We start from the raw sequence: 115,343 nt of genomic DNA, 5'->3' as shown, positions 1-115,343 counted from the left end.
CGGCTATTATCCACTTTTTCAACGTATGCTGAAAAAGGACGACATTATGATCGTTGAAATTGGGACATTCTACAATGGAATGGCGGAGGTGAGACTGCCTAGTAATATTACATATTTTGGGCAAGGAGGCTGGGGTTCCATCGGATATGCAACCCCCTCGACGTTCGGTGCTTGTATCGCAGCCCCAGAACGTCGGGTGTTGCTGTTTACAGGTGATGGCGCACTACAGCTAACTGCGCAAGAAATTAGTTCGATGCTCTATTACGGCTGTAAACCGATAATTTTCGTCTTAAACAATGACGGTTATACGATCGAAAAATATTTAAATGTTAAAACTAAAAATCAAACATACAACAAAATCCCTAAGTGGTCTTACACTAAATTAGCTGAAGCCTTTGGAGGCAATGCGTTTACTGCTATTGCTCGTACTTATGGAGAGCTTGAACAGGCAATAAACCAAGCTGAAATTGAATGTTCCGAAAGACTCTGTATTATTGAAATGATTGTAAAAGACCCATTGGACGCACCAGAAAATATGAAAAAGATGTACAAGTATTTGGAGAAGCAGGCAATGCAACGCAACCAAAAATAGTAACAAAAAAAGTTGGAATCAATCAAAAAGATGATCCCAACTTTTTTTTATTGTCATTTTCCTATATTTCTTATGGTTATTTGTTCAATAAATCGAGTGATGAAAACCTTAATTTGCTTTATTGTAGCATATATGAAATTTAATTTGATTATTCTCTTGACTTGAAATCCATTTCATAAATTAGATTGATAGTAAGCTGATTTTCAACGAGATGTGAAAAAAGATGAACTTAATAGGGTAACTTTTATCACGATGAACATCCATTGTTTGACCTTACAGGGTTATTGGAAATCTTTGAAGATTTGTTTTTAACTTATAAAAGGTTATATATTGTAAGCAGTAAACTTTTAAATAGTAAAAAATTTTTCTGATTTGAGGAAGATATTGAACATTCTACACTTTTTGTAGGAGAAACGAAGATTACGATATTGATGCATACAGAGGAAGAAACCTTATATAAATGGTTTTAAGAAATTGAATTTAAATATGTAAAATTCCTTAAAATTTATTCTGTGTTGGCGGTGTAAGATGGCAAATATTAACGATATTGCAAGATTAGCAGGTGTATCCGTTTCAACTGTTTCTAGGGTACTAAACAATTATAAGTATGTTGCTAATGATAAACGAGAGGCTGTTCTTAAAGTCATTGAAGAAATGAACTATACACCAAATAAAAATGCAATTGATTTAATTCGGGGAGAAACAAGGACAATAGGTGTTATTCTCCCATATAACAACAATCCAGCATTTGATCAAATATTAAACGGTATTCTGAACAAGGCATTAGAGAAAGATTTTTTGATAACGGTACTTCCTTCAAATTATCGTAAAGAAAAAGAAGTGGAGTATTTACAAAAATTAAAAAGCAAGCTGTATGATGGCATCATTATCACTTCACGAGCAAATGATTGGGAAACAATCATTCCTTTTAGCGAATATGGTTCAATCGTAGCTTGTGAATATACGCAACACAAGGAAATTGGCTGTTCCTATATGGACCGCTATTCTTCATATTTAGATGCCTTTCAATTATTAAAAAACAAAGGGCATGATGTGGTAGCATTCACAACAGCTAGGCTAGAGAGCAACAGCACGAAGCAAATGATAGATGCTTATACTGAGATTTTTGGTGAACTTCAACCTGAATACCATCTATCAGAATGTCATTGCTTAGAGGACGGTTATGAAGCTGCAAAGAAATTCTTGCATTTACAAAAAAAGCCAACCGCTATCTATGCAAATGGCGATGAAGTGGCTGGTGGAATGTATTTATACGCAAAATCGCAACAATTGAAAATCCCAACTGATTTAGCAATCATTGGTCAAGAAAATCAACCAATTGGTATCGGTATGGGAATTTCTACAGTGGATCACCAATTAACGAAAGTCGGTGAACAAGCTTGTAGCCTTGCAATAGCGAAATCTAGAAAAAAAGTAAAAATATCTTATCGAATTGTAGAAAGAGATTCTATTTGAAGCATAATTAAAGATAAAAAATAGAGAAAAATGTGGGGAAAGAAAATGAGTAAAAAATTTATTGTTTTTGATATTGATGGAACATTACTAACGACTGAAATGAAGTTTTTAGACAGTACTAAACAAGCTTTGGTTTCTCTTAAAGAAAATGGACATGAAATCGTAATCGCGACAGGAAGAGACTACACTTCTGCAATATCCATCGTCGACGAACTTGAAATTAATACTTATGTTTTATGTAATGGGTCAGTAGGGTATGTACGTCATGAAATAGCTCATGAGGAAGTATTTTCAAAAGAATCTATTATGAAACTAATTGAAATTGCGATGGAAAACAATGATCAGATTGTGTTCCAAACATTGAAAGGGGTAAAAAGACATTTTGAAGAACCCGGAGAATCATTAACTAAGGCCTATGAAAGTCTAGGATTGATTATCCCTGACTTTGATGAGATGTATTGGAAAGAAAATTCTATTATTCAAGCTATGCTTTTTTGCAAGACTGAAGATCTTCAAAAATATGATATCAACGATTTCCGATATGTGAGTTGGCACCAATTTGGCTCGGATGTCATCCCTAAAGAAGGTTCGAAAGCAAAAACAATATTGAAAATCGCTAAAGAAAATGGATTTAAGCAAGAAGATATCGTCTTTTTCGGAGATGGAATGAACGACATCGAACTAATGGAACTTTCAGGAATTGGTGTTGCAATGGGAAATGCTGAAACTGCGGTTAAAGAGAAAGCTAATTTAATCACAGATAGCTGCAATGAACATGGAATATACAATGCTCTTAAGAAAATGTTATTAATCTAATACGTGAAAGAGATTAGATAAAAGTTGAAAAGCGCGAACACTTAGTGGCTAGGCTTGAATATGGATAATACTGGCTTAAATACTGTCTTCATGTATGATAATTTTGGAAAATCGAATAATAAGCTTCAGTTAACTCTTTTATCAGGAGGATAAATATGAAGCGCAATTTTAAAATCATTGGAATTTGTTTAATTATAATGATCATAATTGGTGTTGGATCGATATTTCTATCCCCAAGACCAGTAACATGGTTTTTGAAAAAGTCTTTTGCCGGTGGAATTGAAGTAGAGGCAGCTGATTATGGTATAGCAAAACAAAAAACAAGAATGGATACTGATATTGAGTACTCATCAAAATATAAAAGCAGTACTTTTGACATGATTAGGTATAAGGGTGATTTAAAATACGTTCCAACCATTTTTTGGATCCATGGTGGTGCTTTTGTAGCGGGAGATAAAAATGATGTACGGAAATATGCTACGTATATAGCGAGTCATGGGTATAATGTAGTGAATATAAATTACCCCTTAGCTCCGAGTGTTGCTTATCCAATACCTTTACAACAAATTGATCAAGCGTACCGATTTATTAAAAAAAACGCTGGTAAATATGTACTGGATTTGAACAATATTTATATTGCTGGAGATTCAGCTGGAGCCCAGCTTGCAGCACAATTTGTAAGCATTCAAATGAATAAAAACTACTCCAATACAGCTAAAATAGGTCAAAGCGTCGATCCAAATACAATACGTGGGGCAATACTTCTTTGTGGTCCTTATGATATGAAAGAAGTTCAGACGCACGCTTCATCAAGGTTGATGAAATTTGTATTTAAGCGAGTTGGCTGGGCTTATTTTGGAAAATACAACTGGGAAGATGAAAAGATGACAAAGGAATCATCACTTTTAAGAAATGTACCAGAAAAATTTGTTTCAACATTTATAACTGACGGAAATACAGGTTCCTTTGAATCACAAGGTAAAAAACTTGCAACATTACTAGAAAAAAGAACAGGTGTTAAACAAGTCTTTTACAGTAAATCAGAAGGAAAACTAGGTCATGAATACCAGTTCCAAATGAATACGAAAGCCGCTCAAAATACGTTTAGTGAATTACTGAACTTCTTGAACGGTACAAAGGTTTCTCATATACAACCGTGAGCTCAAAAATAGATAAAATCAATTTCAATGTAAAAGAGATTTCAATTTTTTTGAAGTCTCTTTTTTTGCCCTTTTTCTCCCCTGGAGCAAAAAGGATTAAAGTTAATCAACTTTTTATAAATTTCTTGACGGATTACGTCGAAAATCATTTAGATGTTGATTTATTAAGGGATGAATAACCCGATTGACTGAATATTCGGAATAATAAATAATAAAAGTGATTTTTGTTTCTGAAATTTAGGAGGTAGAGAATGGGAAAACATTTTTCTAGAAGTAAGTTTGTCAAAAGTTTTTCAGTGTTAGCATTATCGTCTGGCTTTATTGTTGGCTCCTTAAGTCATGTAACAATCTCATCAAAAGCTGCAACTTATTCGAAAGTAGATGAAATGCTAGCGAATTTATCACCAGCTCAAAGAGCAGCACTTCATCAGCTGTCAACAAGTAATGAGACAGGAATACAAGTAAATCCTGATATTGATTTAGAATCTTCAAACCAAACAGATGTAATCGTAGAATTTAAAAATAAACCCGCAAAAATAGCACATGTTGAATCAAGCTTAAAAGGCCAGTCATTAACAATGAACGAGGCGTCAAATCTAGTTGATCAAGATCATTCAACTTTTGCGAATGACCTAGGACAAGTATTAACAAATGACAATAGTAAAAATGTAAATTATAAAGTTAAACGTTCATTTAAATATGCATTTAATGGTGTTTCAATGAGTTTACCAGCAAATCAAATTAAAAATCTATTAAAATCGAAAGCTGTTAAAACAGTTTGGAGTAATGAAGAAGTACATGCAGAAATCGCTAATACGCAAGAAGAAATGCAAACTGGAGGATTGAGTAATAAATCTGCTCTTTCATTTCTAGGGGTAGATAAACTTCACCAAGAAGGTATTACTGGAAAAGGTATTAAAGTTGGAGTTATTGACACCGGTATAGACTATAATCATCCAGATTTAAAGGATGTATATAAAGGTGGATATGATTTTGTTAATAATGATAACGATCCGATGGAAGCAACATATGAAGATTGGAAAAAATCTGGATGGGCAGAATTTTTCTGGGCAACAGGTGCACCATATTATACTGAACATGGAACGCATGTAGCAGGAATTATCGCTGGACAAGGGAAAAATGACGGTGACATCAAAATGGAAGGTATCGCTCCTGATGTAGATTTATATGCTTATCGTGTATTAGGACCTTATGGTGCAGGCACAGAAGCTAATGTTATGGCAGGGATCGATAAAGCTGTAGCAGATGGAATGGACGTTATTAATCTATCCTTAGGTGCAGGAATTAATAATCCTTTATATTCTACAAGTATCGCAATCAATCAAGCTGTCCTTAGCGGAGTTACAGCAGTAATTGCTGCTGGTAACAGCGGAAATGATATGTACACTTTAGGCTCTCCTGGTACGGCAGCTCTTGCACTGACTGTAGGCGCAAGTAATGAACCAAATAATGTACATACATATAAGAGTACACTTCAAACAGGTACTGAAACAATTCCTGCCGACTTACAAGAAATGGCTAAAGGATATACTGATCATCCGGAGCAGTTAAATGGTCAAACATATTCAATCATAGATGTTGGTTTTGGCGCATCGGCAGATTATAAAAACAAAGATGTAAATGGGAAAGTTGTATTAATAAGTCGTGGGAATAATATAGCTTTGAGCGACAAAGTAAAGTTTGCTAAACAAAATGGTGCAACAGCTGCTCTACTTTTCAATAATAATCCAGATGAAGGGCTAATACCTTCCTATTTAGGTGAAGGTTTAGATTATATTCCAACATTCACATTAACAAATGCCCAAGGGTTAGCATTGAAATCAAAAGTTAATGCGGCCAGTACTTTTACATTTAATGAACTAAATGAAATTCAAACAAAAGCAGATGAATTAGCAGATTTCAGTTCACGTGGACCAGCTCGTGTTACATACGACATTAAGCCTGAAATTACAGCACCAGGTGTTGGGGTATTCTCAACTGTGCCAGCTTATATCATTAATAAAAATACGCCAAACGATTATAAATATGCATATGAACGTCTATCGGGTACGTCCATGGCAACACCTAATGTTGCGGGGATGGCTGCACTTTTACTTCAAGCAAAACCAAACTTACAACCAAGCGATGTCAAGACAATTCTTATGAATACAGCTGATCCTTTAAGTAAGGACTATAGCGTATATGAGGCTGGATCAGGTAGAGTTGACCCATATAAAGCGGTGCATTCTTCAATTGAAATTAAAGTTCAAAATCAAACGCCAATGATAAAAAATGGAAAAGAAAAAACGATTAAAGATGAAACAGGTGCACTTAGTTTTGGTTCAGTCGATCTAAGTGCAGATGTTAATGAAGAACGTAAAATTGTAGTTAAAAATTCAGGTGATGAACCAAAAACATTTGATGTAGCAGTTAAATTTCAAACAGGGCTAAGAGGAGCTAAAGATGCTGAGAAAAATGGCGTAAAGGTTACTATTGAGCCAACTATTAAACTGGCTGCAAATTCTCAAAAAAATACAAAGGCTTCCATTTTTATACCAAAATCAGCAGAGAAAGGTAATTATGAGGGATATGTTGTTTATACAAATGTGAATGATCCTGGGGAAACATATAAGATTCCTTTTGCTGTACATGCTGTTGAAGAAGGAATAAGCGTATTTGAAACATCATCACTAGGTATATCAGAAAATCGGTATAGAGATTCTTATTCAAGTCCTAACATAATTAATCTTATAAATGCACAAGTTCAAATGAAATCAAACTTTAGAAATATCGATTTCGTTTTAGTAGATGGAAAGTCGAATCAGGAAATAGGTCTTCTTGGCACAGTCAATGGATTTAGTATAAATGAAAGTGATCTAGTTAACTTGGGTCTCTTTAATGGTACGTATTATCCGTTTGATAATTCATCCCCTTCTGGTATAAGTTCAACCCGTGTTGTAGCAGATAAAGGCTTTTATAAAATTAAAATGCTTGCTACAACTGACACTGGTAAACAGTTTACGGAATATCGTGATCTAGTAATTGATAATAGAAAGCCTAAATTTACAATCGATGGACCAGTAGGGGATATCATTGAATATGAGGAAGGGCAAAAATCAGTTACAATAACTGGATCAGTGTTTGATCAAGATATTGAGGATTATAAAGCAGCAGGAATGAAAATGGACCAGTCTGCTAACAAAGTTTACGATGTAGGAGTAGGGGAACAACCACTTGAAATACCTGTTAATAATGATGGTACTTTTAAATATGATGTACCGATTGGACTAGGTGGTAAAGTTGTTAAATTAGTTGTAACCGATTCTGCAGGAAACGGAAGTGTCACACCTAAGACAATTAAAATTGTGAAAAAGGGTACACCATACTTGACTGCGATTGTTGATAGAGATACTGCAAAAGCAGATGATATTGTTAAAGCAAAAATCGTATTAAAAAACGCTGTCAATTTTAAAAAGGGAAATGTAAACTTAAGTGTTGCTTCAGACTACTTAAATATTGAAAACATTGAACTTCATCCAGATTCTAATAAACTTGGAGAAGTGAAACTGACAAAGACTTCAGCGAGTAGTGTAACTGTCGAAGCTACTGATAATAATACACAAACTTTAAATGGAGATATCCCATTAGTGGAAGTTACGTATAAAGTAAAAGATTATAATTTTGAAATAAGACCTGATAGTTCTCTTGTATATACATCTGGATCATATATAGACCGATCAGGTAAGAGTAATTTTCTTATCACAAATGCACCTTATGTTGATTTAGTTCCGACTTATTCGAAAATGAAATCTGTATTATATGCGGAAGGTTTATTAACTAGTAGTGGACAGTTTGATAGTAGAAGAGATTACAGTTTAGTGGGAGCAGATGTTTCAGTCCAAGATGCTAATGGGAATACGTATAATCAAATCTTTACTAAGTTTGGAAAAATAGAAGCTTTACATTTAGCACTTACTGACAAACCTCTCCGAATGACTGTAAAAGTTCCGGGACATTTTAGAAGTATTTATAATTTCAAAATTGGAATGCAAAGTGAATCAGGTGATTTGGCTGGTCAATTTAAAAAGATTGATCTTCCTAAATTACTTGGAGGAGACGTTAATGGCGACGATGTAATTGATGTAATGGATGCGCTATATATTCAAACTTACTGGGGAACAAACAAACGAAATGCAGACATTAATATCGATGGTAAAGTAGATGCAAAAGACCTTGCATTTGTAGAAAAGAACTACCTAATGCAAAATCCTTCAGTGCCAAATGCACCAATACCAAAAAGTAAATATAAAATGAAAACATTAAAGATTGTTAAGGAAGAGTTAGGTCTCTAATCTACTAGTGCTATAAATTATAAAAACCGATTTCCTTCTATTAAGGAAATCGGCTTTTTATTTAACTCAAAATGTAAATTGAAATTAATTTACACCAACTGCATCAAATGCTTTATTAACAGTTGTTACCTCAGCAGAACTTGCACCATATAGGTCAGCAGCAGATTGTACAAGTGCCGCACGAGCTTGACTAAATGTTGCTGAAGAAGTTAAGTAAACAGTATTTGCACGATAGAAGATTTTAGCTAATTTATCATTACCGATGCCTGTTACAGATACACCGTAATGAGTTTCACCTACTGCAATTAAGTAAGCAGCTTTATTGATGATACTACTATTTGTATGAACGCCTCCATTATCAGAAGTACCAGTGTAACGTTTTGAGTAGTGATCTGGATCACCATATTTAGTTGGATCACTCATTGAACGAAGTGAGTCACCAGCAATACCTGGTGTGTAGATATCTTCACCAATCTCGTAATCTGGATTGTTATTATTATAGAACTCAATTACAGTTCCAAAAATATCCGAAATAGCTTCGTTTAATGCACCAGATTCATTTTGATAGATTAAGTTCGAACTTCTTTCTGTAACAGCGTGAGTTAACTCATGCGCTACTACGTCAAGTCCACCTGATAAGTAAGTAAATGTTGTTCCATCACCATCACCATAAACCATTTGAGAACCGTTCCAGAACGCATTGTTATAACTACGGCTATAATGGACAGTTGATTTTAAGGCAGCACCATTACCATCAAATGAATTACGTCCAAAAACAGTTTTATAATAGTCGTATGTTTTTCCAGCATAATAATGTGCATCAACTGCCGCAGCTTCACTTGTGCTATTTAGTAGTGTGTCAGTGCTTGACAAAAGAGTACCAGGAAGAGTAGTACGATTAGATCCATTATATGTGAAAATACCGTTTCCTCTTGTATTGTCTTGTAAATAATAAGTTGAACCAGATAAAGTCATATTTAATGTTTTTGTATCACCAAGTACACCTTTTCCTGTTGCAGTTACATTTGTACCAGAAACTGTTGGTTTAGCAACTGATGCTCCAGCTGATTTACTAGCAGCATGGATGCTGTCCATTGTATCGATACTATTATATTTATTTAAAATTTTTCCTGTTGAAGCTTCAATGAAATAATTATAGTTTCCAGGCTTAGGAGAAAGGAAGTTTAAGTTTACTACATAAGCATACGTAGCATCATCACCATTTGTATAAACTACTAGTTGAGCTGTAGGGTCTTTTTCATAGACAGGAGTATATCCAAGGTCTGCTTCTGCGATTTTGATAGATTTATTAGCGTTAACTTTTTTAGTAGATTTTAACCCTTTTTTAGTATCTAAGTTTGGAATAACTGTACCAGAGAAAACATTTAGAGTACCACTATCTCCAACTACAGCCGTTTGAGTAGATCCCCATACAGGAACACCGTTATAAACTTGTTGTAGTCGAAGTGCGGTACCATAAGTATCTTTTTTGCTAGACTCAACAATAAACGATTCTTCTGCGGATTTTGAACCAAGTTTGAACTTATCTTTGTTAGCATTTACATACCCTTTTACAACACTTTCAGCACTCTTAGCTGATGGTTTTGTCAGCTGTCCAGAAACGAATTCAGGAGATCCTACTGATTTGTTGTACTTGTATTTTGATAATACATTTTTTGGTGCAGCATATGTATTAGTTACTGATAAACTACTTGCCGCCAAACCTACAGATAATCCAACCGCTAAAACTTTTTTGTTCATTAAAAATTCCTCCCCTTGGTTAACAATGTGGTATTGAGGAATTCATCGTATCATCTGAAAAACTGGTTTATCAAACTACAAAATTCGTCATTTTTTGCGTTTTGTGAGGTAAAAATAAGCGGAAATATCGAAGAAAAATTAATTCAGAATCTTTAAAATAGTCAAAAAGCATCAATTTAAGTTAAAAAATGGTAAATAAAAAATCGAATTTTATTAAGAATATGTATGATTTTGGTTAAAATTAACTCAAGAAAATGGAGTATAAAGAGAGAAAAAGTAATGAAATTATTATATTAGTAAATCATTATAATCTGCTTATTTAGAAGGAAAAGGCTGAAATACAAAAAAAGCAGAAAATGTAGAGAAATTCTACTTTCCTGCTTGTATTCTTTGACTTCTAGCTTTACTTTTCTACATCGTTATGCCCTTATCAACAATTACAATCTTTGTATTCACATGTATCTTTGACTTTTTTAAAGCCTCTGGCCATTTTGATTTTACTTTTTTCCACTGTTTATGTTCGTAGGAGCTTGCTAAGATTCCTAAGCCAATCGGATCAACTTCATCAGCCTGTAAATCCTGGACAAATTTGTTTAAATCTTTTTCCAATGAAGTTCTAATTTCTTTACTTAACTTATTAACCTTTTTGTCACTTAGCGGAAAAGGTGATTGTGTGATCATAATGGGGATTGTTAATGCAATTTTAAAATTAAAGTGATTATGATCGAATTTGCAATCAACTTTTCTTTTAATATCCTTTACATTAAAGCTTGCTTGCCTTAAGTTAATTAACTGGTTATTTTCATTTCCTTTCTTTCCACTAGTTGTAGCAACTATTGGGGACAATTGACCGTTTTTTTTCCCTTGTAGCATTCGTAAAAACTGTGTTTCTTGTATGGAAAGAATTCTTTTTAGTAAAAAATGTCGATCTAACAATGCTACACCGCTAACTTCAAGTTCCCCGTCTTTAATTGACATTTTTGGTAAATATGGTGTAATTCCTTTTTCGAACTGCATCAGATGGAACATTCGAATCGTTGTTCGAATGGTAACGTTACGAAAATCAGCCGTTTCGATTAATTGAGGGATAAAAATTGATAATCTAGGCTTATCTTTTGGGTTTAAATCCACAAGATCCGAAACAACTCCATCAAAATAAACAAAATCGGCATTTTGTCTTAATTTTGGTTCACGATAGAATAAATCTAATACAGATGTCCAAGTTTTATTTTCGAGCAATTTTCTGCTAGCAAAAAAGGCCTGTAGCTTTCCACCTGTAGACACGCCAGTTACCCTTGTATCAAATATATTACGAGCTTCCCGTACGGATGAAGCATCTACCATGATTTGTTCATTTTTTTCTTTTGCTTCATCACTAAAGACGGGACTGGACATAAAAACCTTAAGTTGTTTATTTTGTTCATCGGTGTCGATCCCTAAAATTAGTCCCATTGTAATGTCTTCAATATTTACTGTTTTTTTGCAACCTGTTAAAAGGACAAGTAATAACAAGCTGATCGTTGCGATTTTTAGACTTTTCATCTAATCACCTTATTTCCTAATGAACGAATCCAAATGAAAAATAGTATTATTAACATTCCGATTGAACCATACGTAGATAATAGCTGCATGTAAAGATTATTTTGTTTAAATGTTGGGATGAAGAAACTTGTAAGAAATAAAAAAACACACGATAGGCCGATGAATAAATAATCAATCCGTTTTTGGTGGAACATTTCCGCCAAATTAGTAACACCAATCCAAATATACATAATCCAGGTTTTAGAAATAACCATTAGAAAAAATGAAAAAAGAATGAAGTCTAATCTTTCAACGTATTGAAATTCAATGACACTTAAAATATCTAAAACAGGTTCAAAAATCATCCCAATTTCATCAGGACTGTATACGACAAAACAAATGATCGTAACGTATAAATATAGAAAGGTGATCATACCATTTGCAATCAAAACACCTTTAAGTGCTTTTTCTTTTTCTTCTAAATAAGGATAGAGAATGAAAATAATTTCAATTCCTAAAAAGGCTGTAACTGTTGTAGGGACAGCTTTAAAAATCGGACCCCATCCATCTTTAATTATTGGAAATATGAAATGTATATTGCTTTGCTTTAAAGTGAAGAGTAGCATAATTAAAAAAAAGATAACGATTGGAAAAATAATTTCAACATATTTTCCAATAATTTGAATACCACCTGTCACGAATTGATAGGTCGGAATTAAAAACAATACTAAAAGTATAAATAATGAAGATTCTTGTAAAATATATGATTGGATAAATAAGATTGATCGCAAAAAAACGACAAACCCCATTCCAAGAAAGAAAATGGTAAAGAAAATGGTAAAGATTGTACCAAGCACTTTCCCGAAACTATGAGTAAGGTAAGTATTAAATGAGCAGTTAGGGTCCTTCTCACGTAGTTTTACAATTGCAATACTAATGATTAAAGAGAGAAAACCTCCTATTAATAATGAAATCCATCCGCTTGTTCCAGCTTTTTCTTCTAATACTCGGGGTAAAGAAATCACCCCAATTCCAACTTGTACACCAAATATTAGTAAAACAAATTGAACTAACGTAACTCTAGGTGCGACGACTCTCATATTATTTCCTCTTTTTTTGATTCGTTATATGTTGATTGAAAAGAATTGATAATGCACTGTTTTGATATTTCTTGTTTAACTGTTTAAAGTTCATCGGTGAAAGCGGCTGACTAAAAGATTCATTGTAGCTAGATAATTTCAATCCGTGACCTAATATAATCATAGTGCTTGATACGATCCCAATAATTCCAAAAAATGAAGCCATAATCATAATTGGGAATCGTAAAATGCGTAAACTTGAAGCCATGTCGTAATTAGGAATAATAAAAGATGAAATAGCAGTTAATGCTACGACAATTACCATAATATTACTCACAATTCCGGCTTGAACAGCGGCTTGACCAATAACAATTCCACCAACAACCCCTACCGTCGTACTAATTGGAGTAGGAAGGCGAATAGCTGCTTCTCTTAATAATTCAAGCGTAATTTCCATAATAATTGCTTCTACAAGCGGATCAAAAGGAACGTTAGCACGCGATTCACCAATCGATATAATTAATTTTAATGGAACCACATCATAATTAAATGATACGATTGAAATATAGATACTAGGTAAATAAAGTGTGATGAAAAGAGCGATTATTCGTAGGAAAAAGATAAAAAATGTAATGACTGGCCTTGTCGATAAGTCATCAATACTTTTAAAAAACGAAATAAATGATCCAGGCAAAATAATTACTTCGGATGATCGATCTAATACGATCACAACTTTTCCTTTTTGGATTGCTTCTGCTGCAATATCAGGTCTTTCAGTCGTGACAAGCTGAGGCAAAAATGATAACGGATACTTTTCCATCATTTGAGCCAATTGACTTGCGTTTAGAATCGAGTCAAATTTAATTGTAGAAAGTTTTGATTCAATCTCAGTAACTAATTCTGGCTTGGCTACACCATTTAAATAAGCGAGGGTAACACTAGTTTTATTTTCCATGCCAATTTTTGTTTCTTTGAATAATAAATCGCGATTCTGAATATAACGTCGTAGCAATCCTAAATTATGTTGAGACATCTCCACAAATGAAATTTTTAAACCTTTAATCGAATTATCGATACTTGGTGGAGAAAAGGGACGCATAGGAAAATCCTCAACAGAATATAGAAATGCTTTCACTTCGCCGTCAATTAAAATAACACTTTTTCCTGCGAGTAATGAATTCTCTATGTCATCTATTTTTTTTGTAGCAGTTGTATGACTGTAAAAAAATTGGAAAAGGTCTTCCTTATATTCAAGAATATTCGTTGCAAACTGATCTACTTTTTCTTCATTTACTAAGCTATTAAAATAAATGATTACACCCTTTTTCTCCCTTAATATTACATTTTTTACTTCTAAATCTGAGGTAGGATATAAAGATTGAAGTAATTCAATATTTGAATTTAAGTTACCCTCTTGATCAATAAAGTTAGAGCGACGATCGGTAGTTTCCTTCAATTTTCCTCACCTCATTCAAAGTTACATTTGTTACCAGTCTTAATTTGTACATTGTAGGTGAATACTATTCTGATTTCGAAGTTTAAAGTAATTTTCTACTGGGATTAGAGCATAGTCTGTCTTTGCATTTTCAAATGTGTGGAGGATAGTTACTAGTTTAAGTACACGTTTCTCTATTCTCGTCTTGACTGGAAAAGTCTATCAAATTCAAGAAATTGTGGATGAATGGGAAAAAGATAATCCAGAATCTAGTGATATGGACCAAAATGAAAAAGTATTCTTGATTAATCAAAACGCAGCTTTTGAAATTAAATATAAAGGGCTTTATGAAGAAACTTTAGGATTAAAACCAATTGCAGAAATGACACCGATGGAAGAATCGGATGCTTCTGTTTGGAGGTATTTTAGAAAGAGGTTGCACGATGAGTACGGGTTATAGACCGACTAGTTGGAGCCGTATCGAAAGAGATTATGATGATATCATTCTAGAAATAAGAAATTCACTGAACACTGAACCTGATTTCGTAGAAAAAATTGTATTATTAGATGATTACTCTCGGTTAAAATGTCGTGAATTTATTAAATTAGGTATTATTGAATTTTTTCAGTATGATTATTATGATGTTAACGGAAATATTATTATCAAGTACCATTCAGAACCACACCATGATTCAAAATACCAAACTGAAACGGAACCTTTTCATATGCATGTAAAAGTGAATGAAATGGATTTAGCAGCGTCCAAAAGACATCCTCTACCAGAACAATTGATTATATTTTAATCAATATCATTAATGGAAGACATTTAAAATATGTTTTTATTAAAGAATAAATAGTAATCAGTCAACCAAGTATAAAATCACCCTAAAATTACCAAAATAGTAGAAAAACTAGTAAAAGGGTGAGTTACTTGAGTATCGAATTCCGGGTTGGAAAAGATTACGAAAATGGTTCAATTAAAGACGTTTTACACGATTTAGGTTTTCAAGAAGATGGTAGAGAGTTTAAAAAAGACGGAAAGAGATTTAGGTATGAAGGCTGCGATAAGTTTCAAAGCTATATCTTTTCTGTGACGATGAATCAATTAAATTAAAGTATTATCCAAAGACCTATCCATTTAGATTAGGTCTTTAGTTTTGTCTTAAAAGTATAATGGTGCTAGTTAACTTTCATTATGCCAGTATGCCGTTTAGCAAATTTACAATAATTAATTTATTTAAATTTTTCACACCTAACTTTGTATGAATTCTTTTTCACTTGCATCCTCTGTTCAATAGTATTTGTGATTCAAATTTGTGTGGTTTATATTTTAGGTTTTACATAGTTTCTTAATGTTATAGCATTTTTAAGTTTTATTTCCCTTTTATTTGCAATATTAGTAGTAATGTAACTCCACCAATGATCCCACTTTCAAAGCCTATTAATAATGCGTAAATTGATTTAAAAAGAATTCCATCCAATAAAAGTACCCTCCGTTTAATTGCATCCTTGTTACGCTAATTATAACTAAAAATATAATGGTTGTTTTGAAACAAAAAAAAAGCTTCATAGATTTTGGTTGTTTTACCTCCGTACTAAAAAGTTATGATGACAAAATTAGGGGCGTGCAGTGTACTTGCTTTTTTCATAGTACCAATGAATCTTGAAGGATCAAACAAATAAAACTTTAGAGGTATAATTAGTAAACATGCTAAATAGAATGATAGAAAGAACTAGTCCTAAGTAGGTTTTAATAATAGGACTAGTTCTTTTTACGAAAAATCGTTGTTCTATACAAGTAGGAGGGGCAATTATGAACTTTACAGATTATCTAATAAATGTAAAAAAACTAAATGAAGTAAAAGCGAGTCAATATAATCATAGACTTTCAACTTTAAAAAAATATAGAATTTATAACAATGAAAAAGTATTAAGTGTTCATATGTTAAAGAGGATTAAAAGTCTTTCAAAAGATACAACAAAACAATATTTAAGGACTATTAATTATCATATTGAATTTTTGAATGATAACTATAGGATGTAATAAATGTTCGTTACTCCTTTACTTTGTTTATCTACGCAAAATAATGTTTGAAAGGACACTCTAAAGGATAAAATCCTGATAGATTGTCTTTTTTTATTAAACAGTTTTTGAAGGGGATGTAGTAAATATGAAGAATTTTTATAGAGGAAGTATTTTATTTATTTTAATGCTTTTTATCATGAGCGGATGTAATGGAAATACATTTAATACAACTAAAATTTCAGATGAGACAAAGGTGGCGAATGTTACAATGAACCCTTCTTTTTTTGTAGATCCATCAATCGATTTTTCAACTAATCAAATGACTTCAATTATTATTGAATTTAAAACAAAGCCTGCTGTGGTAGCCGTTAAGGAAGCAGAGGCAGCGGGAAAACAACTTACTCTGGAAGAAGCAACTAAGCAAGTAGAAGAAAGTCATGAGAAATTTCAAGAAGAATTAAAAACCCTGTTAGAGGATCAACATGTACCGTATACGATTAGGCATGTTTATAAGACTGCACTAAATGGCGTATCGATGGAAATACCCGGCAAGGATATTAAACGTTTATCACAATCAACAGTGATTGCAAGAATCTATCCAAATAAAAAAGTACATATTATGCCTCCTGTTACACCGTTTAATCAAAAGTAAGACAAAGCAAGGTAGAGGATTGGGGGGAGATTTATTAAAAAAAGGTCAATTGGAAAAAATGGTCCTTTAGTTTCTGAGATTGGTCTTGGGTGCATGGGAATGTCTTGGCTTTACGGGGAAGCAGATCGTAATGAGAGTATAGCGACAATTCAAGAAGCACTTGAAAGTGGAATAACCCTTCTTGATACAGGAGATTTTTACGGTGAAGGTCATAATGAATTATTAATTAGAGAAGCTCTACAGGGGTTTCGTAGAAAAAATATGTTTATATCTGTAAAGTTTGATGGTAAACATCGCGGAGCAGGGTACCAATTTGGAGTAGAAGATAATAGACCAGAAGCAATAAAAGACTTTCTTAAATATACTTTAAAAAGACTCGGAGTAGAATATATTGATTTATATCAACCAGCAAGGCTTCATCCAAACATACCAATTGAAGAAACGATTGGAGCAATTAGTGAATTAATAAAGGAAGGCTATGTACGTCATATAGGTCTTTCTGAAGTAGGAGCTAAAACGATCCGCCGTGCACACGCAATTCATCCGCTAAGTTGGGTACAGTCCGAATACTCGCTCTTTAATCGAGAAATCGAGTTAGAAATTTTACCGGCTTTGCAAGAATTGGGAATAACACTTTCAGCATACGGAGTACTCTCAAGAGGATTGTTGAGTGGGTCTTGGACAAAAGAGCGAAGACTAAGTTCAAATGATAAGAGAATGAAAGCTCCACGTTTTACCAACGAAAATCTTGAAAGGAATTTAATACTGGTTGAGGCTTTGCGAGAAATTGCACTTGAGAAACAAGTACCTGTTTCTCATCTTGCTATAGGTTGGGTACTTTCTAAAAGTGAAAATGTTATTCCTTTAGTAGGAGCTAGAAAAAGAACACAGCTTCAAGAGACATTAGGAGTGACGAATCTATATTTAAGTGCAGAGGATCTAGTACGAATTGAAAAAGCTGTTCCACAAGAGTTTGTTGCCGGGGAATATTATGCTGTCCCGCGTAAAAAGTGGTTTTTTTAAACTTATTCTTCCCTTTAGGACTATTACCTTGTGTGTAGTCTATTTTTTTTGTTAAACTTCAAAAAACTATTAATTGATTTTTTTATAAAAATTTTGATTATTAGTTGTTTTTATTCTACAAAAAAAAATAAATTTGCTATTATGATAGAAAAAGTTAGAAGTGAAGGTGTAACACGATGGAAATTCATTTAGTCGCAAAGGATGAGTTAGAAGCTTCAGGGATTCGGTGGGTCGTGGAATCGCACTTTACTGGTATTAACCTTGTTTCTTGGAAAACGATGGGTGAATTTGAAAAGGCTATTCAAAAGCAGCAGTCTGACCTAGTCATATTTGATATGGATCATTGGAAAAATGAGGGTGAACGATTTGGTGAATTAATCCAAAAATTTTCAATTCGTTGGTTAGGGATTTCATCCGAGCGAATTTTTCAAACAGCCTATCTCGCATTACAATATCGTGCAGAAGATGTACTTTTTCGCCCATTTTCTCCTACTGATTTAATTAAGCATATTCAACAATTACGCTATCAAATTCGTAATAAAGAGCGATACTTTACTAGAAACTTAAATGAAGAAATAAGCTCATTTAATATAGATTATCCTGACCTTTTTTTGAATGAACGAATGTATGATGGCCCGATTACGATGGTTGCATTTTTGACACCCAATTCAGGGACGCTACCCCTTGTCTATAAAGCATTAGAACGAAATCCTTTTACCGGGAAAAATCGTTTATTCGTAGGGTCTGACTTTATTTTATGTGTACACGAAGTTGATGAAGTGTTATTGCAGGACGAATATAATGCATTTCTTGCTCGTTGGAAAGAAATGATGGATGAGCCTCTTGCGATCGTAATGAAAGTTGGAGCTCAGGAAGAAACATTAAAAGATATTTTCGAGCAAACACTTCAGTTAACACGGAGAATCTTCTTTGAAGGTTATGATATTATTTTGGCTGAAAACGAACCATTGCCATTTCAAGAGAAGGATCCATTCCTTACACCTCTAGAGCAACGCCACTGGATTGAAATGCTAGAAAAAAGAGATGCAAAAGCGATTCGAGACTGGATGGAACGAGAATTTTTAACCTTTCAGCAACCTTACCCAGATCCAGAAATTGTTCGAATCCGATTAACAAGTGTACTTGCACAAATAAGAAGATATATGAAGTCAAATAATCTTCAAAATGCATCATGGGAAGGAACTTATTATGACATCTTCCAAAAAATTGTACATGGACCAATCATCTATCAAATTGTTCAAGAATTGCTTGATTTTACAACAAGTCTGTTGCTACAAGGGCATGATTCTTCCCAAGAAGGCCATCGTACATTAGTTGAGAAAACAAGAGAGTTAATTGAATCGAATTATTGGGATGCCGGATGGAGTTTAACGGATTGTGCTGATGCACTTCGAATTAATAAAAGTACACTAAGCCGTCGCTTTGCGGCCGAATCAAATCATTCGTTTAGAGAGACGCTCCATGAAGTGCGAATTCGAGAAGCAAAACGATTATTAGATGAAACAGACTTACCACTAGATGAAATTTCAAGATTAATTGGCTATTCTCACCAATCATATTTTAATGCAAAGTTCAAACAACTTGAGGGATGTACTCCTTTAGTTTATCGATCAGGATTGTAGGAATTTGTTTAAGCCGCTAGTGTATACCTCCAATTGACTGCTATTGATATAGTAGTCTTTTTTTGTCGTATTAGTATAATGTATCCGTAATAAAATTAGAGCGTTAAACTAACAAGATAAAAGGCGGTAAAATAGTGAAACTACCAATTTTTAAATACAATCCAAAATCCAATAAAATTAGGTGTCATAGTTGAAGAAGTTACAGTTTGTCCTGTATGCGAGCAGAAACGGAAATTTGTTTATGAAGGCCCATTTTTCTCAGAAGAAGATGTTGAAGGAATTTGTCCATGGGGTATCGCAGATGGTTCAGCTGCCCAAAAATATGATGGGGAATTTCAAGATATAGAATCATGTGATGAAGTAGATTGTGAAGAATATGTAGATGAATTAATTTATCGAAATCCTGGCTATGTAGGGTGGCAACAAGAATACTGGCTTAGTCATTGTGGAGATTTTTGTTCGATTATTGATTATGTTGGATGGGAAGAAGTTCAGCATTTAGAAAATGAATTAGAGGCTGATCTAAACAGGTTATGTGAAGAGTATAGATTATCCATTCAGGAGTTTAAAGATGCTTTAAAAAATGATGGTAATTTACAAGGTTATTTATTTCAGTGTAATTGCTGTAAAAAGCATCGTCTTCATGCTGATGCATTATAATTAACTTTTTTCTATTGAATAATTATTATAAAATTAAATTTTGTGTAGAAAAAAATGAAAGGGGTTGCAACTATGTACGAATGGAACAACTTACTATTAGTTGGAGAACAAGATGGTGTAAAAGGAGATTTTAATACATTAATTTCTATGATGAATTATGTAAGATATACAACTTTGGAAGCTATTAAAGATATTACAGTGGAGGAGTTAGATTATTTACATACCCCAACAGGTAATACCATTGGAATGTTATTAACTCATATGGCAGGAGTTGAGTATTGGTATCAACTTAATACATTTGAAAATCGAGATTTAAATTCGGAAGAAGAAGAGAAATGGTTACCTGGTTTAGATTTAGATGATCATGCTAGAAAGACGATTAAAGGTAATGATGCAGACTATTATATTAATCTTTTAAACTCGGTTCGAGAAGAAACTTATGCAAAATTTAATACACTTTCAGATGAGTGGTTATATGAGCAGACAGAGTTTGGAAGAGCAAAAGCTACAAATTATTTTAAATGGTTTCATGTATTTGAGGACGAAATCAATCACCGAGGCCAAATCAGAATGATCCGTAAATTATTTAAAAATGCTTAAAAATGGCCTGTGTCGTCGAATTTATATCGATGATTCAGGCTTGAATTTTACATTTTCCTCGACTATTCTCTCATTTTAACTAGTACAGATCATTAATATACTCCCATCCAAATCTTCAAAGTTAAAATATGCAAATTCTCCAATGCGTTCAATTTCTTTTACGATTGTAATATTATTTTTTTTCATAAAGTTATAAGCAGCGTCTATATCTTCAGTGTGGAAATTAAATAACACATTTATTGAAGGTTCAAACTTAAAATTAGGATACAAAAGTATGGTCATCCAATGTAAGTCCAGTAGTACCTGTTACTGGATGTTGAAAACTGGGGATTCAATCTGGCTTCTATCGAGCGTAATACCAAGGAGTTTACAATACCAATTAACTGATTTTTTTAGATCCTTAACATGGATAAAAACATAGTTAACTTTACTAACTATTGGGGAAACAGCTGATTTCATGAAGATACCGCCTTTCGAATTAATCAATTAATCTATTCAACATCACTTATTTTATCCTTTTATTATAGTGATAGTTTTCATTTAAAATAGACTAATTAATTAATAGAAAATGAAATAGTTTATAAAAATATAAATTAAAGTTAAGTGATGTGAAATAAAATATAAAATAATCACTATTTTATAATAAAATATCGGAAAATTCGTGTTAGACTGAAAATATCACATCAAGGGGGTATTAAATTATGAATACGGTTACAGTCGATAAAGTAGTTAGATATAGAGGTACGGAATTAAATACAAAAGGTTGGCAACAAGAAGCAGTTCTTCGCATGTTAATGAATAATTTAGATCCAGATGTAGCAGAGCGTCCAGAGGATCTTGTTGTATATGGTGGAATTGGTAAAGCAGCTCGTAACTGGGAGTGCTTCGATGCGATTGTTGATTCATTAAAGAATTTAGAAAACGATGAAACACTATTAGTTCAATCTGGTAAACCAGTAGCGATTTTTAAATCTCATACTGATGCACCACGTGTTTTAATTGCTAACTCAAATATAGTACCTGCTTTTGCTAATTGGGATACTTTCCATGAATTAGATAAAAAAGGTTTAATGATGTACGGTCAAATGACAGCAGGTAGCTGGATTTATATCGGTTCTCAAGGTATTGTTCAAGGAACTTACGAAACATTTGCTGAATTAGCAAAACAACATTTCAATGGCACACTTGCAGGTACAATTACTGTTACTGCTGGTCTAGGTGGAATGGGTGGAGCTCAACCACTTGCTGTTACAATGAATGGCGGAGTTTGTATCGGGATCGATGTAGATGAAACTAGAATCGATCGTCGTATCGAAACTAGATATACGGATGTAAAAACAGATTCATTAGATGAAGCAATTCGTCTTGCTGAAGAAGCGAAAAAAGAAGGAAAAGCATTATCAATCGGACTTGTAGGAAATGCTGCTGATATTTTACCAGAAATGATTGCTAGAAACTTTATTCCAGAAGTATTAACTGACCAAACGTCAGCGCATGATCCATTAAACGGTTATACACCATCAGGAATGTCATTAGAAGAAGCTGCAGAATTAAGAGCTTCAAATCCAGAACTTTATGTTGCTCGTTCAAAAGCTTCTATGGCAACTCATGTAAAAGCAATGCTTGAAATGATGGAAAAAGGATCTGTGACATTTGATTACGGTAATAACATCCGTCAAGTTGCGAAGGATGAAGGAGTAGAAAATGCATTTGATTTCCCAGGATTCGTTCCAGCTTATATCCGTCCACAATTCTGTGAAGGTAAAGGACCTTTCCGTTGGGTAGCATTATCAGGTGATCCTGAAGATATTTACAAAACTGACCAAGCTATTTTACGTGAATTTGCTGATAATGAGCATTTATGTAATTGGATTCGTATGGCTCAGGAAAAAGTTCAATTCCAAGGCTTACCTTCTCGTATTTGCTGGTTAGGTTATGGAGAGCGCGCTCGTTTCGGTAAAATCTTAAATGACATGGTTGCAAGTGGTGAATTAAAAGCTCCAATCGTAATTGGACGTGACCACCTAGATTCAGGTTCTGTAGCATCTCCAAATCGTGAAACTGAAAGCATGATGGATGGATCAGATGCAGTAGCAGACTGGCCAATCTTAAATGCAATGATTAATGCAGTTGGTGGAGCTACTTGGGTATCAGTTCACCACGGTGGTGGAGTAGGAATGGGTTACTCTTTACATGCTGGTGTTGTAATTGTTGCAGATGGTACGAAAGAAGCAGAAGCACGTATTGAGCGCGTACTAACAACAGACCCTGGAATGGGTGTAGTTCGTCACGCTGATGCGGGTTATGAGCTAGCTAAACAAACTGCTCGTGAAAGAGGAGTAAATATTCCAATGCTAGATAAAGGGACTGATAAGTAATGACAAAACCAATTTGGATTAAAAATGCAGCTCAATTAGCAACGCTTGCATCTGAAATAAAAGGACCTCGCTCAAAGGAAGCAATGTCAGAGCTTGGTTTAATTGAAGACGGTAGCTTATGGATTGAAGATGGAGTTATCCAAGCTGTTGGTACAACAAAAGAAATTCAAGATCGCTATGCAGAAAAAATTCATGAAGCAGAAGTAGTTGATGCATCAAACCAACTTGTTACTCCTGGGCTAGTGGATCCACATACACATGTTGTGTATGGTGGAAGCCGAGAGCGTGAATTTGAAATGCGTCTTGAAGGTGCAACATATATGGATATTATGAATGCGGGTGGCGGAATTCATGCGACTGCCCGCATGACTCGTGAAGCGACTGAAGAAGAATTGATGGCACAAACGATGCGTCGTCTAGATTCATTCATTGCACATGGCGTTACAACTGTGGAAAGTAAGAGCGGTTATGGAATGGATTTAGAAACCGAGCTAAAACAGTTAAGAGTTATGAAAAAATTAAAATATATGCATGCAGTTGAATTAGTTCCTACATTTATGGGTGCTCATGCAGTGCCGAAAGAGTTTAAGGGACGAGAAGACGAATTTGTTGATCACTTAATTAACGACATGCTACCAATCATCGCAGAAGAAAAACTAGCTGAATTTAATGACGTTTTCTGCGAAAAGGGTGTATTTACGCCAGAACAATCAGAGCGAATTTTAGAAGCAGGTAAGAAATATGATCTAATTCCAAAAATTCATGCTGATGAAATTGAACCGTATGGCGGAGCGGAATTAGCAGCAAAAGTTGGAGCTATTTCAGCCGAGCATTTATTAAAAGCTTCTGATGAAGGTATTGCTGCAATGGCTAAATCAGGAACAATTGCTTGTCTTCTTCCTGCAACAGCACTTTATTTACGTGAAGATGCTGCAAAAGGAAGAAAAATGGTTGATGAAGGGGTAGCTGTAGCTATTTCAACAGACTGCAATCCAGGTTCTTCACCAACAACTTCCATGCCACTTGTAATGAACTTAGCTTGTATTTCAATGAGACTTACTCCAGCTGAAAGCTTAACAGCAGCAACATACAACGCTGCGTGTGCTATTAATCGCCAAGATCAAATCGGCTCACTTGAAGTTGGAAAACAAGCGGACATTATATTATGGAATGTTAAAAACTATCAAGAATTACAATATTTATTTGGTGTTAACCATGTGAAATCTGTTTGGAAAAAAGGCGTAAAGATTGTGTAAGTAAAAGTAGAAAATGATAAATCAATGGGGGTCCCTTCTGATATAAATTTAATAGGAGGAACTAGCTTTAATGAAAAATAATTATAGATTCTTTATCATTTTTATGATCATTATGATCACAATTGTAAATTATATCGATCGAGGTGCAATTGCATATGCACAGGCAGAGATCATTAAAGAGTTTGGATTAAGTCCTATAAGTTGGGGGGAAATCCTAGGTTACTTTGGGTATGGGTATATATTCGGAGCATTATTTGGTGGGGCTTTCGCCGACAAAAAAGGTCCTAAATTTATGTGGTTACTTGCGGCAACTGCCTGGTCAATATTTGAATTAGGCACCGTATTTGCTGGTAATTTAGGTGCGACTTTATTTGGTGGATCAGCTTTAGCTGGATTTGCAGTTTTCCGAGTATTATTTGGACTTGCAGAAGGACCTACCCTCTCAACAATGAATAAAACAATGGCTAACTGGGTTTCTCCGAAAGAAAGAGGGTTTGCAGTTGCCCTTGGTTTAGTAGGTACACCAGTAGGAGCACTGATTACTGCACCAATCGTAGTTGCTCTATTATCAGTTGCAAGTTGGAAAGTGACATTTATTATTCTTGGGGTAGTTGGTTTAATTTGGGCATTTATTTGGTCTAAAGTATTTACAAACCTGCCAGAAGAAAATCCAAACGTCACAAAACAAGAACTTGAGTTAATCCGTTTGAATAATCCGGTTAGTGGAAAAAGTGAACAAGAATCTACACCATGGTATTATTTTTTCAAAAATCCTAATCTAGTAATGAATGCAATTGGTTATTTTGCCTTTTTATATGTAAATATATTATTACTTACTTGGACGCCAAAATATTTACAAGATGAATTCGGGTTTTCATTAGCATCACTAGGATTCGTTGGGATGATTCCATGGATTGGAGCTATTTTTACAGGATTACTAGGCGGGAAAATATCAGATTCACTTCTTAGAAAAACAGGGAATTTACGTATTGCTAGATCTTGGTTCACAGTTATTTCATTATTCTTTACAGCAATTTGTTTCATGCTGATTCCAACAGTTCACAGTGCTACAGCAGTCCTAATCTTAATGTGTATTGGTAATGCATTTAACTATTTACCAAACTCAATTTATTGGACAGTAGTATTAGATACGGAACCTAAAAAAGCTGGAACATTCGGTGGCGTAACACATTTCATCGCAAACTTAGCTACAATTATTGCACCAACCTTAACAGGTACCTTAGTAGCAAAACATGGATATAGTGCAATGTTTATCGCAGCATCAATCGCAGTAACATTAGGAATGGTTGCAATGATTTTTGTTAAACCTGGGAAACGAGGACAAACTGATAGACCTTCGAATGATCTTGCGAGTTAATAAAATAAAAAAAGAGAAATTGTTTCGGCGATTTCTCTTTTTTTGTTTTTGATAAATCTTCCAAATATTGGTATCTGTTTTATGTTCTAACAATTATTGAAAATTATTAAAATAGTAATACCTAAAAAATAGGGGGGAAAAAAGTTGAAAAAAAGAAGGAGAAATACTCCATATTTTACGTTTTTAGCTTGGGCATCTTTCTCTATTTTTAGTGTTCTAACTTTTATTGGACTTTACCATTTAGAAGAACCATTGTATGTAAAGGGATATTATTTAATGGGAGCTATTGGAATTATTGTATCTTCATTTATGGTTGCAAAAGTTACGCGTGATAACCAAGAAGATTTGGAAGACGAGCAATTTGAGGAAGTGAAAAAAGGGAAAAATGAAAAAAAGTTAGAAAGTTAATAAATGATAATTCAGTCGCTAATGCGGCTATTTTTTTGTTTAGAAAAATGAATTTTGTTCAATAAAGAGAATAAATTATTAATTTCAAAAAGGAACTTAGTGAACTTGACATGCAACTAATTAGTTGCTTATTATATATGTAATGGGAAGGTGAATAAAATCGATAAAGTTTTTAAAGCACTTGCCGATTCAAGCCGTAGAAAATTGCTTGATGAGTTATTTATAAATAACGGACAAACATTAAGTGAATTAAGTCAACATCTTGATATGAGTAGACAAGCAGTCACAAAACACCTAGTATTACTAGAAGAAGCAAATCTTGTTGTAATAGAATGGCATGGTCGAAATAAACTCCATTATCTAAATCCTGTACCAATTGGTGAAATTTCCAAGCGATGGATGTACAAGTACGATCATGGTCGCTTAGAGGCATTGAGTGATTTGAAAAATGAACTTGAGGAGGATCAATAATGAATAAACCACAATTTGTTTATGTTACATACATCGCAACTACACCCGAAAAACTATGGGAAGCTTTAACAAGTACTCAATTTACTGAAAAATACTTTTTCGGAACTGCAATTGAATCTGATTGGCAAGTAGGATCAAGTGTTTCTTATTTACGTAATGGAGAGGTTACAGACTACGGAACTATTTTGAAATGTGAACCAAATCGTTTACTTTCATTTACATGGAATCACACAAACGATCCGACGAATCGTAAAGAACCATCAATCGTTACATTTGTGTTGAAAGAATTAGAGTCGACAGTTAGATTAACGTTGAAACATGAAAATCTAGAGCCTACTGATTTAGTAGATCGTGATGACACGTTTGAAGGATTAAATAACGGCTGGCCAGCAATTTTAAGTAATTTAAAAAGCTTGCTTGAAACAGGAACTACATTGCCACCTATTTCGATTTAAGATAGTATATATGGATTTTGAAAGGGACTCTCCATAAGTCAGGTTAACTGACAGAAGGACGTCTCTTTTTTAATGTAAAATAGTTTATTTTAATTTGGGATCATTTATTTGCTCAGATAAACTTCTAATTTGCGATTCATTAAGACTTATTTGCAAACTCTACTAAATCCATTAGACTTTTGGCACACCCTCATTTTTATCTCCTGACTTTCCATTTTACATCTATCGTATTATAAGATATAATCTATCTATAAGATATAATCGTATTATGCGATACAAGGAGAATAGAAATGGATAAAGAAATAAAACAACTGAACCAATTATGGACTGATATTTACTATCTTTTACGGTATAAGCATAAAGAAAATATTACGCACCAAAGTGTTCGGATTTTACAAATTATCGATAAAGAAGCTGAAGTAGGAATAAAAGATATTGCTGAAGGAATTAAAGTCTCTCACAATACAGCGTCAGAACATGTTAAACGTTTACTAGAAAAAGAATATGTTTATAAAACTCGTGGTGAGATTGATCAACGAAAAGTAATCCTAATGCTGACTGATTTAGGGAAAGAAGTATTGTTACAAAACTCAAGTTTAAATGAAGAAAAGCTTCAACAGCTTCTTTTTGAACAGATGACAGAACAAGAAAGAGAAACGATTTTGAAAGCCTTTAATTTAATGAAAGAGAGGGCTCAAAATGTACTCGATTATTAAAATATTTACTTCAGCAATTATAATCGGAGTTATAACTGAAATAGCACGCCGATTCCCTACACAGGGTGGATTGATTGCGGCATTACCTATTGTTAGTCTATTAAGTTTAATTTGGCTAAATGTTCAGGGCGAACAAGTACAAACTTTAAGTAAATTTGCGTATGGTGTTGTACTTGGGATTCCGGGTACGGTAGTTATGTTATTAATTATAGGAGTAGCGCTTCAGCACTCATTTCATTTAGTTGCTTCAATCGGACTTGGCATTATAGGATGGCTTGTTTATATTTTTGCTCAAGATTTAGTAGTAAAACATTTGTTTTAAATTTCGCGACTCTTTTTACATTATAGATAAAACGCTTTGATATAATGAGTTAAAGTAAACGCAATTTTAGGAGATAAAATGCTTAAAAAACTAAAAATATGGGCGAAGAATTTAAAGCGACAAATCTTCACACTTTATTTTGCTTGCAGGGATGAACGTGTTCCGTGGTATGCAAAAGTATTCATAGTTTGTGTAGTAGCATATGCTTTTAGTCCGATAGATTTAATTCCTGATTTCATTCCAATTTTAGGCTATTTAGACGATGTAATTCTCATTCCTTTAGGTATTTATATCTCTTTAAAGCTTATACCGGGTAATGTAATAGTTGACTGTGAAATGAAAGCAGAAGAAATGATGAAAAACGGTAAACCTAAAAATTGGATAGTCGGATCATTCATTTTGATGATTTGGTTAGTGATTTTTATTTGGGTAATTTTCAATGTTTATCAATTAATAAGTTAATATTTTCAGACTGAATGAAAAAACGGCTGTCCTAATTAAGGGTAGTCGTTTTTAATTTTTTTATGAAACTTTGTAAAAATTTTATTGAATATGCACTTCTATGATTAATGTCACATGCAATTGCTAGATTAGTACATATGCCACCTTGACAGTTCTCCATTAGAGATTTCTAATTAATATAGTAGAATTTTAAGAATTTTAAATTTTATCGAAGTACATAATAGATTTTCAAACTCATGCTAGAAAGAAGGTAGTCAGTTGAATCTTAAATTGTTCCACAAGATAATGGATCATATGAAAGAAAGAAACATGAATCTAACTCAATTAGCGAGAAGTTCTAGTATTCATTTGACCGAAATTAGCCGTATTTTAAATCATAAACAAACACTTTCTTTACGTAATTTAGATGGCATTACTGCAGCTTTAAATCTGAACGAAGGTACCTTATATTTAGATTATATTGAAGAATGTTTTAACGAAAATGGGGTATTAGATAAACGAAGAAGTATGGAATTTTTATATAAATGTGGTTTTTTTGGATATAAAGATCAACTTACTATTATTTTTAGTAAAGTTTTAGATGAAAGTCAGAAAGTGATTCTTAAGAAGAATTTAAATATTATTTTTTTAGTTGCAGAAAAGCTTTTTGAAGAGAAAAAAGTATGGGAGGCATTACCGCTTTATGATTGCATTATTGAGAGTTTGCCTGAACATAATTCAATTCAGTTGGCGAAAAGTTATTATAGAAAATATTGTATAGTCAGGATAACGGAAAAAGGGCATGATGCTGAAGTACATGTTTTGAGACATTTAACAAATTTGACTAAGGAGTTTCAATTATCAACTTATTTATGGATTATGGCTACTTGCTATATCCGCCAGAATTGGAAAAAGGTAATGTATTATGCAAAAACATTGGAGAAATATTCCAAAGGCGGAGACTATTATGGTAGAGCACTTCTTTATCAAGGTTTTGCATTGCTTCGTCTAGGTGGCTCATTGGAAGAGGTTTTATGTATTATAGATCGCTATTCAAAAGTTAATGAATATTACAGAGACTTAGCTGATGGAAATAGATTTATCGCATACTTAGAATTTGAACAATATGAATATGTGGACACGTACCTTGACTGGTTAGAAGATAGGGAAGATATATTTGTTGGTTTACCTAAGATTTTAGAAGTTTATATAAAACTTGGGCGAATTAAAGATGTTGAATTTTTGTTAAATCGATATGTTCATATCTTTGAAGAATTGGCTAAAAGTAAAGAGCCATTTAGGCAGCAAATGCATTTGAAATTCCGTTATTCACACGCTTTATATCAGTGTGCAAGAAATAAAATTACTGAAGGAATACATGAAATCTTGGATGTTGCCATTACCGCAATAGAACTAGGTGTATCGAAAGGGTATGGAAAGTGCCTTTTGATGTACTGGAATTATAGACATAAAATTAATTCGGAGCATGAACGAAAATACATACAAATACTAAGTAGATAACTTGATAGTCTAAATAGAACAATATCCACAAGGTAATTATTCCTTGTGGTTTTTTGTGTTTCTCCGTGAATTGCACTCATATTCTACTATTTTTAGTGACGATTATGACGATCCCGAGCAAGAAATTGACCATGAAAAGGAGGGCTACGAGTAATAGCCCATATAACAACGAAGTTCACGGCCGTATTAATAAACTCGTCTTTCTTGTCATTAAACAACATAAGGAGACATTTTTTGTTTATTTGACAGAATTTTCAAAATAGTAAAATTCCATAAAGTCTTTTTATAATAAAACGCGTAAGACTATCTAATTGAAGGGAAGAGAAGGATGAGAAAGAAGATTACCAATCGTATCACTCCATTGACGCTAAGTATGGGGCTAATTTGCAGTACATTTGTACCGATATCTGCTGTTTCCAATGTACATGCTCAAACTACTTCATCAATTGAGCAAGTATTATCAAAACTTACTCCAGCTCAGAGACAAGCTTTAAAGCAACTTCAAACAAGCGATCAAACTGGATTACAAATTTCATCGGATGTCAATTTAGAATCTGATAAACCAATCTCTGTCATCGTTGAATTCAAGACAAAACCATCTAAGATTGCGATGCTTGAGTCTCAGCTTCAAGGTGAAAGCTTATCTTCATCAAATGCTAATCAATTAGTTGTGGATTCACATGAAAATTTCGAAAAAGATGCAAGTAAGATTTTGAAACAAAAGACATTTAAAATTAAACGTTCATATAAAACAGCCTTTAATGGTGTTTCGATGACGCTTCCTGCGAACCAAGTTAAATCATTGTTGAAATCAAATACTGTAAAAGCAGTTTGGAGTGACAGTGAAGTACATATAGATCCGCCTGTGGAAATGAAGTCAAATAGTACAAATGAATCATACAATTCCAATGCAAAAATGCCAAATAGCATGCCATTTTTGGGAATTGATAAGCTTCACGATGAAGGATACACAGGTAAAGGAGTCAAAGTGGGCATAATTGATACAGGTATTGACTATAATCATCCTGACTTAAAAGATGCCTTTAAAGGTGGATATGATTTTGTAGATAATGACGCTGATCCAATGGAAACTTCGTACGATGATTGGGTGAAAGCTGGGAAACCGGGGTCAAGTGGCGGAAATACTTATTACACTGAACATGGTACACACGTATCTGGGACGATTGCGGCTAGAGGGAAAAACAACTCACCGAATGCATTAGTAGGTGTTGCGCCTGATGCAGACTTATATATGTATCGTGCTTTAGGGCCATATGGGTCAGGAACACTAGATGCTATCATGGCAGGGATTGATAAAGCAGTTCAAGATGGTATGGATGTAATAAATTTATCACTTGGAACTAATTACAATGACCCACTGTTTGTGACAAGTGTTGCGATTAATAATGCGGTACTACAAGGTGTGACGGCAGTCGTTGCCGCAGGAAATGCAGGAAGCAATTCATATACTGTTGGTTCTCCAGGAGCAGCGGCTCTTGCATTAACTGTTGGGGCAAGCGATGTTCGCACAACAGCATTACAGCCAAAAGGAAGACTGCATTCGAATACAGGTGATTTACCTGCTTCTATGATGGAGATCAATGCAGAGGATTTTGACCATCCTATTGCTGATTTTAAAGGACAAACGCTACAAATTGTTGATGTAGATAAGGGACTTGAAGCAAATTATGCAGGCAAAAACGTTGCTGGAAAAATTGTCTTGACGAATATTTTTTATGCAAATGTAAGTACAAAAATTGCAACTGCAAAAAAATATGGTGCAAAAGCTGTTATTCTTTATGATCCTGATCAAACTTACAGCTCTTTAGGTTCTTTAGGTAAAAATCCTAATTATCTTCCTACTTTTTTCATACCAAAACAGGAAGGAACTGCAATTTATAACCAATTAAAACAAGTTGGAGAGGCTTCCTTCTCTTTTGATGATGTAAAAGAAGTAGTTTTATCTGAAGGAGATCATTTAGCAGCTTTCAGTTCAAGGGGTCCAACAAAAGTGACCTATGATATTAAGCCAGAAATAACAGCACCAGGTGTACAAATCCTTTCAACGGTTCCATCTTATATAAATGGTCCGAATTATATTGGAAACTATAATTACGCTTACCAACAACTATCAGGAACATCAATGGCAACACCTCATGTAGCTGGTATTGCTGCTTTATTACTTCAAAAAAATCCGAATTACACACCAGCTGATATAAAAACCATTTTAATGAATACGGCTGATCCATTAAAAGATGCATACAGTGTATATGAAGTTGGAGCAGGACGAGTTGATCCTTATGAGGCAATTCATTCTGATGCTGAAGTTCAAGTTTCAGCTGAAACACCTACAATTAAAAACGATAAGGAAAAGCAAATTAAAGAAAAAACAGGGGCGATTAGTTTCGGTACATTGGCGCCAAATGGTCAAAATGTAGGAGATAAACGAACGCTTACAATCTATAACAATAGTAAACAAGCTAAAACTTTTAATGTAAAGGTAGAGTTTCAAAAGGACCAACTAGGATCTAAAGATGCAGATGCAAATGGAGTAGGAATCGTAACCGATAAAACAATTAAAATAAATGCAGCTTCTAAAAAGCAAACTGTTGTTTCAATTTTTATTCCAAAAAGCGCTTCACTCGGAACGTATGAAGGGTATATTACATACACAAATCAATCGAATCCGGATGAAGTTTATCAAGTACCTTTCGCAGTTCGCCTTGTTGAAAAAGGAATCTATGGGATGGTTGTATCACCAAATGTCTTTACAACAGAAACGGATAGCTTCCATTTAGCACTAAATAATAATGCGAGTCTTATGTTTGAATTTAAATCTCATATGCGATATGTCGATCTTGTTTTAGAAGATGCAAAAACAAATAAAGAGCTAGGATATATTGGCCAAATTGACGGTATCCCATTAATGGATAACGTAACTTATTACTTACAAAAGGCATTTAATGGAACATACTATCCACTGACTGATGATGACAAAAATCCTATTGCAGATGAATCTGTCATGGCACCAGCAGGGGCGTACAAAATCAAATTAGTTTCAACTGAAGATGATGGTACTACTTACGTAAAAGAACAACCTGTATACATTGATAATGAAAAGCCAACAGTCAAAGTCGATCAACCTGAAGGAGTATATGAATACGAACCTGGACAGCAGACATTCCAACTAAAAGGGTCAATCTTTGATGGAGAAATTGCTGATATGAATGCGAATGGGATGAATCTTACTCAATCCGCTAACAAGCTAATGTATAGCTACAATGAAGCAACTTATAAAACAATGCCTGTAAATGGAGATGGGACTTTCTCAGTTGACATTCCTATGCTCGAATCAAAACCACTTTTACCAGTGCAAATGTACGGACTAGATGCAGCAACAAACAAGGATTACCGTAGCCCTAAACAATACTTCTTTGTAAAAAAAGGGACGGCATATGCAAAATCTCAAGCAGATCAACAAGATGTGAAAATGGGTGAAACATTTAAATACACATTATCGATGAACAACATAAAAGATCTAAAAAAAGCTGAGTTTACTTTTAAATATTTAAAAACTTATTTTGATCTAATTGATGTTAAGCCGAATCCAGAAGCAAGCAAATACGGTAATGTTACGATTAATCAGGAAATTGCTGACAGTGGTACATTAAGAAACATGAAAGTCACTGCGACATTACCAGATGCAGTAAATGCGTCAGGTAATATTCCATTAGTAGATATTACATTAAAAGTTCGAGACGATAAATTCATCAAAGAACCTACTATGCTTGCGAGTTTAATTTCATCCTATACAGATACTTCTAATAATGTACTACAAGTGCCGAGTGCAAGTTTTTATGTTTCGATGGTTCCAACCTATTCTGAGACGTTTGGTGATGTAAAGGCTGAAGGACTAATGAGAAATGGTACTCCTTATTTTGGTATTGACCATACAATGATTGGTGGATCAATTAAGGCGGTTGATGTGAATGGAGTTGCTTATAATGCTGTCATTTCAAAACAGCCATCTTTCAATCTATCAAAACTCCCAATTACAAATAAACCTTTAACATTCATCATGGACATTCCTGGTCATTTCACTGTAAGAAAACCTTTCATGATTAGCGATAATGACAATGGTAGTTTAATAGGGCAACGCATGCTATTTAAATATAATACTGCAATTGCTGGAGATGTAAACAAAGACGATGCGATCGATGTACTTGATGCACTTTATATCCAAACGTATTGGGGGTCAAGTAAACGTGAGGCTGATATTAACTTTGACGGAAAAGTAGATGCAGCAGATATGGGATTTGTAGAGAAAAATTATCTAATGAAAAATCCGACAGCTCCGAATGCACCGACTCCGAAAAAGAATTATAAAGGTCAAAATTTAGAAAGTGTACTTAAGACACTTAACATTCAGTAATAAAAGACAGTCTATGGAAGTTGAAACTGTAACAAATTGTTTTATCATTGCTTACTTAAAAGAAAAGGGAGAACGAGATGAGAAAAAACATTACGAAATCAGTTACTGCACTTGCTATAGGAACTAGTTTGATTGCTGGAAGCTTTGTATCGTCATCTGGAATCAAACCAGTTAATGTACAAGCTGCAATGAATACGGAATCCATTTTATCTAAGCTTACGCCAGAGCAAAGAAAAGCTTTAACGCAATTAAAAATGAGCGATCAATCTGGTCTTCAAATCAGTCCGGATGTTAATTTGAACAGTGATGAGAATATTACAGTAATCGTTCAGTTTAAAACATTACCATCTAAAACTGCTGTCATGTCTGCGAAAGCTGAAGGTAAATCATTAAGCGTATCACAGGCAAATCAACAAGTTGAATATTCTCATTCAAATTTCCAAAAGGATTTATCAACCATTTTTAAAAATGATAAAAATAAAACACCATACACGATTAAACAAAAGTATAAGCATGCATTTAATGGTGTATCGATGCAAATTCCTGCCAATAAAGTGGAGGCATTAATGCAATCAAAAGCTGTTAAAGCTGTATGGGAAAGTAAAGAAATAACAGTTGATCCTCCTGTTGAACAAGAAAGTACTGAAACTGGTGCTGATTTTCCAGAAGGAGATGTAAATCCATTTTTAGGAGTGGACAAGCTTCATGAAGAAGGATATACAGGTAAAGGAGTAAAAGTAGGGGTAATCGATACAGGAGTTGACTACAATCACCCAGATATTAAAGCTGCTTATAAAGGTGGGTATGATTTTGTCGATAATGATAATGATCCTATGGAAGCAACCTATGATGATTGGAAAAAATCAAAAAAGCTAGAAGTTAATGCAGGGGCAACATATTACACGGTACACGGAACTCACGTTTCTGGAACAATCGTTGGTCAAGGGACAGCTGACTCTGAATATTCAGTTACGGGAATTGCTCCTGGCGCTGATTTATATGTGTATCGCGTACTTGGTCCATACGGAAGAGGATCATCTGAGGCAATTATCGCAGGAATCGATCGAGCTGTAAGTGATGGAATGGATGTAATCAATCTATCACTCGGATCTGATTACAATGATCCAATGAATCCAATTGCCTTTGCAATAAATAACGCGGTATTGTCAGGTGTTACAGCTGTATTAGCAGCTGGAAATGCTGGAAACGCTATGTATACGGTTGGAACACCAGGAAATGCACCATTAGGATTAGCTGTTGGGGCAAGCAGTGTACCGACTACGATTGCAGAACTTAAAGGTTCGGTTCAAACAAGTACTGGAAAAACGGCTTCAGACATTCGCTTAATGGCGAAGAGTTTTACAGACCAAATTCAAAGCTTTGTTGGACAAAACTTACCGGTAGTAGATACAGGTTATGGAGCTTTTGCTGATTATAATGGTAAGGACGTTAAAGGGAAAATTGCATTGGTTCAGCGTGGTAGCATTACATTAAATGACAAAATCAAATTTGCAAAGCTAAAAGGAGTAGCGGCACTATTTATCTACAATAATGATCCGAAAGAAGGATATGTTCCGAACTATTTAGGTGAAGGTGTTGCAAATATTCCTACATTCGCTTTAACAAATGCCCAAGGACTAGATTTATTACAAAAAGTAAAAGCAGGCGATACTTCCTATTCAGTTGAAAAATTAGGTGAAGTTAAGACAGAAGGGGACAAACTTGCTCCGTTTAGTTCACGTGGTCCTGCACGTGTAACGTATGATATTAAACCTGAAGTGACTGCACCAGGAGTAGATATTCTTTCTACAGTGCCAACACATTTCGCAGGTAGTGCATCTCTTGGTGACTATAAACATGCTTATGCACGTTTATCTGGAACATCAATGGCAAGTCCGCATGTAGCTGGTATAGCAGCTTTAATTTTACAAGCTCATCCGGATTATACACCTTTAGATGTAAAAGCTAACTTAATGAATACTGCAGATCCACTGAACGATAAATATAGTGTTTATGAAGTTGGTGCAGGGCGTGTAGATGCATATGAAGCAGTACATGCTGGAGCAAATTTAGAGGTACTAGATACTACTGACACAATGATTGGCAATAAAATGAAAACGATTAAGGAAACGACAGGAGCAATTAGCTTTGGAACATTTACTTCAACAGGGGTAAATAGAGAAGATCATCGTAATGTAGTATTAAGAAATGATAGCAAGGAAACGAAAACATTTGATGTAAAAGTAGTCTACCAGTCTTCAAGAATATCAAAAGATGCTGTTGCTAATAATGTAAAGATAACAGTAGATTCAGAGCTAAAGGTTAAGCCAGGCCAACAAAAGAAACATGCAGTATTTATTGATATTCCAGCAAATGCTGAAAAAGGGACATACGAAGGATATATTGTTTACACGAATAAACAAAATCCAGATGAAACATATCAGATTCCGTTTGCAGCACGTTTTGTAGAGGAAGGTATTGAAGAACTTGGAGCATTTCCGTATGCATTAACTAGTAATACGTATGACAATCACCCATTTACGAGACCACGTACAGATCTATACTTCCAATTGAAGTCTCATATGCGTTATATCGACGTAGTACTGACAGATACAAAAACGAATGAAGACCTTGGAATTATTGGAACATTAGATGGAATCGCTGCAGACGAAAACGTTCTGTATCGCGTGGCGAACGGATTTGGTGGAACTTATATTCCGTTCTCTGCAGATCCAAATAGTCCACTAGTTTACAAGTATGTGCAAGCAAAACCAGGATTATATAAAATTAAATTTATTGGACGAAATGATCAAGGAAAGACCTTTACTTCCGAAACAAAAGTCTATATCGAGGACAATAATCCGACTGTTCAACATAGTCTACCATTCGGAGTTTACGAATATGAAGATGGTCAACAATCAATTCCGTTTTCAGGGAAAGTGTTTGATAAAGATATTGAAGATATGAAGACAATGGGATTTGATATCGATCAGTCATATAACTCAGTTGTAGGTTATTATGATACATTTATGGGCCCATACGGATGGGTTGCATCACCTTCAGAAGAATTAACTGTTGACGAAAATGGTAACTACAAAGGTGAAGTTAAATTAAATCCAAACGCTAATTTTACAAGATATTACTCATTTGCGATGGACTCCGCGTCAAATGGCGATTTTGGAAGAATGAATGAAACGCTTTTTGTTAAAAAAGGTAGTCCATATGTAACAGGTAGCTTGAATAAAGAAACGATTAAAACGGGCGAAACAGTTTCAACTACTCTATCTGCACATAACTTAAATAAAACAAATAAAGTATCATTTGAATTTGACTATGCGCCGTACAACTTTGAAATTGTGGATGTATTGAAAAACTCACAAACAAAAAGTCAAATTAGCTCAGTAACAACTGAAGAATCAAATTCAACGAGTGGAAAACATATGAAAGTAACAGTGGAGTTAACAAAGCCAGTTTCTGGTGAAGTACCACTTCTTGATATTCAAGTAAAAGCTAAGAGTGATAACTTTAACAAGGGCTGGTATGAACTTCAAGACCTAAAAGCAAGTGTTACAAATAAATCTGGTACAACAGAAAGTGCACCTGGATTTATGAAGTCGTTCAGAGTATTACCTACGTTTTCACAAATGGCTGCAAAATTAATTCCTGAAGGTTACTTTACACCACAAGGAATGCAGATTGCTCCTTACGATTACTCAAAAATTGGAGCTAAAATCAAAGTAATGGATGATCAAAATAATGTTTATACGAATGTTACTGTTCATCCTGAGGCGTTTTTTGAAGTATTCAATCTTCCATTGTCAGATAAACCATTTACAGTTGAAATGGCTGTACCAGGTCACTTCACAACGAAAGCGATCTTTACGATTGGAAAAACTACCGAAAATGGTGTACTTGGAGAAGCAAAATTAATTGGTGGTATTAGTCTAATTGCTGGAGACGTCAATAATGATGATGTCATTGATGTAAAGGATGCAATCGCGATGAAATCAAACTGGGGTACAACTAATCGTGCAACAGATATTAATTTCGACGGTACAACGGATGAAAAAGATTTTGCCTTCATTGAGCAAAACTATATGATGAAAAATCCAACCGTAACAGATGCTCCAAAACCAGTTAAGAAATATCAAGGTACAACAATCGATCTTGTTAAAACGCAATTAGGAATTAACTAGAATCGTATGATTAAAAGACAATCAAATGGGAGAAATCCTAGTTGATTGTCTTTTTTTGTTGTCAACAGAACACTGAATTCGATATTCAATAAAGACCACAAAGTGTATGACTTAATCCAATTCTCTACAAAATATAAAAATATTGAAAAAAAGAATTAGTTATGAAATAAAAGCTTACTTGAATATAAATTTAATAAAACCTGTCTATGGAGGACTATTTATGGCTTTTGTTGCAATCTATACAGTTGGTAGGCTAAAACACCCATATGACCACTCTGCCTCTCGTCAATTTTTTTCTGTAGGAAATGACGTCTTTCGTCAGGCTACAAAATCAGGACACATGATTGATGCGTTTTCATCTGATGGAATCGCTCTCCCTAAGGAAGCTAGTAAGGGGGACGGTTATCCTATACTTACACTAACGGTATGGAAGAATCTAGAATCCTTATATCGTTTTACGTACTCAGGACACCATAAGCAAGCGTTGAAAGATCGAAGTAAATGGATGGAATCTTATAAAGAGAAACATCTTTCATATGTTGTATGGTGGACCGAGAAACAATGCAATGTTTCGTGGGAAGAGGCCTTTAAAAGATATGACTATTATATTCAAAATGGCCCCACTCCTACTGCTTTTGATTTTAAGCATGCATTTGACGAAAATGGTGAAGCGCTATTAATGAAGTAGTAATAGATTTCTAGATAAATTGTATCTAAATGATAAAAAAGTAGGAATTTTACAAAAATATAACAATTCCTACTTGATTTATAGGAATACTTGTATTAATATTTTCGTAAATTAAATTATTAAAAGAAAAGGGGGAGAAAAATGAATACATTTCTTATCTGCGTAAATGTTGTTATCTTATTAGTACTTATGTATGGCTTGTATTTTATGCAAAAGAAGCATGTATCTTTTTCAAAGCGTGTATTCGCTGGTTTAGGTTTAGGTCTTATTTTTGGTTATATTATTCATCTAATCTATGGAACTGAACATGACGTTACAGTCGGAACAATCGACTGGTTTAGCATCGTTGGTAGCGGTTATGTAAAACTATTACAAATGATAGTTATGCCGCTTGTATTCGTTTCGATTGTCGGAGCGTTTACAAAATTAAAATTAACTAAAAATATTGGTAAAATTAGTGTCCTTGTTATTGGGATTCTACTTGGTACAACAGCTATTTCAGCAGCTATTGGAATTGGATCCGCTTTAGGATTTGGACTTGATGGATTCAAAATATCAGCAGGTGCTGCAGAGACTGCTAGAATTACAGAATTACAAGGACGTGTGCCAACTGTAGAAGCGATGACAATTCCGAAACAAATCCTTGAATTAATTCCAAGTAATCCATTTTTAGATTTAACTGGTGCACGTGCAACATCTACAATTGCAGTTGTAATCTTTGCAGCAATTATTGGAATTGCCTACCTAGGAGTAAAACGTAAAGAGCCTGAAACTGCAGAGTTTTTTGCTAAAATAATTGATACACTTTATACAATAACGATGAGAGTCGTATCGTTAATTCTTCGTTTAACACCTTATGGAATCTTAGCAATCATTACAAAAGTAGCAGCAACAAGTGATTATGATGCAATTGTAAAACTAGGTAAGTTTGTAATAGCGTCTTATGTAGCTTTAATCGTAATGTTTATTGTGCATTTATTATTATTATCATTTGCAAAACTAAGCCCAGTAAGATATGTGAAAAAAGCCTTACCAACTTTATCATTTGCATTTACATCACGTACAAGTGCTGGAACATTACCAATGACAATCAAAACACAAACAAAAGATTTTGGTGTTTCAGAAGGAATTGCAAACTTCGCAGGTTCGTTTGGACTTTCAATCGGTCAAAATGGATGTGCTGGTATCTACCCAGCAATGCTAGCTGTAATGGTAGCTCCATCAGCTGGTGTTGATCCAACAAGTGCATCATTTATTATCTCTCTAATTTTAATCGTAGCAATCAGTTCATTCGGTGTAGCTGGTGTCGGTGGAGGAGCAACATTTGCAGCTCTTATCGTACTATCAGTTATGAATCTTCCAATCGCAATCGTTGGGTTACTAATCTCAGTTGAACCACTAATTGACATGGGCCGTACAGCTCTAAACGTCAGTGGCGCAATGACATCAGGTATCCTAACAAGTAAGGCTACAGGAGAATTCGAAAAAGAAGTTTATCAGCAAGCTAATGTTGTAGATGTTGTAGAAGCATAAATTAATAATTTCATAAAAATAAAAGTCCCTTGTAAAATCAATTTACTTGGGACTTTTTTAGTTTATTTTATTGAGAGTAACTATTTAATAATATAAGGTATTTCAGTGAATTGATATGCCAGGTACTTAGATTATTAGTGAGATTCTCATATTCATATAAAAATTTTAGATTGATAAAGTTTCGCAAAATTTAAATCCTATCAATCCTAGTTAAAATTAAAAAGTACAATATTATTTTATTAGGAGGCTGAAATATGGTTAGAAATTTAGCCATGATAACTTTTTTATTAGTACTTGTGATTATTATATATGGATATTTTACTACTCTTTTTATAAACTTATTGCCATATTTAATTTTTATATTAGGTATATCAATTTTGGTCAATGGTTTAAAAGTAAAAAACAAACCATTAAAGAAAAATTTATTTATTATAGCAGCAAGCGTATTTTTAATCTCATTTATAAGAATCATGCTTAACTAATGAATGTTCTTCTCAGAACTTTGATTTCCTATACATAGGTATTCAGAGTTTTTTTGTTTTCGTTAAAATCATTGGGTACTTCCTTTCGTAACCCTTTTCCATATTAAAAAAAATTTGCAGAAATAAATCGATTAATATATAGGCGGTTGAATGATTTATTCAAAATAACAATCGAATCAACTCTATTTATAATGTAATTGTAATTTTAAGAAAATTTATAATTATTATGGAGTTGATAAGTCTGAGCAAAGCAGTAGTAACGCGTCCCTTTTTAAGGCAATTATTAATATCCTCTAGCCCTCGTGCACCTACATTGTTTATATTGGAGCAATTTGGACTAAATCGAATTCATGGAGGGATATGACGTGAAAAATGTATGGAAAGTGTTAAGTTTAACGGTATTGGCTACATCTTTAATTACAGCGCAAACAGCAAAGGCGGCAAATTTAGGGTTAGTGTCAAAATCTAATGGAAATACTCTCCATCATGTAGAAACTACAGCGAAGATTGATCAATTTTTAAATGAATTAACTTCTGAGCAAAGAAGTGCACTGAAAAATTTATCCTCAACAAGTAAACAAAGACTAAATATATCACCAGAAGCAGACTTGAATAGTTCAAAAGAAATTTCAGTAATTGTCGAATTCAAGCAACAAACAGCAAATACTTCAATTTTGCTAGAACAGCTAAAAGGAAAGTCTTTAACTCACGAAGAAGCGAATAAAAAATTAGAAGCATCTCATGACCAATTTAAAAAAGATTTATCAAAACTAAAGATTAAATATAAAGTAAAAGATACTTTTAAAGAAGCGTTTAATGGCGTTTCATTGACACTACCTGCGAATCAAGTTAAGAGTCTACTTCAATCCGGAGTCGTAAAAAGTGTATTTGAAAATAAAAAAGTTCAGTTAATTGAACCTATTTCTCCTCTTAAAGAAAATGGGACAGCATCGTATAGTGGAAAATCTCCATTAGAAATAATGGGAGTGGACAAGCTTCATAAAAAAGGAATCACTGGAAAAAATGTCAAAATTGGTGTCCTTGATACAGGAATCGATTATAATCATCCAGATCTAAAACATGCTTATAAAGGTGGATACGATTTTGTCGATAATGATAGTGATCCAATGGAAACGACAGTTGATGATTGGGTAAAAGCAGGTAAGCCAGGAGGGACTTCATCTGGTTATGTTACATATCATGGAACGCACGTTTCAGGTATAATCGCTGGTCAAGAGAAAGCAAAATCAAAATATGCGATGGAAGGCGTAGCGCCAGACGCAAAACTTTATGTTTATCGAGTCCTTGGTCCATACAGTACTGGCTCTACTGAAGATATTTTAGCTGGTATTGAGCAATCAGTGAAAGACAAAATGGATGTTATTAATCTATCACTAGGTGCAAATTATAATGATCCATATTCACCATTAGCAATAGGAATTAATAATGCGGTATTGTCTGGCGTTACTTGTATATTAGCTGCTGGTAATGATGGTGGTGCAATGTACACTCTCGGCGCTCCAGCTGCTTCAGCACTTGGAATTACAGTTGGATCTAGTAATCCAGAAGTTGCTGAGTACAATTATATAGGTACATTTACAAGTTCTAGTACTGTAGTAGATTCTGAAATTCATTACGCTACAAATGGCTTTGAAGAAGATCCTAGAAAATTAGAAGGTAAAAGTTTTAATATCGTTGATGTGGGTCTTGGACAAGAATCCGATTTTAATAGTAAAAATGTAAACGGAAAAATTGCGCTAGTTTCAACTGGTATTACTTCATTACAGGATAAAGTAAGATTTGCGAAAAAACACGGTGCAGCTGCTGTATTTATGTATAGTACTTCTAATGGATTCGTTGCTGACAAGCTCCCGATAGCAATTGAAAATACATATGCTTATATTTTGAGTGGGGAACAAGGGAAAGCTTTTAAAGAAATCTTGAAAAGTGAAAAAGCAAAGTATACATTTAAAACAATTCAAAAAAAGGTGCTTTATACGGAAGATTCACTTTCATTTTTTAGCTCCCGTGGTCCTGCGTTAATGACCTATGATATTAAACCAGAGGTAACTGCACCAGGCATGAGTATTATGTCTACAATTCCGCCATATGTTTATGGTGATAAGTATGATGGAATGTATCAATATGGATATGCTCCTCTATCTGGAACTTCTATGGCAACACCAGAAGTAACCGGAGTGGCGGCTCTATTACTTGAGGAAAATCCAAAAACAACTCCTGCTGACATAAAAACGACTTTAATGAATACGGCTGATCACATGAATGGAAATTATAGTGTTTTTGAAATTGGTGCCGGACGTGTAAATGCTCTTAAGGCAATAAATTCGGAAGCATCTTTCCAAGTGCAAGGTAAAACAACTAATATTAATAATAATGAAGAAGTACAGGTAGATGATTTAACAGGAGCATTAAGCTTTGGAAGTCAATATTCAAATGGTGAAGCAGTACAAGATAAAAGGACCATTAACATAAAAAATAATGGTAATAAGGAAAAAGTATTTGAAATTGATATAAACTATCAAACATTAAGAGACTCACTTGATGCACCTGCGAATGGTATATCTCTAAAAACAAATAAATCCTTTGTATTAGTAAAAGGGAAAAGCAAGCAAAATATAGATGCAACGATTGAACTACCAGGATCAGCTAAATATGGTTTGTATGAAGGTTATATTACTTTTACAAATGTATTAAAACCGGACGAAACATATCAAATACCATTTGCTGTACGCAAAGTAAAAGAAGGTATTGAATATTTAAACATAACTCCTGGAATTACAACGGTTAATAACGGAAATCTGGCATATAACAGCTTAGCATCTGCTAATTTCAAATTAAATTCTCACATACGCTCTCTTGATATTTTCTTAGCAGATTCAAATTCTAAGGATTTCGGTTACCTTGGATATTATGATGGGATCGGAATCCCTGAAAATCTGGATCTTAAATTATCTAATTTCTTCGATGGAGATTATTATCCTATAGGTGTAACAACAGAACAGGCTATAGGCATAGAACCTACTCAAGTAAAACCAGGTACTTATAAGGTGAAATTTGTGTTTACAGAAGAAAGCGGAAAACAAATCATTATTGAAAAGCCGATTTCGGTTGATAATTCGAAGCCTGAAATGAAAACTAATTTAGCTGATGGTGTCATTGAAGTAGATCCTAATAATCCGATTGAAATCAAAGGGAATGTAATGGATCAAGGAGTAAAAGAGTTAATTGCGGCAGGTTCCGATCTATCACAAGGAAATAATAAGCTATATTATAAATACAATACGAATTATCCGACTACACAAACCCTTGATGCAGACGGTAATTTTACATTTTATAGAAGTAATATACCTAGTAGTTTAAATGTATTGCCAATTGAATTATATGCAATGGATTATATAGGAAATAAAACAAATTCTTTGCAATATTATTTTGTCAAAAAAGGAACCCCTTACGTGACAAGTATTGCAAATAAGAAAGAAGTATCTCAAGGTGAAATACTTACATTTGATGTAAATGCTATGAATCAAGGCGTATTTAAAAATGCGGAATTAGAATTTAAGTACGACCCAAATGTGCTTATCTTCACGGATATCTCACTAGTTGAAAACATGAAAAATCATTTTGATATAACTGTGACAAATGAAAACGGCACAATTAAAGTCAACTTACAGGCGAAAGATACATCTTGGAGTCCAGAAAATGTTTTATCAATGATGAAGCTAATCGCAACAGTGAAAAATGATAAATACTTTAACGACTATACGAAACTCACTTTATCTAAAGCAAACTTTACAAACTTATCAGATGTGAAATCAGCTAGTGGGCGGGTAGATCCGTCAGTTAAAATTAATACTATGAATTCTCAAGTCATAGGGACAATAAATGGGGAAGCAGTCTATAAAGTCGCGGTTACTGGACCTGTCAAGCTTTTTGATTACTCCAAAATGGGTGCTTCTGTAAAAGTTGTTAATGAGAACGGTAAGGAGTATGTTGGAAAAGTACTGGATACTCCTAATTTTCAAGTGGATTCATTACCATCTGGTGAGTCATTAATGTTAGTGCTAGATATACCAGGACATTTCACATTACAAAAGTCCTTCTATATAGGGTTAGATGGTAATATTGGTGAAAAGAAATTTATTGATAAAAAACTAGTGAGCGCTGGTGATGTAAATAAAGACAATGTGATCGATATACTAGATGCAATCTATCTACAAGAGCATTGGGGATCAAATGACCGCAAAGGAGATATTAACTTTGACGGTAAAATTGATATGACTGACATGAATTATATAAAACAAAACTTCCTTAAGGAAAATCCTACAGTGCCTCATCAAAACAAACCGAAATCAACTGAGAATGGGAAAACATTACAAAGTATTATTGATAATCTAAATTAATATAATCATGGTATAAACGAGTCCTGAGAAGTAGTCATTATTAGGACTCGTTTTTTTGATAATGACCTTAGACATTGAAAGGTTTATAAGAACTTTATCGATTAAAACTAAATAAAATTGAAGAGTAAGTGAGCAAAATAGTTGGAATGGATTAAAAAAAATGTATATCAAATAGGTTCAAATATATACTAGTGAAAGACTTAATATATCTACACCATACTTTTGAAACTATTTTTTTGAGAATCTCATTTAGTTAACTAGTACTTTAGAATCTCATATTCCAACTGTAAAATAATCAGACTTTACAAACTATGAATCTCGAATTTATACTACTAGTAGTTGGAATTTTCTTTCAATTAAGAGTGAGAAAATGTTGAATTTTATTTTCAGAGATTTTACATGTGGAAGTTTGGATAATTCATTTAATGGGAGGAGAGATTTAAATTGACTCGAATGACTCGTAGTATTGTAACGTCAACTCTATCGCTTGCTTTGGTTACTACAACAGGTTCTGTCAGCTATGCTCAAACAAATGTAGAGAAAACCTCAATCCAGGCAGAGGTGAATGGAATGAAACAAATCAAACATAGTGATAACTTTCCCGTGTTGAGCAAAGTAAAACGTCCTGAGGAGGTTGGATTTTCATCAGAGAAATTAAAACAAGTAGATGAATTGATCCAGCAGGATGTAAACAATGGTTTTCCGGGTGCAGTTCTAATGATTATTAAAGATGGAAAAATTGTAAAAAACACTGCTTATGGGTACTCGAAAAAATACGATGGGCTATCACCATTGAAACATCCTCAGAAAATGAAGACTAATACAATGTTTGATTTGGCATCAAACACTAAAATGTATGCAGTTAACTTCGCTTTGCAACATCTTGTTAGTACCGGGAAAATAGACTTGAATTCAACTGTACAATCATACTTTCCAAATTTTAAAGACAAATCAACTGATTTGATTAAAGGGAAAGATACCCTACGCTTAATTGATATTTTACACCACACTGCTGGTTTTCCAGCTGATCCGCAATATCACAATCCTACTGTAGCAGGTTCCTTGTATACACAAGACCGTAACGAAACATTTGAGAAAATTGCTGAAACACCTTTAGAATACGTACCTGGTACGAAAAACATTTATAGTGACGTCGATTATATGATCCTCGGATTTATCATTGAGAAAATAACTGGCCAAAGACTAGACGACTATGTAGAAAATACGATTTATAAGCCATTAGGTCTAAAACACACAATGTTTAACCCTTTGCAAAAAGGATTCAAACCGAAAGATTTCGCGGCAACCGAGTTAATGGGGAATTCACGTGACGGTATCATTTCTTTTCCAAACATTCGTACATACACAATACAGGGAGAAGTGCATGATGAGAAGGCCTACTACTCAATGGGTGGCGTATCTGGTCATGCGGGGCTGTTCTCTACGACAAGCGATTTAGCGGTTCTATTGCAAGTAATGTTAAATGGTGGTGGATATGGCAAAGTAAAACTATTTGATCAAAAGACGATTGATCAGTTTTCAGCACCTTCCGATTTAAATCCAACATATGGCTTAGGGTGGAGAAGAAATGGCTCCCCAAGTATGTCCTCTACGTTTGGGTTGTATGCAAGTCCAAATGCGATTGGACATACAGGCTGGGTAGGCACTCTGACCATTATAGATCCAGATAATAATTTAGGGATTGTCTTATTGACAAATAAAAAACATTCACCTGTAATTGATCCACTAATAAATCCGAACAAATTTGTAGGTGATGACTTTGCTACGGGACAATATAAAGCCGTGGCGACTGCTGTGTATGAAGCATTGATTAAATAATTGTTCCTGAACTAGGAAAGAGAAAAATCTTCTAGATTGAATGATTTTTCTCTTTTTTATTATGAACTGATGAGGAATAGATTTGAACATTTATCTATGTAGAAAAGAGGTTAAAAATGAATTTGAACTAATACGTTTCATTAATTGCATATAAATTACTAAAAGCTGTCTTTTAAGAAAGCTTTTTTGGTTCAAGAGCTAATTAAGTCTGACAATAGAATGTCAGTTAGGGGATGTGATGGTAGATGTTGATTTTGTTACTTACGATACCTATCATTTTATTAGGATTATTGTGTTTATGGGTTTCCATTTTCACTAAAAAAAGGCTTTTAAATAAGATATTCTATTTGTTAATAGGATTAACATTGGTAATTATCGCGATTTATCTATTGGATTTCTATTTGTTTTTTCGTCTATAGAGGAACCTTCGTTTTGTTAAAGAAAATTCCTCAAATAATTTTAGCCGAACAGAAATATTTTTGTTGAAGATACAAAAGAATAATGAGAACCTATGGTAATATTAAATTACATATCTTTCCAAATAAGTAAAAAATGAACTATTGTTAGTTCGAATTTAATGAACTTTCCTGATCAGCTAATAAAAAATATAAAAATACATAATATAAAAATATTAGTGAAGAGGAGTATAGAATGAAGGAATTTTTACAGCTTTTAAAAAAGGGTAATAAATCTGCTTTATTAGCAGCTATTGTTAATGCTGTAATAGCAATTATAAAAGGAATAGGCTTTGGTATGACTGGAAGTGTTGCACTGTTTGCTGAGATGATGCATAGTGCTGCCGATACTGCAAACCAACTTTTTGTATTTAGTGGTTCAGCATTAAGTAAAAAGGCACCAACAGATCGGTTTCCAAACGGATTTGGTCGACTTGTAAATTTAGTTTTGCTAGGAGCAGTATTAATAGTAGGAATAATGGCGTATGAAACGATTGTTGAAGGAATCCATCATATCGTACATCCAACCGAATCTTCAGGTTTATTTATTACTCTGGCTATATTAGGAGTCTCGGTAATACTTGAATCAATTGTACTTTACAAAGCAATGAAAGAAATTAGTCATGAATTAGGAATAACAACAAGTGGTTTTGGAGTGGTTACAGAGGCAATTTCTAATTTAGGAAAAGCGAAACCAGCTACAAAATTAGTTTTCTTAGAAGATACAGTAGCAACTTTAGGTGGATTATTAGCAATGCTTGCAGTAATCATTGCTTATTTTACACCATTTCATCAAGCGGAAGGTATTGCTTCCGTCATCATCGGTATCTTGATGTTCCTTGTTGTTGGAAAAGTATTTCTTGATAATGCAGCAGGTGTAATTGGAGAATCCGATGAAGAAATGGAAGATAAGATTGGTGAAATCGTAATGGAAGATCCAGATGTCAAAGATATTCAAGCTCTTACGGTTGTCAAAGAGGGGGAAGATTTACATGTTGAATTAGAAATTGAACTAGACCCTAATTTAACAGTAGCTCAAGCCGATGACATAAAAGACCGATTAGAAGAAAAAATTATGAAAGAAAAAGGTGTAACAGACGTAATTATTGAATTAGACGAAGATGATGGAATTCAAAATTGGACTGAAGATAATAAAACGGAATTAATTGAAAAATAGTAAAATTTGAACGACAAATATTTTTTTGTCGTTTCTTTTTAATTTGGAGAGTTTTGTTAACTACCGTATTTTAAGTGGAAAGGACTTGGTTATTTCAAGTCCTTTTAATATTATGAAAAAATATAAAATTAGCTTTCTAGTTGATCATTTAGTTCTGTAACAGCATTATTTATTTTCAATTCCGTTCCTTCTTCTTCTATCGTTACATTTTTAGGCATACCACGTTTATATTTCTTCGTCTTAGCTTCTTGAGTAAATCTGCCCTTGTATGCCCCTCTGATTCCATATAACTTAGACTCCGTATTTATGGCATCATGATCATCCACCAAAAAAGCGACCATATTTTGTCCAGGTTTAGAATTGGGGATACCTTCTATCGATACTTCTAGTTTTTCCTGTAATTCTGATTTAGATATATTTTCGAATTTTTTATCTAGTCCGAAGTCTTTTTTAGAGATTATTCCTCCATATTCTAAAATCGATATTGTTTTTCCCTTTAATTTTTTGTCTCCTAATATAACATGTTTGATTTTAAAAGTTAGTTTAGTATATGGTCTTCCGATTCCATAGTTATTTTTTTATGACATACGGTTCGGAGGATTTTACAGTACCCTTTACGACTAAATCGGAATCTTTCATTAAGTCCTCAACTCTATCAAAGTTACCAAAAAGAGATGCACTAGCAACTACGGTTTCTATTTTAGTATTCGATTGGTTATTTAATTGATTGTTTGAAGGATTAAATTTTTTGTCATCGGAACTTTTTTTAAAGTTTTTATTTTCTTCCATTATATTTGCCGTATTGTTTTGTTTATTTGGTTTTTGATTATTAATATAATAGTAAACTAGCGAACTAAAGGATAAAATAACTAAAACACTAAATATAATTATATTTTTTTTCAATTCAATTCCTCCTTATTTATAAATGAAATTGATACCTTTAAATTGATCATCTAATGGGATGTTAGTAGATGACTGGTTCCCACTTGGATGCATTAAATTTCCATAAACTTTTGTGTGATTTAAGCCAAATGCATGTCCTAGTTCATGGGCATGAACAAGTCTTTTTTGCCAATCTGTTAATTTATTATAAGTTCCAGTTTGTAAATCTATATATGCCCATTACCAATCACTTTTAGAAGCGTCAACGTTTTTCTTTCCATACATAAAATATGTCATTCCAGCCGTTCCATCGTCCTTTGTAGTAATCTTATATACATCTATAACAGAAGATGATTTAGTAGTTGTTTTTCTAAAAGAAATAGGTGTAGTAATAGTGCCATAAATCCATTTATTCATAGCATCTTTAAATTTTTGCTTTTCTGAACCTAATGAACTATCTAGAAAATAATATTGTCTGTTTTGTCCATAATGACCTACTCCATTAACTAGTTTGTGGCCATAAGTATTATAGGCATAAGACGTTTTGATCGGGATAGAGAAACTTGTTAATATACAAACTATAACAATTAAACTTGTAAATAATTTTTTCATTCTCTCTCCTTTATAAATTTATTTTTAAAATAGATGTGGAATTAATTCCTTATACATGTATATATTACCAATTTATACTTGTTACATCGTGCGAATAAGTGTATTGTTTGTGAATGTTTTAACAAAATATATTGTGTAGTGTTTGTTTTCTCACAAATCAATAGATTCTTAAAGGATTCAATCAAAAAGGAAAGAATTATATTAATTGTACAAACTTTTTAATGAAAGTTTGTTACGAAGTTAATAGAGATATTACATTAAGATGTTAAAATACATGTTTTAGTTAAAGGTATATTAAGGAAAAATTATCAAAAAGATAACAAGTAGTTTTCTTGTATAGTAGTGTTAGGGGAATTAGGACAATTCTATGTCTTAAAGTGAATTGGATAATTCTAATCTACTAAATCGTACATAAAAAGATAAATCTTAGAATGAAAATGAATGGTTCTTTGAAAAACGTGAAATTATGTAATCGGTATGACGAGGAGGAATGATCATGTTTGAATTTGAAAATATAGAACAGTTTGCAAGAATAAAAGTTATTGGTGTTGGTGGTGGCGGAAATAACGCCGTTAACCGAATGATTGAAGACGGTGTAGAAGGCGTTGAATTTATTGCTTTTAATACAGATGCGCAAGCACTAAAACAATCAAAAGCTGAAATTACAATGCAAATTGGTGCTACGTTGACGCGTGGTTTAGGTGCAGGTGCAAATCCTGAAATTGGAAAAAGAGCTGTTGAAGAAAGTAAGTCGCAAATTGAAGAAGTACTAAAAGGAGCAGACATGGTTTTCGTAACAGCTGGAATGGGTGGCGGAACAGGTACAGGTGCAGCACCTGAAGTTGCGAAAATTGCTCGAAAGCTTGGAGCTTTAACAATTGGAGTAGTAACTCGTCCTTTCAAATTTGAAGGTAAAAAGCGTGCAACAAATGCTGAAGGTGGAATTAAGGAACTTAGAGAAGCGGTTGATACTTTAATTATCATTCCAAACGATCGATTATTGGAGCTAGTTGACAAAAAAACACCGATGCTCGAAGCATTCCGTGAAGCGGATAATGTACTACGACAAGGGGTTCAAGGGATTTCCGACTTAATAGCAGTACCAGGATTAATCAATCTTGACTTTGCTGATGTTAAAACGGTCATGTCTCATAAAGGGACAGCCCTTATGGGAATCGGTATTGCAAAAGGTAAAGATCGCGCTACTATCGCTGCTCAGAAGGCATTAAATTCTCCATTACTTGAAACTTCTATTAATGGAGCTCATGGTGTAATTATGAATATTACAGGTGGACGTAACTTAAGTCTGTTTGAAGTACAAGAAGCTGCAGATATCGTTGCTTCAGCATCTCATGAAGAATTAAATATGATTTTCGGTTCGGTAATCGACGAAAACTTAAAAGATGAAATTATTGTAACGGTAATTGCTACAGGATTTGCGGATAAAGAAGAGAAAATGGTAAGAACTCCTTCTAGACCAATAGAAGAAGCACCTAGCTTATACAATAGAGAGCAACGATTCCAACAAGATCAAAGATATCGTGTAGACCAACAGCAAGATTACGGTCGCTATAATGATCATCAAGACTCTGGTCGATACACAGAACAGCAAAATTATGGACGTTACAATGAACAAAAAGATCATAATCGCTATAATGAGCAACAAGATTATGGGCGTTATAATGAACAAAATGATTATGGCCGATTTAATGAACAGCAAGATTTTAACCGTTACACAGAACGACAAGATCATAATCGTTACACAGAACAACAAGATAATAATCGTTACAAAGAACAACAAGATAATAATCGTTACAAAGAACAACAAGATAATAATCGTTACAAAGAACAACAAGATTACGGACGCTATAATGAACAACAAGAATATGGTCGATACAATGAGAAGGAAGATTCAACTTCATATATTCCGGCTTTCTTACGTAATCGAAAAAACAGAAATAGATAGATTTATAGATGTAGTGAAGGACATGAGTGTAGATACTCATGTCTTTTTATTTTGATTCTTTTAAAAGATTTTATGTCTTATATATAAGCTACTTAAATGCTAATTCAATTCCATTGATCTACAAACGTAAAACCATTCCATTTCATTTCGATTTACTGTTGATTTCAGCCTTATCTTTACTTCTTTTTCTCTTCCAGTCTATAAATATTAATAAAAATGGATCTGTACAAAAAAATAATACCTGTAAGAAAAGAACATACAATTTATACTTATGAAACTCCGGACCAACTATAATCAATACGGTAAACATTATGTAAGTAGTTATAATTAATATTTTTTTTTGCTAATTTTCATAATATTATCCTCCTGTTTCCAATAGGTTGTTGCACCGACAAAAAATATACCGTAGAAGTTAAAAGAGAATTAGTCTTTTTCAAAACTGTCTCTTATTTTTTAGTGAACGTTTACGAAATTATGTTAACATCTAAAAAGGTAGAATTAGCCAATATATATTGTCATTATTGTTAATTTTTTTACACTTTTTAATAGCATATTACTCCTTTTGGAATTTAAGAAAAATCTACAAAACTATTATTTGTATGTTATTTTTGATTTTTAAAAGTTAGCAATCAAAATCCGTAGATGGAAGCTTAATAAAAGATGGATTATGAAATTGATTCAAAAAAATTGAAAATTATTAAAACTTTTTTAGCTCTCAGGAGTCTAATGTATAGAACATCGAGATGGAGGGATTGAGATTGCAGGATCATAGTCTAGTGAAAAGGGCTATCAAAGGAGATGAGCAAGCATTTTTGACAATTATGCATGAGCATAAAATATCATTGTATAAAACTGCATTAGCCTATTTGAAGAATAAAGATGAGGCAATTGAAGCAATTCAAGAAGTAACCTTTAGAGCTTATCAAAACATAAAAACATTGAGAGAACCAAGTTATGTAAAAACATGGCTTATTCGGATTATGATTAATTACTGTCAGGATTATATTAAGGAGAATAATAGAGTAACTTTCGACGATGAATATATTTCACAGCTAGGTACGAACGAAGACTATAACTATATTGAAATAGAAGAAGCAATGTCACAGCTTGATGATACACAGCGACAGCTATTACATTTAAAATATTTTCACGATGTCAAAATCAAAGATATTGCAATTATGTGGAATCGTCCGGAAGGTACAGTAAAGACTTGGTTGAATAAAGCATTGAGGTCATTAAGAGGAATCCTTGAAGAGAAAGGAGAAAAAGGCCGTGTTTGAAAAAGAAGAAAATGAACTAAAAAAGTGGAAAGAAAAATATGAAAACGTCGAGTTACCTATTGATGAAATTGATGAGGCTATACAAATTGGACTTCAAAAAGCTAAAGAAACTAAGTTGGTAACTAATCCTAAACGGAAATCTAAAATCTGTTCTATTGTTGCAGCTGCTATTCTTCTATTGGGATTTCTTACAAGTATTCGTGTATCGCCAACCTTTGCTGATTATTTAACAAATATTCCAGGTATGGAGAAAATCGTTAAGCTTATACGTGACGATAAGGGACTAATATCAGCTGTAGAAAATAAATATGCTCAAGAAATTAATATTTCACAAGAGAAAAGCGGAATTAAGGTAACGATTGATTCAGTAATTGCTGATGAGCAAGGAATAGTGATTTTTTACACGATTGATGCAAAAGAGACACAACATAATTTTACTTTAAAAGAAGTGAGTCTAAAACCAAGTAATGATGAAGAATTGCCAGAACATTCTTCTTCATTTGATCTTCCAGTAGAAGATGAGTTAAATACTTATACTAGTAAGATTGAATATTTTTTTCAGAAAACAAACGAGCAACAAGATTTTTACTTAGATTTAAAGATAAAGAGTAAGGAGGTTTCAGAGCAATTTTCTATTCCATTCTCTTTAAAAAATCTAGAAAAAACAAAGCAAATATACGAACTAAATAAAACAGTAATGATTGAAGGGCAAAAAATAACAATTAAAAAAGTTACAGTTTATCCTCTCCGTGTAGCTGTACAAGTAAAAATGGATTCAAATAATACTCAGAAAATACTAGATTTTACTGATTTTAAACTTCTTGATCAAAATGGCGAAGTATGGTCTAAAATAACAAATGGAACTACTGCCAATATTCTTAGCGATAATGAACGAATTATCTATTTACAGAGTAATTACTTTAAAGATCCAAAAGAGTTATATTTGGTAATTAATAAACTACAGGCAGTCGATAAGGATGAGGACTATATTTTAGTTGATACTGAGAAACAACAAATTCTTAAACAGCCAAAAGGAAATTATTTAACAGACTTAAAAAAAGAAGGATCAGACTTGAAGTTCACCTTAAATACAAAAAAAGAATTTCATTACTCATTGGTTGAATCAATTTTTGATGCGAATGGCAAAGAAGTTGAAACTAGTGGAGAATCAACTGAATATCATGATGGTGGTAAGCAAATAGTAGGAATTACAATTTCTACTAAAGATTACGTTAATCCATTAAAGCTTAAGCTTGCGTTTTATCCTGAATATATTCAAGGGGATGCTAAAATAAGGATTAAATGAGATAACCTAATGGACTGGAAATAGGAAAAACAAAAAAACGTAATCTTTTCTATGAATATATAGAAAAGATTACGTTTTTAAGTTTCTACAGACTATTCACCTTATGACAGTAAGGTTCAGGTGGATAGTTGTGTTTAAACTTTTCAAAATCCCAAGTTCCAAGAAATTTTTTTGCGGCTTGGTATCCATTTGTGAAAAGTGCTTCTTTTTCTTTTTTATTTAAATTGAAATCTGTGCTTGATATATCACCAGTTGGGATTTTTATTGTTCGTTCATTTACTTCTGTTGTTAGATGACGAATGTCGTGTGCTTGTCTCATCGTTATAAATATTGATTTATAAAATGAGATTGGGTTATGAGCATCAAGCGGTTTCGCAATAATTTCTTCATTTATTAAGCGAAAACCAAAAGTCGGCCATTCTTGATGGTCATCGAAAATCCAAATTGGAAAGTTACTTAAAATTCCACCATCAACAATTAATATTGGATAATCATAATTAGGAGTTTTTAGTTTAATTGGTTGAAAGAAAAAGGGGATTGTACCGCTCATTCTAACAGCTTGAGAAATTGTTATATCTTTTACTGATAAGCCGTAATCAGGTAAATCATCAGGTAAAACGACCATTTTACCATTACTAATATCTGAAATAATGATTTTTAATTTTCCTTCTTCTAAATCATCGAAATAACGAATTCCTTTTTTGGATAATAAAGATTCTAACCATTCTTCTTCAAAGTCATTTTTATATAACCCATTTTTAAATAAGATATTTAATCCTAGTCCGATTAAAGGAATAAAGTGCAACCATGTTTTTGTAATAAATTTCTTATAATCTAGATGATTCATAATTTCCTTTAATTCTTTCCCTGAATAGCCACATGCTAGAAGAGCAGCAACAATAGCGCCAGCAGAAGTGCCTGCCAAACGTGCCCATTCATAACCTTCTTCTTCTAAAGCACAAATAGCACCAACATGCCCGATTCCTCGAACTCCTCCTCCTTCAAAGATACCATCTACTTTCATTTTGTTACACCTACCTTTCAGAAAATGGAATTATATCAATATAATATATGGGAGTTCTGTTTAAGTGTGATTAACTACTGATTCAATCATATTTATCAATTAATTTATTTTTTGGGAAATAATCTGACAATCTTTGCAGATAAATTTATATTCTAAATATCTATGGATACTTTATTTGCAATAAAATTTCTGGATGAAACATTCAAAAAGTTACAGAAATATTTATATGATGAATATTTTCAATTCAATATGAAATACTAACAGCAATCTGATAGTTTATATCAGAAAATTTTATTAAAAGGGGCTACATATCATGGCAAACAGATCTTCAAATCAATATGTTTCACCAAATGCTGAATCTGCAATCGATCAGATGAAGTATGAAATTGCAACAGAATTTGGAGTACATTTAGGTCCAGATTCAACGTCTCGTGCAAATGGTTCAGTAGGTGGAGAGATTACAAAACGTTTAGTACAAATGGCTGAACAAAGTCTCGGTGGATATACAAGATAAAAGATTTATTTTGAGAGATGAGTTAATTAAAGGTAATTCGTTACCGATTGATTAACTCATCTCTTTTTGAATCTTTTAAGAAATTTTACATAATTTTACCAAAACAAAAAACTAAAGATTAAATAAATGGAAGTTAACTATAAAAAATCAAGAAAATTATTTTAATTTGTATTAATATTTGTAAAAATGAGTCGATATAAGTAGAGAGAAAATTAAAATAATTTGGTATTATTAAACTAAACTCAATGTAACAATAGAGAGAATTATATTGAGTATATAAAGAGATAGAAATAAATGGGGAGTTGCAAGTATGAAATCAACTGGAATTATTAGAAAACTAGACGATCTTGGAAGAATTGTTCTACCGAAAGAACTAAGAAATACAATGAATTTAGAGAACAATGCTCCTTTTGAGATTCATTTTGAAGAAGGTATGATTATTCTTACAAAATATGATGACAATTCCGGTCTAAGTGGAATTGTCAGAAGACTAGATGACTTAGGAAGAATTGTTTTACCAAAGGAATTAAGAAAAATGTTAAATTTAAATAAATATGAACCATTTGAAGTATTTATTGAGGAACAAAAGATTATCCTTAAACAATTTGTTTCGAGTAATGCTTGTATGATAACAGGAGTTATTGATGAAAAAAATTTCTCGTTTGATAGTGGAAAGATTGTAGTAAGTAAATACGGCGCAGAAATTCTTATTAAGGAATTGCAGGAATACATAGCTAAATAATAAATCTAAAAGTGCTCTTTTTCTTTAGTAGAAGAGCACTTTTATTTTTTGTTTGAATTAAGTTTTAAGGAATAAGAGAGTTTATCCTTTCTAAAGTAATATAAAGAATCTCTTTCAGTGCTTTCAACGATTTACTACAAATTTGTTAAAACCCTCTAAAATACACCAAGATAATAAGACACTACATAGAATGATAATTTCCATTTTTAACATCTCCTTTTTTTGTTCTACTTTTAAGTTCTCTTAGGCTTTAATTGTCCTGAATTTTAAGATTGTATGTTCTGTTTTGTTTGGATGTTTTTATTATACACGAACATCTATTCTAATGTAAGTAGTTTTTTTAGAAAATAGATAGATTTTTTACGAACGTATATTCAAAATAGGTCATTTGTTCGATTATCTAATAATATGATTGGTAAAAAAATAGAACAGCCATTAATCCTGTCTGTTCTATTTTAATGACACTATTAATCTTACAGGGTTTAAAACTTAAGTTTAGGATTTAACAAAATCAAATAATCCTTTAATGCAAAAAAAGTAATGTTTTTTTGTTCTCAATTTCTGTACTGTAAAAGTATGTTTTTTCCAGAAATATGGTAGGATATGGTTATGGAATTGTTAGAAGGAGAAAACGTAATGAGCCTAATAGAGAATCAAAAGTATTTCTTTGAAAAATATAAAATCGATGAACAGGATTTTGAAAAGTACTGTTTAGACTGGTCAAAATATATTGAAATTTATAATGAATACATATCAGAAATACCGAATCTTGAAACTGTAGCTACTTTTATTTCGGAAATACTTCGTAAAAATCCTGAAATTCATACTGTGAAATCAAGAATTAAGTATCCTGATCATTTAATCGAAAAGATTATTCGAAAGACGATAAAAGGCAAAAAATCAGACTCATCATATGAGATCAATGTTTCGAATTATAAATCAGAAATCACAGATCTAATTGGTATAAGAGCATTACATTTATATAAATACCAGGCTGCGGATATAGACAAAACAATTAGACAAAATTGGAATTTACATGAGAAAGCGACTATATACCATCGCTTAGGAGATATGACAAGCGAACAGCATATTGAAGAAGAAAAGTTCCAGTTTTTAGTTCATGATGCCGGATATCGATCTTGGCATTATGTGATTAAGTCGCAAATGACAAAAGTAAATTATTTAGCTGAAATTCAAGTAAGAACGATCTTTGAAGAAGGTTGGAGCGAAATAGATCATCAACTAAGGTATCCCTATGATTTAGATAATGAGATATTAAATGAACAGCTTTTAATCTTAAATAGGCTTTCGGGTGGGGCTGACGAATTGGTCAATTCAATTCTTCATACTAAGATGACTATTTATCAACAAAACGAAGAAAAAGAATTTCGTGATGAAATGATTCAGGAATTATTAAATGAAATTTCTAGTTTGTCAGAGGATGGAAAATTAACTAATGAGGATAAGAAGTCATTAGAAGAGAAAATTAAACAATTAGAAGTTAAGAAGATTAAGGTGAATTATAGTAATCTGTTTAATAATCGATCAGTTGAATATCACTTTAAACGAAGAATGTTTCCTAGCGATTTTTAGATAATTGTTATTAGAGGCCAAGGCAATATGCTTTGGTTTTTTGCACATTAAGAAAGTATAAATTGGCAGCGGGGAAGAAGAATCGACGTGGTTGCCAATTTTAGGAATTAAGTATAAATGCAACTACGCCTCTGACTTCGCCAAAAGGCTCGCCAATCGACGAGTTTTCTTTATATTTTTTACCAAAAAAATTCTACGATATTTAGGTGCCATTTCTTTTTTCCTAACATTAAATGTAATAACAGATCTAGTTTAGATTTTAAAAAATATGAAACTAGGTGGAATTATGGTTAAAAGGCCGATTTATAAACAGGAGTTTCTAAATACATTTAATTATGCAGACAAGAATTTTGATATTGCTTCTCTTAAAAATCTGATTGAACAATCTTTTGGAGAAAATAATGCATTGGATTTTAAGGAAACATTCGTTAGAGAGGATCAAATTGCAAAATTAATAATTGCAATGGCGAATTCTGGTGGAGGATCAATTATTTTTGGAGTAAATGATGATAATCACCCCGTAGGAATCCTCAAAGAAGAGCTAAAAGATCCAACCGATTTTCAAAGAAAATTAAATGGCTATTTACCTTCTATTCTAATTTATCATCTTCAACAAATTGATTACGATGAGAATGAAATGTACGGGTATTTTAGTGGTAAAACCTTCTTCATCATTTATATCCCCGAGCAAAATCGATATATCCCGTTTATTGCTAAAAGAGGCTCCGATAAATTATTTACAGATAAAATTTACATTAGAAAAAATACTTCAAACGAAACCGCCACAAACGATGACTTAGAAATTATTTTTAGAAAAAGGCTCATTGAACAGTATGAGGACTTATCAAATATGAGTCTAAATGAGCATATGGAACAATTAAAGATCCTTTATCGAATCGCTGCAATTAGTGGTGATACAAATAAAAACCAAAAGAGCCATAAAGAAGATTTTAGTGAATTTATTGCCAAAATGATTGAGAAGAAGAAAAGGAAGATTGAGATTGTTTTGGAGGTTAGTAATATTGAGTGAAAGCAACTTTTCTATATTACTAAGAAAAAGAATGAAAAGCAAAAATAATAGGAAGGTAGATAAATTTGAGCGTATTGGTTTATCTTACATTCCTTTTTTTAATTCCTTATTTTTGTATTTTGTAGTACATTTTTTCTAAAAAAAAATTGTAATAGCACCTATAAAAAAGATCATAATTTGTACAAATGATTGTTCGTTTATTTATAGCTTTTTTACTTACCTTTTTTCATAGTTTGTCCCTCAATTTGATAATATTTCAATTGTTTCACTAGAACTGCATGACTAAACTATTAATCATTATATAAATACAAGACTAAAAATTTTACAGAAAACATATATTAGAGAAGGTCTTATCGTTTTATAACTTTGTTTATAAACTCCATAAAACATCTTGATTGTATAAAGACAAAAAATGTGAAGATTCTAGATTACTAAAGTATGAAATCCTAGTAGAACATGTATGAGGTACTTAAGCATTATTATAATGAGTCTGTTGGACTAAAAGAAAGGATTGATTTCTATCCAACAAGTAACACTCGAGAGTCTCAATCAAATGAATAAAGTTACTTTTACTGAAACAGTTGGCTGGGTTTTTGAGCACTCACCTTGGGTGGCTGAGCAAGCGTGGATAAAGAGACCATTTTCTTCTTTAGTTGAACTCCATCAAGATATGATGACTGTAGTAGAGGAATCTTCTATAGGAGCAAAAATCGATTTGTTACGTAAACATCCAGATTTGGCTGCTAGTGTTAAGATGGCTAATGCTTCTATTAAGGAGCAGGCTGAAATTGGATTGAACAGACTTTCGCAAGAAGAGTACGAGGTTTTTTTAGCGCTCAACCGAACATATACACTGAAATTCGGATTTCCTTTTATTATCGCTGTACGTGGTCATAGTAAAGATAGTATCCGAAATGCAATGGTAGAACGAGTCAGATATCCTTATAATCAAGAGCTAGAAGAAGCTTTGCGTCAGGTGTATAAAATTGCACTTTTCCGATTAAGTGATCTAATTAGGAATGCTTGAGGAGGTAATTGTTATGCGCGGAGATAGAATTTTGTATTACGGTAAAGGAGATGTGTATGTTTACCGTACTTACGTAAAACCTCTTACTGGAGTTAAAGTCATTCCAGAGTCTGAATTTAATAGACGTGACAACATCATCTTCGGTATGAATGCTAAAATCGCTCTGAAGGGTGCAGCTTTCTTAACTTCTTTTAGTAAAGGTGACAATAGCCTTGTAATTGCTACAGATTCAATGAAAAACTTTATCCAACATCTTTTGGCACAATATGAAGGTTCTACAATGGAAGGATTTCTTGATTATGTTTGTAAGAGTTTTCTAGAAAAATACTCTCATATAAGCGCAGTCGAAATTACCGGAAATGAGATCCCGTTTGATTCTTCACTTGTTCCTACAGGAAATGGATTAGAAAGTGGTCTTGTTTTCCGACGTTCACGGAATGAATATGCAACAGCTACAATTGAAGTGGCTCGTACAAATAATGGTAATACTGTAGTAAAACATAGTAGCGGTATTAACGATTTGCAATTGATCAAGGTAAGCGGAAATTCTTTCTATGGGTTTATTCGAGACGAGTATACAACATTGCCTGAAGCACATGACCGTCCTTTATTTATCTATCTAAATATTAGTTGGCGATACAATGAAGAATCTGATTTCATTGGAACGGATGGGTCTCGTTATGTAGCAGCAGAACAAGTTAGAGATATAGCACAAACAGTATTTCATGAACTAGATAACCGTTCGATTCAACATTTAGTTTGGGAAATAGGACTTCGAGTTCTACAACGATTCCCTCAATTGGATGAAATTCAGTTTGAGTCTAACAACCGTACTTGGGAAACAGTAGTCCAATTGATTCCAAACTCAAAAGGTTCAGTATTCACAGAACCAAGGCCACCATATGGTTTTCAATGTATAGTTATAACCCGCAAAGACTTAGAAGGAGATGGGACGGTATGAAACGTTCTGATAGATTAAAATGGGAGCTCTAACTACGCATGTTTTGGATACAAGTCGTGGACTGCCAGCAAGTGGAATGAAACTCGAGTTGTGGCGTGTAGAATCAGGAGTCACTCGTATCTTGATACAAACAATGCATACTAATAATAACGGTAGAGTTGAATTTCCTATTATTTCTGGTCAAGATTTTCAATCAGGAGTATATGAATTAGTTTTTTTCGTTGCAAGTTATTTTCGAACGCAAGGAGTAGATCTCGCTGAGCCACCTTTTTTGGATCAGATACCGTTGCGCTTTGGTATAGCAGATACTAATATGCACTACCACGTACCTCTTTTGATTACGCCATGGGGATATAGTACATACCGTGGAAGTTAAATCATTCTGAAAATAATGCTTCTATTGGAGCGCTATTAAGATGTTTATTATAAAATACATTAATTGGAATTTATTTAGGTGAATTGTTAGTGAAACAAGTATAACAAGATAAAAAAGACTTATAAATTTGAGGTTGATGATTAAGGTTTTAGGTTCAGAAAGTGTCAAAAAACTAGATTTGAATGGTAACCACTCTTTCTATGGCGGGTGGTTTTTTATTTTTTGAATAATTGGGTTAATTTCATTCAAAAACGATTAGAAAAATTAGTATGTTTTAATAAAATGCTAGTAAATCAAGACCTCAATAACCCAATTGACCAATAATTGAATTTTCTTTATATTTTGATAATGTAGAGTGCTTTTTTAAGAAGTGGTTTGGATATGAACGATTAATTTCGATTTTAATAGATTCATATGAGAAGTCGCTTTTTTTATTTTATCAGAATAGGAGAGTGTAAGATGACAGGAAAGCCAAGGTTAAATAAGTATGTTACTGCGATGATGACGACAGCTCTTATTGCTGTTCCGACTTTTCAAGCGTTAGCTGCCGGGACAAGCAATCATGTTTCAAATTTAACAAATAGTAGTGCTGTAGAAACGAAACTTCAAGGAATTAACGCAAAAGCAAGTACAGGGAAGCATGTGATAACGCTTATTACAGGTGATGTTGTTACTGTAACAGAGTTTGCAGATGGACAAAGTGTGATCAGTGTTGAGCCAGCGGATAAAGCTGATGGTGGTTCACATATCATGACGGTTAATAAGGATACATATGTTATTCCGAAACAAGCGATGCCATACTTAGCTTCTGGTGCATTAGATCGAAATCTATTCAATATCACAGCACTTATAGCAGATGGATATGATGATGCGTCTCAAAAGACATTACCTGTTATCGTACAATATTCAGAGTCAAAAACTCGCTCAAGCGTGAAACCTACATTAAAAGCTTCAACGAAAACACATGAACTTGAAAGTATAAATGGGGCTGCGCTTTCTACAGAGAAGAAGGATTCGAAAGAGTTTTGGCAAGATGTTAAGAAAAATATTAAATCTGCGGATTCTACCAAATCTACAAAGTCATTAGTTACACCTGGAATTGAAAAAATTTGGTTAGATGGACGTGTTAAAGCAACGCTTGAGCAAAGTGTTCCACAAATTGGGGCACCTACTGCTTGGAATGCTGGTTACAACGGAAGTGGCGTTAAAGTAGCGGTTCTTGACACAGGGATCGATGCACAGCATCCAGATGTAGCTGGTCAAATAAAAGAAACAAAAAGCTTTGTTCCAGATCAAGATGTACGCGATTTCCATGCACATGGTACTCATGTTGCATCTACTGTACTAGGTACAGGGGCAGCATCAGGTGGAAAATATAAAGGTGTAGCACCAGGAGCAAGCCTAATTGTAGGGAAAGTGTTAAGCAATGAAGGCTTTGGACTTGATTCATGGATTATTGATGGCATGGAATGGGCTGCACATAATGCCAAGATTGTAAGCATGAGCTTAGGAAGCGATGAGTCAAGTGATGGTACAGATCCGATGGCACAAGCAGTTAATAATTTAAGTGCTGAGACAGGCTCTCTGTTCGTTATTGCAGCTGGTAATACAGGACGTGAAGGAATCGGTTCTCCTGGAGCAGCAGATGCGGCACTTACAGTTGGTGCAGTTGATAAATCAGATAATCTTGCTTACTTCTCATCAAAAGGTCCTCGTTTTGGTAGTGAAGGATTAAAGCCTGATCTAACAGCACCGGGTGTAAATATTACTGCTGCACGATCTCAATATTCAACTCAAGGAAGCGGATCATATCTTTCGATGAGTGGTACGTCGATGGCTACGCCACACGTGGCAGGAGCGGCAGCAATTCTTTCACAACGCCATCCTGATTGGACAGGCGCACAGCTGAAAGATGCATTAATGAGTACAACTAAAAAATTAGATGATATTAAGTCGTTAGAAGGTGGAACTGGACGTCTTGATGTTGCAGCAGCGACTCTTGGTGATTTGCGTGCGACAGGTTCACTTGATTTTGGTTTCTATGCTTGGCCTCATGATAATGATGGATTGAAAGAGAAAACAATTACGTACAATAACGACAGTGATCAGGCTGTGACGTTAGATCTATCAGCGAAAATTATTGATAATAGCGATGCAGATGCACCTGCTGGTTTATTTAAACTTTCAACGAACAAAGTAACTGTGCCGGCAAAAGGTAGTGCAAAAGTTACTGTTACACTCGATCCGAACGTAGGTGCTAATGGACAACGTTATCAAGGTCAGATTTCAGCAAATGTTGATGGTAAAACAGTTGTGCATACTTCACTAGCTATGATTAAAGAAGAGGAAAGATATCCATTAACGTTAAAAGCAATTGGACGCGACGGTAACCCTACTTTGGCGTATATTAACCTACTTGGCCCAGATGGTGTTCCAGATTTTATTGCAGTTAACGGTACAACAGAATTACGTCTAAAACCAGGAACTTATTCTGCAATGTCAATGATGGATGTTGATACTAATACTGACCACGCTGGCGTTGCACTTGTAGGAAATCCTGAAATTAATTTAGATGGTCCTCAAACTGTAACATTGGATGCACGTAAAGCGAATGAAATTAAAGCAAACGTACCAAATAAAACAGAAGCAAGTTTTAGAAAAATGGAATATTACCGTGAAATTGATGGCAGCAATGTTAGTGACATCTATGTGATGCCGGTTACAGTTGATAAGATGTATGCTGAGCCAACTAAGAAAGTTAAAAATGGAAGATTTACATTTAACACGCGCTGGAGATTGATTGAACCATACATGACAATTAATTTCAAAGGCAATGAATTAGATGATATTCCACAAGCTGGAAGTACATTACTAGATGGAAAATACAACTTTGATGCTGTTTATGTAGGTAAAGGTGCTCCAGCGGATTATAAGGGATTAAATGTTAAAGGTAAGGCTGTTATCGTTGATCGAAGTGATGAAGTAACTGGTATGGAGCGCTCTGCAGCAGCATATGCAGCAGGTGCAAAACTAGTTATTACTGTAAATGATGGACCAGAAGAAATTAGTGAATATGTTGGAGTTGAAAATGAAGATTACTCACTTTCAGATTCTCCAATCGCGGTTGTAGCAATCAGTCAAACAGAAGGTAAAAAACTGATTGAAACTGCGAAGTCCAAAAAAGCAACACTTGACGTAAAAGGTACTCCTAATACGAAATACGTTTATGATCTTGTTGATAACCATGATAATGCAATTCCAAAAGACGTAACTTATTCACCTAAAGCGAGCGACCTTGTAAAAATTAATGCTGAATACAAATCAGATCAACCTACAGCTGGTGGTGAATTCCGTTGGGATATTCCATCATACCGACCTAATGGAGTAGGTTACCAATTTAAATTAAATCTACCATCAGTTCGTACTGAATGGGTTTCTGCTCAAAAAGGTACTTCTTGGTATCATCAAGCTAGTGTGTTAGATGCAGCTTGGGAAGTACGTCAACCGAAAGCAACTTACAAACCAGGACAAACATTAGATGAAGAGTGGTTCTCACCAGTTGCTCGTCCTCGTTTAGGTGATGGCTTCTGGAAACCTTATCGTACAGGAAACAACTTAGTCATTAACATTCCTGCATGGGCTGATTCTGGAGTTGGAAGCACAGGTTCAGAAACTAATTACCCAGGTTCACAAACATTAAAACTATACCAAGGATCTAAACTAGTAAAAGAAGCAAAAGGACAAGCAATCTACTCATTTAACGAGTATCCAACTGCAAATACACAGTATAAAGTAGTTAGTGATGCTTGGCGCGACCCACAACGCTTCGATAATTCTGTAAAAACACATACAGAGTGGACATTCTGGTCTAAGGAAGAAGAAGAAGAATATAAAACAGAACTTCCATTAATCTCGCTTGATTACAATGTAGAAACTGACATGAATGGTAATGCAAAATCAGGTCGTTGGATTGATTTAGAAATGAAAGCTATTCAAGTAGCTGGTGCACCAGGAAATGGTAAAATGAAAGGTGCAACATTAGAAGTTTCATATGATGAAGGCAAGTCTTGGGAACTAGTTGATTTAAATCGTGAAAAAGATAGCTGGAAAGCAAGAATCGAAAACCGTAAGAATGCATCTACTGTATCATTAAGAGCAAGTGCTTGGGATGATGCAGGTAATAGTATTAATCAAGACATTATTAAAGCTTTTGGATTGAAGTAAATAAAGATTGAGAGGGGCACCTTCCGTTTGGGAGGTGCCTTTTAATGTGCCAATGAGGGCTTTTTTATGTAAGTACAAAATGATCAAACTAGCCTAAAGATCAATGAAAGTCGCATATACATAATTCTCAACATTAAAAAAGGCACCTTCCAAATAGAAGGCACCTCTTAATTATTAACTATTTTGATCAGCTTTTTCAGCGTCCAATAATTCTTGCATGAATTTAAGATTATATGTATGGCTTTCTTTCAGTCTGCTATGTCTTGTTAGTTTGATTAAGTTTTGGTAGTGAGTGATTTCTTCCTCTAGTGATGAAATGACATTTGCACGATATTCTTTTAATTCTTGTTCGTTCATTTTTCATTCCTCCTATAATAGGGATTTAATAATTTAAGTATAACACTAATATGGAAAAATAAATCAAATTTCATTGTGAAAGAGGCAAGATTACACAAAATTTACAAAAAATTGTAGATCAATTAATTCGTAAGTAGGCAAATTAGGTTTTAAAAAAAGCGATCATTTTATTAGAAACAAACTATTAATGATGTCCTGAGAATTTCATAAATTATTTAAAGTATTTTCTGAAAAATCATTGTATTCTGTGTTTTGTGGTGGTAATATAGCTACAATATATTTTTTAGTGAATGGAGGGATTCAAAAAAAAGTAAAAGTTAGAAGTCATATTTTTTTTCGTTCGTTACCTAACATGTGTTAGGTAGATTAGAAAGTAATCTTATTTTTTTACCTATTTACCTAACGATTGTTAGGTGGTTTTTGTAATATTTTTCGCTCATTACCTAACAAACATTAGTTAGGAGTTTTTAAAGTAGATAATATAAATATTTGAGTTAAAGGAAAGAAACTATATTTTTTAACTCATTACCTAACGTACATTAGTTAGGTGAATTAGGGGGATTTGTATAAAGGATGACTATTAAAACAAAATCAACAAAAGAAAGTATTAAGGAAGCAGCAACAAAGTTATTCGCAAAAAAAGGATATTCTGGAATGACACTTAGAGAAATCGCAAATGAAGTTGGGATTAAGGCACCATCTGTTTATGCTTTTTTTGAGGGAAAGGATGATATTTTTCTAGCTGTATATAAGGAAACATTGGATGGACATTTATCAATCGTTGAGTCACATTTTAAAAGCAATCAATCTACTAAAGTTCAACTCTACTCTATTTTAAAATCAGCGATTGATTTTCAGTATCAAGAGGAACTAAAAGCTAAAATATTAGTTCGTCTCATGACATCTCCACCAGAGTTTATAAAGGAAGATATTATGAAACGTTTTGGTTCAATGGAGCAAGATGAGTATAAAATTCTTTCTGAAATTTTTAGACTAGGGATTGAGAAAGGGGAAATTAAAGATAGTGATTGTCATGCGTTAGCTTTATCGTTCCAATGCATAATGGACGGGCTGTTTTGGCAAATGCATCGACATAGTGAAGAGGAGATTTATACAAGATTGGATCTAACATTTAATCAGTTTTGGAATGGAATTTCACAATAAATAAAGGTTTACTAACTGGTGAAAAATAATGGGGAGGTCAGATTAATGGGAAATAAGTCAAATATTGGAGATGATTATTCACTATCAAGGGTTCCACAATCGGCGCGACTACCGATGTGGGATATTATGCTTGTGCGAGTTGGTGCTTTGGCAACATTGTCTCAGTTTATGTTGGGTGCTTCATTAGGGTATGGGATGACTTTTTGGCAAGCGTTTTGGGCGACGATGTTCGGAAGTGTTCTGTTGCAAATTGTTAGTTTTCTATTAGGTTATGCAGGGGCACGCGAAGGACTTTCTACTAGTCTTTTATCCCGTTGGACTGGATTCGGTAGATATGGCTCCAGTATTATCGGCTTTGTTGTTTCCATATGTTGTATTGGTTGGTTTGGCGTACAGAACTCTGTTTTTGCAAATGGATTAGTCGAGGCGACTAATGGTAAATTGATTCTTCCTGTTGCTGCTGCGATTACAGGTATAGGTGTAACTGTCTTAGTTATTTTTGGATTTAAACTATTAAGCCTAACAGCGAAAATTGCAGTTCCTGCTTTTCTGATCGTAGTAGGATTCGGAGTTTATAAAGTTCTTAGTGATCATTCAATTATTAGTTTAATAGGAACGCCTCCTCCAGGTCAGTCACTTTCAATTGGCGTTGGTGCAACATTGGTTGCTGGAGGATTTATGATTGGTGCTGTTATTACGCCAGACTTTAGTCGCTTTGCTCGAAGCGGTAAAGATGTTTTTTGGATGACTACGATTGGTACTCTTGTCGGTGAATTAGGCGTTAGTATGATTGCGGTATTGATGTCACATGCAGCAAAAACAAATGATGTTGTGAGTATTATGCTACAAACATCTGGTTGGATTGGTGCAGCAGTTGTTGTTTTCTCTACTGTAAAAATCAATAACTTGAACTTATATTCTTCTTCTCTAGGATTTACGAATATTATCGATACGATTTTTAAAGTTAAAGTGAATCGTGGAATTGTAACACTTGTGATTGGATTAATCGGTTCATTATTATCCATTCTTGGTATTCTTGACCGTTTTGTAGATTTTCTAGTTTTCCTTGGCGTCATGATTCCACCGATTGCGGGAATTATGGTCATTGATTACTTTGTATTAAAGACCTATCGAAAAGCGTTGGATGAGAGTAAGGAAAAGGGAACTTTACCAGCTGAACCAGAAAAGATTAATCCAGTGACATTAATTGCATGGGCAGCAGGATTTGCAGCTGGTTATTTTATAAAATTTGGAATTCCATCAATTAACTCACTTGTATTAAGTGGAATTGTTTATTACTTCGGTGTTTTAATTTTAAAAGCAATTAAAAATAAGCGAGTAGTGGATGAAAAAATTACCGCATAAAATTTCTGAATATTGGAGGTATTCTAAAAATGAGAAAAATAGGGAAACAGGAAATTGAAGATATTGCTGTAGGTGCTGCTTTACTAGGTACAGGAGGAGGGGGAGACCCATACATAGGTAAGTTAATGGCTTTACAAGCGATTGAAGAATATGGCGAAATCACTTTATTAAATGTAGATGAAGTGCCGGATGATGCATTAATTGTTCCATCAGCGATGATGGGTGCTCCAACCGTATTGCTTGAAAAAGTTCCAAGTGGTGAAGAGATGTTTAGTGCATTTCAAAACCTTGAATCTTATTTAGGAAAGAAAATATATGCAACGATGCCAATCGAGGCTGGTGGTCTAAATTCGATGATTCCTCTTGCCCTTGCAGCGAAGCTAGGTTTACCTGTTGTGGATGTAGACGGCATGGGAAGAGCATTTCCAGAATTACAAATGGTTACATTTTACTTAGACGGTATTTCGGCTACACCAATGGTTCTTGCCGATGAGAAAGGGAATAATTCTGTACTATCAACAATCAATAATCTTTGGACTGAACGGATTGCCCGTGCAGCAACAATTGAAATGGGTGGTTCTGTCATGACTGCCATTTACCCGATGACTGGAAAAAATTTAAAAGATAGTGGAATCCGTAACATTCTTCAACTCGAAGAAGAGTTAGGAAAAGCAATCAGACTTGCAAAAGAAAACAATGCAGATCCAGTTAAAGAGGCATTAAAATGTGCGAAAGGCTTTGAACTTTTCCGTGGAAAAGTAACAGATATTAACAGAAAAACTGAAAGCGGATTTGCAAAAGGGATCGCAACATTTGAGGGCATTAATGAATATAAAGGGGAAACATTAGAAGTTCGTTTCCAAAATGAGCACTTACTGGCACAAACAGATCAGCGTTTACTTTGTGTCACACCAGATTTAATTGCTGTACTTGATGCAGAAACAGGACTTCCAATTACAACAGAAGGTATTCGATATGGCGCGAGATGTGTAGTAGTCGGAATTCCTTGTCATCCAAAATGGAGAACTGAAAAAGGAATTGAAACAGTAGGACCAAAATACTTTGGCTACGATGTTGACTATATACCAGTAGAAGAACTTGTTAAAAAAGGAGTGACATTATAATGAGTACATATCGAATTGGTATTGACGTTGGTGGAACGCATACTGATGCAGTTCTTTTAGATGACCATAATCAAGTAGTATCTGAAACGAAATCTCCTACAACAGAAGATGTTGCGACAGGAATTTATACAGCATTGAAGAAAATTATCGACGACGCGAATGTACCAAGAGAACAAATTAAATACGCAATGCTAGGTACTACACATTGTACAAATGCAATTGTTGAAAGAAAGAGATTAAATAAAATTGCAGCGATTCGGATTGGAGCCCCTGCAACTTTAGCAGTAAAACCTCTAGTCGGTGTTCCTGATGATCTTCGTGAAGCACTTGGTAAATATGTCTATTTAGTACGTGGTGGTCACGAGTTTGATGGAAGAGAAATTGTTTCTTTAGACGAAGCACATTTATATCAAATTGCAAATGAAATTGAAGGAAAAGTTGATTCGGTAGCAATTACTTCTGTATTTTCACCTGTTTCAAAATCTCACGAAGAAAGAGCAAGTGAAATTATGAAGGAAGTACTTGGAGATGATGTAGCTATTTCACTATCATCAGAAATTGGTTCAGTAGGATTACTAGAAAGAGAGAATGCTACGATTATCAATGCCGCAGTTGTAGATGTTGCAAAAACAGCGGCAGATGGATTCATTAATGCATTAAATAATGAAGGGATTGAAGCAAAAGTATTTTTCGGACAAAATGATGGTACATTAATGTCTGTAGAATATGCTGTGAAATATCCTATTTTTACAATCGCTTGCGGTCCGACAAACTCATTACGTGGAGCATCTTATCTGACTAAAAGTTCAGATGCGATTGTTGTAGACGTAGGAGGTACAACATCGGATGTTGGTGTTTTAATTCAATCTTTCCCACGTGAATCTTCTCTTGCAGTAGAAATAGGCGGAGCGCGAACAAACTTCCGTATGCCTGACCTAATTTCAATTGGACTTGGCGGAGGAACGATTATTCGAATCAAGGATAATGGAGAATTCACAGTTGGGCCTGATAGTGTTGGCTATCGCCTTCCAGAAAAAAGTTTAATTTTCGGAGGAGATACGTTAACTACAACAGACGTAGCAGTTGCCCTTGGCAAAGTCGAGCTAGGTGATCCATCAAAAGTAGCTCATCTAGATAAAGAATTATTAAATAAAGTGTATGTGAAAATGGTCGAGTTAGTTGAAGAAGCAATCGATAAGATGAAAACAAGCGCAGAAGATGTGCCGGTTATTCTAGTTGGTGGTGGTAGCATCCTACTTCCTGAAAATTTAAAAGGAGCTTCAGAAGTTATTCGTCCGCAACATTCAGGTGTAGCGAATGCAATTGGCGCAGCTATTTCACAAGTAAGTGGTCAAGTAGAACGAATTTATAAATTAGTAGAATTAACTCGTGATCAAGCATTAGAAATGGCAAAGGATGAGGCAAAGCAAGAAGCAATAAAAGCGGGAGCAGATCCTAATAACTTGGTAATTGTTGATGTTGAGGATGTGCCACTGGCTTATTTGCCAGGTAATGCGACTCGTGTAAGGGTAAAGGCTGCTGGAGATTTGGCAAAGGTTGAGGTTAATGAATTAGTTTAATATGGAATTAGGCACCTTCTATTTTGGAGGTGTCTTTTTAACGTGTTGAAAAATTGAAATATAAGTTACATAATGGAAGCAATTTTCCACATGAAAAAAATCCCCTCCATTGGAGAGAACAATCTTTTCTTTTGACTGTCTCCTAAAAGGGGATTCAAACTATATATTTTCTTTTATATTTTTAATTTCTTTGCTTAAGTAAATCTCTAATCTCTGCTAATTGATTTTCTATATTGGTTAGACGACTTTGCATGTCATCAATCTCTTGTTCTGCTTTATAATTTATTGCAAAATCTATAATGGATTCATGCTTATCGCGTACTGCTTGTCGGTTTTGACTCATCATTATGACTGGTGCTTGAAATGCTGCAATAAAAGATAGACATAAGTTCAACAAGATAAAAGGCGCAGAGTCAAAATGAAAAGCTTTCGTGATCGATAAGCTATTCCAAATCATCCAGGCAGCAAGTGTACAACTAAACCAAATAATAAATTTCCAACTGCCACCAAATTGAGCAATTTTATCTGCGATTCTCTCAGACAATTTTGTTCGTTGGGTGTAATCACTATTTAAATGTTGCAGAATTTCTGACTCATAACGATCCACTAATCGGTCAATACGTGATAAGTTTTCATGGTTTAAATCAATATCAAACCCTTGAATTTTTTTTGGTTTCTCAACTTGTTTTTTAAAGTAAATTTGCTTCCAAATGTTGTGTACCATATTCCAACCTCCTCTTTTCTAGAGGAAGCCTTCAAAAGCTTATAAAAGTTGGATTACATTTTTATGATGTAATCCTCCTCGGATATTCAATTGTATGACTTCCTCTGATGTCGGTAAATTATCCGAATCACCTATACTGGGACTACCCATAAAAATGTTCCACCTCACTTTTTTCGTATAAATAATACCTTTACTATTATATGATGACTTATCCGATAGGACTATACTATTTTTAAATAATTTATTATATTCCTTTATATAATCTTATTTCTATTTCTAATTCAATAAAAAAAGGCGCGTCTGCGACTAGGGATATTTTTTAACAAGAGGGACGGATATACCGTCCCGTTTAGCATGATTATTTTTTCTCTTTTGTATTAAATGTTTCTTCATAGCGCTTGGATAATATGTAATAATGATAGCCTCTTGAATTTGAAATCAATTGAGATAATAATGTTTTTGCTTCTTCATGTTTGTTTTTCTTCAGTAATAGTTCGAACTCAAGTAAGTTTTTAAATTTCTTTGAACGCATTGAGTCCTTTGTTGCTTTTGCTTTCTCTAGTTCATTTTCTTCAATAAATAAAAGTGTTTTGTAATATGAATTCCACTCAGGTACTTTAATGAAATCAATACGTTCATTAATAAATCGTATATCTTTTTTGGAAAAGCCGTAAACAACTTGATAAATGGCTTTTTTTGAGGGGCTAATTCGTTTCTTCATAACGTATTGATACGACTGTTCGATCTCATCGTGCATATGGTTTGTAACAGAATAAAGAAAATAAAGGATTGATTTTTTCGATTGCTTACTTAGAAAGCGTTCGATCCGCGTTAGGTTTTTTGAAAAATAAAATGGATAAAACATTGTCCAAAAAAATAAGAAAAGAACTGCAACATAAAAGATTCCAAATACATAAGATGGTGCATCATATAGACCTAAACAAAAAGCACCGATAAACAATGAGATAATAAATATAATTTTTTTCATAAAGCCTCCGTGTTTTACTTCTAGATGTATCTAAATTATATCATCCTTATCCATTTTAGGTCTTTTATATGTAAGCTAGGGAATCAAATCAATCTATTTAGAAGCGAATGAATAGAGTAATGTATTACTAGATTACTACCACTCGGCATGTATTGTATCGGATTACTTAGAAATTGCTGAGATTTTCACGATTTTTAAGCTTGATACTTGATGATTAAAGTTACCTAAATCATTAACATCATCTGTAAGAACAATCGACGCTCCTTTATAATTTGCATCGGAAAATAAAGTGACTTGATAGCCCGGTGCAATATGTATAGAAGAAATGGTATCATTGCCAATACCTTTTACAAGCTGATCGTAATCATAATTACCTGATCCTAATATTTCTGATGCACCGCCAAAAGCATTTTCCTTATATACCGTCACAGGCATTTCTACACCGTTTACGCGAAAAAACATATCTATGAATCCAGCAGTCTCTCGTTCTGCTTGATTTAACTGAACAAGAGTCGGATTTTTTACCTCGTTTTTCCACATGGCAGAATAATAGTTACTGTAAGCTGCTTGCCAGAAGTAATTAATAATCGTATCATTCCAAACTTGAGGTAAAACGGATTTTGCTTGTACCGCAGCTTGATGAATCCATGCTTCAGGATCAGTCGAAGCGATCCAATTATATAAACCTGAATCTGGCACCGTCATTTGACTTTGAATACTTTCCGCATAATTTTCAAACTTCGAATGATAGCCCGGTGCGTTATGATCTAAATTGGAAATATTTGAAGCATGTAGAGGCTGTGTTACATCTGTAAAATAGTGTAAAGATACTCCCAAATAGTAGAATGCATTGTAAAAATCACCTTTTTTATAGTAATCCGATGCTAGATTAAAATACTTCGCTCCTGATTGACGAGCTGTTGGATAAGAAACTCCCGTATAATTTGTTTGTGTGTCTGGATCATAGAAGTGAGACATAAATGTGCCAGTATCATAAAAAGGATTAATATGGTCTGCATCGTATAAGCCCTGCTCCCAACGATCGCGAAACTGATTAAGTAGAGTTGTAGGCTTGTTGATTGCAGGATTCGTATTATCAGCTATAAGCTTGACACTGCCATTTACGATAAAATGATGTGTACTATGATCCTGATTATGAACATCCTCGTCAGACCATGCGAATGCTTTTTGATCATTGCCAAATAATGATGTGATTGCAAGTGCACTTCCAGCAACTAGTGATAATAGCTTTTTTGATTGAATACGTTTTTTCATAATACACCTTCTTTTTTGTATTTGGTTGTCTTACACGCAACAATGTTTAAGTATAATAAGTTTTTGTTAACGAGATATTTCATTTGTATGAAAATTTGTTAAATTTTGGAAACTATGCCGATCATGGAAATAGTGGGTTCTACAAAGTTTTGATAATAAAGCCAAATTTTTAAGAATTAAAATAAAAGTACATAATCCTTTTTGTGTTCCATATTAATTTAAAGACCTGCAAATTCATTTGTTTGGTGGTGATTAAAATATGGAGATTAGTACTACTGCTAGAAAATCTCTTTCAAAAAATGTGTCCGAGGATGCAATGGTAGTAAACAAAGAGATAAATGTATATGGGGTTTTTGATGGAGCAACACCAATTTCTCTATTTAAGAATGCTGATGGCATGAATGGTGCATATATAGCTTCAAATTTATTTAGAAAGTATTTTCAAAATCATTTCAGAGCTGAAATGACTTTATCAGAAGGAATTATTCTAGCAAATAGAAGACTAATGAAAGAAATGAAGTTAAATAATGTAGACATAAACCGTCCAGAGGAACGGTGGTCAACATGTGTTGCCATTATAAAAATTGAAAAGCAAAAGGTATCATTTGCTCAACTTGGGGATTGTATGATTTTAGCAGAATACCATAATGGTCAAATAAATATCTTAACTAATGATACAGTAAAAGATATTAGTATTAGGGCAAAAATGAGACGAGAAAAAGAGCGGAAACAAGGGCTAGTTTTACCAGATGAATCATACTACCAGTCTATTAAAAATCAACTTATTTATAATCGAAGTATGGCTAATACAGTTGATGGTTATTCAGTTGCAAACGGAACCGAAGCTGTCGGAAACTATATTCAATCGGGATCTATAAATACAAAAAATTTAAAGTCAATTTTACTAATCAGTGATGGATTATTTCATCCGAAGTTTGATTTGATCCATTCTTTTAAAGTAATTAAGGAGATTGGTTTGGATGAATATTCAAAACGATTAGAAATGGAAGAGTTGAAAAGTAAGATTCATTCTGATGATAAGACGGGGATATTTGTTCGCTTTTAATTTTAGATGCCAAATTAGGTATCTTTTTTATGTATAAATATTGTAACAAATATAAAAGCAATATTTTTTAATCTAGAAAATGCAATTGAAAGGGCAGTCGTTTTATGTAACGGCGAAACTCTTGTAATTGAGGACTTTCCAAGAGAAATACGTGAAATGAAGAATGAAAGTTTAATTGAATCAGTGAATGACGATCTCCCTTTACCAGATATTTTAGATCAAATCGAGAGAAAGTACATATTAAAAGCTCTTGATGATTCGCTTGGTCAGCCTGCAAAAGCAGCTAGAAAGCTCGGGATATCCAGACAAAGTCTTTTATATAAGATGAATAAGTATTTTTCTGAGAAAGTTTAGTGGGAGGCTGGTTTGAAGGGCTTAAATATTTGACCTTTTGAATCATTTTTTCTTTGATGCACATACAATTCTAGATATCATTCAAATTAATGCTTGGAGATTTTTACTTACTTATAGAAAATCAGAAAAAAGGAAGTGACTAATTGTTCAATATTATCAAAGTAACTCATGAACATATCGAGCAAGTAATAAGTTTACGTTTGAAGCTTTTAAATGAATTGGGCGAATTGAAGTCTCTTGAAGAGGAGAAACTGATCGAAACTTCAACTAGGGAATATTTGAATACTGCACTTTCAAAAAATGAATTTATATCCTTTATGGTAGAAAATAAAGGAGTACCAGTTAGTATTAGTGGGATGGTCTTATTTAAAAGACCACCTTATTTAGAGAATTTGCAAGGGATTGAAGCTTATATTTTAAATATGTATACAGTCACTGAGTTTCGTGGTAAGGGATTAGCTAGAAGATTGCTTGAAAAATGTATTAATGAATGTAAAAAAAATGGAGTTAAACGAGTTTGGTTGCATGCTTCAGAGGATGGACGGCCACTATATAAAAAAATGGGTTTTACTAAAAAAGATAGTGAAATGGAATTGTATTTATAAAGATTTTTTTATTCAACATAATGGCAGTTTAGTTATAAGGATTTTTTTATCAAAGTAAATATTGGAAGAGAATTTGTATAAAAAATGTAAATTTTTTCCATTTTAAAGGCGAATAACTAAAACAATTATAATTAATTATTATATAATAATTATATAAGATTACTTTCTTGTTTTTGTTTTTTACCAATGTCACCTATTATTCAATTATTTTATAGAGAAACTCTTTCTCCAACGAGTTTCTCTCTTTTTAATTCTTGTTGAACGAACGCATGCAAAAGTTGAACAAAAAGAGTAGAAGTCGAATTCACTTCCACATTAGGCGTACACACATGATGCGTTTTTGAATTGTACTACTTTTTCGTGCTAGAATGAATACAACTTCAATTGAAAGAAAATATAAGTGTGTATACTCTTATTCGAGGAGAATTTATGAATTTCGAGCAAATGGAATACATCGTGAAAGTTGCAAGCGAGAAATCAATCATTAAGGCTGCAGAAAAATTGCATATTACAAGTTCAGGTCTAAGTCAATCGATCTCCCAATTAGAGCATGAAATGGGAATAAGTATTTTTAACCGTTCAAGAAAAGGAACATTTCCAACAGAAGAAGGAAAGATTTTAATAAATAGAGCTAGTGAAGTGTTAGAAATTATCAATAAGTTAAATGAAGAGCTGTATGATTATAAAAATAATAAAAAGATTCATTTGAAAATAGTAGCTGCTCCTACTTTCGCAGCAGTACTTCTACAAGCAATGAACAGAATTAAGGATGAACATCCGAATGTAACGATTGAAATCGAGGAAAAAGATCCACCACTAATAATGGAAACAATTAAACACACTGAATATGATTTTTGCTTTTTCCCTCAAGATTTAGAGATATTAAAGAGTGAAAAAAATATTAACTATGAATTAATTCGGACTGATCGTGTTCACGTTATTGTAGGAAAAAACTCGCCTCTCTATCATCTTGACTACGTAACAAAAGCTGATGTATTAGAAATGGATACAGCATGCTATTCAATCTATTCTGATTATTATTATTCTAAATTAATTAAAGAAAATAAAAATAAAATAAGAGTAACGACAAACAGTATGAATATACTTACAGAGGCTGTTAGAGAACATAATGTATTTGTATATTCTCATGAGTCAGGCGCTAAATATCATCCTTACATTCTAAGTGGAAACTTAAGATCTATTCCTTACAAAGAAAATAATGAATTCGTTGTGAAGGATTTATGGGTAATCTATCCAAAAAATAAAAAGCTTTCAATTATAAGTAAAAAATTTATCGAAATCGTTAAAGAAATAGCCACTCAGTGATGAGAGGTTATTTTTTTGTTTAAGAATCCTTTTTAGTCTTCTGTATACTAATAGAATAGTTGAAATATGATAAACGTCCTGATTCAATATTGGGAAAATTTGTTAAAATTATGGTTGGAGCAAATCAGCTCAAATAATTGGAACAAAGGAGAAACTATGCAGAACAGAAACGTAGTACTTGTGGAACTAAATGCAGAAAATTGGTATGAATGCTGTCTATTAGAGGTAGCTGAAGATCAAAAGAGTCACATCGAACCGAATGCCATCTCGATTGCACAATCGAAATTTGAACCTTCACTAAAGCCATATGCTATTCATTTTGAAGGTAAAGCGGTTGGATTTTTAATGTTTAATACTACTGAAGAAGAGCTAGATGGCTATTGGATCTATAGAATAATGGTAGATAAGAATTTTCAACAAAAAGGACTTGGTAAAATTGCTACTCAGTTAATGATCGATGAGATGATTAAACAAACAAATGCCAAAAGAATTGTTGTAGGATATCACCCTGAAAACCTAGGAGCACATAATTTATATTCAAGTATAGGATTTATTGATCATGGCGATCGATTTGGGAAAGAAATGGCAGTAGTATTAGATATAAAGCATTAGTAAGTGTTCCTTGATTAACTAAAAGTAGTAAACAGTAAAGAAGGGATAGCAATTTAGCTATCCCTTAAATTTTCGATCGATTCCTGTAAATTAAAATAAATTTGTATGCTGTTTTTATTGAGTGTCTTCGTCGATTTTGTACTCTAAAATATCACCTGGCTGACAATCCAATGTCTTACAGATCGCTTCTAATGTTGAAAAACGAACCGCTTTTGCTTTACCATTTTTCAAAATGGAAAGATTCGCCATCGTAATTCCAACTCTTTCTGAAAGCTCCGTTACGCTCATTTTTCGTTTTGCTAACATCACATCGATATTAATAATTATTGCCATACCATCCACCTCAGACCGTTAAATCATTTTCTGATTTTATGTTAATCGCTTCTTGAAGAAGTTGTTGGAGGATAGCAGCAAAAACGGCGATAACCAACGAAGCAAAAATGATGATCAGTCCCAAAAATCCAATAGGAGGGTCAACTTTCTTCGCTATAAAATGAAAGAGTGGCATACCTAATACATAGATAACACTAATTGCAATCGCACAGTACTTTATATTTTTTAACGCCTTTACAGATAATTCCGAGAACGCTATGTTGTCGTCAATGTACCGTAAAAGATTGAAAGCCTGATAGAGAGCAAAATAAAAAGGCACAGCAGCTCCATACAACACGATGAAAACGAGATATTTCATTGCTGCAATATTTGGATACATTTTTGCTGCGAAATTCGCAAAACGGGGTACCAAAAATATACATAAAGCTAGCACTGCAATTCCAGCGAGAAAAATAATTGCCTTTAAGAAAGTAGTTGAACTTCTTTTACCATTCATAATTAAGTACCTCACTTATTTAATGACAATATGAATTTAACATATTATTTATCGTTTTACAATAAATTTCTGTTGTTTTTTATTATATTATTATTGTTATTGAATATACTTTCATTTTGACAAAAAGAAAAAACATTTCTCATACAAGAAATGCTTTTTCTTTAATCATGTTAAATGTATTTCATTTATTTGCAGCGTTTATTACATCAAGAGAATGATTAATTGCCGTTTTACATTTATTTACATCTGGGGTTGATGTACGAGCTGCTGCTAATACAACGTCAATCGTACCATCAATTTTAGTCCATGAAGTACTATCTATTTTTCTAAGTTTAGCCTCTGACGTATCCCAATTATGTTCCAAACTGTCAGCATCTTTTTTAGCTAAATTAAAGTTCTTTGAGTTCACATCCGACAACATTTTATTTTCTATTGTTGCAAATTCTGTTAATTGACCAGATAATGATGTTTCAGTAGAAGCTACATTTGATGATAATTTAATATAACCGCCGATACCAACTGCTAAGAAAATACACAGTGCTAAAATAGTTTGTGTCATTATATTATTTTTATTTCTATTTTCATCTATTTTTTCAATATATAATGAAATATCAATTTTTGAAACAGCAAGGAAAACAATGATTCCTAAAATTGCGACCAGAAAAATGATACTTGTACTTGTTGTTCCTAAGCCTAACCCACCATTCACTTTTGGTTGTGATAAATAATCTCCTAGTGATGCTCCAAGTGGACGTGTAAGAATGTACGCAATCCAGAACCCTAACATTCCATCAAGTTTTAAAAACTTCCAGGCTAAGAAAACACAAAGTATGATCACAATAACTGTTACACCAGTTTTAAAATATCCTAGTCCAAGTTGTTCAGAATATAAATCCCCAACAGCAGTACCTAGTGCAAATGTAAAAAGAATCGCTAACCAATAAAATATTTCTCTTTTTCTTGTGAAAATTGAATGGATCGAAAGTGTTTTTTCACTAAGAAACCAAAAAAGAAACGTTAATGCAAGTAGCGCGGAGAATACAATCGTACTTGTTTCAAGAGGTACGCCAATTGCATCAGTCAAATTATCAGTTACCAATGTACCAAATACACTTATTAGTACAACAGTGATCCAATAAGTACTTGGAACATATTTCTTTGCCTTGAATTGAAAAAATAAAGAGATAAAAAATGCAACACCCATAAGGACCGTTGTAAGTCCTAAACCCAAACCAACGTTAAAATTCAAGAAATCCGCAAATGTTTCACCAACAGTTGTACATAGAACTTTAATAATCCAGAAAAATATTGTAACTTCTGGTACCTTGTTAAGCATAGTATTTATTGTCTTTTGTTTTGTCTCCATAATTGAATTCCTTTCTATTGAATTAAAGTACATTTGTATAATCACACATAATAATGAAAGGAAAATGAAAAACTGGAGATTTGAACAAAATATTTTTAGAAATTGATATCTTCTTTGGATTATTGATTTTGGTTACAACAAAACAAATTAAAGGAGTAGGCAAATCCTACTCCTTTTTTATTGAATAAATATAGATTACTTTGCTTTATTAAAATCCTGTATCGCTTCTTTGTTCATGCCTTTTTTTAGGTAAGCATTTCCGCGATCACTGTAAGCAAGTTTAAATTGGGGATTCAATTCAATTGACTTGCTGAAATCGGCAATAGCTTGATCATACATCTGCTTATAGTAATAGGCAAGCCCGCGGTCGTCATATACGAGGTAATCTTTTGAATTCAAATCAATCGCCTTGTTGTAATCGGCAATGGCCTGATCGTACATCTGCTTACTGTGATAGGCATACCCGCGGTTGTCATATACTTGGTAATCTTTCGAATTCAAATCAATGGCTTTGCTGTAATCAGAAATGGCCTGGTCGAACATCTGCTTGCTTTGATAGGCAAGCCCCCGGTCGTTATATACGAGGTAATCTTTTTGATTTAAATCAATGGCCTTGCTGTAATCAGAAATGGCCTGATCGAACATCTTCATATTATAATAGGCAAGCCCTCGGTTGTCATATACCAGGTAGTCTTTTTGATTTAAATCGATGGCCTTGTTGAAATCGGCAATGGCCTGTTTATACATTTGCTTATCGTAAAAGACAAGCCCGCGGTTGTTATATGCCAGGTAAAATTTTGAATTCAAATCAATGGCCTTGTTATAATCGGAAACGGCCTGATCATACATGTGTTTATAGTAATAGGCAAGCCCTCGATTGTTATAGGCCTTATAATGTTTTGGATCTAATTCAATAGCTTTGTCAAAATCAGAAATAGCCACATCGTACATTTGTTTATCCAGATAGACAAGCCCAAGGTTACTATATGATGTTGCATAATCAGGTTTTAATTTTATCGCCTTGTTTAACAGAAATGGCTTGATCATACATCTTCTGATCGTAAAAAGTAAGCCCTCGATTGTTATATGACAAATAATCTTTCGGATTTAAATCAATGGCTTTGTTATAATCGGCAATGGCCCGATCATACATCTGCTTTTGGTAGTAGGCAAGCCCGCGGTTGTAATATAAAATGTAATCTTTTGAATTCAACTCAATGGCTTTGGTGTAATCTGTTATGGCCTAATCATACATTTGCTGATTGTAAAAGGTAAGCCCGCGGTTGCCATATGGCTTATATTCTTTCGGATTCAATTCAATTGCCTTATTGTAATCTGCAATGGCTTGATCGTACTTTTTTTTGTGATGATATGACAGCCCCCGATTATTATAAGCTTCCCACATATTAGGATTGTTTTTTATTGCCTTGTTTAAATTAGAAATCGCCGCGTCATACTTCCCTTGTTGTTCTTCTTTATAGCCTTTATTATTGTAGTAATTTGCCAGAGAGCTACACCCGCCTAAAACCAGGCCAAAAGATAATATTAAGATTAGTTTTAAAAATGATTTTATTGCACTCACCTCTTTCATTGAATTTATAAATTCGAACAAAAGAATAGCTTATAAATGCAAGATGATTTCCTCAAGAAAAAACATCCTTCTCCTTTTTAATTTTGTATCCATCAGAATCACCGTTTTGATTATATGCTTTTTATTGCATTACTAAGCTAGTTACATAGTCTCAAAAACGAATTGGATTTTTGTATAATGAAGAATCATAGGAGAATCGGAGTTTTCAATTCGTGAAGTCTAAGATCCATTAGAAATGTTATTATTAGGAGAAGATACTTCGAAGGGATGAGCTTTATGAAGCATTATTTCAGCTGGGAAGATGAATATATTAGAGGTACTACATATATTGAAGTAGAAAATGGCTATGCAATCAAACAAATTGCAGTTAAACAAAACCAATACATAGCGTCAAACCGTAAAGACGAAGAACATCATTATTATTTAGCTGAAGGGTTATTAGATGTAAGTGAAATGATTGATGACGGTGGTAGTGAGATTAGCAAGAATGAATTTTATGTAATATGGAATAAATATCTTGAGGTTCTAATTAATACTTGGAATATTACAAAGGAGAAATATCCAATTGGTTTAATGGTTGAAGGTATAATCGAAGTCTTTTATCCTCAAGGTGTAATAGTTAATTTTGCCGAAAATGTAATTGGAGTCGCTGACTATACTAAATGTAAAGAAAGTACGCAACCTGAAAACCTTTATCCCCATCATAAAATAACAGGAAATGTTAGTGGTTATGATGAAGAAAATATGTGGTTAATTATAGAGAAGCCAAAGGTGTATTAAAATATTTCTTATAGCCCATTAGTTCAATGGGAAATTGGTCTGCTTCGGCAGACCGTTTTTTATTGTTCAATCTTGTTTTGGAATAAAAAGGAATAAATTAATGCATATCGAATGTATTAATGAATTATCTTCAAAAAAATCTATTTTAAGTAATATGAGAAACCGTAAAAAGGTGGAATGAATTTGAGGAATCTTGTGTGTGCTCAGTATATATTAGTTGGACTCTTTTTTGTCTATATGACATATTTTAATACTTTTACTGGTCCTCATTTTTTCAGAGTTTTAGGATGGGGTTTATTTAGTATAGGAGTACTATATCAATTTTTTCCTAATTTCAATAAAAATTTTATTTCATTTATCGATTCATTTAATATTGATGAAAGTAAAGAAAAAGGGGAAGAGAAACCTGTTTCTAAAAATTAATTAACAATATTTGTTTTTAACCACTAATTGGTGCGACTCATTTTTTAAAAGGTATGAACTCTTGAAAGTTGACGAATGTAGGTGGTTTTCTTGAAAAAGGTCATTGTTTCTTGTATATTTCTAGTCTTTTTAGTTGCTATTGGTGTTTATTATTACATTCCAAAGACTGTAAATGAGTCAATAAAGGGTGTTGAATATCAATTAGGTTCAGGTCATGATCAAGTAAATTCTGTGACGATAAAACTAAAGGGCAAACTTCATCAATCTTTATTAGGAAAAAGAAAGTTTGTAGGGCTAATCGATGTAAAAGGTGCTAATTATCTTAATCCAAATAAAGATCGCAATTTAGAAATAGCATTTGATCAAAATGGCATGGGGACAATAGAATATGGTTACTTTAAAAATGGACAACCAAAATTCGATATCTATGGTATTCTCTTTGCCAACAAAGATTTTAACAAAGTGACGATCGAGGAACTTAGAGAAGATCATAATGGGAAAGGTTGGTCAAGTAAAGACGGATGGATGATTACAGGTCCAGCTAATAGCAAAAGTGAAGCTTTAATCATTTCAAATGAGTTAATGAAAAAAATTTTAAGAAACAAATTAAAATAATTACATTACAGATTCAACAAATTATTCTTAAAATCATGAGTCACATTTGTGGCTCTATTTAATTGGCTTTGTTAAAGTAGATGTTGATTTTCTTATACAGCTAATGGCAGTTTAGTTCTATAATAAATGGTCCTTTAAAGCAATAAACTTTACGAAACAGTGTTAAGATATTACAAAATAAAAAAATAAGAGGATGAATCCATCTGATTCGCCGCTCTTTTATTGTGATTTGAATCGTAGTCTTTCAATTGACTAAGTAAAGATGAAAAAACCAATCGAACCGATAAGGATAATAAGACCGAAAAAATAATGAATAAGTGAACTTGCATATTAGAAGGCTGTTTGCATCGTATGAATTTTAAAGAGGTCTTATTCAACTTAACTCCCATTGCTATTTTTATTTTTTATAGTTATTCTTGATTTTGCGCAATTGAAATAAAGCAAATAGTCCAATTATGCCGAATAGTAGTTCTCGTAGTAGTTCGCGCAAGCGTACTCACCTCCAGCTAACTTATTGCAGTTGAACTGTTTCTTTTTTTCGTTCAATGATAATCATTCTACAAATAGCAATAATTTTCCTTTACTAATATTTTATTTTATAAAAGCAACAACCTTTAAGAAAAGAGCCTTAAAATATTATTTTCATGTTGAACTAACACATGCGATAGTTGAAGATCATGAGTTACCTGCAACACGTTTTTTTATTGAAGTAAATGGCAGTATAGTTGAAGAAGGAGTTCGGTAACTCTATATTAATTGCAGAAATGTTAACTCTTTATTAATAAGGTGAAAATATGTGGACTCCATACGAAAAAAGAAATGGACACCCTCAAGACTTTAATGTTCAATATAGATTTTATTCACCTGAAGAAGGTGGAAAACAGAGCATGCCTATACAAGGTTATAGGTGTGATTTTGCTTATCAAGAAGACGATATAAAAAAACGGGTATATATATGATACATCCTGAATTTGAGGATAATGATGGAAATGTACTATTAGATGACAAAATTTCAATTAAACAAACGGGAACAGCAAGGATGTGGATTTTATCGCCTGAAATAAGGGAGGAAATTCATAAACATAAGATTAAGTTAGGGACCAAAGGTTATTTTATGGAAGGTTCAAGAAGAGTGGGTGAAATTGAGGTGATTAAAATAGTTGGATTGTTTTTAAATAATTAAACCCTATGCAACTAAAGCAATGCGTTAGCCAACCATGAATCAATAATTCACCACAGTGAATGGAAGTTTTCACCTTACTTCCATAGTAGTGAATGGAAGTTTTCACCTTACTTCCATAGTAGTTGTACAACACGAGTTGTTTTGGCGAGCGCTTTTTTATTCAACAAAATGGCAGTATAGTTGAATAAGAACAGGGATAGGTACTCTCTTGACATATCATCTCGAATTAAATACAATATTTCTAGAAATACTGAAATAAGAAAATAAGAATTTCTGAAAGGAGGTTTTTAGTGGTGAACGATGATAATGCAGTAAAAATCTATAAGGCACTAGGTGAATCAACTCGATTACAAATCGTAAAATTACTTTCACAGCAATCGGAGTTAGCTTGCCTGGAAATGGCAAATCAGTTACAAGTTCCTGCCAATTCAACATTAACGCATCATTTAAAACCATTGCTTGATTGCGGATTATTAACAGTTCGCAGAGAAGGTACCTTCAGATATTACAGTTTGCAACGAGAAGTACTTGCACAATACGCACCCGCTTTACTTTAATGTTAAAGCGGTAAAATTTTATTTTTAATTTCGGTATTTATAGAAATACCGAATTAACTAAAATGAATGGAGGAAAAATAAATAAGTTAATTTAGCAAAGAACCATTTTCTTTGGGGAAAATCAAAAAATGGTTTAGAAAGTAAATTATTTGAACCGGTAAAAATCGGAGCTTAGCCGTCTTACTTTAAAAGTTAAAAGGCAGCGGTTATCTATAAATCAAACTTACCTAATTGTAAGTAATTTAATTGAGAAAGTAGGAATTACTAAAATGAAAAGAATGCTTTGGGTTTTTCTTATGATGTCCGCCGGAGCAACGTTTATTTCTTCGCTATTCCCATTATATGGTGAGTATTTTCATATGAGCAGTTTAGAAATTTCCGTTTTGTTTGCCATATATGCCGTGATCTTGTTGCCGACCTTGTTTATCGTGGGAGCAAGAGGGAGCTATTTGGGATTGAAGCGGGTGCTTCGCGCCAGTATATGGATTTCCATCGCTTCGACGTTGCTCTTTATCTGGAGTCAAAACGTCTGGATGCTCTATGCGGCGAGGATTTTGGAAGGCATCGCATACGGTGCTTTTATGGGCACGGCAAGTGCATTTTTATTAAAACAAATTTCTCACGACAAAGTGCCTTCGGCACTCAAATTATCAGGGGTAACGGTAAACGTTGGTTCCGGCCTGGGTCCAGCCATTTCAGGTTTAGTAGTGCAATATTTACATTTTCAGCCGCTTCGGTTGCCATATTGGTTTCTGCTCGCCATGCTCTTGAGTTCCTTGGTCATTCTGGAAATGCTACCGAAACACGAAGATTCCCAATCAAAAAAATCGGCTAGAGCCAAGATTTCGCTCGGCGTTCCCGACAATATTCGCTCCCACTTTTGGTCTTTTATCGGACTTCCAGGCTTTACGATGATGATGTTAGCCGGCATCGGATTTTCTCTGATTCCGTCTTTTGCAAAAACCGTCATTCACACCTCTAATCACTCTATACCGGGGTTATTAATACTGATGAATTGGGGCGTCGCGGCATTGATGCAGTACTTGCCTTGGATAAATAATCCTGTTATGCGAATGCGTATAGGAATCGTTTTACTAGCCATTGGACCGTGGATCATTGTTTTTTCTGGTGAGACATCGAATTTGTTTTTGCTTGCCGTCGGCATGTTCATTCAAGGTGTTGGCGCTGGATGGACTTTCCAAATTGCTTTAAGGTTTGCCGGGGAATTGCCGAAGCCGCAAGAACGTCCGCAAGTTATTTCGGCGTTATATTTGTGCGCTTACGCCGGATTCATCATTCCTCCTGTTGGAGTGGGAGTGCTGACTCAATTTTTTAGCTTGAACTTCTCATTGGTTATTCTAAATTTGTTTGCTGCGCTTATCGTTATCTATGTATTGATTTATTCAGTCAGATTTAATCGTTATTATTCTAACGTTACTGATGGGAAAATCCAGGCAAAAAAAGTGAATTAAGGGAGGTGATTCTATGACATAGTCAAATTTGAGAATATGATTGTGACACTTGTAAGTTTAGATATCTGTATAGAGATAATTCATGGATATATCATAACAAACTGCGCTGATCACTGGCGAAAATAGAGGACTCAGTCGACAATTTGCTCTTTAACTCATTGCTCGCACGAAATCCTGATCCTCCCAACGAAGCAGACGTCTTAACACTACACAAATTATGAATTAGCGAGGATCACAATTCTTAATCGAAGTAAGCGATCCTTCCTTCTAAAATGAATATGCTTATTTAAAGAGCAAAAAAAGAGGAGAATATAACAATGACAACTATAACTACAACACAAGTAACTAATGATTTTAATAAAATTGTAACTGGACGCCGTTCAATTAGAAATTACGATAAATCAGTAAAAATTAGCCGTGACGAGATGACTGGGATTCTGACCTTAGCAACACTTGCTCCCTCTACATTTAATTTGCAGCCATGGCGCTTTCTTGTGATTGAAAGCCCTGAGGCCAAAGCAACACTTGCCCCATTGGCTCGTTACAACCAAACCCAGGTTGAAACATCCTCAGCAGTAATTGCTGTTTTTGGCGATTTGAATAAATTTGAGAAGTTCGAGGAAATCTACGGCACTGCTGTAGAAAAGGGATATGTACCTTTAGAATATAAAGAACGAAGTCATGCAACTATTTCAGGATATTTTGAAACCATTTCACGTCAAGATATGAAAGGTGAAGTTTTATTGGATGGCGGACTTGTATCCATGCAGTTAATGCTTGCTGCCCGTGCTTATGGATATGATACTAATCCAATCGGCGGATATGAAAAAGAAAAAATTGCTCAAGCTTTTGGATTAGATAAAGACCGTTATGTTCCTGTTATGTTAATCTCTATCGGCAAAGCTACCGATAATGGGCGTCTAACTGTACGTCTCCCAATTGAACAAGTCGCACAATGGAAGTAAAAGATGTAAATAAGAAAAGTGACGTACGATGATCATTATTCATGATACGTTATATTTTAATCAAGTAAAGCAAGACATGTTTTTGGAGGAGACTCAGCTGCTGAATGTTTCTTCAAGAGAAGAGAACTGAAATATTTCAGGCCTTGGCCCAGATAAAGGGATAAAGCTTTATAAAACGTGTGGGAACTCACCAACACCTTAATTAGTATTGCCACATACACTCCACACATGTAGAGTGTGTGGCTGAGATGGTTTTAAGAGTTTAATTAAAAGAGTAGCCAATGGCTACTCTTTCATACGTTTTTTCATGTTCATGGAACAATTTAATTTAAATTAAAGAATGGGAAAATATTAAAATTTATTATTCCCGAATTTACGAATAACCGTGTTATCGTGTTAAATTATTTAGAGCAAATTCCACAATAATTACGTTTAAAGAATTGAAGTAGTTTAAAAATTGTTAGAAGAAATAAAACATCAGTTAGTTCCTTTTTTATTCAACAAAATGGCAGTATAGTTGCATAAGAAATTTAATATAATTTAATGGATATCATAAATAAATTGCTAATTAGTCAGGAGAGTAGAAAGAAATAAGTTAAAAGAATTTAGTCCTAATCAAAAGGAGTAACCTAAAAGATAACATTAAGCCAAGAAAGAGGAGGTAAATATGTCAAACTACATAACTCCTGAGTTATCTTCTGAACAAATTATTTCAATTATAAGAAATGGGCTAAATCAAACCAATATTCCCAAGAATATCATCATTGTTGGTGCAGGTATGGCCGGACTAGTCTCTGGCTCTTTGCTTAAACAAGCTGGACACAATGTTACAATTTTAGAGGCTTCTGAAAGATTGGGAGGACGTGTCTTTACGATGCGATCCGAATTTAGAAACGGACAGTATATTGAAGCAGGTGCGATGCGTATTCCTAATACGCATTTATATACATTAGAATATATCAAAAAATTCAAACTGCCGACTAATACCTTTATCAACTCGACTCCTAATGACATCATCTTTCTAAGAGGAAACAAGCTACGATTAAAGCATTACGAGGAAAACCCAGCTATGTTGGACTTTATGCTGGCCCCAAGCGAAAAGGGGAAATCCGCCATTCAATTGCTTCAATACGCATTAGAACCAGTGATTAATTTTTATAACCAAAACCCACTGAAAAATTGGCCTGTGATTGTCGAAAAGTTTGATAAATACTCGATGGAATTTTACTTGAAAGAAAATCCATTTGGACGGAGTTTATCCACAGGTGCCGTCGAAATTCTTAAAATCATGCTTGGATCAGAAGGATTTCCTGAGCTTTCTTTTCTTGAACTGTTAGATGAAGTAAAGGTTTTTTTTAAACCTGGTATCCAATTCTATGAGATAACAGGTGGATTTGATCAACTTCCTAAAGCTTTTATCCCTGAATTAGAAGAAAAAATTCATTACGGGCATAAGGTTAAGAAAATTGTTCAGCATGATAATCAAGTAACCATCCATTCAGAGCATAAAATCTTAGGGTCTTTTCAAATAACGGGAGATCTTGCGATTATCACGATACCTTTTTCTGTATTGCAATTTGTCGAAATTGAACCAGTAACTTCTTTTTCCAGTGAAAAATGGAAAGCGATTCGACAACTTCATTATGTAAATTCAACGAAAATCGGAATCCAGTTTTCTAATCGTTTTTGGGAAAGAGAAGGAATGTATGGTGGAATGGCCTCTTCTGACCTTCCGATTACTTATACACAATATCCTAGTCGGGATCTTGGTTCAAAAGGGTCAGGAGTTGTGCTGGCTAGTTATACTTGGGAGGATGATGCGATACCTTGGGAAAGTTTAGCGAATCAAGATAGAATAAAACAAGCATTAAAAAGCTTGGCTACTATCCATGGCAAGCAGGTTTATTATGCCTTTCAAACTGGCACAAGTTTCAGCTGGCTACGTGATCCGAATTATGGTGGGGCATTTGCTATGTTTAAACCTTTTCAAGCTATGGAACTTTCTCCTTACATTTCCAGTCCAGAAGGAAGAGTACATTTTGCTGGCGAGCATGCCTCATCATACCACGGTTGGATTCAAGGTGCGATTGAGTCTGCTGTATATGCTGCATATGAAGTTAATGACTTACCAAGAACTTGTTTTCAAGCTAATCAAATGTAAAAATTGAAAAATCTTTGCTAAGTGATGGTGAGTACCTGTATTAGAATAAAAAAGTTTAAATTCAAGATAAAACAATAAACTAATTTTTTAGAATATGTTAAATAAATAAAGCATGCAATAGTTGAAGAACTTAAAGGACTCGATCATGACTCCTTTTTTATTACAATTATCGAATACAACGGAATTTTGGAGGGAATTAGCTTGAATGCTATGCCTGCTATAATAATTGGATTACTTTTGGTAGCTTATTCACTTTATAAACTAAAAAAGAAATGATATGTTCTTTCTTGTAAAAATAAAAGCATAATATCTTATTGAATTAACGCATGCTTTAGTTGAATTTCACGAGTACTTAATTGGTACTCTTTTTTATTAAATTAAATGGTAGGTTAGTGGACAAGCAGGAGGTCATTTCTCTCTTTTGTAGAACAATTTTAATAAAGAAATGAAATAACAACGGAGGATATTCCTTTGATAAAATTTTTATTAAAAGAGATAAAAGAAATAGAACCTTGGAAAGAAAATAATCAGTATTTTCTACATTGGTTTGGCTTAACAGACTCATATTATTGGATATCAATAGACGAAAATGTTGAGTTATTTCGGTATAGTGAGGAGTTTATTGCTAAGTATGGACTTAATCCTTCACTTCCTTATGTAGATTATCAATGTGCAAGGCTTTTATGGGATATTATTGAGTTACTTGATTTTGTTTCCGTTTCTATTCCAAGTAAAGTTTTTGAGATAATTGAAACTATTGATAAATTTGAATCCTATCTTTCAACTTTGTCTGATTGGCTAGAAAACAAATGGAATGAGACTAATGAAATGTATGATGAAATTTATGAAGTTGCAAGGCAATGGATTGACCTTCGCAGATTAGATTCTGAATACCTTATAGGTGCACCTGATATTTATTTTTTTAGGTCGGAAGAAAAAATATATATAAGATGGTTCTCAGAATATAAAGAAAGTGATGGAACAAAAATGTGGACGGAAAATAAGGGGGAGAAAGTAATTGAATATGATGATTTAATTAGAGAACTAAACTCGACCCTAATTAAATTTGAGAAATCAATGGAAACTCAAATAGATGCCGCCCTGAATACGCCCCCCAAAAATATATATATAGATAGTAAACAATTAGATAAAAACCAAATTCAATTTAAAGAACTAATAGAAAATATTCCAATGCGTCTAAATTTTGCATCCAAAGAAGAGCCAGATTGGGAAGATGTACTAAATAAAATAAACTTAATAAAAGCAATGAACTAATGCTAGCTATAGTTAAAATTCACGGGTTTTAATGTAACTCTTTCTTTGTGACTATGTTACTAGCTAGGTAATGTAATAAGTAGCATATAATCAAAACGTCGATTTGGATCAAATATATTTGGGATTAAACATATTTAATATTCCGTTCTTTTAAATGAATAAGAAGGGGAAAAGTTAATGTCTAAAGCATCTTTTATCGCAGAATTATTGAAGAATGGTCAAACCATCGAAAGGCATAAAGAATCGGGTAATAGTATGCTTCCTATCATCAAATCAAACCAACCTGTCACATTAGTTCCTGTGACAGAAGAAACTGAATTAACCGAACACGATATTGTATTTTGTAAAGTAAAGGGGAAGTACTACATACACAAAATCTTGAAAATTCGTGAAAATCAATATCAAATTGGAAATAATCGTGGCTATATAAATGGTTGGGTCACTAGAGAGAAGATTTACGGTAAAGTAACAAAAATTTGGGATAAGTAACATTATCCCGCTACATTTAAAAAAGGTGTATAGTTTATCACATAATTTGGGGTCTGATTAATCAATCAGATCCTTTATACTTATCTAGCAGGTTAGTTTAAAAGGATTTCGAATCATTGTAAAGAATTTAAACTGTATATACTTAAAGTTTTTAGGAGGTAAAATGAAAAATAATGTGGTGGATGACTTTTTCCAGTCGGCGGTGCACTTTTGCAGCATAATTGAAGATTTTGATTTCTAATCAGATAGATTCTAAATTAAATCTCTCCTCGTATCTCTTTTAGATTTGTATTCCAAAGCAATCTATCTTCCCGAAGTAGAACCAAGAAATGACGAGATAAATAACCTTCATATAGTTGTACCTCTAATTTATTTTAGTGAATACGGCGAATATTGGGAAGTTTTCAACCCTTACGACTTAGAAGTACCAGTGTAGGCAAGTTTATCTGACGACATATTAGATATTTATAAAGAAGTTAAAAAAGGTATCCTTTATATGAAAAAAGGCTATCTCGAAATGGAAATTTAAGTTTGAAATTTACTTGGGGCAGTCACGCTGTTAATGCAATTCGTGCCTTACATTCGGCAAATCTTAAGTAGTCTTATTGAGCTAAAGCATACTTTAGTTGAACAATACAATCGGCTGAAAAGTCGGTTTTTTTATATTGCTAAAGGAGGCTGGTTTATTGAAGAAGGATATTTCCTATTTTAAGCGAATTGTAATTTCAAACATTCCTTACAAATAAATGTATTGATAATACCAGGTACATAGGAGGTATAAGACATGAAGATCAATAGAATAGATCATGTGAGTATAAATGTAAACGATCTTTCAGATGCTAAAGAGTTTTTTCTTGATCTTGGACTTGAAGTGAAAGCTGAATGGGAATTGGATGGAGAACTGTTGGACAGAATAATTGGGCTTAATGGTGTTAAAACGGCATGTGTAGGATTGGGGATGCCAGATGGTCAGGCATGGATCGAACTGGTCAAATTTTATACGCCGTCAGATGAAAGAGATATTCAGCAACCTTTTGCGAATACGCTGGGTATCCGACATATTTGCTTTGCAGTTGAGGATATTGAAGCTATTATTGCCAAACTGAAAAAGAAGGGCACTGAAATCTTTAGTGAAATACAGCAATATGAAGAAAGTTATAAGTTATGCTACGTTCGTGGCCCAGAAGGAATTATTTTAGAGTTGGCGGAGAAAATCAAATAAATATTAAATGGGTTTTTTAATGATTTTGATCTCCAACTTTAAAGATATCTTCTTAAACTTTCGGGTTCCTTAGTGAAGAACATGATCGACAATTTTGTCGGTGTTTTTTAATGTCTAATTGATAGTATTGATTAATTTAGAAATGGGGAAAATTTTTACAAAGTGAAGAATATAAGAAAAGGATTTAAGAAGAAAAATATCTTCTAAACAATAAAAACAGTTAGTGATTCCTTGTTTATATAAATATAAGAAAACAACTATAATTTAGTACATAGGAGGATTTTATGAGAAATGTTATTTTATTTTTACATTCTTCTTTAGATGGTTTTGTAGAAGGACCAAACGGTCAAATGGATATTGGATGGGTATCTTACAATGAAGAATTAGAAAAGCATGCTAGAGAAATTTTAAGTACTGTAGACACAGTGTTATGGGGAAGAGGAACATATCAAATGATGGAAAATTATTGGACCTCAGTACCTTCTAACCCTGAAGCATCAGAATATGAAATTGAACATGCTAAATGGATAGAAGAGACATCAAAAGTTGTTTTTTCTACGACACTCGAAAAAGCTGAATGGAATAATTCAAAATTAGTAAAAGAAAATATTGAGGAAGAAATTAAAAACATAAAAAAACAGCCAGGTAAAGATATTATTATTTTAGGTAGCCCAAGGTTTGCACATGCTCTTATGGAACTTGATTTAATTGATGTAATTAAAATTACTATTTCACCAGTTATTATTGGAAGTGGTCTACCTTTATTTAAGGCCTCGGAATATAAACGCAACCTCTCACTTGTCGAAAACAAAACATTTAATTCTGGTGTAGTTGGCCTTACATATAATATTTTAAAATCATAACTTATAAACAATGAAAACTTGTGCAACTAATGAAAACATTAGTTGTTTTTTATTGAAAACTCTTACATATAAGCTTCTATGTCTCTTATAAAATATGTATAGACTCGAATAAATTAAAAACTATATAAAATAATTCTCACAAACTATATAATATACATTTAAGTGCTTAAATATAGGAGAATTATCAATATGGAACTTTTTATGGTTGGATTAGCTCTTTCAGCATCCTTATGTTTTGATATAGGTGTTGCAAATGTCGCTGTTATACAAACGAGTTTGACTAGAGGTACAGCCCCTGGTATTTATATGGGGTTAGGCGCAACTACTTCAGACTTACTTTATGCAATTTTATCGCTTGTAGGTTTATCGCTTTTATTAAATAATATTTACGTTAGATATGTACTTTGGGTAGGTGGTACATTAGTTCTTGTTTATATGACTTATCTTATGTTAAAAGATGCGTTTAAGCAAAGAAGCTTAAACTTAGAAGCAGATAACAGTAAAGTTAAAAGATCAATTTATAAAGATTATTTTAAAGGATTTACCTTAACAGCTTCTTCTCCATCTGGTTTTCTTTGGTTTGCAACTGTTGGAGGAAGTATTATTTCTGCGACAATAAAGAATCACTCTAAAATCGAGATCTTTTACTTTTTTGGTGGATTCCTTTTATTTAATCTATTATGGTCACTTTTATTACCAATCGCTGTTAAGAAAGCAGAACACCTAGTAGGACCAAAAATACTTAATATTTTTTCTTTTATAGCAGCAATTATATTTCTTTACTTTGCAGGTCATGTATTCATGGATGGGTACAAAAATTTATTAAATTAAGTAATATAAACAAGATACAATAGCCATTCCTTGTAAGTCAAAGGAGTGGCTTTTTTTGCTTCATGCTGGTTTTTTGGAAGTAAATGGAAGTTTAGCTGAAAGGAGTTTATTAAGAATTTAACGAATATACTACTAGACAATTTCAATTTTAGAATTTAGAAAAAGAGGGAAGGATTTTGAAACTAAAATACAAAGCACATCCCAAAGCAAAGATAGTTGGATATAGTATTTTACTGAGTATTTTTATATCTTTTTTACTCATACTATTTTTTGTATTTTCATTTTGGGATGTATTCAGTCATACATATTTTTTATTTATAATACCTTTATTACCGTTCATAATCTTTAGTTTGCTTTTTATTCCAAAAACTTTATTTTTTATTAATCTTGATTCAATTGATTATTTGAGGTTAGAGAATAGTATACTTACTATCCATCATCAAGGTATATTTAGTTCTAGAAAACTAATAAAAGTTGAAGAAATAGAAAAAGCATTTATTATTAGTAATAAATTCATCTTAGTAACTCAGTCCGGAAAAGAAATTGAAATTTACATTAGTAATTTATTATTGAAAGATTTTGAGAAACTGATAAAGGAATTAAGTAATTCTATTACAATTAGTAAAAATTTTGATGTTTTGTAACTAAAATAAAGAGTGGTTGAATAATCCTAGACTGCTTTGGAAGTTCTTTTCTATTGCATCTTTAACATAACTTTTCTTCTAAATGTACATACATGTTAAAACTCAAAAGCTACATAATGTGGCTTTTTTATTTTTACCGTTGAAATGATAATATAGAATTCAATTGATTGATTGATTGAAAGGCTGATATATATGAATAAAAGTCATTCTTCACTATTTATAGGAAAAATAGAAGTATTTCTACCAAATCCTTCAATTTCATATTTTTTCATTGCAGAAGATTTAGCGGATTTTTTCAAAATGGAAACAAATTATGAAGCGGTTAAATACTTTCGTAAAATTCTACGTGAAAATATGGATTTAAAGGATTATAAGAAAATAGAGTTTGATAGAGAATCCAGTGAAGTAGTAATCAGGACTTCAAATGCTTTGGTAATGTTAGAAATCGTTGTTTTAATGAACAAATTGATTAATTTTGAGCTATCTAAAGAGGAAATAAGAAAAGTAGAGCAACAACTAATTTCGCATAAGAGACCCAAGAAACAAAAATGGTCTATAGGAGATTTATTTCTTATTTCACTTAGCAATAATACATATGCTTTAGGACAAGTAGTATGGCTTTCCTATTCGGAACCAGTTTGTGGGCTATTCGATATTAATTTTAGAAAAATTCCTGACTTATTTGAGACTGACAATTACAATTATATTTCAGTTTTATCAGTAACCTCGTGTTCTTTAGATGATTACAGTTGGAAAGTGGTAGGAAATATAGATGTAATGATAGATAAGAGTGAGGTTGACAGGAAACATATAGGGGAATCAGAAATTGGTTCAATTAGTCATTCAAGTGGCGTGCTTGATGATCTTGCTGAAGCATATTTTGGAATTCAACCTTGGAATGTTATGTATGATGAAGATTTTTATGACCAGTTGCTTTTACCTTCAGTTACTCGTCCATCCACTTCGATAATATTAAGCCCGTTAGAGAGGGAGCGTTACCGTACGTAAAATAGGTGGGGGAGGATTTTTAGCAGCCAATGAACCCATTAACGTGCAGATATGACTTACTCCAATTATAATTCCAATTACGTAGCCATATCTGTAGTTATCTTTGAAATCACTAACACTAATTATCGATTTCTTTCCATTTTCCTTTTTAACCAAAACGGACTATATAAAATGTAAAAGCTCACAATCATCACCAATTCTGCCGATAGAAGATACCATGGCCAAGCTCCTAAGTAATCTAATAGAGAAGCATTTTCGGGCTTTTTCATGAGATACATGAAGTTAGTTTTCAACGACTTGTTAACGAAAAATACGCAAGCTGCATAAAGGTTAACAATGAGAACGGTCACCCACATGGATGGTATGGTCGGTCGATATTTGCTAGCCACCACCATAATCAAGCAGGCAAGCACAACTCCACCGTGCGAAACAAAAAACTCAAAATATCGAAAATGCGGAAACGAATAATGGCCAAGATCAGGTGTCAAGATGGCTTGAATGGAACTGGCTAAACCGGCAAAATACATGAATTGAAACACTCTATAGCTATTTGTCAGAAGCATTATAATTCCCAGAATGACAGTAATATCACTAAGTTCAAGTGGCAAACCCGTTTTAAGCGACCAAGCATTCTCATATACAAGCCATATATGAAAAAAAATCTCAGAAGCCAATAAGAGAAATGCTAAAGAAAAACGAAAAAGTCGTTTTTTCCCCGAGTCCTGAATCTGTTTTCTAAAGACAAATACAAGAACACTGAGAATCAAAATGATTCCGATAGTTAATAGGTGATTTAATGAAAAAAGGTGAAACGGACCCAATTTTGAATGAAATTGAAAAAATCTTTCCAACTTAATACCCCATTATCTGATTTGATTTTATGATTGAGTATTGTTAGTTTAGGGCAAATTCTACCAGTTCTATACAAGCGCTACCGTTCATATTTAACTTTGATGTTTCTTTTAAGAAAGAGTAAGATTAATTCTGGATATTAAAGCATCAAAAAATGAAGAAATAACGGGGTATTTAATTATGGCAAGACAAAAGAAACTAAGGGGAGAACGAAGACGTATTCGTAACCTTAAAAGGGATATAGCGGAACTTTCTAAAAAACTACCAACTCCTCGTTCAACAAGTAGTACTTATAAGGGGTATGACGCTTTTCATTTTCGAATGTTCGAAATGATTGGTGAGTTTGATTTAATTCCTAGACGTAAAAAAAGGGATTTTTTACAAGAGATTATTAATTTTGTTAGTAATTTACATAATCTAAAAACAGTAAAAGAAAGTGAATATCGAATTATGTGTTTCTTCTTTCTTCCCCATATGGAGTATATTGTTGTATCCATTGGTTATACGAAAGCAGGATTAGATGATTTCTATCGAGGGCTTTATCATAGTGGTAAATTCAAAAAAGAAATGATTCCAATTGTTGACCCTAATTACTTACAAAGAGAGTGGCAAATAAATGTTCCATCTTACCTAGAAGTAAAAGGCTATCATTGTAATTTTAAAGCTAGAGAAAATCAAACGATGTGGCTTATTGGAAATTTATCATAAGATAGATAAAAGTGAGAACTCTACAGTTAATTTATTGAGCATTAGAGAAATTTTACTGTGATCTGAAATAAAGTGAGGAATTCCTTAATAATGGTTGGCTAACGCAGTTGTATTCACTGATTAGTCAGCTTTTTTTATTGCGTTAATAGGAGAAGGAATATTTGATCTTGGTTGGGCAGCGGGGAAAAGTTATATCAAACCAATCAGACTAAAGTTGGTAGCTAATATATTGGAAATAATTGGAGATAAATAATTTTTGCATGTACGTGTGTTGTTATTGCTGCTACTGCTGTTCCTTTTATTTAAATAATTTAATTTTAAGCACCCTTTCATTTATAAAATCTTTATAATAAAGATTAACAAAGGGTGTTTTTTTGATAATTCTAGTATCGTTTTTATTACGTTACTTTTTAAATTTTAATACCAACTGTAATGGAAAGCGTATTAATTCATTCAAGATTAGGGGAAGGTTTATGCTTGAAAAACCGATTTATTTAATTAAGCCTAGAATATTTACCTCAGATCAGTATTATAAGGTATATGTAAAAGAAGCTAGTTTTATTTTTGTAAAACTAGGTGGACAATTTTATGTAGAAAATGCAGTTGAAGAACAGCATTTTATATTAGGGCTGGTATTTTCCTTTTTTAGGAAGAAAGTTTTTGCAAAAAAACGTTCAGTATTTGAAGCCAATATGGATAAAGAAATAGAAAAAAATCCAGATTCCTTATTAGCTAAAAAAGCTAATTTTAAAATTGATCTAAATAGTTTAAAGTCAATTCAGGTCAACAATCATCCAACATTTCATTCAGGCTGGGATGATAATGGAAGTGTTAAAATGACATTAAATAACGGAAAAAATCTTAAATTTAATATTCCTAAGTCTGTTTCAACTAAGTCAATTATCGCGATATTTGAATCCAAAAATTTACCAATACAAAAAGTTTTTTAAAACTGAAGTTCAACAAGTGTGGAAGAATTAAAAATGAGGTATAGTGGGAATCATATTTTCTATTTTAAATTAACATTACAACTAAGTAGTAAAATGGGATATTCGTACTGAAAGAAAAGTATTGGCAGGATGGAGATTATTATGCTGCACCAGATTAGAATAGGAAATTGGTTAATCGAAGTTGATATTGATAGAACACGAGAATTTTATAATAAAGAAATGGAAGTCTGTAAATGCTTATATTGTAAAAATTATCTTGGAGCTACAGAGTATTTTAAGCCAACTGTAAATGATATTTTCGAGAAATTAGGAATTAATTCGGTTAAACCCGCGCATCTTTCAGAATTCCCAACTGAAATAACAATGAGACGATTATACATAGGTAATTATTATTTTGTTGGAAGAGTGGTAGAAGGCGAATTATGTTCTAATACACACTTTAATAAAATGAATACAATTGAGATTGAGAACTTTATATTTGGTTTCTCAGAGGAATTAGAGTTTTTGCCAGAAGATTTACCTGATCCAGTCTTACAAATAAGTTTTGAAGCTGAAATTCCCTGGATTCTAAAAGAAGATCCTGAAGTTTAAGTAGCAGAAAATTTTATTTATGGTCATAAATTACTGCAAAATTAAATCAAGCTAAGAGGTGAAACTGCATGGAGATTTCCATCCGAAATGCCAATCAAAACGACTACGAGTCATTATTACCATTATTTAGACAAGTTCACGATTTACACGTTTTTGAACGACCAGACCTATACAAAGAGAACTCAACTCCAGTAGGTGAAGAGGAATTCAATAACCAACTAAAAGATAGTAAACAACATATCCTAGTGGCAACTCTAGGTACTGAAATAGTTGGCGTAGCAGTTTTGAAGGAAGAAGAAATACTTGAAAACTCATTTGTTAATGCAAGGAAGATCTTACTTCTTAATAGTTTATGTGTTGATGATGCAAGTAGGAAAAAGGGGATTGGAAGAAAACTCATGCAATCTGTTCTTGATTTCGCGAAAGAATTGAATGTTGATAGTATTGAATTAGGTGTTTTAGAGAGCAATCAAAATGCGATCCATTTTTATGAGTCTATTGGAATGGCAACAAAAAACAGAAAAATGGAGTTTCGTTTAAGCTAAGTTAAAAAGTACATAAATAGTCGTTAGGATTGAATTCTGAGTACTCAGATCTCAATCCTTTTTTTATTTATCCAAACTTTAGAAACAATATTGTAAAAATTTTTAAAAAATATTACTAGAAATTACTAAATGTAAACGGTGTTCACTTAATTCATAAAGCAGTACATTATTGCAAATAAACTAAACTATAAAATAAAAAACCTGTACCATTGATTACTTTGTAATCGTAGGTACAAGCTTTTCTATTTAATCATTGTTGCTGAATAAGAGGTTGTTCTTTTAAATGATCCGTCAGCTCATCTACTACAAACGCAAATTCATCATAAGATACACATTCCAAAGGGAATTCTAATGCAATTTTGTTTTGCTTGTTGTAAATGGCTACAACTTTGGAACGGCGATCAACCATTCTTGTTTTCATGTTAGACTTTTGAATTGTGATCTTTTTTATGTCTTCTAGTAAAATTTGAGAGTGAGCATCTTTTTCAGTATACCTTACAACATTGCCGACGATTTCGATTTTGTTTTTTATTAGTTTGGTTTTATAAATATGATATGAAACGATTAAAACTGCAAGTAAAGATGTTAAAGTGATGTATACTGGGTCCATTGTGGAGAATGCTTGATATCCTCTAAAAGCTAGTAGGACGTACCAAGCGTAGAACCATTTACTTATTTTTGGTTTACCTACGTAGTATACAGTCGAAGCATCTTCTTCTTTTTCATTCGCTCTTTTGTCCATAAATAGTTGTACATGTTCTTCGATTGATTTTTCATTGAACTGTCCATCTTCTAAATAAGTCCCATCCCACATATGAACAGAGTCATCTTCTTCCTCTAGAGCATAGGCACCTACCCATGCTGGAATCACTTGATCATCATGTGAAACGGAAGCTAAATAATAACGGATTGGTTGGTTATATGCATTTTCAATATCAAGATGTTTGATTAACTCGATTGTTTCAGGGACAAAATCATGTTCTTGCACGATATATAAAAACAAGTGACTTTTAGCAAAGTATTCTTGTTTTTTCTCTTTAATAGGGAATAAGTGTTCTTTACGAATTCTAAGTATTTCCCAATAAAAGTATTCTGTGGATTCTATATTTGTTGCACAGTCCAACAGTTGTTCTTCAGGTACGTCAATGTCTCGTTGGAGAGCGGCAATAATTGCGTTCGTTCGAATAAACGGGTCAGTAAATGACATTGCTTCTTTTATAAAAGGTGTCATCTCATCATTAAAGTAATACTCCATTAAAGATAGATAAATCGACATAATTGAACGGATTTGTAAATAGGTTTCTTTCCATGAACCATACACAAACTTAATATCATAATCATTTTGATAAGGCAGAAATTCGTCTACTTGCTTTTGATAATCCACTAATAACAATGGTGCGATGTATTTTGTTTTGAAACGGTCTAGATAATTTTTATCTAAACAGTATGACAACAATCGATAAAAAGTAGTTTTATATTCTTCCACTTCAAATAATTGAGTATGTTTTTCTAAAAGTTTAATAATGATGCCAGGGTTGGCGTATAAAACATCTAATGGTAAGACAACTTGTTTATTTTGAATATCTTGTTCAATTAATTCCAAGATTTCTAGTTCATGCTCTTCTCCGTCAAAAGAGGTTATGTACCTGAATACTTCTTCTTTAGCAGCCTTACTATATTCAGGGTAATATTTTATTAATGCCTCTGTTAATTCAGGTATTTCAAAATCAGAGATGAATTTGATTAGATGGTAACTAGGTTCATCCCATACCTTAAATGATGTTGGATATGGATAAGCGGCTTCTTTTGCTAACCATTCTAATGTTAATAAATTAAATTGTAGGTCGTCTACTTCTGATAGTTCAATTAATTCAAAAATTGCATCATGTCGAATCGCTGGATCTGTATGTTTTAATCCTTCGACGATACGTTTCAATTGAGATTTATAATTTGACACAATATTCCTCCGATATCTAGTTGTATGTTTACATTTCTAACGATATTTTAATTTTATTGGAAATACTTATAGATCGCCACTGTTAAATACTTGTAAGGGAGCAGGTATGAGGGATTTATTCTTAAATACATGTGAAAAACTAAGGCAGCCGAAATAGAGTTATTTAATCTATGAAATTTTTAAAAGTAATAATTATTATTTTTCTATTGAAAGTTGTAGCTTTCTGATCGGCACTCCTTGCGGCACATGGTAAGGATAATCTTTTACATCCTGTTGATGAGTCGAATCAGTTTTTTGAGGCGGCAGCGGAGCCTAAAGAGTTGTAAATAATTGATGGTAAGCATAATGATATTATGTATCATGAGCATCCTGTGTTCCAGGAATTGGTTGGGGAGCTTAAGTGATTTTTGGGGAAGAATTTGAGTGATACTAAATTGGAGACAGTAAGATAATAGTTTTTAAAGAAAGGACGCATTTTGCGTCCTTTTAGTATTTAATAGAAGTAAAACTATTTTATGTTTTTTTAAAATTAACTTATAATTGATAATGAAGTTTTTTATTAAGTACAAAAACTAAAAAAGAAGGAGAGGAATAGAGGGGACCATATTCCGTTCTCTTAAAATGAAAAAACTAATTATATTAATTGCTACAGTTTTAATTATGTTGATTTTCACAGCTTGTGAAAAAATGGAAGCTCTTGAATCGAAACCAACCACTACAGAACTAACTTCTCCAACAAAAGAAAATGGTGACGATTCGATGAAAGTTGAATCGGCAGATATTTTGAAGAAGAAGCCATCTGAGTTCTTATCGAATAGTAAAAATTTTCAAGTTGGAGCTGAAACTTATCAGTCTGCTGAGGGAAGGATAGAGATCGATGTTAGAGTTTCTAACGCAAAAACATACATGAAAAATGTCATTGTCTCAGGTCTTCTACCAAAAAATGCTTATGAAGTTTTGTATACTCCCGATTTGTTGATTACGAACATTTTAATGAAAAAATCTTTTTCAGATAAAGCAATTTCTAAGGAATATATAATTTCTCCATCTATTAAGGCTCCAGGAGGTATTTCTGCAGGTAGAAGTTTTAACTTATTCCCTGAAGAGACATTCGAAGACGCAATAGCGAAATTAAGTGAGATTTCTATAAAAGTAAGCTGGGTTGATAAGAAAGATAAACCTCATACTGAATATATAAAGACAAAGATCCAGATTAAACGGCCTGAATAGAAAGCATTGCCACTTTGTTTGATTACATATGGCCCCGGTTATGCTAGGGCTTTTTGTGTTGTTTCACATTTTATGTAAAGTAATAAATGTGAATGTATTCACAAGCGTATCAAGGAGAGATAGGACCAAACACATTTCTTTCTATATAATGGGACATATAGTCTAATTTATAACAAATATCTAATTTAAAAATACCTGCAATACTTCTTTGTTTTTTTCAGCATCTAGTTCCAATACTTCACCGGCTTTTTCATATCTTTTAGGTGTGAAAGCACCGTCTACAGGAATTCGTAATGTTTCTACATCTTTATCCTTACCTTTAACTATGTAATCGGATCCTATTTTTAATAAGTCCATTGCAGATATGTTGGTTTGTATGTAAGGTTGGATCACACCTAACGTTTTAGGAAAACTAGCAATTCCTTTAATAGTAAGTACCTGGGATTTAATAGCATCTAGTACTTTTTGTTGTCTAACAACTCGATCGAAGTCACCTTTAGCATCATGCCTAAATCTTGCATAACCTAAAAGCTCTTTCCCATTTAATTGTTGAACCCCCGGTTGAAGACTGACTCCGATATGACTTTCCATTGGTTTCGCTACATTAATTGTTATTCCGTTTGGAGCAATCTCATCAATCATTTCTTCAAAACCTTTGAAATCAATTATTGCATAATATTCAATTTCGATTCCAAAATTTTGTTGAATTGTTTCTCGTAAAAGTTCAACCCCTCCAAAAGAATAAGCTGCGTTAATCTTATATTTTCCATATCCCGGAATTGAAACATAACTATCTCTCATAATTGAAACTAACTTTGTTTCGTGTTTTTTATTGTATTGTAAGATCATAATTGAATCCGTTCGAGAGCTTCCCCCTTTTTTATGAGCATCTTCTCCCAATAATAGAATGTTAGTTTTATTTGGTATTTTAGTAGAATTAAATTTAATAGTTTGTTTATTTGTGTTCTTTTCACCTAGCTGAATACCTTTTTTATATTGATAGAAGCCATAGCATAGTGTACTTGATATTAGAATGACTAGGATTAAACTTAGTTTTAATAAAAGACTTTTCTTCTTTTTCTTAGGATTTCTATTCATATCATAGTTCTCCGGTACCTTACAGTTATCTTCATCAAAGTTTAGTAAAATAAGTTTTCATTTAAGTAACCTCTTTATTATATTTTGAAATGATTAGAAAACCCTATCTATCAAATCGATCACCTCTTTATGTAATATATAATGTTTTAATTATAGTAATCTGGGGAATGAATTTAGTGGAATTTTTGTGAATGTTTTAGTAAAACCTTACAAATTTTTACTTTTAAAAGTACCTTTGTGAAGATTAAATAGTTTTTCAATAAATGTTCATTTCTTCCCGTAATAAATTAACTTATATGACAATGAAAAAAGTGATTCCAGAGGTAGCGGGATCACTTTTTCTCTAAAATTTTGTATATGAACGCCCTTTGAGTAAGATACCATGACTTTTATATTTTTGAAATAATCCATCCTTATATAATTCCAAAAACACTTAGTATTACATCTACAACATAAACGACTTTATTTAGATATTGTTTAATCTTCACAAAATTTTCTTATTTTAGGATAATTTAACAAGTATTTTAGTTTACTATGAAGTTGACTAATTGGTTAAGTCTAAAATGTTGTAATCTAAATTAAAGGAGGATTTTTTTTGAAAAAGTTAGTTGGTATTGCTGCTTTGTCTTCACTTTTGCTTTCTAGTTTTGGTCTACATTCTAATGTAAATGCTGCTTATGGTGGAAAAGTCTCTTTAAAAAACACATACGGAACATCTATTTCACAAACTGTAATGTATGGTCGTTCTGGGATTGATGTTAATTCATCAACAAATATTACTTATAAAGGTCAAACATATTCAAATAATACACTAGGTCCTGTAGTTGTTTATGCTACGGCAAGTTTATATAACAATTATGGTACTAAAATTTCATCAGTTAGTAAGGAAGCATCAAGTAGTACTTCTGCTACTGCTACTGCTTCTAAGAATTTCACTGTTGCGAAAGGAACCTATACTACAAAAACAAGTCATACTGTTGAAGTAATGAATTCTTATGGGAAAATTCCAGCTTCAACTTATAGAGGTTCAAGTTCTTATAAGACAACGACTTAATTTATTAGATAAAAATACAGTGTATAAAAAACACTGTATTTTTTATTTAGGAAATTTATGAAAATAGGAGTATTTAAGTTGAATAAAAAAAATTTTTTGGTTAAAACAATAGCAGTATGTGTAAGTTTATTTTTAATTTATAACTTGTTTATTTATGGAATAAGTGAGAATACAAATAATGTAGCTACAATAATATCTGTAAGCATTGAAAAGGAAACACCGCTTCAAACAAATGATAAATCATATGTGGTCCAGTCTATGACCATGCCATCTAAACAGGGGTTAAACTCAAAGATTATACACAATCCAAAAAACAATGGAATTTTAAATTACTATTTATTAAAGAAGAAGATAAAAGAATTAGATACTCACTTTTTGGTGAACTTTAAAATGGAAAAACCGGAGGATATATATATATTAGGTTTAGTAAGTAATAAATTGCTAAAATTTAATATTGATAATTCTAATGCAAACTATTTTATATTAAAAAACAACACAAATATTACTGGTAAGTTGGATGTATCTTTGAACATAAAATAAAATGGACAATGGAGATTTAAGTTTCATAGCTTTGACCAGTTCAGATTTAAAAAATTCTGGATCGTTTATTCATTTTACTACTTTAAGTATAGTCAACAAATCAATAAAAACGAGTTTTCCTGATATAAATTTACCCATTGAAAACGAGACATACCTTATCAAAAATTATCCAATTAAAATAGATCGGTTATCTGAAGATATGGATAAAGTATTTCTATTATCTTCCAAAAATCAATATACATCTAACTTTGACAGAGCTACACAATTAGGAATTAATAACATTTCCAATAATTCAATGGTTTCTATTATTTTACTAAACGAAGAAATGGAAGCTATTTCTAAACCTTTATTGCTAAAAGGTTTAGAGGATAAGAGGGCTAATATTTTTAATTATAATTTTCCTAAAAAAACAAAGGCTCTTCTAGTGATAGAAGAACCTACAGAGTCAAAACTTTTGAGTCGATATAATTTTATAATGGGTGAACCTACAGTACCAACAAGTATTGGTATGTTTATTGGTGAATAGATATTAGTTTACTTTTTTCTTTTTTTGATAAAATGAAAAGTAAACTGCAATAGATAAAAAACCACCATAAAAAGCCCAAATTGTTATAGCACTTTGCCACTCTCTTTGTATTAGAAAATAGGTACTTAGTATAACTACTAGAAGAAAACTAATTATTACTGTTGATTTAAACATAATCCAGCTCCTTAAAGTATTTTCTTTAAGCTTATCATATTTCAAAAGGTATATTATGTGAATAATCGAACAATATGTGAAGTTAACGGAAAAATTGAATGCCATTATATAGACGTTACTATAATTCTTCTAAAAAGGAGTTTCTTGAATGACGAAGATACTAGAGAATGGAGGAATAGTGATTTTTTCTATTTCATTTGTCATGAAGTAACTTTTTATTGTAAAAATATTCACAAAGATGACAAGGAGTTTTAGAAAAATTTACCTTACTAGATGGTAAGATAAATACGTAAACGTTTACTAAAAATACTAGGAGATAATTAAGTTCGAAACATGAATAACAGAGAAATATTATTTATTTTTTTACCAATCTTTTTACTAGTTTTATTATTTACAGGACCATTAATGTTCAATAAGAAAAGTAAATCATCCCCAACTAATGAAGTTATAAGTAAACCCATTTCAAACACGTTTCTTCCTATTAATGGGTCTTATAAACTTGGAGTAGGAGAAGTTACACCACTAAATTTTACTTATATTTATTCTGGTGATAAGAAAGACTTGTTTAATGAAATTTATTCGATCAATCTCAGTAATGAAGATTCAATTAGTATTGAGAGTTTTGAAGTAGATGGAAATGCTAAGGTTGGTGAGTACCATGTAAAAACTTTAATTCTTAATATTGTCAGTAAATCTGAAGGTAAAACAGAAATAAGGGATATAACCATACAAACTAAAAGTGGATTAAAAAAATATGATGTTGGAGCATTAGAAATAAATGTAATTGAAGATACTTCCGATAAGCCTCTAGAAGTAGGGAACTTTTATCCCATTATTAGAGATGAAAAAAATAATTACATTTATAGTTTGCAAAATAAAGGGAGCGATAAAATTGTTGTAAACAAATTTGATGCGGAATTGAATGGTGAACAGGTATTAAATATTAAACCATTCGTTATCGAAGCAAATAAACAAAAAGAAGAAGAAGTTCCTATTAAGTTAGATTTTCAAAAATCAATTTATGCTGTGACGGTGTTAAGACCATCAATACAATATTCAGATGGAAACAAACAAAGAGTTTTACTTCCACCACCAACTTGGTATGGCTTGGGAATTACAGAAGAACAAATAGAAAAGACAATTGAATATAATAATTAAGCATTTTAGTTCAATGTAAATAGATTAAATATCGCTACATATTGTATTTAGGAGTTGAGAAGATGAAAAAGTTAATCTATCATGGTGCAACTAATATTGAAATTGAAGAAAAGAAATTATCATTAATGACTCGACTTCATGTGAAAAATTTACTTTCACATCATGGAGAGTTATTTATTCATGATGATGCAATTGAATTTAAAGGTTGGAAAACTATTAAATGGATCGATATTATTGATCTGAAATTGGAAAATGATGCAACTGTTAGTTCAACATTATTCACAACTCAATCAAGACTTTTCTTTCTAAAATCAGCGAAACCTATAAAGCTAGTATTAAAAAATAATGAGGTTATATACTTTTACGTAAATTGGAATTTTGCCACAGGATTAAGTGATAACAATTATATTGTGAATTTAATGAAAGAGAAAATATCAAAAATATCATAGGCTTATAAATAAATCCTAAATTAATAGTTTTTTTGGTCCTGATATAAATATTAGTAGGACCCTATAAAAAGTAAGCAACTAACCCTTGTGGTAGTTGCTTTTTTTGTTCTTCGAAAGGATAGTAATGAATCCGGATATCAGCTTTACTATTGCAAAATATTCTTTCGACAAGTGAATGAAGAACTTGAGGATTTAGATCTGTAATGGAAGGGAACTCATTAAGTTTTGTTCCAATTGATGAGGAGGGATAGTTGTTTTGAAGGGCTTTCTCTACCTTTTGGCTTCCTGAAAAAAGGTAAATTTATCTGACAAATAATTAATAGGATTAACAAAGAATTTATATAGCTTTACAAATCTGAAATTGTAGATTAATAGATGGAGATTAATCTATTAAAAAGGAGAAAGGGGATTTAAAGAGAGAAACAAGCTTGATGGCTGGGTTTTTAACGCAAATGGTGGAACTGATGCCCATAATTTCACATCTACCACGGGTCATCTACTCGCTGAAAAAGAGGGCAGATTAGGTTTCTTGTCGATTCTGCTTTGCATGTTTCGTTGGCGCAGTAAAACGTACATAATAATCTATTTATACAGGAGGGATTCGGGAGAAAATGAATCGTTTACTACAAGCTTCTATTAGAAGAGCAGGCCTTATTATTACCCTTACTGTTATCGTTCTTGTATGGGGTGCAATATCTGCCTTTCAAATGCAGAGGGATTATCTACCTGAAATTAATAATCCTACACTTACGGTTACAGTAAAAGCACAGAGTCTGCAGGCTGATCAGGTTAAAGAATATATAACAAAGCCTATCCAGGAGGCGGTCAGGGTAGTAGACAATCTTCAGGATGTGGAAACTAATTCCTTTAATGGGGGCTCGTTTATCAGTCTAAATTTTCCTATGAAATATGATATGGAAAAGGCAGAGCAGCAAGTGAATAAAGCGCTAGAAGGAATTTCATTGCCAAAAGGATCTGATAAACCCCTTGTGAACCGTCTTAGTACGCATTCGCTTCCTATTATGACGATCAGTCTAAAAAGCAATAATGTTAATATTACCGAAAATATACTGAGGACTTCCGTACAAGAAGAAGTGGTAAAAGGACTTAAAACAGTTCCCGGAATAAAGGACATTCAAGTGTCAGGCGGTGGTAACGCTGGATACGCTATCTCAATTCGCAAGGACGATTTAATTAAGTCCGGTTTTAGTGTGGACGATATCAATAATTCTCTCAAACAACAACACACAACTGAAACAGAAGGGAACTTATCAGACGGCCAGATGACAGTTCCCATAAAAGTGAACGGCTGGGGGCTAAACAAAACAGATCTACAAAAGTTGCCTATAAGTCGTGCAGATGGGAAAACCATTTCACTTTCTAACGTGGCGGATATTTCGAATTCGATTGTTAATCTTCAGACCATATCCAGAACAAAAGGCACACCAAGTGTAGTACTGGATATATTAAAAACACCTTCATCCAATATTAGCAATCTGTCGAAAAGCATTCACAGCCGACTACAAGATATTACACCAATTAAAACTAAAGATGTAGAAGCTTCCATACTTTTTGACCAAGCTCAGCAGGTGAACCATTCCTTACAGGGACTCGTTAAAGAGGGGTTATTAGGGTGCTTGTTCTCCATGATCTGCGTATTTCTTTTCTTTCGCAATGTCCGCTCTACATTATTGATTGTTATCTCTCTACCAATATGTCTTTTAGCTACTACCGGTATCTTAAAGATATTAGGAATCTCCCTTAACATTCTTACCGTTTCCGGCCTTGTGGTGGCGATGGGAAGGGTTGTGGATGATTCGATTGTGATCTTGGACAATATCAACAGAAAAGTAAAAGAAGGAAAAGAATTAAAAAGCTTTTCATTCATTACACTGGCTGTAAAAGAGATGATTCCGGCGATCGTTTCATCTACGGCCACTACGGTTGCTGTATATATTCCAATAGCCCTTGTCGGTGGACTTGTTGGTGCAGCATTTTCAGGTTTTGCATGGTCTGTTGTTATTGCTCTTATTATTTCCTTAGTAGTTTCAGTTCTTGTAGTTCCTGCTCTATATAATCTTTTCTGGAAGGGAAAACCCACGGCACCCAATGATTTCCTGGCTCAACGTTCTTATAAGATGTATGACTGGATTTTTCAGAGAAAGAAGCTTCTTAGTATAATATCTGTAAGTTTATTTGTTATTTTGGCTGCAGCCTCAGCCTTGCTTCCAGTAAATTTCCTGACTATGACTAATAATACAGGGCAGCTTGGCATCCAAATTGAATTACCCAAAAATACATCGCTAAGTGAAGTAGACGAAGAAGTAAGGAGAGTTGAAGGACTGTTGCAAGGGAATTCAAACGTTACTTCATTTTCTTCCAGCTTAGGTTCTTCTTACACTCCTCAATCAGATGATGTATTTGATGCTGGAGGTGGATGGATACAGCAGCCGAATATAGCCAACCTATCCCTAAGCATTACAAAAAATGCAGATAAAACTAGAATGACTCGCCAATTACAAATGCAGTTGGATTCACTTAAAAGTACAGCAATCTATACGGTAACTGACAAGAGTATTTCAGGAGATGACTCTTTATTAAAAATTAATCTAAGTGGTGCGGATAGCCAAACTCTTGAAAATTTATCAGTCTCCGTTGGAAATCGCCTAAAGTTGATACCAGGCCTTGCTGTGCAAGGTTTGGCTGATGAAGAAGGAACCGCTTCTCAATATCAACTAACCTTAAATAGAAAGATGATTGAACAAAATGGTCTGGATTTAGTAGAGATAATAAATAGGTTCAAGTTAGACACTGTTGAAGGAACAATAGGTGAGATTTCGCTTAACCATAATACTTATCCTATCGTTTTACATCTTAAGAATATGAATAGTAAGAACGCCCAGGCCTTCAATGAAACAAATCCAGCCTTGCGATTATTAAATCAAATGGGAAACGAAGAGTTTATAAATAAAGAGGGAAGAACTTTTAAATTAAATCAGCTTGTGGTTGCAACTCCCATCACAGATGCATCAGTGATACAAGAGAAGGATGGTCATCCATACGCTGTTATTACAGGAAACATTATTTCTAGAGATGTAGGGAAAGTAACCAAACAAGTTAAAAGCGTACTGAAGGATACTCCGCTTCCCGAAGGAGTCCATTACTCTTTTGCAGGAGCTCCTGAGCAAGTAAAGGAAATGATTTATGAGATGGCCATTGCTTTATCATTTTCCATTTTGCTCGTCCTTTCCATTATCAGCTTTGTATTCAGGGGATGGAAGGCGCCTTTAACAGTATTAATTTGTATACCGCTTGCTGTCATTGGATCAGTCGCTGGTATGCTAATCTTCCAGTTAGAATGGAACCTGGCCGCCCTGGTCGGACTGTTAATGTTAACCGGAATTGTGGTTACAAATGGTATTGTTTTAGTAGATAAAATAGAGAGAAATAGGTTGGCAGGACACAGATTAGATGAAGCGCTATTCCTTGGTACATTATCTAGAATTAGGCCGATTCTCACAACTGCTTTAACAACAATTTTAACGCTACTGCCTTTAGCTTTATCATCTCAAACTGACACTATTATCTCTCAAACTCTCAGTATAGTTGTGATTGGTGGGTTAGTTAGCTCCACATTTATGAGCTTATTTATGATTCCTATTCTGTATAAATGGCTTCATAAAGACTATGATCAGAGTCCCAACGAAAGCTTAGATCATATCATTCATAAATTTAAACTAACCGTTTAAGAAGTGTATTAAATCCTGTGAACAAAGAATCGTTTTAAAAACGGTTCTTTTTTCTATTGATGAAATACTTTTATAAGTTACATAGAATGTGCCGTCCAAATGGTTCATACAATCATTTCTGGTCCATAAAGGAATAGATGGGCTAGACTTTTGGAATTCATTTAGTATTAAACCCTATCATTCTACTCTTTTTCCGCAAAAATTGTTCTACTACGTCCCCGATTAGGGGTGCCTTCAATTTCCTAGTAAGAAATTATTTATGTTATTTACTTGAACTTTATTTAAGTTATGTAAATTTATTTAGATAAGAAATTGAGAATTCCCAGGACTACGGATATTGATATACCAATGTTTTAATGTTGGTGATTATTCCAAGACTCTTATTTTTTTAGGGAAAATTTACTAATTAATACTTAACTATACTAAATATAACCTTTATATAAATTTACTAAACTTGAATAGTAGATTAATAGAATAGGCGTATTCTTTAAGAAGATTCAGAAAGGAGTGAAGAATAATGAAGAAAAAAGGAAACAAGAAGAAACTGCTCGCTGGTATTACCTTAAGTACAGTATTGTTAGGATCTGCCGGTGCTTATGCTGCAAATGATAATGCCTTTGGAAACAGGCTCGTTGGTCCTCAGGCAGACGGCTCCGTATTAGTACCAGCCAATCAACTAATCACACCAGCAGGAAAACAAATTGAATTTGGGGGCAATCCGATTACGGTTGCTGTAAATCCAAATGGTAAGACAGCAGCAACGATCGTTGGACGCAATAATTACGGTGGAAAAGGAATTAATATTGTCGATCTTTCGACCGGAAAATTGACTACTCAAGATTTATCCATAGGCCTCTCCCAAATGTGGGGATTAGCTTATTCTGCAGATGGTAGCCAACTATATGCAACAGGTTCATCAGGAACAACCGGTAAAGTAGTCGTTATGTCAGTAGGTGAAGATGGGACCCCATCCGTCAAAAAAAGTATTAATCTGCCCAAAGCATCTGTCGGCGGAAATATTAATCCACTTGATATAGTGGTTACACAAGAAGGTAAGCTACTAGTTGCCCTAAACCGTGATAACAGCCTTGGAGTTATTGATCCTCAAACTGGCTCTGTAACGAAAGTAGCAGTAGAAAATGCGCCTACAGGTGTATTAGTCAAAGGCAACTTTGCTTATGTAACGAACCAGGGTGGCCGTACCGCAAAAGAAGGAGACACAACGGTAAATTCTTCAGGGACAAATGTGGTTGTGGACCCTAAAACAGGTGCAACTTCGACAGGAACAGTATCTGTTATTGACTTGACTACGAATACAGTAACAAAAACTATCGAAGTTGGTGTGCAACCTGAACGTATGACGCAGTCGGGCCAATACATATTTGTAGCAAATACAAATAGCGACACAATTTCTGTCATTGATTCCAAAACTAATAAGGTCGCACAAACGATCGACATCAAACCATACCCTAAAGCTGCTAAAGGCTCAGCACCAAATGCTGTGAAAATGATAGATAACAAATTAATGGTCAGCCTTGGCCGAGATAATGCGATTGCAGTATACGATTGGCACGGACCTAAAAAGACTCCTGAACTGCAAGGACTCTTGCCGACAGCCTGGTTTCCCGTAGATATCGCTGTTGATTCTGGAAATAATAAGTTAATTGTTGCTAATGCGGATGGTATTGGTTCCCGTGGACCTGCACGTGATTTAACGATTCAAGGAGTTAAGGTTACTGGGAAATCGTCATATGCTCAAATTGGTTCTCTTTCATTAATCCCATTCCCTTCTACCGAGGATCTTGCAAAAGGGACCAAGCAGGTTTTTGCCAACAACAACTGGTTTGGTTTAAAGAACCTGAACGCAAAACCTCGTCATAATAAAAAACCAGTTGCTATGCCTGAGCGTGTTGGTGAGCCTTCAACAATCAAACATGTATTCTATATTATTAAAGAAAACCGCACTTATGACCAGGTTCTAGGAGATCTAGGTAAAGGAAATGGAGAACCAGCTTTAACTCAGTTCCCAAAAGCAGTCACTCCAAA

The 115,343-nt window shown here is 33.3% G+C and carries 102 protein-coding genes and 1 pseudogene (2 of these 103 only partly in view); 79 read left to right on the top strand and 24 right to left on the bottom strand.

Features of this window, described 5'->3' with window-relative positions; genetic code table 11:
- From ABEY15_RS10605 to ABEY15_RS10585, 5 genes are all read left to right on the top strand, one after another.
- On the top strand, positions 1–592 hold the final stretch of the coding sequence (locus tag ABEY15_RS10605) for an alpha-keto acid decarboxylase family protein (RefSeq protein ID WP_429890038.1). Its footprint begins 1,133 nt before the window's first position; 592 of the gene's 1,725 nt are visible here — the last part of the coding sequence; its start codon lies beyond the left edge, outside the window; the stop codon is at positions 590–592.
- 528 nt (positions 593–1,120) lie between these two features.
- Positions 1,121–2,068, top strand: coding sequence for a LacI family DNA-binding transcriptional regulator (locus tag ABEY15_RS10600; RefSeq protein WP_429890037.1), 948 nt, complete (start codon positions 1,121–1,123; stop codon positions 2,066–2,068).
- A gap of 45 nt (positions 2,069–2,113) precedes the next feature.
- The gene (locus ABEY15_RS10595) at positions 2,114–2,884 is read left to right on the top strand and encodes a Cof-type HAD-IIB family hydrolase (protein WP_429890036.1); all 771 of its coding nucleotides are present in this window, start codon (positions 2,114–2,116) and stop codon (positions 2,882–2,884) included.
- Positions 2,885–3,039: 155 nt separating this feature from the next.
- Positions 3,040–4,044: an alpha/beta hydrolase gene (locus ABEY15_RS10590; protein WP_429890035.1), complete on the top strand. Its 1,005-nt coding sequence runs from the start codon at positions 3,040–3,042 to the stop codon at positions 4,042–4,044.
- Positions 4,045–4,295: 251 nt separating this feature from the next.
- On the top strand, positions 4,296–8,396 hold the full coding sequence (locus ABEY15_RS10585) for a S8 family serine peptidase (RefSeq protein WP_429890034.1): 4,101 nt from the start codon (positions 4,296–4,298) through the stop codon (positions 8,394–8,396).
- 84 nt (positions 8,397–8,480) lie between these two features.
- Here ABEY15_RS10585 and ABEY15_RS10580 read toward each other — a convergent pair whose 3' ends face one another.
- The 4 genes from ABEY15_RS10580 to ABEY15_RS10565 form a co-directional block, all read right to left on the bottom strand.
- Positions 8,481–10,157, bottom strand: coding sequence for a M4 family metallopeptidase (locus tag ABEY15_RS10580; protein WP_429890033.1), 1,677 nt, complete (start codon positions 10,155–10,157; stop codon positions 8,481–8,483).
- Between the two features lie 411 nt (positions 10,158–10,568).
- Complete coding sequence (locus tag ABEY15_RS10575) at positions 10,569–11,699, bottom strand: Ger(x)C family spore germination protein (RefSeq protein ID WP_429890032.1); 1,131 nt, start codon at positions 11,697–11,699, stop codon at positions 10,569–10,571.
- On the bottom strand, positions 11,696–12,778 hold the full coding sequence (locus tag ABEY15_RS10570) for a GerAB/ArcD/ProY family transporter (RefSeq protein ID WP_429890030.1): 1,083 nt from the start codon (positions 12,776–12,778) through the stop codon (positions 11,696–11,698). Before ABEY15_RS10570 ends, ABEY15_RS10575 begins: the two co-directional genes overlap by 4 nt.
- A 1-nt stretch (position 12,779) precedes the next feature.
- On the bottom strand, positions 12,780–14,213 hold the full coding sequence (locus ABEY15_RS10565) for a spore germination protein (RefSeq protein ID WP_429890029.1): 1,434 nt from the start codon (positions 14,211–14,213) through the stop codon (positions 12,780–12,782).
- Between the two features lie 136 nt (positions 14,214–14,349).
- Between ABEY15_RS10565 and ABEY15_RS10560 the strand changes: the two genes are divergently transcribed.
- From ABEY15_RS10560 to ABEY15_RS10520, 9 genes are all read left to right on the top strand, one after another.
- Entirely contained in the window at positions 14,350–14,652 is a 303-nt protein-coding gene (locus ABEY15_RS10560) for a hypothetical protein (protein ID WP_429890028.1), read from the top strand.
- Positions 14,636–14,995 (top strand): toxin-antitoxin system TumE family protein, encoded by a 360-nt coding sequence (locus ABEY15_RS10555; protein WP_429890027.1) that lies wholly within the window; start codon positions 14,636–14,638, stop codon positions 14,993–14,995. The genes ABEY15_RS10560 and ABEY15_RS10555 overlap by 17 nt, the downstream gene beginning before the upstream one ends.
- Before the next feature lie 128 nt (positions 14,996–15,123).
- Positions 15,124–15,306 carry a hypothetical protein gene (locus ABEY15_RS10550; protein ID WP_429890026.1) on the top strand — a complete coding sequence of 61 codons (183 nt, stop codon included), beginning with the start codon at positions 15,124–15,126 and terminating at the stop codon, positions 15,304–15,306.
- A gap of 699 nt (positions 15,307–16,005) precedes the next feature.
- Positions 16,006–16,236, top strand: a complete 231-nt coding sequence (locus ABEY15_RS10545; RefSeq protein ID WP_069035062.1) for a hypothetical protein — start codon at positions 16,006–16,008, stop codon at positions 16,234–16,236.
- A 127-nt stretch (positions 16,237–16,363) separates the two neighbouring features.
- Positions 16,364–16,870 (top strand): protease inhibitor I9 family protein, encoded by a 507-nt coding sequence (locus ABEY15_RS10540; RefSeq protein WP_429890025.1) that lies wholly within the window; start codon positions 16,364–16,366, stop codon positions 16,868–16,870.
- An 18-nt stretch (positions 16,871–16,888) separates the two neighbouring features.
- Positions 16,889–17,893 (top strand): aldo/keto reductase, encoded by a 1,005-nt coding sequence (locus tag ABEY15_RS10535; RefSeq protein WP_429890076.1) that lies wholly within the window; start codon positions 16,889–16,891, stop codon positions 17,891–17,893.
- A 176-nt stretch (positions 17,894–18,069) separates the two neighbouring features.
- Positions 18,070–19,536, top strand: a complete 1,467-nt coding sequence (locus ABEY15_RS10530; protein ID WP_429890024.1) for a helix-turn-helix transcriptional regulator — start codon at positions 18,070–18,072, stop codon at positions 19,534–19,536.
- Positions 19,537–19,695: 159 nt separating this feature from the next.
- Entirely contained in the window at positions 19,696–20,196 is a 501-nt protein-coding gene (locus ABEY15_RS10525) for a CbrC family protein (protein WP_429890074.1), read from the top strand.
- Positions 20,197–20,268: 72 nt separating this feature from the next.
- Complete coding sequence (locus ABEY15_RS10520; RefSeq protein ID WP_429890023.1) at positions 20,269–20,796, top strand: DinB family protein; 528 nt, start codon at positions 20,269–20,271, stop codon at positions 20,794–20,796.
- Positions 20,797–20,871: 75 nt separating this feature from the next.
- On the opposite strand, the gene ABEY15_RS10515 is transcribed toward ABEY15_RS10520, so the two are convergent.
- Positions 20,872–21,066 (bottom strand): VOC family protein, encoded by a 195-nt coding sequence (locus ABEY15_RS10515; protein WP_429890022.1) that lies wholly within the window; start codon positions 21,064–21,066, stop codon positions 20,872–20,874.
- 36 nt (positions 21,067–21,102) lie between these two features.
- Positions 21,103–21,255: a VOC family protein gene (locus ABEY15_RS10510; RefSeq protein ID WP_429890021.1), complete on the bottom strand. Its 153-nt coding sequence runs from the start codon at positions 21,253–21,255 to the stop codon at positions 21,103–21,105.
- Between the two features lie 242 nt (positions 21,256–21,497).
- On the opposite strand from ABEY15_RS10510, the gene hutU reads away from it, so the two are divergent.
- The 18 genes from hutU to ABEY15_RS10420 all read left to right on the top strand — a co-directional run bounded on the left by hutU (position 21,498) and on the right by ABEY15_RS10420 (position 49,365).
- Positions 21,498–23,174, top strand: a complete 1,677-nt coding sequence (gene hutU / locus ABEY15_RS10505; RefSeq protein WP_429890020.1) for a urocanate hydratase — start codon at positions 21,498–21,500, stop codon at positions 23,172–23,174.
- Positions 23,174–24,430: an imidazolonepropionase gene (hutI, locus tag ABEY15_RS10500; RefSeq protein WP_429890019.1), complete on the top strand. Its 1,257-nt coding sequence runs from the start codon at positions 23,174–23,176 to the stop codon at positions 24,428–24,430. The genes hutU and hutI overlap by 1 nt, the downstream gene beginning before the upstream one ends.
- A gap of 70 nt (positions 24,431–24,500) precedes the next feature.
- Positions 24,501–25,808 carry an MFS transporter gene (locus tag ABEY15_RS10495; RefSeq protein WP_429890018.1) on the top strand — a complete coding sequence of 436 codons (1,308 nt, stop codon included), beginning with the start codon at positions 24,501–24,503 and terminating at the stop codon, positions 25,806–25,808.
- Positions 25,809–25,952: 144 nt separating this feature from the next.
- Positions 25,953–26,216 carry a YiaA/YiaB family inner membrane protein gene (locus tag ABEY15_RS10490; RefSeq protein WP_429890017.1) on the top strand — a complete coding sequence of 88 codons (264 nt, stop codon included), beginning with the start codon at positions 25,953–25,955 and terminating at the stop codon, positions 26,214–26,216.
- Between the two features lie 150 nt (positions 26,217–26,366).
- The gene (locus tag ABEY15_RS10485; protein ID WP_429890016.1) at positions 26,367–26,687 is read left to right on the top strand and encodes an ArsR/SmtB family transcription factor; all 321 of its coding nucleotides are present in this window, start codon (positions 26,367–26,369) and stop codon (positions 26,685–26,687) included.
- The gene (locus ABEY15_RS10480) at positions 26,687–27,142 is read left to right on the top strand and encodes an SRPBCC family protein (protein WP_429890015.1); all 456 of its coding nucleotides are present in this window, start codon (positions 26,687–26,689) and stop codon (positions 27,140–27,142) included. Before ABEY15_RS10485 ends, ABEY15_RS10480 begins: the two co-directional genes overlap by 1 nt.
- A 290-nt stretch (positions 27,143–27,432) precedes the next feature.
- Positions 27,433–27,858: a MarR family winged helix-turn-helix transcriptional regulator gene (locus ABEY15_RS10475; RefSeq protein ID WP_429890014.1), complete on the top strand. Its 426-nt coding sequence runs from the start codon at positions 27,433–27,435 to the stop codon at positions 27,856–27,858.
- Positions 27,842–28,180 (top strand): DUF3147 family protein, encoded by a 339-nt coding sequence (locus ABEY15_RS10470; protein ID WP_429890013.1) that lies wholly within the window; start codon positions 27,842–27,844, stop codon positions 28,178–28,180. The genes ABEY15_RS10475 and ABEY15_RS10470 overlap by 17 nt, the downstream gene beginning before the upstream one ends.
- A gap of 78 nt (positions 28,181–28,258) precedes the next feature.
- Positions 28,259–28,642 (top strand): YkvA family protein, encoded by a 384-nt coding sequence (locus tag ABEY15_RS10465; RefSeq protein WP_429890012.1) that lies wholly within the window; start codon positions 28,259–28,261, stop codon positions 28,640–28,642.
- A gap of 258 nt (positions 28,643–28,900) precedes the next feature.
- Positions 28,901–30,142, top strand: coding sequence for a helix-turn-helix domain-containing protein (locus ABEY15_RS10460; protein WP_429890011.1), 1,242 nt, complete (start codon positions 28,901–28,903; stop codon positions 30,140–30,142).
- 328 nt (positions 30,143–30,470) lie between these two features.
- Positions 30,471–34,574, top strand: coding sequence for a S8 family serine peptidase (locus ABEY15_RS10455; RefSeq protein ID WP_429890009.1), 4,104 nt, complete (start codon positions 30,471–30,473; stop codon positions 34,572–34,574).
- A gap of 77 nt (positions 34,575–34,651) precedes the next feature.
- Positions 34,652–38,770 carry a S8 family serine peptidase gene (locus ABEY15_RS10450; protein ID WP_429890007.1) on the top strand — a complete coding sequence of 1,373 codons (4,119 nt, stop codon included), beginning with the start codon at positions 34,652–34,654 and terminating at the stop codon, positions 38,768–38,770.
- A gap of 220 nt (positions 38,771–38,990) precedes the next feature.
- Complete coding sequence (locus ABEY15_RS10445; protein ID WP_429890006.1) at positions 38,991–39,458, top strand: DUF3291 domain-containing protein; 468 nt, start codon at positions 38,991–38,993, stop codon at positions 39,456–39,458.
- Between the two features lie 141 nt (positions 39,459–39,599).
- Positions 39,600–40,991, top strand: a complete 1,392-nt coding sequence (locus tag ABEY15_RS10440; protein WP_429890004.1) for an L-cystine transporter — start codon at positions 39,600–39,602, stop codon at positions 40,989–40,991.
- Positions 40,992–41,245: 254 nt separating this feature from the next.
- On the top strand, positions 41,246–41,473 hold the full coding sequence (locus tag ABEY15_RS10435; RefSeq protein ID WP_429890003.1) for a hypothetical protein: 228 nt from the start codon (positions 41,246–41,248) through the stop codon (positions 41,471–41,473).
- A gap of 365 nt (positions 41,474–41,838) precedes the next feature.
- A complete protein-coding gene (locus ABEY15_RS10430) occupies positions 41,839–45,894 on the top strand; it encodes a S8 family serine peptidase (protein ID WP_429890002.1) in 4,056 nt (1,351 codons plus the stop codon).
- Positions 45,895–46,464: 570 nt separating this feature from the next.
- Positions 46,465–47,733 (top strand): penicillin binding protein PBP4B, encoded by a 1,269-nt coding sequence (gene pbp4b / locus ABEY15_RS10425; protein ID WP_429890073.1) that lies wholly within the window; start codon positions 46,465–46,467, stop codon positions 47,731–47,733.
- Positions 47,734–48,384: 651 nt separating this feature from the next.
- Positions 48,385–49,365, top strand: a complete 981-nt coding sequence (locus tag ABEY15_RS10420) for a cation diffusion facilitator family transporter (RefSeq protein WP_429890000.1) — start codon at positions 48,385–48,387, stop codon at positions 49,363–49,365.
- Between the two features lie 128 nt (positions 49,366–49,493).
- Here ABEY15_RS10420 and ABEY15_RS10415 read toward each other — a convergent pair whose 3' ends face one another.
- The 4 genes from ABEY15_RS10415 to ABEY15_RS10400 form a co-directional block, all read right to left on the bottom strand.
- A complete protein-coding gene (locus ABEY15_RS10415; RefSeq protein WP_429889999.1) occupies positions 49,494–49,691 on the bottom strand; it encodes a hypothetical protein in 198 nt (65 codons plus the stop codon).
- Between the two features lie 244 nt (positions 49,692–49,935).
- Positions 49,936–50,268, bottom strand: a complete 333-nt coding sequence (locus tag ABEY15_RS10410; protein WP_429889998.1) for a hypothetical protein — start codon at positions 50,266–50,268, stop codon at positions 49,936–49,938.
- Positions 50,269–50,280: 12 nt separating this feature from the next.
- The gene (locus ABEY15_RS10405; protein WP_429890072.1) at positions 50,281–50,478 is read right to left on the bottom strand and encodes a matrixin family metalloprotease; all 198 of its coding nucleotides are present in this window, start codon (positions 50,476–50,478) and stop codon (positions 50,281–50,283) included.
- A gap of 9 nt (positions 50,479–50,487) precedes the next feature.
- A complete protein-coding gene (locus ABEY15_RS10400; protein ID WP_429889996.1) occupies positions 50,488–50,859 on the bottom strand; it encodes a hypothetical protein in 372 nt (123 codons plus the stop codon).
- Between the two features lie 496 nt (positions 50,860–51,355).
- On the opposite strand from ABEY15_RS10400, the pseudogene ftsZ reads away from it, so the two are divergent.
- From ftsZ to ABEY15_RS10385, 3 genes and pseudogenes are all read left to right on the top strand, one after another.
- Positions 51,356–52,420: pseudogene (ftsZ, locus tag ABEY15_RS10395) on the top strand (cell division protein FtsZ); the annotation flags it as partial.
- 1,163 nt (positions 52,421–53,583) lie between these two features.
- Complete coding sequence (locus ABEY15_RS10390) at positions 53,584–54,105, top strand: sigma-70 family RNA polymerase sigma factor (protein WP_429889995.1); 522 nt, start codon at positions 53,584–53,586, stop codon at positions 54,103–54,105.
- On the top strand, positions 54,098–55,411 hold the full coding sequence (locus tag ABEY15_RS10385) for a DUF4179 domain-containing protein (RefSeq protein ID WP_429889993.1): 1,314 nt from the start codon (positions 54,098–54,100) through the stop codon (positions 55,409–55,411). The genes ABEY15_RS10390 and ABEY15_RS10385 overlap by 8 nt, the downstream gene beginning before the upstream one ends.
- Positions 55,412–55,496: 85 nt before the next feature.
- On the opposite strand, the gene ABEY15_RS10380 is transcribed toward ABEY15_RS10385, so the two are convergent.
- A complete protein-coding gene (locus ABEY15_RS10380; protein WP_429889992.1) occupies positions 55,497–56,435 on the bottom strand; it encodes a patatin-like phospholipase family protein in 939 nt (312 codons plus the stop codon).
- 313 nt (positions 56,436–56,748) lie between these two features.
- On the opposite strand from ABEY15_RS10380, the gene ABEY15_RS10375 reads away from it, so the two are divergent.
- The 8 genes from ABEY15_RS10375 (at position 56,749) to ABEY15_RS10340 (ending at position 66,902) form a co-directional block, all read left to right on the top strand.
- Entirely contained in the window at positions 56,749–56,949 is a 201-nt protein-coding gene (locus ABEY15_RS10375; RefSeq protein WP_429889991.1) for a small, acid-soluble spore protein, alpha/beta type, read from the top strand.
- A 310-nt stretch (positions 56,950–57,259) separates the two neighbouring features.
- Positions 57,260–57,691 (top strand): AbrB/MazE/SpoVT family DNA-binding domain-containing protein, encoded by a 432-nt coding sequence (locus ABEY15_RS10370; RefSeq protein WP_429889990.1) that lies wholly within the window; start codon positions 57,260–57,262, stop codon positions 57,689–57,691.
- A gap of 636 nt (positions 57,692–58,327) precedes the next feature.
- Positions 58,328–59,284, top strand: a complete 957-nt coding sequence (locus tag ABEY15_RS10365) for a hypothetical protein (RefSeq protein ID WP_429889989.1) — start codon at positions 58,328–58,330, stop codon at positions 59,282–59,284.
- A 286-nt stretch (positions 59,285–59,570) separates the two neighbouring features.
- A complete protein-coding gene (locus tag ABEY15_RS10360) occupies positions 59,571–60,314 on the top strand; it encodes an AlbA family DNA-binding domain-containing protein (RefSeq protein ID WP_429889988.1) in 744 nt (247 codons plus the stop codon).
- A gap of 511 nt (positions 60,315–60,825) precedes the next feature.
- Positions 60,826–61,341 carry a 2-oxo-4-hydroxy-4-carboxy-5-ureidoimidazoline decarboxylase gene (uraD, locus tag ABEY15_RS10355; RefSeq protein WP_429889986.1) on the top strand — a complete coding sequence of 172 codons (516 nt, stop codon included), beginning with the start codon at positions 60,826–60,828 and terminating at the stop codon, positions 61,339–61,341.
- Between the two features lie 13 nt (positions 61,342–61,354).
- Entirely contained in the window at positions 61,355–62,302 is a 948-nt protein-coding gene (gene pucL, locus ABEY15_RS10350) for a factor-independent urate hydroxylase (RefSeq protein WP_429889985.1), read from the top strand.
- A 19-nt stretch (positions 62,303–62,321) separates the two neighbouring features.
- On the top strand, positions 62,322–62,678 hold the full coding sequence (gene uraH, locus ABEY15_RS10345) for a hydroxyisourate hydrolase (protein ID WP_429889984.1): 357 nt from the start codon (positions 62,322–62,324) through the stop codon (positions 62,676–62,678).
- Between the two features lie 459 nt (positions 62,679–63,137).
- Positions 63,138–66,902 (top strand): S8 family serine peptidase, encoded by a 3,765-nt coding sequence (locus ABEY15_RS10340; protein WP_429889983.1) that lies wholly within the window; start codon positions 63,138–63,140, stop codon positions 66,900–66,902.
- A 174-nt stretch (positions 66,903–67,076) separates the two neighbouring features.
- On the opposite strand, the gene ABEY15_RS10335 is transcribed toward ABEY15_RS10340, so the two are convergent.
- A complete protein-coding gene (locus ABEY15_RS10335; protein ID WP_429889982.1) occupies positions 67,077–67,259 on the bottom strand; it encodes a hypothetical protein in 183 nt (60 codons plus the stop codon).
- A gap of 573 nt (positions 67,260–67,832) precedes the next feature.
- On the opposite strand from ABEY15_RS10335, the gene ABEY15_RS10330 reads away from it, so the two are divergent.
- The 4 genes from ABEY15_RS10330 to ABEY15_RS10315 are packed head-to-tail and all read left to right on the top strand — an operon-like array spanning position 67,833 to position 72,492.
- A complete protein-coding gene (locus ABEY15_RS10330; RefSeq protein ID WP_429889981.1) occupies positions 67,833–68,423 on the top strand; it encodes a TetR/AcrR family transcriptional regulator in 591 nt (196 codons plus the stop codon).
- 45 nt (positions 68,424–68,468) lie between these two features.
- Positions 68,469–69,788 (top strand): purine-cytosine permease family protein, encoded by a 1,320-nt coding sequence (locus ABEY15_RS10325; protein WP_429889980.1) that lies wholly within the window; start codon positions 68,469–68,471, stop codon positions 69,786–69,788.
- A 29-nt stretch (positions 69,789–69,817) separates the two neighbouring features.
- Positions 69,818–70,912 carry a DUF917 domain-containing protein gene (locus tag ABEY15_RS10320; protein WP_429889979.1) on the top strand — a complete coding sequence of 365 codons (1,095 nt, stop codon included), beginning with the start codon at positions 69,818–69,820 and terminating at the stop codon, positions 70,910–70,912.
- Positions 70,912–72,492 carry a hydantoinase/oxoprolinase N-terminal domain-containing protein gene (locus ABEY15_RS10315; protein WP_429889978.1) on the top strand — a complete coding sequence of 527 codons (1,581 nt, stop codon included), beginning with the start codon at positions 70,912–70,914 and terminating at the stop codon, positions 72,490–72,492. Before ABEY15_RS10320 ends, ABEY15_RS10315 begins: the two co-directional genes overlap by 1 nt.
- Before the next feature lie 181 nt (positions 72,493–72,673).
- Here the strand turns inward: ABEY15_RS10315 and ABEY15_RS10310 are convergent, their stop codons facing one another.
- The 3 genes from ABEY15_RS10310 to ABEY15_RS10300 all read right to left on the bottom strand — a co-directional run bounded on the left by ABEY15_RS10310 (position 72,674) and on the right by ABEY15_RS10300 (position 75,479).
- On the bottom strand, positions 72,674–73,216 hold the full coding sequence (locus ABEY15_RS10310) for a DUF1003 domain-containing protein (RefSeq protein ID WP_429889976.1): 543 nt from the start codon (positions 73,214–73,216) through the stop codon (positions 72,674–72,676).
- Between the two features lie 358 nt (positions 73,217–73,574).
- Complete coding sequence (locus ABEY15_RS10305; protein WP_429889975.1) at positions 73,575–74,204, bottom strand: hypothetical protein; 630 nt, start codon at positions 74,202–74,204, stop codon at positions 73,575–73,577.
- A gap of 162 nt (positions 74,205–74,366) precedes the next feature.
- Positions 74,367–75,479 carry a zinc dependent phospholipase C family protein gene (locus tag ABEY15_RS10300; protein ID WP_429889974.1) on the bottom strand — a complete coding sequence of 371 codons (1,113 nt, stop codon included), beginning with the start codon at positions 75,477–75,479 and terminating at the stop codon, positions 74,367–74,369.
- Positions 75,480–75,738: 259 nt separating this feature from the next.
- Between ABEY15_RS10300 and ABEY15_RS10295 the strand changes: the two genes are divergently transcribed.
- From ABEY15_RS10295 to ABEY15_RS10275, 5 genes are all read left to right on the top strand, one after another.
- Complete coding sequence (locus ABEY15_RS10295; RefSeq protein WP_429889973.1) at positions 75,739–76,545, top strand: protein phosphatase 2C domain-containing protein; 807 nt, start codon at positions 75,739–75,741, stop codon at positions 76,543–76,545.
- Between the two features lie 156 nt (positions 76,546–76,701).
- Entirely contained in the window at positions 76,702–76,899 is a 198-nt protein-coding gene (locus tag ABEY15_RS10290) for a helix-turn-helix domain-containing protein (RefSeq protein WP_429889972.1), read from the top strand.
- A gap of 143 nt (positions 76,900–77,042) precedes the next feature.
- A complete protein-coding gene (locus ABEY15_RS10285) occupies positions 77,043–77,504 on the top strand; it encodes a GNAT family N-acetyltransferase (RefSeq protein ID WP_429889971.1) in 462 nt (153 codons plus the stop codon).
- A 429-nt stretch (positions 77,505–77,933) separates the two neighbouring features.
- Positions 77,934–78,830: a LysR family transcriptional regulator gene (locus tag ABEY15_RS10280; RefSeq protein WP_429889970.1), complete on the top strand. Its 897-nt coding sequence runs from the start codon at positions 77,934–77,936 to the stop codon at positions 78,828–78,830.
- Between the two features lie 156 nt (positions 78,831–78,986).
- Positions 78,987–79,442 carry a GNAT family N-acetyltransferase gene (locus tag ABEY15_RS10275; RefSeq protein WP_429889969.1) on the top strand — a complete coding sequence of 152 codons (456 nt, stop codon included), beginning with the start codon at positions 78,987–78,989 and terminating at the stop codon, positions 79,440–79,442.
- A gap of 114 nt (positions 79,443–79,556) precedes the next feature.
- On the opposite strand, the gene ABEY15_RS10270 is transcribed toward ABEY15_RS10275, so the two are convergent.
- The 6 genes from ABEY15_RS10270 to ABEY15_RS10245 form a co-directional block, all read right to left on the bottom strand.
- Positions 79,557–79,775 (bottom strand): helix-turn-helix domain-containing protein, encoded by a 219-nt coding sequence (locus ABEY15_RS10270; protein ID WP_088011347.1) that lies wholly within the window; start codon positions 79,773–79,775, stop codon positions 79,557–79,559.
- A 10-nt stretch (positions 79,776–79,785) separates the two neighbouring features.
- A complete protein-coding gene (locus ABEY15_RS10265; RefSeq protein WP_429889968.1) occupies positions 79,786–80,271 on the bottom strand; it encodes a DUF2975 domain-containing protein in 486 nt (161 codons plus the stop codon).
- 181 nt (positions 80,272–80,452) lie between these two features.
- On the bottom strand, positions 80,453–81,637 hold the full coding sequence (locus ABEY15_RS10260; RefSeq protein WP_429889967.1) for a COG4705 family protein: 1,185 nt from the start codon (positions 81,635–81,637) through the stop codon (positions 80,453–80,455).
- Between the two features lie 195 nt (positions 81,638–81,832).
- Complete coding sequence (locus ABEY15_RS10255; protein WP_429889966.1) at positions 81,833–82,684, bottom strand: tetratricopeptide repeat protein; 852 nt, start codon at positions 82,682–82,684, stop codon at positions 81,833–81,835.
- Positions 82,638–82,877 carry a tetratricopeptide repeat protein gene (locus tag ABEY15_RS10250; protein WP_429890071.1) on the bottom strand — a complete coding sequence of 80 codons (240 nt, stop codon included), beginning with the start codon at positions 82,875–82,877 and terminating at the stop codon, positions 82,638–82,640. Before ABEY15_RS10250 ends, ABEY15_RS10255 begins: the two co-directional genes overlap by 47 nt.
- Before the next feature lie 3 nt (positions 82,878–82,880).
- A complete protein-coding gene (locus tag ABEY15_RS10245) occupies positions 82,881–83,249 on the bottom strand; it encodes a tetratricopeptide repeat protein (protein WP_429889965.1) in 369 nt (122 codons plus the stop codon).
- 255 nt (positions 83,250–83,504) lie between these two features.
- On the opposite strand from ABEY15_RS10245, the gene ABEY15_RS10240 reads away from it, so the two are divergent.
- The 15 genes from ABEY15_RS10240 to ABEY15_RS10170 all read left to right on the top strand — a co-directional run bounded on the left by ABEY15_RS10240 (position 83,505) and on the right by ABEY15_RS10170 (position 97,716).
- Positions 83,505–84,008, top strand: coding sequence for a hypothetical protein (locus ABEY15_RS10240; protein WP_429889964.1), 504 nt, complete (start codon positions 83,505–83,507; stop codon positions 84,006–84,008).
- Positions 84,009–84,191: 183 nt separating this feature from the next.
- A complete protein-coding gene (locus ABEY15_RS10235; RefSeq protein WP_429889963.1) occupies positions 84,192–84,431 on the top strand; it encodes a hypothetical protein in 240 nt (79 codons plus the stop codon).
- Between the two features lie 90 nt (positions 84,432–84,521).
- Positions 84,522–85,046, top strand: a complete 525-nt coding sequence (locus ABEY15_RS10230; protein WP_429889962.1) for a hypothetical protein — start codon at positions 84,522–84,524, stop codon at positions 85,044–85,046.
- Positions 85,047–86,001: 955 nt separating this feature from the next.
- Positions 86,002–86,229 carry a hypothetical protein gene (locus tag ABEY15_RS10225; protein WP_429889961.1) on the top strand — a complete coding sequence of 76 codons (228 nt, stop codon included), beginning with the start codon at positions 86,002–86,004 and terminating at the stop codon, positions 86,227–86,229.
- A 293-nt stretch (positions 86,230–86,522) separates the two neighbouring features.
- The gene (locus ABEY15_RS10220) at positions 86,523–86,786 is read left to right on the top strand and encodes an ArsR/SmtB family transcription factor (protein WP_429889960.1); all 264 of its coding nucleotides are present in this window, start codon (positions 86,523–86,525) and stop codon (positions 86,784–86,786) included.
- A 269-nt stretch (positions 86,787–87,055) separates the two neighbouring features.
- Positions 87,056–88,258 (top strand): MFS transporter, encoded by a 1,203-nt coding sequence (locus ABEY15_RS10215; RefSeq protein ID WP_429889959.1) that lies wholly within the window; start codon positions 87,056–87,058, stop codon positions 88,256–88,258.
- A gap of 326 nt (positions 88,259–88,584) precedes the next feature.
- Positions 88,585–89,223, top strand: coding sequence for a nitroreductase family protein (locus ABEY15_RS10210; protein WP_429890070.1), 639 nt, complete (start codon positions 88,585–88,587; stop codon positions 89,221–89,223).
- A 667-nt stretch (positions 89,224–89,890) separates the two neighbouring features.
- Positions 89,891–91,384 (top strand): flavin monoamine oxidase family protein, encoded by a 1,494-nt coding sequence (locus tag ABEY15_RS10205; RefSeq protein WP_429889958.1) that lies wholly within the window; start codon positions 89,891–89,893, stop codon positions 91,382–91,384.
- 471 nt (positions 91,385–91,855) lie between these two features.
- Positions 91,856–92,659, top strand: a complete 804-nt coding sequence (locus ABEY15_RS10200) for a DUF5984 family protein (protein ID WP_429889957.1) — start codon at positions 91,856–91,858, stop codon at positions 92,657–92,659.
- A 177-nt stretch (positions 92,660–92,836) separates the two neighbouring features.
- Positions 92,837–93,148, top strand: a complete 312-nt coding sequence (locus ABEY15_RS10195) for a phage repressor protein (RefSeq protein WP_429889956.1) — start codon at positions 92,837–92,839, stop codon at positions 93,146–93,148.
- Positions 93,149–93,932: 784 nt separating this feature from the next.
- Positions 93,933–94,370, top strand: coding sequence for a VOC family protein (locus ABEY15_RS10190; protein WP_429889955.1), 438 nt, complete (start codon positions 93,933–93,935; stop codon positions 94,368–94,370).
- Positions 94,371–94,654: 284 nt separating this feature from the next.
- Entirely contained in the window at positions 94,655–95,233 is a 579-nt protein-coding gene (locus ABEY15_RS10185) for a dihydrofolate reductase family protein (RefSeq protein ID WP_429889954.1), read from the top strand.
- A gap of 189 nt (positions 95,234–95,422) precedes the next feature.
- The gene (locus ABEY15_RS10180) at positions 95,423–96,064 is read left to right on the top strand and encodes a LysE family translocator (protein WP_429889953.1); all 642 of its coding nucleotides are present in this window, start codon (positions 95,423–95,425) and stop codon (positions 96,062–96,064) included.
- Positions 96,065–96,240: 176 nt separating this feature from the next.
- Positions 96,241–96,708: a hypothetical protein gene (locus ABEY15_RS10175; RefSeq protein WP_429889952.1), complete on the top strand. Its 468-nt coding sequence runs from the start codon at positions 96,241–96,243 to the stop codon at positions 96,706–96,708.
- A gap of 192 nt (positions 96,709–96,900) precedes the next feature.
- Positions 96,901–97,716 (top strand): hypothetical protein, encoded by an 816-nt coding sequence (locus ABEY15_RS10170; protein ID WP_429889951.1) that lies wholly within the window; start codon positions 96,901–96,903, stop codon positions 97,714–97,716.
- A 122-nt stretch (positions 97,717–97,838) separates the two neighbouring features.
- Here ABEY15_RS10170 and ABEY15_RS10165 read toward each other — a convergent pair whose 3' ends face one another.
- Positions 97,839–98,567, bottom strand: coding sequence for a TIGR02206 family membrane protein (locus ABEY15_RS10165; protein WP_429889950.1), 729 nt, complete (start codon positions 98,565–98,567; stop codon positions 97,839–97,841).
- A gap of 181 nt (positions 98,568–98,748) precedes the next feature.
- Here ABEY15_RS10165 and ABEY15_RS10160 point away from each other — a divergent pair, with 181 nt between their 5' ends.
- The 4 genes from ABEY15_RS10160 (at position 98,749) to ABEY15_RS10145 (ending at position 101,362) form a co-directional block, all read left to right on the top strand.
- Positions 98,749–99,276, top strand: a complete 528-nt coding sequence (locus ABEY15_RS10160; protein ID WP_429889949.1) for a DUF3916 domain-containing protein — start codon at positions 98,749–98,751, stop codon at positions 99,274–99,276.
- Between the two features lie 473 nt (positions 99,277–99,749).
- A complete protein-coding gene (locus ABEY15_RS10155) occupies positions 99,750–100,226 on the top strand; it encodes a hypothetical protein (protein ID WP_429889948.1) in 477 nt (158 codons plus the stop codon).
- Positions 100,227–100,367: 141 nt separating this feature from the next.
- Positions 100,368–100,817 carry a hypothetical protein gene (locus tag ABEY15_RS10150; RefSeq protein ID WP_429889947.1) on the top strand — a complete coding sequence of 150 codons (450 nt, stop codon included), beginning with the start codon at positions 100,368–100,370 and terminating at the stop codon, positions 100,815–100,817.
- A gap of 68 nt (positions 100,818–100,885) precedes the next feature.
- A complete protein-coding gene (locus ABEY15_RS10145) occupies positions 100,886–101,362 on the top strand; it encodes an N-acetyltransferase family protein (protein WP_429889946.1) in 477 nt (158 codons plus the stop codon).
- Positions 101,363–101,612: 250 nt separating this feature from the next.
- Here ABEY15_RS10145 and ABEY15_RS10140 read toward each other — a convergent pair whose 3' ends face one another.
- A complete protein-coding gene (locus ABEY15_RS10140) occupies positions 101,613–103,319 on the bottom strand; it encodes a hypothetical protein (protein WP_429889945.1) in 1,707 nt (568 codons plus the stop codon).
- Positions 103,320–103,940: 621 nt separating this feature from the next.
- On the opposite strand from ABEY15_RS10140, the gene ABEY15_RS10135 reads away from it, so the two are divergent.
- Positions 103,941–104,549 carry a hypothetical protein gene (locus tag ABEY15_RS10135; RefSeq protein ID WP_429889944.1) on the top strand — a complete coding sequence of 203 codons (609 nt, stop codon included), beginning with the start codon at positions 103,941–103,943 and terminating at the stop codon, positions 104,547–104,549.
- A 180-nt stretch (positions 104,550–104,729) separates the two neighbouring features.
- Here the strand turns inward: ABEY15_RS10135 and ABEY15_RS10130 are convergent, their stop codons facing one another.
- Positions 104,730–105,647, bottom strand: a complete 918-nt coding sequence (locus ABEY15_RS10130; RefSeq protein ID WP_429889943.1) for an LCP family protein — start codon at positions 105,645–105,647, stop codon at positions 104,730–104,732.
- A 595-nt stretch (positions 105,648–106,242) separates the two neighbouring features.
- On the opposite strand from ABEY15_RS10130, the gene ABEY15_RS10125 reads away from it, so the two are divergent.
- The 7 genes from ABEY15_RS10125 to ABEY15_RS10095 all read left to right on the top strand — a co-directional run.
- On the top strand, positions 106,243–106,701 hold the full coding sequence (locus ABEY15_RS10125) for a hypothetical protein (RefSeq protein ID WP_429889942.1): 459 nt from the start codon (positions 106,243–106,245) through the stop codon (positions 106,699–106,701).
- 78 nt (positions 106,702–106,779) lie between these two features.
- Complete coding sequence (locus ABEY15_RS10120; RefSeq protein WP_429889941.1) at positions 106,780–107,241, top strand: hypothetical protein; 462 nt, start codon at positions 106,780–106,782, stop codon at positions 107,239–107,241.
- Position 107,242: 1 nt separating this feature from the next.
- Entirely contained in the window at positions 107,243–107,767 is a 525-nt protein-coding gene (locus tag ABEY15_RS10115) for a hypothetical protein (RefSeq protein WP_429889940.1), read from the top strand.
- A 507-nt stretch (positions 107,768–108,274) separates the two neighbouring features.
- Positions 108,275–109,099: a hypothetical protein gene (locus ABEY15_RS10110; RefSeq protein WP_429889939.1), complete on the top strand. Its 825-nt coding sequence runs from the start codon at positions 108,275–108,277 to the stop codon at positions 109,097–109,099.
- A 62-nt stretch (positions 109,100–109,161) separates the two neighbouring features.
- Positions 109,162–109,548 carry a hypothetical protein gene (locus tag ABEY15_RS10105; protein ID WP_429889938.1) on the top strand — a complete coding sequence of 129 codons (387 nt, stop codon included), beginning with the start codon at positions 109,162–109,164 and terminating at the stop codon, positions 109,546–109,548.
- 611 nt (positions 109,549–110,159) lie between these two features.
- Positions 110,160–113,297 (top strand): efflux RND transporter permease subunit, encoded by a 3,138-nt coding sequence (locus ABEY15_RS10100; protein ID WP_429889937.1) that lies wholly within the window; start codon positions 110,160–110,162, stop codon positions 113,295–113,297.
- Between the two features lie 574 nt (positions 113,298–113,871).
- A protein-coding gene (locus ABEY15_RS10095) for a bifunctional YncE family protein/alkaline phosphatase family protein (RefSeq protein WP_429889936.1) crosses the window boundary here: on the top strand, positions 113,872–115,343 show its 5' portion. It continues 1,216 nt past the right edge of the window; 1,472 of the gene's 2,688 nt are visible here — the first part of the coding sequence; its start codon is at positions 113,872–113,874; the stop codon falls past the right edge of the window.

This window comes from Gottfriedia acidiceleris (genome assembly GCF_050457485.1).
GTDB lineage: Bacteria > Bacillota > Bacilli > Bacillales > Bacillaceae_G > Gottfriedia > Gottfriedia acidiceleris_D.
Note: the sequence above shows the minus strand (reverse complement) of the source record. Positions and strands in the feature narration are given on the sequence as shown.

Coding starts and splice junctions, on each gene's coding strand:
- ABEY15_RS10600 (WP_429890037.1), top strand. CDS start 1,121: ATGGCAAATATTAACGATATTGCAAGATTAGCAGGTGTATCCGTTTCA.
- ABEY15_RS10595 (WP_429890036.1), top strand. CDS start 2,114: ATGAGTAAAAAATTTATTGTTTTTGATATTGATGGAACATTACTAACG.
- ABEY15_RS10590 (WP_429890035.1), top strand. CDS start 3,040: ATGAAGCGCAATTTTAAAATCATTGGAATTTGTTTAATTATAATGATC.
- ABEY15_RS10585 (WP_429890034.1), top strand. CDS start 4,296: ATGGGAAAACATTTTTCTAGAAGTAAGTTTGTCAAAAGTTTTTCAGTG.
- ABEY15_RS10580 (WP_429890033.1), bottom strand. CDS start 10,157: ATGAACAAAAAAGTTTTAGCGGTTGGATTATCTGTAGGTTTGGCGGCA.
- ABEY15_RS10575 (WP_429890032.1), bottom strand. CDS start 11,699: ATGAAAAGTCTAAAAATCGCAACGATCAGCTTGTTATTACTTGTCCTT.
- ABEY15_RS10570 (WP_429890030.1), bottom strand. CDS start 12,778: ATGAGAGTCGTCGCACCTAGAGTTACGTTAGTTCAATTTGTTTTACTA.
- ABEY15_RS10555 (WP_429890027.1), top strand. CDS start 14,636: ATGAGTACGGGTTATAGACCGACTAGTTGGAGCCGTATCGAAAGAGAT.
- ABEY15_RS10545 (WP_069035062.1), top strand. CDS start 16,006: ATGAACTTTACAGATTATCTAATAAATGTAAAAAAACTAAATGAAGTA.
- ABEY15_RS10540 (WP_429890025.1), top strand. CDS start 16,364: ATGAAGAATTTTTATAGAGGAAGTATTTTATTTATTTTAATGCTTTTT.
- ABEY15_RS10530 (WP_429890024.1), top strand. CDS start 18,070: ATGGAAATTCATTTAGTCGCAAAGGATGAGTTAGAAGCTTCAGGGATT.
- ABEY15_RS10520 (WP_429890023.1), top strand. CDS start 20,269: ATGTACGAATGGAACAACTTACTATTAGTTGGAGAACAAGATGGTGTA.
- ABEY15_RS10510 (WP_429890021.1), bottom strand. CDS start 21,255: ATGAAATCAGCTGTTTCCCCAATAGTTAGTAAAGTTAACTATGTTTTT.
- hutU (WP_429890020.1), top strand. CDS start 21,498: ATGAATACGGTTACAGTCGATAAAGTAGTTAGATATAGAGGTACGGAA.
- hutI (WP_429890019.1), top strand. CDS start 23,174: ATGACAAAACCAATTTGGATTAAAAATGCAGCTCAATTAGCAACGCTT.
- ABEY15_RS10495 (WP_429890018.1), top strand. CDS start 24,501: ATGAAAAATAATTATAGATTCTTTATCATTTTTATGATCATTATGATC.
- ABEY15_RS10480 (WP_429890015.1), top strand. CDS start 26,687: ATGAATAAACCACAATTTGTTTATGTTACATACATCGCAACTACACCC.
- ABEY15_RS10475 (WP_429890014.1), top strand. CDS start 27,433: ATGGATAAAGAAATAAAACAACTGAACCAATTATGGACTGATATTTAC.
- ABEY15_RS10470 (WP_429890013.1), top strand. CDS start 27,842: ATGTACTCGATTATTAAAATATTTACTTCAGCAATTATAATCGGAGTT.
- ABEY15_RS10465 (WP_429890012.1), top strand. CDS start 28,259: ATGCTTAAAAAACTAAAAATATGGGCGAAGAATTTAAAGCGACAAATC.
- ABEY15_RS10455 (WP_429890009.1), top strand. CDS start 30,471: ATGAGAAAGAAGATTACCAATCGTATCACTCCATTGACGCTAAGTATG.
- ABEY15_RS10450 (WP_429890007.1), top strand. CDS start 34,652: ATGAGAAAAAACATTACGAAATCAGTTACTGCACTTGCTATAGGAACT.
- ABEY15_RS10445 (WP_429890006.1), top strand. CDS start 38,991: ATGGCTTTTGTTGCAATCTATACAGTTGGTAGGCTAAAACACCCATAT.
- ABEY15_RS10440 (WP_429890004.1), top strand. CDS start 39,600: ATGAATACATTTCTTATCTGCGTAAATGTTGTTATCTTATTAGTACTT.
- ABEY15_RS10435 (WP_429890003.1), top strand. CDS start 41,246: ATGGTTAGAAATTTAGCCATGATAACTTTTTTATTAGTACTTGTGATT.
- pbp4b (WP_429890073.1), top strand. CDS start 46,465: ATGAAACAAATCAAACATAGTGATAACTTTCCCGTGTTGAGCAAAGTA.
- ABEY15_RS10420 (WP_429890000.1), top strand. CDS start 48,385: ATGAAGGAATTTTTACAGCTTTTAAAAAAGGGTAATAAATCTGCTTTA.
- ABEY15_RS10400 (WP_429889996.1), bottom strand. CDS start 50,859: ATGAAAAAATTATTTACAAGTTTAATTGTTATAGTTTGTATATTAACA.
- ABEY15_RS10380 (WP_429889992.1), bottom strand. CDS start 56,435: ATGAAAGTAGATGGTATCTTTGAAGGAGGAGGAGTTCGAGGAATCGGG.
- ABEY15_RS10375 (WP_429889991.1), top strand. CDS start 56,749: ATGGCAAACAGATCTTCAAATCAATATGTTTCACCAAATGCTGAATCT.
- ABEY15_RS10370 (WP_429889990.1), top strand. CDS start 57,260: ATGAAATCAACTGGAATTATTAGAAAACTAGACGATCTTGGAAGAATT.
- ABEY15_RS10365 (WP_429889989.1), top strand. CDS start 58,328: ATGAGCCTAATAGAGAATCAAAAGTATTTCTTTGAAAAATATAAAATC.
- ABEY15_RS10360 (WP_429889988.1), top strand. CDS start 59,571: ATGGTTAAAAGGCCGATTTATAAACAGGAGTTTCTAAATACATTTAAT.
- pucL (WP_429889985.1), top strand. CDS start 61,355: ATGCGCGGAGATAGAATTTTGTATTACGGTAAAGGAGATGTGTATGTT.
- uraH (WP_429889984.1), top strand. CDS start 62,322: ATGGGAGCTCTAACTACGCATGTTTTGGATACAAGTCGTGGACTGCCA.
- ABEY15_RS10340 (WP_429889983.1), top strand. CDS start 63,138: ATGACAGGAAAGCCAAGGTTAAATAAGTATGTTACTGCGATGATGACG.
- ABEY15_RS10335 (WP_429889982.1), bottom strand. CDS start 67,259: ATGAACGAACAAGAATTAAAAGAATATCGTGCAAATGTCATTTCATCA.
- ABEY15_RS10330 (WP_429889981.1), top strand. CDS start 67,833: ATGACTATTAAAACAAAATCAACAAAAGAAAGTATTAAGGAAGCAGCA.
- ABEY15_RS10325 (WP_429889980.1), top strand. CDS start 68,469: ATGGGAAATAAGTCAAATATTGGAGATGATTATTCACTATCAAGGGTT.
- ABEY15_RS10320 (WP_429889979.1), top strand. CDS start 69,818: ATGAGAAAAATAGGGAAACAGGAAATTGAAGATATTGCTGTAGGTGCT.
- ABEY15_RS10315 (WP_429889978.1), top strand. CDS start 70,912: ATGAGTACATATCGAATTGGTATTGACGTTGGTGGAACGCATACTGAT.
- ABEY15_RS10310 (WP_429889976.1), bottom strand. CDS start 73,216: ATGGTACACAACATTTGGAAGCAAATTTACTTTAAAAAACAAGTTGAG.
- ABEY15_RS10305 (WP_429889975.1), bottom strand. CDS start 74,204: ATGAAAAAAATTATATTTATTATCTCATTGTTTATCGGTGCTTTTTGT.
- ABEY15_RS10300 (WP_429889974.1), bottom strand. CDS start 75,479: ATGAAAAAACGTATTCAATCAAAAAAGCTATTATCACTAGTTGCTGGA.
- ABEY15_RS10295 (WP_429889973.1), top strand. CDS start 75,739: ATGGAGATTAGTACTACTGCTAGAAAATCTCTTTCAAAAAATGTGTCC.
- ABEY15_RS10290 (WP_429889972.1), top strand. CDS start 76,702: ATGAAGAATGAAAGTTTAATTGAATCAGTGAATGACGATCTCCCTTTA.
- ABEY15_RS10280 (WP_429889970.1), top strand. CDS start 77,934: ATGAATTTCGAGCAAATGGAATACATCGTGAAAGTTGCAAGCGAGAAA.
- ABEY15_RS10275 (WP_429889969.1), top strand. CDS start 78,987: ATGCAGAACAGAAACGTAGTACTTGTGGAACTAAATGCAGAAAATTGG.
- ABEY15_RS10270 (WP_088011347.1), bottom strand. CDS start 79,775: ATGGCAATAATTATTAATATCGATGTGATGTTAGCAAAACGAAAAATG.
- ABEY15_RS10265 (WP_429889968.1), bottom strand. CDS start 80,271: ATGAATGGTAAAAGAAGTTCAACTACTTTCTTAAAGGCAATTATTTTT.
- ABEY15_RS10260 (WP_429889967.1), bottom strand. CDS start 81,637: ATGGAGACAAAACAAAAGACAATAAATACTATGCTTAACAAGGTACCA.
- ABEY15_RS10255 (WP_429889966.1), bottom strand. CDS start 82,684: ATGATCAAGCCATTTCTGTTAAACAAGGCGATAAAATTAAAACCTGAT.
- ABEY15_RS10240 (WP_429889964.1), top strand. CDS start 83,505: ATGAAGCATTATTTCAGCTGGGAAGATGAATATATTAGAGGTACTACA.
- ABEY15_RS10225 (WP_429889961.1), top strand. CDS start 86,002: ATGATACATCCTGAATTTGAGGATAATGATGGAAATGTACTATTAGAT.
- ABEY15_RS10215 (WP_429889959.1), top strand. CDS start 87,056: ATGAAAAGAATGCTTTGGGTTTTTCTTATGATGTCCGCCGGAGCAACG.
- ABEY15_RS10205 (WP_429889958.1), top strand. CDS start 89,891: ATGTCAAACTACATAACTCCTGAGTTATCTTCTGAACAAATTATTTCA.
- ABEY15_RS10195 (WP_429889956.1), top strand. CDS start 92,837: ATGTCTAAAGCATCTTTTATCGCAGAATTATTGAAGAATGGTCAAACC.
- ABEY15_RS10190 (WP_429889955.1), top strand. CDS start 93,933: ATGAAGATCAATAGAATAGATCATGTGAGTATAAATGTAAACGATCTT.
- ABEY15_RS10185 (WP_429889954.1), top strand. CDS start 94,655: ATGAGAAATGTTATTTTATTTTTACATTCTTCTTTAGATGGTTTTGTA.
- ABEY15_RS10180 (WP_429889953.1), top strand. CDS start 95,423: ATGGAACTTTTTATGGTTGGATTAGCTCTTTCAGCATCCTTATGTTTT.
- ABEY15_RS10170 (WP_429889951.1), top strand. CDS start 96,901: ATGAATAAAAGTCATTCTTCACTATTTATAGGAAAAATAGAAGTATTT.
- ABEY15_RS10160 (WP_429889949.1), top strand. CDS start 98,749: ATGGCAAGACAAAAGAAACTAAGGGGAGAACGAAGACGTATTCGTAAC.
- ABEY15_RS10155 (WP_429889948.1), top strand. CDS start 99,750: ATGCTTGAAAAACCGATTTATTTAATTAAGCCTAGAATATTTACCTCA.
- ABEY15_RS10150 (WP_429889947.1), top strand. CDS start 100,368: ATGCTGCACCAGATTAGAATAGGAAATTGGTTAATCGAAGTTGATATT.
- ABEY15_RS10145 (WP_429889946.1), top strand. CDS start 100,886: ATGGAGATTTCCATCCGAAATGCCAATCAAAACGACTACGAGTCATTA.
- ABEY15_RS10135 (WP_429889944.1), top strand. CDS start 103,941: ATGAAAAAACTAATTATATTAATTGCTACAGTTTTAATTATGTTGATT.
- ABEY15_RS10130 (WP_429889943.1), bottom strand. CDS start 105,647: ATGAATAGAAATCCTAAGAAAAAGAAGAAAAGTCTTTTATTAAAACTA.
- ABEY15_RS10115 (WP_429889940.1), top strand. CDS start 107,243: ATGGACAATGGAGATTTAAGTTTCATAGCTTTGACCAGTTCAGATTTA.
- ABEY15_RS10110 (WP_429889939.1), top strand. CDS start 108,275: ATGAATAACAGAGAAATATTATTTATTTTTTTACCAATCTTTTTACTA.
- ABEY15_RS10105 (WP_429889938.1), top strand. CDS start 109,162: ATGAAAAAGTTAATCTATCATGGTGCAACTAATATTGAAATTGAAGAA.
- ABEY15_RS10100 (WP_429889937.1), top strand. CDS start 110,160: ATGAATCGTTTACTACAAGCTTCTATTAGAAGAGCAGGCCTTATTATT.